The organism is Bacillus cereus group sp. BfR-BA-01330, from assembly GCF_022663885.1.
Taxonomy (GTDB): Bacteria; Bacillota; Bacilli; order Bacillales; family Bacillaceae_G; genus Bacillus_A; species Bacillus_A cereus.
This window is the reverse complement of record NZ_JAKUGK010000003.1, coordinates 173,015-288,357: the sequence shown is the minus strand read 5'-3', so window position 1 is coordinate 288,357 and position 115,343 is coordinate 173,015. Positions and strand designations below refer to the sequence as shown.

Below are 115,343 nucleotides of genomic sequence, written 5' to 3'. Positions count from 1 at the left end.
CCCCATTTGTTATAAGCATTACTGTACGTATCTAAATCTGGTGTTAAAAATGAAGTACCTACTAAAAAACCAATTGCAAAAGTTAATAAAAAATCAAAATTTGTTAATCCATACGAAAAGAGAAAAAACAAAACAACCGGAAGGGATATTAAGTTTATTTTCGTATGCGTTCTTCCTGATGGCATAATGCACTTCCTCGCTTACGTTCGTCCTGTCACCTTATGACAGGTTTCACCTATTGACCTAATTTCTGATCGATAAATGTTGTGTCTATATCCGAACCAAACCATTCTGCCAACTTCACTCGTGCCTTATCTTTCACATCTTCATTGACGTATAACGACACCTGTATTAGTGCGGCCGTTAACGCCCCTAAATCATCCGTATAGCCAATTCCAGCAATGAAATCTGGAATCGCATCAATCGGTGCAATAAAATAAGCAAGTGCTCCAATTACAATAATTTTCACTCGTTTTGGAACATCGGGTCTTTGCAAAACGTAAAACAGTAATAAACTTGCATAAATGACCGACTGCCCAGCTTGCTTTGCAACATGTTTTACTTTCTTCCAAAACGCTTCAACTGAAAATTTTTGTTTCATGTAAAAAGCCTCCCTATTTTTAAAAAGAAATAAGCTACAATATGTTATCAGTAAAAGTTCATGGAAATTACACAAAACCTATCAATGAACTTTTATTGTAACAAACAAACCAAAAAAGAACAAGTGTTCGTTAATTTTCACACGATTTCCTTCATATAATAGATTTCTAGATAACCCTTACCCATCTTCGTTTCTTATTTCTCAACAAAGAAAATTTTCACTTCTACTTAACATTCTGCTCTACCTTTGTTATATTTTCTAGTTGACGGACATATAAACGAATGTTAAAGTTTTCTCTGGTAGTGACAAATCTTATACAAAAAATGTAAAATGTTATAGTGTTTCTCAGAAATGAATTTTGTTGTATAATACAGAAATGACGTTATGCTTATGAGCAACAAAAGAAACCAAAAGGGTATGCATAGTTATAGTCGTATATGGGTGAATATAGAACCTTTAATTATGGCCAAGAAAACTATGTATTTTTTATTTTAGCATTTTTCGCTCCAAAATCGACCAAGCCTGATAGAGAAAGGGTGGAAATGAATGAAAGAAACCTTGAAATCACAATTTCAAAATGTGCGTTTCACTGTATTCGTAGCTTTAGCCTTATGGCTAAAAACTTACCTTATTACACGCACAAGCTTTGACTTAAAACTTGAATCTTTCATGCAAGAATTCATTTTATTCCTTAGCCCATTAGCAGCATCATTACTGCTTGTTGGTCTTGCATTATTTGCAAAAGGGAAAAAACGTAACTATATAGCACTTGGAATTAATTTTGTCTTAACAATCGTTCTTGTTGGTAACGTAATGTTCTACGGATTCTACAATGACTTCGTTACATTACCGGTGCTAGGACAAACATCTAACTTCGGAAGTTTAGGTTCTAGTGTGAAAGAATTATTTAACTACAAAATTATCCTTGCATTTGCAGACATTATCGTTTTCTTCGTTCTATTAAAGAAAATGAAGAACTTTGCACCTACAGAGCGTGTAGCACGCCCGATGCGTTCTCTATACTTCGTATCAACAGTTGCTATTTTCTTCGCAAACTTAGGACTTGCAGAAGCTGAACGCCCAGAACTATTAACACGTTCATTCGACCGCGTTATGCTTGTTAAAAACTTAGGATTATATGTACACCAAGTATACGATCTTGGCTTACAAGCAAAATCAAGTTCACAAAAAGCGTTCGCTGACGGTAGTAAATTACAAGAAACAGAAAACTACGTAAAAACAACACAAAGTAAACCAGATCCAAATATGTTCGGTACTGCAAAAGGGAAAAACGTAATTGTTGTCTCTCTTGAGTCATTACAAACATTCTTAATTGGTGCAACAGTTAACGGACAAGAAGTTACACCATTCTTAAACCAATTTACGAAAGAAAGTTATTACTTTGATAACTTCTTCCATCAAACTGGTCAAGGTAAAACATCTGATGCTGAATTCCTAGTAGATACTTCGTTATATCCACTAGACCGCGGTGCTGTATTCTTCACACACGGTAACAATGAATATACAGCAACTCCAGAAATTTTACGTCAGCAAGGGTATCACACGTCGGTATTCCACGCAAACAACGCAACATTCTGGAACCGTAACATTATGTATCCAGCACTTGGTTATGATCGTTACTACAACGAACTTGACTACAAGATTACACCAGAAACAAAATTAAACTGGGGATTAAAAGATATCGAGTACTTCGATCAATCTATTGATATGTTAAAACAAGTGAAGCAACCATTCTATACTCGCTTCCTTACTTTAACGAATCATTACCCATTCACTTACGATGACAGTACAAAATTAATCGACGAATACAATTCTGGTGATGGAGTATTTGACCGTTACATGGTAACTGCTCGTTACTTAGACGAAGCAATGAAACACTTTATTGAGCGTCTAAAAGCAGAAGGTATTTACGACAACTCAGTAATCGTATTCTACGGTGACCACTACGGTATTTCTGAAAACCATAACCGTGCAATGGCACAGTTCTTAGGAAAAGAAGAAATCACTGCATTTGACCATATGAACTTACAAAAAACACCGATGTTTATTCACGTTCCAGGTCAAAAAGAAGGTAAAACAATTTCGAAACCAACTGGTGAAATTGACATTAAACCAACTATTCTAAACTTACTTGGTGTAGATTCTACAAATGACGTTCGATTCGGTCATGATGTATTCTCACCTGATAATAAAGGATTCGTTGTTCTTCGTGACGGTAGCTTCGTTACAGATAAATACATGTACACAAACAGTACATTCTATGACCGTGCTACTGGCGAAGTTGTACAATTACCGAAAGAAGAATCTCAACCACTAATTGATCGCGCCCAAAATGAATTGAACATGTCTGATAAAATCATTGAAGGTGACTTACTTCGCTTCTCTGAAAGTAATAAGATCAAAACTGGTGAAGTAAAAACAGTTATTAAAGAAGAAAAGAAGAGTGCTGAGTAATCTCAGCCTCTTTTTTTATTTTCTTCCATACAACTACTTATATTCATTAACTTTAAAATTACATAACCTTTACCAAATATTCACATAGTGTTAATGAAGAATCTCTATAATAAAATATGTAAACGAGGTTCTACATATTTCTTATCTCTCATCTTTCGTAAGATCCCTTAAAGAAGTGTGTAAATCTTTTGTTTCTACTTTCTTATAATTGTCTTTCAACATGTTTTGTTTCCATACACAAAACATTCAACGAGACAATGTCCCTATGAAAGATAGCTACCCTCCTTGTGCAGCATTCCATAAGAATGTTGCTTTTTTTTATTTAAAAGCAGGATTCTCATTCTTATTTTCGAATTTGTATATACAAAATGCTGTAAAGTGAAACTTTAATCAGCCCTCACCAATCGGGCAGCTACGGGCAGTTATTCGCCCAATTCACTTCTTTGCTCCACCCGAATTTTTAAGTAGGAGTTTTACTGCCCGTTAATGCGGGGTAAACCATCCTTACTTCTCTATGATTTACAAATACATATACGGTCATATGTAGAGAATTGCTTACATAAAAATTACTATAGTGATTTTTATCTCGCATGAATGAAAGTTTCACATTACTTACGTACTTACGAAAGGATGGGACGGAAATTGGCATACGAAAAATTTGTACTTTGGAATGATGAAGTTATTGATACAACAAAACAACAAACGTACATAGAACTTGAAGAGAGAGGTTCGCAGTTCGGAGATGGTGTCTACGAGGTTATTCGCCTATATAAAGGGAACTTTCACTTATTAGATCCGCACATAACGAGATTATATCGATCCATGGAAGAAGTAGAATTATCGCTCCCTTTCTCAAAAGCTGAGCTCATCACTTTACTTTACAAATTAATTGAACGAAACCATTTCCACGAAGATGGCACAATTTATTTGCAAGTATCTCGTGGTGTACAAGCTCGCACACATGTATTTTCATATGACACCCCTCCGACAATTTATGCCTATATTACAAAAAAAGAAAGACCAGCCTTATGGATTGAATATGGTATACGCGCTATATCAGAACCCGATACTCGATGGCTACGCTGTGACATTAAATCATTAAATTTATTACCAAACGTACTAGCTGCTACGAAAGCTGAACGGAAAGGCTGTAAAGAGGCACTTCTCGTAAGGAATGGTATTGTAACGGAAGGAAGCCATTCCAACTTCTTTTTAATTAAAAATGGAACTCTTTACACACATCCAGCCAATCACCTTATTTTAAATGGCATTATTCGTCAATATGTCCTTTCTTTAGCGAATACTCTTCACATTCCTGTACAGGAAGAACTTTTCAGCGTTCGTGACGTTTATCAAGCAGATGAATGCTTTTTTACAGGCACAACAATTGAAATTTTACCAATGACCCACCTTGATGGAACCGCGATTCAAGATGGGCAAGTTGGACCTATCACCAAAAAACTGCAAAAATCTTTTAATAAAATCTTGTTACAATCCAATATGTCATCTTCTTAAACACGAATAATTTCTGTCCTTTTATATTCAATATATGCATTTAAATGGAAATCAAGGTGTAAATTTATACCTTGATTTTTTCTTGTAATCTTTTTGTCATATTCAGATTCCCACATAAGCCTTGACAGTAATCGACATGCTCTTTAGAATTTTTAACAGTTGGTAAATATTTCTTCACTACATTACAGACAGAAAGGAATCGACAAATTATGAAAAAGTATCTTGCCGGTCTTGCGGCAGTGTCTGTAGCAGGAGGAGCAGCACCTACACTTGATAGTGTTCAAGCTGCACCTGAACAAAATACACAAAAAGCTGCTACAACTGTCCAAGCTTCTGCGTCAAACAACTCATCTTATACGGTAAACGCGAGCGTCTTACATGTTCGTGCGGGATCAAGCACTTCTCACGACATCATCTCACGCGTTTATAACGGTCAATCACTAAACGTGATTGGCGAAGAAAATGGTTGGTTCAAAATTAACATTAACGGAAAAACAGGCTTTGTTAGTGGCGAATTTGTATCAAAAAGTGGAGCAGCAAACAATAATGTAAGCACAGGTGGAAACAATAAAGTTACCGCTGATGTATTACGTGTACGTACAGCTCCTAACACTTCTAGTTCTGTTTCTGGACGTGTATATGCAGGACAAACATTAAACGTAATTGGACAAGAAAATGGTTGGGTGAAAATTAACCATAATGGACAAGTAGGTTATGTAAGTGGCGAATTCGTATCTGGCGTTTCTTCTACTGGGGGTTCTTCAAACAACAATACGAATAATAACAACCAAGAAGTAAAACCAGCAAGCGGAAACTATACAGTAAATGTATCTTCCCTTCGTGTTCGTACAGGTCCTAGCACTTCTCACACAACTGTAGGTTCTGTCAAAAAAGGACAAGTAGTACAAGTTGTTGGCGAAGTTCAAGATTGGTTCAAAATCAATTACGCAGGACAAACTGCTTATATAAGCAAAGACTACGTAACAAAAGGCGGTTCTAACGAAAACGTTACAGAAGGCAACAAACAAGAGCAAAACAATAATGGAACTATTCAAACTGGTGGTTCTTACGTAGTTAACGCTACATCTTTACGTGTTCGTACAGGCCCTGCCGCTTACCATAGTGTAATTGGTGGCGTTTTAAACGGTACAACATTAAACGTAGTTGGATCTGAAAACGGTTGGTTTAAAGTAAATTACCAAGGAAAAACAGGCTTTGTTAGCAGCGAATTTGTAAAATTCGTTAAAGGTGGCACTACTACTCCTGAGCAACCAAAACAACCTGAAAAACCTAACCAAGGTGCAATTGGTGACTACTACATTAATGCTTCTGCACTAAATGTACGTAGCGGCGAAGGTACAAATTATAGAATCATAGGCGCACTTCCACAAGGTCAGAAGGTTCAAGTAATCTCTGAAAACTCTGGATGGAGCAAAATTAACTACAACGGTCAAACTGGTTATATCGGAACACGTTACCTATCTAAAACACCAGTTGGAGGCGCAGTAGATAATAAGCCTAACAATAACCAAAATAACAATCAAAACAATAACAACAATAATAATACAGGTAATAATAGCGGCGACAGTTCTTCCGTACTTGCATACGCAAAATCAATGCAAGGTGTACCATACGTTTGGGGTGGAACTTCTGCTAACGGTGTTGACTGCAGTGGTTACATCTACCACGTATTTAAGAAATTTGGTCATAACATTAGCCGCCAAAGTGTTGCAGGATATTGGAGTAGCCTACCAAAAACTTCAAGTCCACAACCTGGTGACTTAATTTATTTCCAAAACACTTATAAATCTGGCCCTTCTCACATGGGTATTTACCTTGGGGGCGGATCATTTATCCAAGCTGGAGATAAAGGTGTAGCAATCGCTTCATTAAGTAACTCTTATTGGAAGAGCCACTTCTTAGGATACACGAAAGCACCTTAATTAATAGTTTCAAAGCCTTCTAGTTTACTAGAAGGCTTTTTGCTATGAGTTCAACATATTACTCCCTTTCCCCTAGCTTCCCTCTACAAAAATAATGTATCTATTCTTCCATTTCATACACTTTATTCTGCAAAAACAATCCATAACGTTATCATAATGTATATATTCCCATAAAAAACATAACCTATTTCATGTCTATTTATTTCATATGTGTTTTTTTGAAGAATTTTCTTTTTATTTAAACTTTTCATTAGACGTTTGACCTCCGATGTCCATTATGATAAGTTACTTAAGATGTTATATTCGTAAACGTATAGACAACTGGTTTATACACTGTTTTTACTATGAGGAAGGAGCATACACTGCATGAATCTTTTATGGGGAATTGGCGGCGTGATTGGAGTATTAGCAATTGCATTCTTACTATCTTCCAACCGCAAAGCTATTAATTGGCGCACAATTTTAATCGCGCTAGCATTACAAATGTCATTTTCATTTATCGTATTACGATGGGATGCTGGTAAAGCAGGTTTAAAACACGCTGCTGACGGTGTTCAAGGATTAATTAATTTTTCTTACGAGGGAATTAAGTTCGTTGCTGGGGATTTAGTCAACGCAAAAGGACCTTGGGGATTTGTATTCTTTATTCAAGCACTACTTCCAATCGTATTTATTAGTTCATTAGTAGCAATCTTATATCATTTTGGTATTATGCAGAAATTTGTTAGCGTCGTTGGTGGCGCATTAAGTAAACTTCTTGGAACTTCTAAAGCAGAAAGCTTAAACTCAGTAACGACTGTATTTTTAGGACAAACTGAAGCTCCAATTTTAATTAAACCTTACTTAGCACGTTTAACAAATAGTGAATTCTTCGCTATTATGGTAAGCGGTATGACAGCTGTTGCTGGATCTGTTCTCGTCGGTTATGCAGCAATGGGTATTCCGTTAGAGCACTTATTAGCGGCTGCAATAATGGCAGCTCCATCAAGCTTATTAATTGCGAAACTGATTATGCCTGAGACAGAAAAAGTAGATAATAACGTTGAACTTTCTACAGAACGTGAAGACGCAAACGTTATCGACGCAGCTGCACGCGGTGCATCTGAAGGTATGCAACTTGTTATTAACGTAGCAGCAATGTTAATGGCTTTCATCGCATTAATCGCTTTATTAAATGGATTATTAGGATTGATTGGTTCTCTGTTCGATATTAAACTTAGCCTTGATTTAATCTTCGGTTACTTATTATCACCATTTGCAATCTTAATCGGGGTTTCTCCTGGTGAAGCTGTACAAGCAGCAAGCTTTATTGGTCAAAAACTTGCAATCAACGAATTCGTTGCATACGCAAACTTAGGACCACACATGGCAGAGTTCTCTGACAAAACAAATCTAATTTTAACATTCGCAATCTGTGGATTCGCAAACTTCTCTTCTATCGCAATTCAATTAGGTGTAACAGGAACGCTAGCTCCTACTCGCCGTAAACAAATTGCACAATTAGGGATTAAAGCAGTTATCGCTGGTACATTAGCGAACTTCTTAAATGCAGCAGTTGCAGGTATGATGTTCCTATAAACTTATATAGAGTCTTCTCTTTCTACAAGAGGAGACTTTTTTCATGCAATCCAAATGTCTTTTGTGCATCTATTAATCACTTTATGCCAAATATAAGAACATTATGATACAATAATGTTTAAGTCTTTTTATTTTTCTAATGAAAATAGAGATACTACTTGTTGTTGCCCTTCAAAAGAATGTAACGACATGGTCAATTTCTTAATAATTGCGCATACTACAAGTATCTATTGATGAAATAGCTTTAAGGAGGAAAGTTTTGTGAAAGATAAGTTCTATAAAATCCTCTCTATGTGGATTTTACAAATTGTATTTTATTTTACTACTGTACATGTGACGAAATATGAGCATGCTCTTATTTTTACAATAATATACGTAATCGTAAATGTACTATTCTTATTTTTAGCTGACAAAACAGCATTTGTTTTCTTCATACTAGGAACCATTATTTCCGTATTTTATTTGTTCTATCAAGCATGGCTTCATTTATGGAGTACATCAGATCAATGGCAATATATGATTATCCACTTCCTGATGGCAGCTAACTTCTTCATTGTATATATAACAACTCACCTATTGAAAAAAGTGATTCATGAAAATAAAACTTTAACTGAGCATGTGAGAACGTTAGAACAATATATTGGAGAATCAAAATTACTAACAAGACAAGAATTCGAGAGACGCCAAGCATTATTAACAACTGCAATGAATCGTCGTAATGAAACAGGCGTTATCATTTACTTTGATTTCACTCCCTTTAGTAAATATACGAAGGAAAGTGTTATGGACCGTGTAGCTTCCTTATTAGTTGAAACGGTAAGGAATGATTTTGACCTTGCTGCTGAATATGATAATAATACGCTAGTTATTTTATTACAAAACACAAATGAAGCTGGTGCTGACATTGTAATGAACCGCCTAAAGCCAAAAATGGAGCAATGGCTTGCTGCTGAAGCAATCCGAGATATAAAAATTTCACGCGAGCAAATTGGAAACAAAGGACAGACACTGTTATGATGACTCTCGTTATACTTCTTTTATTCCTTCTGTTTTGCGTACTCGTTTTTTGGATTAGTATCACATTTTCAATTAAATATGTACTTATTTTTACGGCCTTTCTATTCTCTGGCTTACTCGTTTACTACTCTTTCTTAACAATCGCGGGCTTAATTCACCGAAATAGTAAACGAAAAGATCGTACATTAGACCATTATCCAAGCGTCGATATTTTCATACCTGCCCATAATGAAGGCGTCGTTATTAAAGATACTTTAGAGGCGATGGCGCAGATTGAATATCCAGGAAAACTAACTATTTATTTATTAAATGATAACTCTCAAGATGAAACACCTGAAATTGGCGATGATTTCGACAAAGCTTATGCTCATATTCGCCATATTCGTGTTCCACCCGGTGAACCGAAGGGTAAATCACGTGTACTAAACTACGGCCTTAGTATTTCAGATGGTGAATACTTCTGTGTGTACGATGCAGATAACCAGCCTGAACCACACGCACTGCGAATGCTTGTAGAACACGCTGAAACAACTGAAGATGCTGTTGGAGCTGTTGGACATGTTCGTACAGTAAATGAAAAGCGCAACTGGCTGACGCGAATGATTTCACTGGAATTTCAAATCTTCCAGCTCCTTATGCAATCTGGACGCTGGTTACTATTCCAAACAGGCTCACTGACAGGAACAAATATGCTTCTTCGTCGCTCCGCACTAGAAGAGCTTGGTGGCTATGACCCTTATGCAATTGCAGAAGATGCTGAATTAACATTAAGAATTACACAAAAAGGTTATCTCTTACCAATCGTCCCAGAATCAGTTACTTGGGAACAAGAACCAGAGCATTTAAAAATTCTTATTAAACAACGTACACGTTGGCTCCAAGGGAATTTATACATTTTAGAAAAAATGTTCTCATCATTAAGTTTCTTTAAAGGAAAACTTCTCGTCCATTCCTTACAACAAGTTCTAGTGTATGTTGTATTTTGGCTATTCCTAATCATTTCGAACGTTTGGTTTGTAATTGGGCTACTCGGGATATTCCAAATTCAATATAGCATCCCGCTACTATTTATGTGGTATGTCGCATATATTACATATGTTTCTCAATTATTTAGTGCCCAGAGTGTCGAACGAACCTTTACACCGACTAATATTTTTATTAGCGTTATTATGTACTTTACGTACGCACAGCTCTTTACGTACTTATTTATTCGTAGCTTAATCCTATACTTACGTGCAAAGAGTAAGAAACAAGTCATTGGCTGGGATAAAACAGTTCGATTCAAAAAAGAGAAATAATAACAATAAGCACAGAGCGCCGTATGCTCTGTGCTTATTTATTGCCGTATAAATTATATATCAGACAATACCCCTTAGCTGAAAGTAATTTCACGTCCATCCCCCAACGAACGATCGACCTTCATTTATATACGAAAAAGTGATTGCTATTTTTGTAGAACCAATTGCTTCTCTTGCTGTTCTTTGCGCGTTTCAGTCTTAGGTTCCGTGCTTTCCTGGACACTACGATGTGCCACACGTTTCAAACAAATATGCTTCCACTTTCTTTCGTAACGTTTCATTATTCTAGATGTCCCCCTTGAATGCGCTTTAAAACTATTTGAAATCGCTTACAGGAAATAATATAGCACATATATATAAACGTGACAACACATTTCCGACATATTTTTGACAAAAATACGAATAGAATTCGTAAGGTATCGAATATTGTCGAAACCTATCGTTTTTTCTTCGTATAAAAGGCATACTACTTATATGGTAAAGTATTTTATTTCCCCTACCCGCATTTCAAATTCCTTCTATATAAAGTGAAACTTTCATTAGCCATCACCAATCGTACTTTTACAGGCAAATAGAGAAATAAAAAAGAGCTGATATGAAATCAGCTCTTTTCCTTCTATTATTAATGACGCTTCATACGTCCTTCTTTTTGTAACTCTTTAAATAATGCCGCCATCATAAAGAAAATAACAAAGACGAACGGGAATGCTGCAATGATAGCTGCCGTTTGTAAGGCTTCTAATCCGCCAATATATAATAGCGTAGAAGCTATCGCGGCTAGAACGATACCCCAAATCATTTTAATACGATTGGGTGGGTTTAAACTACCATGTGTCGTTAACATCCCTAAAACGAATGTTGCAGAGTCTGCAGATGTAATAAAGAATGTTGCAATAAGTAAAATACCTAAAACTGATAAAGCTGATCCAAAGCTGCCCATCTGATCGAACATAGCGAATAATCCTACTTCTGTTCCCATTTCTTTCACTTTGTCGAAGATATGTGCATCACCAAACAGCTCCATATGAATACCAGTACCGCCGAACACAGAGAACCAAAGTGCACCAATTACGGTCGGCACAAGTAACACACCGATAACAAACTCACGAATCGTACGACCTCGTGAAACACGAGCAATAAACGTACCTACGAACGGTGACCACGCAATCCACCATGCCCAATAGAAAATTGTCCATGACTGAATCCATTGATTCCCACCTTCGTCTAATGGACTTAAACGGAAACTCATACTTGGCAATTCCTGAATATAAGAACCGATTGTTGAAGTGAAGTAATTCATAATAAAGTTTGTTGGACCTGCAAATAATACAATGATCATAAGTGCAAATGCAAAAATAATATTCGTATTACTTAAATATTTAATTCCTTTATCAAGACCTGTTTGCGCAGATAACATAAATAATACTGTTACGATTGCAATAATAACTAACTGAGTCGTTAATGAGTTCGGGATAGATGTTAAATAACTAACACCACCTGCAATTTGTTTCGCACCAAGACCTAATGACGTTGCAACACCAAATACAGTTGCGAAAACAGCTAACACATCAAATGAATGAGCAATACGCCCGTGTTCCCCGCCCTTAAATAACGGACCTACTGTCGCACTAATCGTACTTGCTTTTCCTTTTCTAAAAGTAAAGTAAGCAATACATAACGCTACAAACGCATATAGTCCCCAAGGATGTAATCCCCAATGGAAAAACGAAAAACGCAGTGCAAGGCGCGCACTTTCCTCAGTTGCACTATCTCCAAACGGAGGTGCGTATAAATGGTTTAATGGTTCGGCAACGCCCCAGAAAACTAAGCCAATACCCATACCAGCACTAAATAACATAGCAAACCATGTCATATAACTATAATCAGGTTCATCATCATCTTTACCTAAACGAATAGAACCGTATTTCGAAACAATTAAAAAGATAGACACACCTAAAATAATAGACACGGAAATAATATAAAACCACCCGAACTTACTAACTAATGCAGTTTGAATTGCGGTTGTTACATTTCCTAAGCTACCTTTTCCAATAATAGATTCGGGAATAATCCCCCAAATTGTAAATGCAATACATAATGTTAATGAAACGATGAATGTTTTTGTCAGTTTCCTCATCAAATCCCCCTTCGTAGGTTTCGCTTTTGTAAATAACATAAATTCCGATATGTAAAATCGGATAGAAAACTATAATTTTGCGGTGATTTTCTTACTTTCACCTTCACCAATTCGAATTCTTATGGACAGCCTTACCTTTCGTATAACTTTTTCACTCTGCAAGAGCTACAAGTTAGAAATACTGCTGTCAAATTGTGTGAGAAAAACGCGGATAGGAATGTATTTTCCTAAAAAAGGATGTGTTACATATGTAAAAAAGGGCAAAGTTCTTCCTTGCAACCCTTTCGTTTTGTAACAATTATGCGGTTTTTTTGCTAGTATATAGCACGTGTTTATAGCTTCACAAACAAAATGTTTATGTTTATATAACTATATTACCCATAAAACGGTAAAATACTCAAGGAATGTAATCGTTTAGTAAACATCATGTAACATTCCTGTAACATTTTTATTTACGTCGAAAAAAACATGTTGTATTAAATATTTTGAATATAACTAGAAACCTATGAGTCATATAGAATGAAAAACGCTTTCCTATATTTTTTGTTATATTACAGGATGTTAACGACTTATTACGAATGGTTTGTAATTGTGTGTTTTCCCCAAATCCGAAAAAATCTGTTGCTATAATGAGGACACGAAAACAAACGCAATGGAGGCTATCATGAAAAAATTAATTGGTATAGCAACAGCAGCAGTTTTTGGTCTTGGGATTTTCACATCATCTGCTAATGCAGAAACTGTTGTAACAACAGACGTACTAAACGTACGCGAAAACCCTACTACTGAATCAAAAGTTGTCGGTAAATTACTAAACGGTAATAAAATAGATGTTCAAAATATAGAGAACGGATGGTCAAAAATTACTTTAGACGGTAAAGACGCATTCGTAAGTGCAGAGTTCACAAAAAGCATCTACTACGTAACAGCTAACGTATTAAACGTACGTGCTGAAGCGAACACAAACTCAGAGGTTCTTGGAAAGTTGAAGAAAGACGATGTAATCGAAACAACGAACCAAGTACAAAATGAGTGGTTACAATTTGAATATAACGGGAAAACAGCTTATGTTCATGTTCCTTTCTTAACAGGTACAGCACCTGTAATTGAGAAACAAGAAACAACTGCTCCTGCTAAAGCTGCAGCTGCAGCACCAGCTAAGGCTCAAGCACCTGTAGCACAAGCAAAACCAGATGCTAAGCCTGCTGTGAAAGCTGCTGAAACTAGCACACCATCTGGTGGTCGTGAGTTAACAGTTGTAGCTACAGCATATACAGCTCACCCGAGCGAAAACGGTGGCACATATGGCGGCCGTGTATTAACTGCAATGGGTCATGATTTAACTGCGAATCCAAACATGAAAATGATCGCTGTTGACCCGAAAGTAATCCCATTAGGATCTAAAGTATGGGTAGAAGGTTACGGAGAAGCTATCGCTGGAGATACTGGTGGTGCAATTAAAGGTAACCGTATTGATATCTTACTTGGATCAGATAGCGCTGCTCAAAAATGGGGACGCAAAACTGTTAAAGTGAAAATTTTAAAATAACCAATGACTGCTAAATTACAAGCCGGTTCTCTTTATTGAGAGCTGGCTTTTATTTATTTATAATACATATAAGGAGGCTACGCCCATGAATGTGCAAGCAAAAGTAGACTGGATTGGTACGCCAAAACCGTACATATATAAAGATGAAGTGACATATAACGCTACTTCTATTGATTTTTCACTCGCTGGCGATGATAACCGCTATAAGTTAATTGTGCTCAAGTCTGAAAACAATACACATTACAAAATTGTGCAATATGGAATAAAACCAGGCTCTCAAAAGCCATTTCCTATCGACATTCCATTTGAACAAAACATGTTACCAATTATAGAGCAAATATTACATGATCCATATGTACAAGCAATACTAAAGGAAACACACTCATAATTGTAAAAAAATATATCAACGATTTTTCGATTATATCTATCATAACTTACGATATATCAACGGTTCGACACGAAATATCGATTTAGCTACAAAAAAGAAGCTGTTCAAATATTGAACAGCTTCTCTCATATTAACGAGTTGGACCAGATACATCTTCTGATTTCAACGTATTATTTGCACCAAGAGAATGATACAACATCTTTCCATTTCCATTCACAGTTACAATATGTTCGTTATTAAAACTTTTGAACTTCACAGATCCATCACCGTAACGAATATGATACTCTTCATATGTCGTTACTTTATATTTGGTAGCACTTTGACGCTCTACATTACGAACTTCCATCGTTAATAAGTCTTCTGTAATTCCTTTTTTGTGTAAATACTGTATATAATCACGGTCTTCCTTATACGATTTCCCGCCCTTATCATAATTATTTTCAATTAAACTAAAATCATTTAATGAAATTGCACGTACGTTATCATAAATATGATTTCTTACAAATTCGCCCACTGCTGAACTTGATGTTTCTTTCGGGAATTTTAAGTAATATGTGCTTTGGTCTCCAATTTTAACACTTTCAGATTTCATCACACCAAGATCAGTAGTTTTCTCTAAATGTACTTCTACTGTTTCATCTGTGGATACAGGGCCAAGCTTATAACTTCCATAATTTAATTTTCCACGTTTTTTCCCATTCACAAATACAGTTGCATCACTTTCATCAGAAGAAATGCTTACATACTTGCCTTCAAGCGATAAATCCACTTTCACCTTCTCGCTCTGTTCATCCGCTAAATCTACTTCTTTCTCTGTTTCTAATTCAGTAAGTTCTGTCTTCGCCGTTGCCTTTACAACATATGTACCTGGGAAGTATGGCCCCAACTCTTTCGAAGTTTTATCACTAGAAAGCTCTGCTTCTTTTTTGTCATTCACATATATTTCTGCATTTTTTGCAGTTGTACTAACGCTCATATAATAAGATTTCATGCTGAACTTATACTTTGGATATAAGAACCACTCTTTTCCCTCTTCTACTATTTCCCCGTCCTTAAATGAAGATTTATCTTTTGTTAACTTTTGATCTACTGTCTCTTTCTGTAAATAAGACAGTAATTGTTTGTTGTAAGAAGGATTCTCTTTTAAATAACGCATGTACGCTTTAAGATCCTCTGTCTTAATCTTTAAGCTTGAATCATTTGCTTTTACAAACTCATCAATTGCATTAATATCTTTCTTTTGGAATGCTTCAATCATTACATTTACTTGCTTTTCTTTTGAAAACTTATATGCTCCAAATTTATATGCCCCAAATAATAATGCAGCAATAATGGCAAAACCAATGATTACAAATAAATTTTTCTTACTTTTCACTGGTTTTGTCTCGGTTTGTAATTCTGTATATGAAGCAGCAGTGTTATCAACGATTACTTCTACTTTACTCCCACACTCAGGACAAAAGTTCAAATGGTCTGCAACATTCTTTTTACATGTTCCACAAAACTTCAACGTGCTCTCCTCCTATTTTTTAGCTAATTTCATTCCAGCAAATGCTGCTACATATGTCACAATCAAGCTAAACAAAGTTAAATATATAAATGAATTTTGCATAGATAATACCGTTCCACTTGTTCCAAATAAACTTGTTACCGTTCCTGAAACATTAATTTGGAACTTAGAAATCATATTCATTACAATCATCATAATTGTGTAAGAACCACTGCATACCGCTAATGTAATATATATATTGGCAGTCGGTAATTTAGCTAACTTTCTTCCCGCTCTAAACATAAAGAACAATGGAATAATAAGCAGTAATAAACCGTAATGGAATACGTTATTCACTTTATCAAATTCTGCAAGGCTTCCCTCATTTGCTCCTTTTGAAATCAATATCTCTCTAAGCTCTACGCCATTTACAGAGACGCCTGATATAAATGAAAACGATAGTGTGCTCTCATATGCATTTGATTTCTTACCAATTCTAGTAAATTCCTTACTAAGTGCTGGACTTGATACTTCTAACGGCGCAAAATGAGCCATACTCCATAATTGAGGTGTTAACTCTAATGCTAATAATGTACTTTCAGATTTTAAAGTTGTTATTTCTTTTAATGGTTCAATACCGTCTTCCTTACTTACTAACGCCATAATACAAACCGCTACTGCTGTTACTAAAAGTCCTTTTATCATAGCCGAAACACCGTAATAAACAGACGCTCCATATGGCATTAACTCTTGAAATGCTGCTGCCATATTGTTTTTGCTTGTATGAGCAATAAATCCTAATAAGGTAAATAATGTCCCACATACAAAACCACTCAATAAACTCTTCATCGCTGAATAGCCAACCGTAATCTTACCTGCTTCTGAGAATGGGATTGCAAAAGATTGTGATGCTATAAAACTTATAATGAATAAAAAGACTCCATAAATAATACCAACTGTTGCTGCCATAAAGATTTGATCTTTAATCGTTTTCGCAACATGCTGTTTCCCTAACCAAATTCCTGTACCAGCGAAAATAATAAATGGAATGATTAATAATAATGTAAATGGAGTATGCCAAGATAAAGAAAATATCAATCCACTATCATCGTTAGCTGTAAAACCAAGTAAATGGTAACTTAACATCGTAGAAGTTGCACTCGAATAAAAACTTGGCAACATTTCTAATTCTTTCGCAAATTTGCTAAACATCTCACTTAACATAGAGGCAAATAATAAACTACCAATCCAACCAGCAATTAACATGAGAATACTTGCAACAGCCCCACCAATAAAACCTTTTTGTAAAACGGCTTTATCTGCTTTAAATTCAACTTTAGGAGCACCATCCATTGTAGGCAATTTTACAGTTTGTTCTTTTTTCTTCACAACAGATAAAGAATACCCACACTTTTGACAATATAAATTTTTTTGAGCATTTTCACTGCCACAACCTCTGCAGTATTTTGCAGTATCTTTTTCTAATGTTACTGCATCTATAGCTCCTGCAATCTCCATACTACCTTCATTTGGGCAATAATTTACTTCTTCACCATGTTGTTTTCCACATGTGCGACAATACATTTAATTCACTCCCCACTTTGCTTAATTCCACAAACTGGACAGTAAGTAGAGTTTTTATCGATATGCTCATTACATGAAATACAATTTACCGTTTCACCTTCATTTTCTACTGTTAACATCGGGTTAGGCTTTCCACACGAACCACAAAACTTATCATTTATTAATAAAGGTCCACCACATTCACATGTAGCTTTTTCACCTTGTTGTTTTTGCAATTCAACAATGCGCTTTCTTGCTTGATAAATAGCTACATCAAATTCTTGAACTGGAGCAATCATTTCTTTTAAGCTCACTTCATTTACTCCACTTCCTCTTAATTGAACATACACTTGCTGTCCAACCTCTAATAGAACCTCTGCTTTTTTCTGCATTTGCACTTGCATTCCCTTTTTCAATTGAGCAATTTCTTGTGCAACTTGCAACTTCATTTTCCCTTGTTCTATTCCTTCTTGTAACTTATTCATTCCACTACCTAACTTCGTCTGTAAATCTGACAAATCATTTCTCCTCCTATACATATATATTCATATACGAAATTAACATTTTATATATTACCATGATTTTCAAGTTATGTAATCCAAATTTCATTTTTTCTGTTTTGAGCATTTTTTGTTTATAATGGTAAAGGAAAGAAATATGTGTACGGAGGAATATTATGCTGCAACACTCAATTACGAAAGATGAAATTATGATGATTGCGAATGAGTTCGTTCAAGGACTAGATCCACAGCAAACGGCTGATCAGGAACATGTCGCTACAGCTCGGCACCTATATCGTAGTGGTGTTGTCTACAACGTTGACTTTGATGGTTATACACTATCAGGAACTGTAGATGCGGAAGGCAACGTATATAGCGTTCATATTCCGATTCGTAATGTAGCTGAAAGTTATTGTGATTGCTTCGCACCAACACAATGTGAGCATATGCTCGCCGTATTACTATCTGCAGCGTCTAGTTTCGGGCAAGTAGGAGATGTATTAACTTTATTTAAAAATAATACGAAACCTTCCCTTCCTCCTATTCGAACTGCAAGACAAGTATTGCAATCATCAGCTTTTGAAGAAACGGATTATAAAAGTTGGGAATCGTATTTTGAAAAAGAATATGAATCATTTAAAAAAGAACAAGCTCGCCTTACTTATAAACAAATGTATTTTCTTATGAGTATCTTTACAGATTTCTATACGAAACTTGAGCGGAAAGCTCCGCGCGTCATCGCCATACATGAATTATTCAGGTTACATGCAGCACTTTACTGCTTTCAAAAATTATTAGAAGAAATCCAGGCATTCGAAGCAAACAAAACGTATTCTTATCACCAACCTGTTAATGTCGTTCGCCTATTTGTAGATAAAGTGGAATCCATCGTTCGGGACTTACAATCAGAAGCGATTCCTTCAGAATCTGAAATAATTTTGCAAGAAACAGCTCGTCTCGTTCATGAAGTATTCTTCTCTACCGACGCTTATACGCAAGAGCGATTTTTCATTTATCGCCACATATGGAGTGAACTTTTAAACAATAAAGAGAAAATACAAGAGGAAGAAAAACGAATCGATACGAAAATTAATCCACTATCTAAAGCGTTAGCGTCTTCTCACCTTCTCTTTTTAAATGAAGAAGATCTACTAGCGATGGACTTACTAAAGAAACAACCTGCTTCTGTTGTGAGTCTATACTTCTATTGGTTAGAAGAACTATTAAGTGCCATGCAGTGGGATCGTGCGAAAAACTGGCTTTCCTTTACGTATAAACAAGTAAAGAAAACGATCCAAGATCATGAAAATACGATTTTCATAAAAGATATCGTTCGGCTATTTGTAATCATGTATGAAACATATGCAACACATACAAATGAACAAGCTGGTTTTGAAATGATTTTACAAGAACTATTACCGTATAGTTTCACAAACTATGAACAGTACGTACTCGCGAAAAAACAGTATCGTACATGGGCAGAGCTCCATCTCTTATATGGATTTGAAGCAATTGAACTGTTAAAAGAACCACTGAAAGATATTGAAAAAGAAGCGCCAGAAGCAGCACTTCCTCTTTATCATCTTGCTGCTGTAGAAGCAATTGAAGAACGAAATCGTAAATCATATAGACGCGCAGTTCGTTACTTAAAGAAATTACGTACATTATATAAACGATTAAAACGCACCGATGAATGGGATGCTTTCATTATTCACATCGCCAATCTCCATTCACGTCTGCGTGCACTACAAGAGGAATTACGGAAAGGAAAATTAATCGATGATCAATCAAACTGAAGTAACAATTAGGCTCCAGCATGTTAGTCAAGGTTGGTTCCTTTGGGGAGAAGATGACAGCGGTACTCCATTATCCGTAACAAGTTGGAAACGAAATGCATTCACATGGCACTCCACTTCTTTCTACGGTACGTTTCTAAAAGAAGCAACCTTCGAAGGAAAACAAGGTGTGCTGCTAACAAATGCACAAGCCTTTGAATACATTGCAAACAAACCGATGAATTCCTTTGCACATATTCAACTGAACGGCCCTATTACAGCACTTACAAAAGATGCAAATGAATTATGGGATGCCTTTACGAGTGGTAGCTTCGTACCAGATATAGAGCACTGGCCCAAACAACCATCTTGGAAAGTTCAAAATACGCCAATTGAAGATGACACATTAGCATCTCTTTTCTCAGCAGCAGTTAATGAAAGCATATTACAAGATAATCGTTCAAATGACGGCTGGGAAGATGCTAAAAGACTATATGAACATTACGACTTTACGAAAAGACAATTGGAAACAGCACTACATGAAGATGATTGGCTTCGAAAAATTGGTTATATTGAAGATGATCTTCCGTTTACAATCGGGCTAAGACTGCAAGAACCACAAGAAGAATTTGAAATGTGGAAGCTTGAAACAATCGTGACACCAAAGCGCGGGGCGCATCGCATATATGTATACGAAAACATCGATTCCTTACCGAAAAGATGGCACGATTACGAAGAACGTATTACAGAAACACAAGAAGGTTTTAGTAAGCTCATACCGTGGTTAAAAGAAGGAGATACGTTCCGAAATGAGCTCTTTGAAACAGAAGCGTGGAACTTCTTAACAGAAGCAAGCAATGAATTACTTGCAGCCGGCATTACAATTTTACTACCATCATGGTGGCAAAATTTAAAAGCAACAAAACCGAAATTACGTGTCCAGCTGAAGCAAAATACAGTACAAACACAATCGTTCTTCGGTATGAATACGCTCGTTAATTTTGACTGGCGCATTTCTACGAATGGCATTGACTTATCAGAAAGCGAATTTTTCGAACTCGTTGAACAAAACAAACGTCTATTTAATATAAACGGTCAATGGATGCGACTAGATCCAGCCTTTATCGAAGAAGTAAGGAAACTCATGAACCGTGCCGATAAATACGGACTAGAGATGAAAGATGTCCTGCAGCAACATTTATCAAATACGGCTGAAACAGAAATTGTAGAAGATGATAGTCCGTTTACTGATATTGAAATCGAACTAGATGGATATTATGAGGAACTATTCCAAAAGCTACTTCATATTGGAGATATTCCAAAAGTAGATGTCCCTGCTTCACTAAACGCAACACTTCGTCCGTATCAACAACACGGCATTGAATGGTTGTTATATTTACGAAAGCTTGGATTTGGAGCATTGCTAGCTGACGATATGGGACTCGGGAAAAGTATTCAAACAATCTCTTACTTACTATATATAAAAGAAAATAATCTCAAAACAGGCCCTGCATTAATCGTAGCGCCGACATCTGTTCTTGGAAATTGGCAAAAAGAATTTGAGCGTTTCGCACCGAATTTACGTGTTCAATTACATTACGGAAGTAATAGAGATAAGGGCAATTCTTTTGAAGATTTCCTTCAATCAGCAGATGTTGTATTAACATCTTATGCATTGGCTCAACTCGATGAGGAAGAACTAACTTCATTATGCTGGGATGCTGTTATTTTGGATGAAGCACAAAATATTAAGAACCCACATACGAAACAGTCGAAAGCAGTACGAAACTTACAAGCAAATCACAAAATCGCTTTAACTGGTACGCCGATGGAAAATCGCCTCGCTGAACTTTGGTCCATTTTCGACTTTATTAATCATGGATATCTCGGAAGCTTAGGGCAATTCCAACGCCGCTTCGTCACACCAATTGAAAAGGATCGTGATGAAGGAAAAATCCAGCAAGTTCAACGGTTTATCTCACCATTTTTACTGCGCCGAACGAAGAAAGATCAAACGGTCGCATTAAATTTACCAGATAAACAAGAACAAAAAGCTTACTGTCCCCTTACTGGTGAACAAGCTTCCTTATATGAACAACTTGTTCAAGATACACTGCAAAATGTTGAGGGATTAAGTGGAATTGAAAGACGCGGCTTTATATTACTTATGCTGAACAAGCTAAAACAAATTTGTAATCATCCAGCTCTTTATTTAAAAGAAGAAGAGCCACAAAATGTCGTTGAACGTTCTATGAAAACAAAAACGTTAATGGAGCTCATCGAAAATATAAAAGATCAAAATGAAAGTTGCCTCATCTTCACTCAATACATCGGCATGGGGAACATGCTAAAACGTGTGCTAGAAGAAAAATTCGGCCAGCGTGTCCTCTTCTTAAACGGTAGTGTGCCGAAAAAAGATCGCGACAAGATGATTGAGGAGTTCCAAAACGGAACGTATGACATTTTCATCTTATCCTTAAAAGCTGGCGGAACAGGATTAAACTTAACCGCTGCCAACCATGTCATTCACTACGATCGTTGGTGGAATCCAGCTGTGGAAAATCAAGCAACAGACCGCGCATATCGCATTGGTCAAAAACGATTTGTTCATGTTCACAAACTTATTACAACAGGAACATTAGAAGAAAAAATTGATGAAATGCTAGAAAGAAAACAATCTCTAAACAATGCGGTCATCACAAGCGATAGCTGGATGACTGAACTATCAACAGACGAACTAAAAGAATTACTTGGTGTATAAAGTGAAACTTTAATCAGTGGAGGTTTTACTCCCCGCAAAAAAAGCGCTAATCTCATTTGAGATTAGCGCTTTTTTCTATTCCGAAACCAATTACTTATTATAATTCCCGTTAATCCGCCGCACGTATCAAGCAATGAATCTTGCCACATTGGTGTACGGTCTCCCGTATACCATTGGTGAATTTCATCAAATGTTGCATAACCCGCAACGAAAAGAAGGGCATATATAAAACATCTTTTCCTCGAATAACCTGATCGATGAAAAGCGTAATAAATCAATGAACCTAGCATAAAGAACACCATAAAATGAGCACCTTTACGAAGGAAAAACTCAATAAATCCGCCTACACCTTTATTCGCAATACTAACAGGGGTTCCTCCACCATAATCGATAGATACCCATGAAAAATGCTCTTTCACAAATTCAACATTTACATATTGTTCAATATCTGAACGCATATCCTGCTTTTTATATGGTTGTGCCGAAGAATAGAAAATCAGCCCCATCCATAGTAATACAGGAATCCAAAATAACCATTTACGATTCATTATCCAGAATTCTCCTCTCTTAATCTTTTAAGGGTACCAAAAAAAAGAAAAAATTTCACGCCAAAACATGACATTTGTACCCTATTTATAAAGTGAAAGGAGGTGATACACATGGCAATTGAAACAATCGTAATGGATTTAACTTTACGTCTTGTCTTAAACAACGGATTAGATAAGAACGGAAAAACAGTTTTCAAGAGCAAACAATTTAAACGTGTTAAAACAAATGCGAGCTTAGATCAAGTACACAATGTAGCTCATGCTCTAGCTTCCTTACAAGCATCACCACTTCACGCTGTACAACTTGTAAGCACATCAGATCTTTCTAAACTATAAAGTAAAACTCGGATCAGTGGGGATTTTATTCATCCCCGCTGATTATTAGACCGCAATTTAACCGGCAGACCCGAATCCCATAAATAGCTTGATAAATACAAAGGAGGGAATAACACATGCAAGTACTAGAGTTGATTTTCGCAAAAGAAGATGGAAAAACAGTCGTTTTTTCTATCGATACGCCCATCACACCAATCGATGCACAAGTCGTAAATCAAGTAATGGATACAATCCTCGCCTCATCTGTATTTTCATCCATTGATGAAAATACACGAAAAAAGGGAGCTCGCCTTGTAGAAAAAAATGTATCTGAAGTTCCAATTACTCTATAAAATGAAAAAGACGAATCTGCATCATTTTGCAGATTCGTCTTTTTTCTTCGGCATTTCAATCGGAATAAAAATCTTTGAGAAACCGACGCATACGTACTTATAATGTTCTTCACCTATATCAAACTCAGTCGTATATGTTGAGAAGAATATATAATCATTTCGCTTCGTATAATGATCAATTAATAACCCAACTTGTGGCTCAACATACTTTTTCGCTAACTTTTTACCGGCCGATGCCAAGTCGCCAAGGAGACCCTCTTCATTCTCTTTTTGAACTTCATCTAGCTTCTTACTCACATCATTACGCTTCATAAACTGCTTCGCTGCCCATTCTGTATATTCGCCCTTACTCGGATTACTGTTTGCTAAATATACTAGGAGAACGACAACTAAAGCCATAATAATATACTTTTTCTTCATACTATATCACCGCCTACTCTTTTCTATTTTCATATATATGTACAAGCGATGCAAATTAGAAAGACTATCACCTATTGATTGTAAACGAATAGCCAAAATTTACAATATAAAATAGAATATTAACAGTAAATTTACTTAATTTATATATAATTATATTCGGAATGAAAATTATAAGGGAGGATATAGAATTATGGATAATGAAAACAACATTTTTATTTCTAGTTCTACAATGATGCTTGAACCATGTAAACACCCTTATTACCGCACAAAAATTATCGACAGTAGCGGGAACCATCTTTACTCCTGTCAAACTGCTCTCCAACTTATACAGAAATCTTGTCTAACAAATATTCATTCTACTTATCAAGGGAGACGTAATGCCGTAAAAACAAAATTTAAATTCAAACAAAACGTTCCAATTCCGATCAATCATAGAGAATATATTTGTGCTTTCCCAACAGAATCTCCTGCTTCTCCAAATTGCATTTGGCTTTTCTTCAAACATGTTCATACAATAGAGTTTTTCAAAAAAGCTAAACAAGCTAAAATTCATTTTTCAAATGGAGCTACCGTAACGATACAAATTAGTCCCCATAAGTTAAGCCAGCAATTATGGAAAGCTGGATATGTATTATCCCAAATGAACATGCAAGATTCATCACCTTAATAATAAATAGAATGGAAGGTAGTATTTCCTTACCTTCCATTCTATTTTCTATTTTTATCCTTTTACACTATCTCGCATTTTCTCGAGTGCTTGCCGATACATCCATCTTACTTGATAATATGTCATTTCCGTCTCTAAAGCGATTTCTCCCATCGTCTTCCCTACAAAAAAACGTTCAAAAATAATATACTTCTCCTTCTCATCTAACACGCTCATAAAATCCTTCACTCTTATTTCAACGTCCTCAAAATGAAAGATATCCTCATACTCTCCTACACATACACATCTCTCCTGCACTGCGAACTCTTTCTTCAATCTCTCTAATATATAACCTCGCACCGTTACAACTGCATATGCAGGGAAATACCCCTTCTTTTCATTAAATCTGTCATACGCATGCCAAAGACCAATTAAACCACATTGATAATACTCTTCATAATCTTTACGAATACCTAATTTCTTTATTTGATTTACAATCATCCCTTCATACAAAACAACTGCCTCTTTAAAAGTCGCTGGCTTCACACAGTACCCGTTTCTAAAAGGTATACCTTTCTAGTATTCCGCGGTACCTTCACAATATAAAAATAAAGAAAAGATTTCACTGTGAGTAATTTCAAATACTACCGACGGAATCTGAAATTACACTATGTAGAATTTGAAATTCTGTTGGTGGTATTTGAAGTAAGGGTAAAAATAAAAAAGGTGACTCTTGGAAGAGCCACCTTTTTCTAAAAGAATAAATTATGCACCAAATTTTGGAGCTAGACCACTTAAACTAGTAAATCCAACTGAAAGAATAAAGAAAATAACAATTAAAATCGTTGCTTGTTTTTTACTTAATCCAGCCGTAATATGTAATCCTAATCCCATTACAACTAATGTCCAAATATTGAAAACTTCGAATGATGAAGCAGCACCATGAGCAACTGTACCTGGCTCAAATAAAGTTGCTAAACTTGTATAAGAAGTTTCAATATCTCCACCAAGAATCATTCTAATAATAAAGTTCACAATTGCACCTAAAATTGAAATCGTATATGTGTAGACATAAATAGATAATAATTTCATGTATGAAGTATCATTACTCATAAACATCATAATCACTTTATAAATAGCTGCCGCAATGAAGAACCAAATCGCAGTACCAAATAGCCCTCCAACAATACCTGCTCCTATTCCGAAGTAACCAACAACTTTAGCCGTTTCAGCATCAGGCACCTCACTCATTACATCAGGATGATTCATTACTTGATACATGCTAATCCCTGCAATTACAGCTGTTAATATAATGAAAAGGAAAAATGCCCCCCATACTGGACTTTTCGTCTTCATTCTCTCAAATTGCTCACCTGGAGAAGTAATCATTCCTAATAATGATGGCTTCTTCGCACCTACATCTTGCGTATTAATATTTGCTTCCATTATAACGCCTCCTTCTATTTATATAACCCGTTCTAACGGGCGGTTCACTTCCTCATGCAAGAGGCTACGAACCGCCCACTAGAACGGTAATGTGTAGTTCTACTACACTATTAATTACTCATAACGCAATGCTTCAATTGGATCTAATTTCGCAGCTTTATTTGCTGGAATTAATCCGAAAATAATACCGAGTGTCATCGAGAACAGTACGCCTCCAACGACAACTTCCCATGAAACGAGTGGTGGCCATTTTGCGAATGTAGAAACGATATATGCTCCGCCATACCCAAGGCAAATTCCGATTAAACCACCTAGAAGCGTCAACATAACTGCTTCAATTAAAAACTGTAATAAAATTTTACTACGCGTTGCTCCAAGCGCTTTACGTATCCCAATTTCGCGCGTACGCTCCGTTACAGATACAAGCATGATATTCATAACACCAATACCACCAACGACTAATGAAATACCAGCGATACCACCGATAATCATCGTCATGATGCTAGTTACTTTAGAAACATTTTCTTGGAGTTCTTTTAAATTCACCAGTTCATATTTACCTGGGATTTCACTTGGCTTACGACTATTTAATACATCAACAGCTCGTTTCCCTGCTGCTTCTAAATTGTCTACATTTTTAGCTTGAATGGCGATATTTTGAATATCATCAGTTCCGTATAAAACAGGCCATAATGTAAGAGGGATTAACGCTTCTTCCATTTCAAATCCCATAAACTCATTATCAGATGTATACACACCAATAATTTGCATTGGCTGTCCCTTCATCTCAATAATTTGTCCAACTGGGTTTACGTCCTTAAATAACGTCTCCTCTGTTTTTGTGCTAATCATCACAACGTTATTCGCGTGAGAAATATCTGATTCATTTAAGGAGCGGCCCTTTACAACCTTTACTTTATTAACCGCAAAATATTCATTATCAAGTCCAATAACATTCAGCCTTGCTTTTTTATCATTTACATCAAGTGTCTCTGTCGTCGAATTTGTTGTAATAACGTGTGAAACATCTTTCACTTGTTTTACTTCCAAAATATCCTCTTCCGTTAACTTCGGTATTTCAAATCCACCTATAGCAAATTCATCATTAATATCTGTTTTAAATTGAATTGGCATAAGGTTATTACCACCAGAACCTGCGAATTTCGACTTCAACATCGCTTCCCCGCCTTGCCCAATTGCAACGACAGTAATAATCGAACCTACCCCGATAATAATACCGAGCATCGTAAGAGCAGAACGTAGTTTATGAGCTAAAATAGAAGATAAGGCAATTTTTATACTATCTAGTAAACTCATACCGCACACCTTCTATCTTCTGTAACTTTCCCGTCTCGCAGTACAATGCGGCGAGAAGAATACGCTGCTACTTCCTCTTCATGCGTAACCATAACAATCGTCGTACCTTCTGCATTAAGCTTCGTGAAAATATCCATAACTTGCTCACCAGACTTCGTATCAAGTGCACCAGTCGGTTCATCGGCCATAATGAACGTTGGATTATTCGCAATCGCTCTTGCAATCGCTACACGCTGCTTCTGTCCACCTGATAACTCATTTGGTAAATGATGCACGCGATCTGCCAATCCAACTTTACCTAACGCCTCCAAAGCACGCTTGCGACGCTCCGCTTTCTTCACGCCACCATATACGAGCGGAAGCTCAACATTTTCCACTGCAGAAAGACGAGGTAGTAAATTAAAATGCTGGAATACAAAGCCAATATATTCATTACGAATTAAAGCAAGCTTTGACTCGTCTGCTGTTAAGATATTCACGTCATTCAGCATATATTCGCCTTCTGTTGGACGATCTAAACAACCGATAATATTCATAAGCGTTGATTTACCAGAACCAGACGGTCCCATAATCGAAACGAACTCACCGCTCTGAATCGTTAAACTAATACCGTGTAAAATCGGCACTGCCAACTTTCCTTGATAATACGTTTTAGCAATATGATTTAACGTAATCATTTCTCTTTCACTTCCATTCCGTCATACACATCGTCGGAAGGATTTTTAACCACCTTTTGCCCCACTGTTACGCCTTCTACAACCTCTGTCCAGTCCCCATCAGTAGAACCTTTTCTCACATTTTGTTTACGAAGCTTCCCTTTATCCTCGACATAAACAAATGCATCATCGCCTTTTGCTACAATGCTCTTACTTGGGACAGCAACCATCGTCTTATTCTCTAAGTTTACTTGCAGAGAAACGTGATAACCTGGAGATAAACCATCTTGACTATCAAGGCTAGCTTTATATGTATACTGAGACATATTTTGAGTTGCTTCACCCATGCCGCCAGCTTGCGCCATCTCTGCACTTGTTGGGAACTCACTTACCTCTGTAATCTTACCTGTCCACTTCTTCTTATTATTTGCTTTTGCAGTTACAGTGAATGTTTGATCTTTTTGAATTTGTGACTTTTGAAGCTCAGTTAACGTACCTTGAACTTGGAATGGATCTTTAGAAGCTACTTGTAAAAACGCTTTTCCTTGACCACCTAACGCTTGAGATGAACTTTGTGCCGCATCTTTATCTAACTTTTGAACAACACCAGCGAAATTGCTATAAATCGTAAGTTCTTTCTGCTTCTTACTTAACTCTTCTTTCTGCAACTTTCCTTTTTCTTTCTCAAGGTCAATTGTTTTTTGTCCTATCTCTAACTCGTTTACTTGCTCGTCCATCGGATCTGTTACTTCTTTCCCAGCTCCGCTATCTTTCGCCTTCTTAATTTCTTTCTTCAACGAATCAATCTTCTTTTTTCCTTGATCATAACGCATATCCGCCATCTTCTGATCAAGCTCAGCTTGCTTCATTTGAAGGTTAATCTCTTCATTATCATAAGAGAATAACTTCGTGCCTTTCTCTACCTCTTGCCCTTCTTTTACCTCAATATCTTTCACTTTCCCTTTGGCCGGATCTGCATAGAAGCTTTCAATATTACCAGGCTTCACCTGACCAGAAATTAACTTCGTATTATTCAGCTTACGCTCTGTCACTTTCTCAAAACTTACAGCATCAGCATTTGTTGATGCACCCTTCTTCTTACCTTGCATAACAAAAATATTAATTGCTGCTACAATAACAATTAGTGCAATAACCCCAATAATAATCCATTTCTTCTTCTTGTTTGGAGTACGAACCGTATTTGGTAACATATTACCGCTCCTTTTTTATAACTTAATAGTTTAATATAAAAATTGTATAAAACTTTCTGAAAACAAAATACATATTATTACAATCTTTTTACAAAGTTTTACACATCCATTTATATTGTAACAAAAATTCCAATGATTAGAAATATGACATTATATCTTTTAAGATAGATTTAAGAAAAGATTATATTATATAGAAAAAGCCATCCAAAATGATAATTGGATAGCTTTTTCAAACAAAATATTATGCTACTTTAGGATCTTTTCTCTCATGTCCACGCTGAACAATAAATAAGAAGACTGTTGATAAAATTGCTCCTGTTAATAGTAAGATGAAACAACCATCCCAGCCAGAACTATCAACAATAACACCAATTGCTGCGTTAGCTACAAGACTTCCGCCTACATAACCGAATAGACCACACATACCAACTGTCGTACCTACTGCAAATTTCGGTACTAATTCCATCGCACTTAAACCGATTAAGAACTGTGGTACATAAATTAAACAACCGATAATAGAAACTGCAATACTTACAACAAGTACGCTAGTTGCTTGCCAATATATAAACGTACCAATAACAACTCCAACCATACTAATAATACATAATGGCATACGTTTTCCTTTAAATAATTTATCACTTAAAAAACCAACGATTAATGAACTTGGAATTGCCATACCTTCAAAGATTGCATATGCCGCATGCGCTTCTGCTTTTGAAAATCCTTTAACTGTCGTTAAATAAAGTGGAACCCAGTTAATAACACCGAAACGAATTAAATAAACAAAAGCATTCGCAATACATAAGAACCATACAAATTTATTTTTCACTACATACTTCATTAAAATTTCTTTTGGTGACATCTTGTTAGCATTATCTGCTTTTTCAAGATTTTCATAGTCATTACGATACTCATCAATTGGAGGAAGACCTTCAGATTCTGGTGTATCCTTCGCATTGATCCAAACAAGTACTGCAATTACCATTGCGATAATCGCTGGGAAAATAAATACGCCGCCTTGCCAATGATTTTCACCGAAAATACCTACACCAATTCCGACAAGTGGTGGCACAAGCATTCCACCAACGTTATGTGAAATATTCCAAAGACCTGTTTTCGTACCACGTTCTTTCTTCGAGAACCATTTCGTCATAACAATACTACAAGGTGGTGCTCCCATACCTTGTACAATACCGTTAACAACAAGTAATGTAACAATCATCCCAAATGATGATGCAAAGCCGAAACAAATATTTACAAGCCCTGATAAGAATAAACCGACTGCGATAAAGCGCTGGGCGAAAGCTTTATCTGATAAATTCCCCATAAAGAACTTACTAAATCCATAAACAATTGCCATTACTGAACCTAGTAGACCAATTTCAGCTGTACTAAAACCATATTCTTGTACTAAATACGTACTTGATAACGTAAAGTTACTACGAACTAAATAATAAGCAGCATATCCAACTGAAATCCCGATTAACACACGAATACGTAGTAATCGATATACACGGTCGATCATATCCGCTGGCAATCTTTCAATTGCAGGTGCTGGCTTGAGCCATTTAAACATATATTTCCGTCTCCTTTTCTCACTTCAGAGAGAGACGCTGTCTATTCCATATCTCGATTATTCCGCTATTTGATATATTTTGGTTTGTTCTTCTAACCGGCTGTCCTTCTATTTCTTTCTCATTCTTCGCAAACATCGTTGGTACGCCAAACGACACTTTTTCTAAAATATGCCCCGCTTCTTCTGATAAACAATAATCAATAAATAAATCCGCAATAATACCACTCGGTGCACGTTTTAGTTTCGAAATCGCATTAACAGATAACCCTGTTTGCTCAGGTTCGTTACTTAAAATCGGAAAACCTTGTTTTTGAAGCATTCTCTGATCTCCCATAAAGTTGATGCCTATCATATATTCACCGCTCGCAACAAGTTCTGCTGGAATGTAACCATTCACTGTTACTTCTCCAACTTGTTCTGCCAGATTCTTCACATATTCCTTCGCTTCCTCTTCACCTAACGTATCAATAAGTGATTGGAAAAACGTATATGCTGTACCTGAAACATTTGGATCGGGCATGACAATCTTTCCCTTATATACTGGATTCAATAAATCTTTCCATCTTAACGGATACGAGAGACCGAGCGGCGCTATTTCCTCGTTCCACCGCTCTTTATTAATCGCAATTGCCAGCTTCTCCACTTCATAACCGTACCAATAACCATCTTTATCTTTAACAGTTTTTGAAATACGATTTGCATGTTGGCTTATCACAGGAATAGAAAGATTTTTTTGCTTCATCATTTGATGCGCATCTACTGTACCGCCAATAATAATATCCGCCTTCGGATTTCCAGCTTCTTCTTCCACTCTACGAAGAAGTTCTTCTGTTGAAAGACGAATAAATTCATACGTACATCCGCGCGGCTTACAAAATGATGAAAGTAACGCTTCACCAACTTCCTCACGAGCCGCCACATACGCAACAATATGACGATCATCCAAAATAGGGAGACCATTTTTACTATATTTAATAGAGGTTGTATCTCGAGAGCAACTAGACATCGCTCCTCCAATTACTAGCAAAAAGAAGAAAAAGGCTATCTTTCTCATGACGCATTCTCCTTTACGAATAACTCTGCTAGAGAGCCTTTCATATACATGACATTTCCGTTATTATCACCGAGATATTGCACAACAAAGTACGATGGATAAACAGAAATCGTAAGAATATCTTCACGATCATTCTTTACACGCTTACCTGTTTTATAAGCTGTAATATAAGCAATCGGTTCATTCTGCGATTGTAATAACTTCTGAATTTCTCCATAATCTGTAATTTGCTTTGCGTATCGAATCGAATCAAGTATGTGCGTAAGATTGATAGTACGTACCACATCACCTTGACGTACTACGACATCCTTGGCTGAAGCAAAGAAATCACTAATACGCTCTGGTGTGTAATACAGGCTTAATAAATACGTTTGAAGTGCTGAAATCATCGGATCCATGCCATTCTTTCCGTATACATTTTCCCCATACTGGAACAAGTCACCTACTGCAAAAGTACGCTTATGTCCATTCAAGTACGTTACTTCTCCAGTAAATACTTGTTCTTGACTCTTAACGTCCCCAGGCTCTATTCGAATTCGGTCAAAGAATGAAACAATCGTATGCAAACGAACTTCATCCGTTACAACAATTTCTCCCCACTTTTCATGTCTTACTTTCACTTCAATTGGAAGAGATTCATTCACCCTTTGTAAAACGGCTTGTTTATCATTTACAATGTTAATTCGATTATAGATTTGCTTCTCCATAACATAAAACAAAACAAGAGAAACAATCATACAAATGACAAACATAAGAATTTGAAATGATAGCCTTTTCATTTCTGCCTACCTCCAAGATAAAAAAACGTTGTTTCGAAAATACCGCATAATTGTTTCATAAATGTATCATTTAACCGCTTTCAAGTTTTTTATGTCTTCCATCCTTCTCGGAAGCAAAAATGTAATGAATATTGTAGTACCTATTTCTTCACTACTCTCAATCCGCATGCTTCCGCCCTGCTTATTCATAATCTCCTGACAAATATACAAACCATAACCATTCCCGTAACTAGAAGGAAGTGCTTTTCCTTTCGGAGACTCATTCCACTCCGCAAGCACCACTTCATCTATACCGATCCCATCATCATGAACAAAAACCTTCGCCTCATGCTCATTTACAATTACATTCATACGAATGTGCGAAGCATCACTATACTTAATTGCATTATCAAGCACATTTAAGAAAATTTGCTTCGTCTTATCAAAATCCGCAACAACATGTACATCCGTTAACTCATTTATCACTTCAATTTCAAACTGATTTAGACGAGGTTTCACAATTGAAACGGCTTCTTCTGCCAATTCCTTTATATTCACAACTGTAGGAGACACCTCAAACGTACTCGTCCCATATTTCGAAGACTTAAGCAGTTCCTCTACAAGTGATAATAAACGCTCACTTTCCACAGCCACATAACGAAGACTTTCCTGTACATCTTCTTTCGAATGTAACTTCGGAATTAAATCAACATAACCGATAATTGCCGTTAGCGGTGTTTTTAGCTCATGCGTAATGCGATCTAGGAAATCTTTCTGCTTCTCTTTCTCCTCCTGCAATTGCTTAATATGCAGCTCAATTCCATCGGCCATCGCGTTAAAAGATGCTGAAAGCTGAGCGATTTCCACGTACTCATTTAACTCTATCTTACTCTTATAATCACCATTCGCGAGCCTCTGTGCCATTTGTCTCAACTGATCAATTGGTTTATGAAGAGACTTCGCTAAACGAATCGCAAAGAAAATACCGGTAGCTACTAAACAAAGAGACGTCATTAAGAAAGTCCAGCTCACATTTGTTAAAACTTCCTTCTCACCCGTTAACTCATTTATAAAACGAATACTTCCAATGACATCGTTTCCATAATATACTGGGCTTGAAAACAAAAGAATGGGAGCGGGATCCGCCTCCTCAAAAACATAAGACTTCTTTCCCTTCAAGGAACTCTCAATGTCAATGTTACGGTGAAGCAATGCTCCTTTTTGTGTATCTGCAACAACATCGCCATTCTTCCCGATCATCTGCACACGGACATCCATACGCTTCGCTAAATACGACGCAATTAAAAGTGAATTCGGACCAAGCGTATCCACTTCTGCTTCCTTCTCTAAATAATTCATCGTATAAATTTGTGCTTCTACACTTAACTTTTCTAAAGAATCTGCTGCGTTATGATACATATTCTTTTCTAACGTAATATAAACAACTGCATATAAAAGAACAAAAATCGGAATTAACAGCCCAACTATTCCAAACACCATATTTCGCTTTAAAGACATACCATCACCACTTAACAATCCAGTTTATAGCCAACGCCATAAATTGTCTTAATATATTCTCCGCTCGTCCCAAGCTTCTTGCGAAGTCTCTGCACCATAATATCAACTGCTCTCGTATTTCCGATATACTCAAATCCCCATACTTTCTCAAGTAACTCATCCCTCATAAACACACGCTGTGGATTTGAAACAAATAACTGACATAAATTAAACTCTCGGTACGTTAACTGAATCTCTTGTCCACTCACATGTACCTTTCTTTCCTTCGGACAAATCACAATCTCTCCAGCCTCAATTACTTCATGACTTACAGCCGCCTCCGTCTTCTTTACACGCCGCGCCATATTCTTAACCCGAAGAATAAGCTCCGCATAATTAAACGGCTTCGTCACATAATCATCAGCACCAAGCTGCAAGCCCAGCAACTTATCATTCATCTGACTCTTTGCCGTTAACATAAGCACCGGAATATCCCTATCCCTCTCACGGAACAAACGAAGCAACTCATACCCATCCGTATCCGGAAGCATAACATCCAAAATCAATACATCCGGCCCTTCATTCCATTTCTCTAAAGCTTCTCTCCCATCAGCCGCTGCCAACACTTCATAACCTTCCATCTCCAACTGCATCCGAATCAAATTACGAATACTCGATTCATCATCAACCACAAGTATTTTCATCATTCTCCTCCTTCCACCACGTATTATAGTACAGTTTAGTATAGCAAAAATCGTACAAAAAAAGAGAGGGTATTGTCGAACATATTTTGTCGACGATACCCTCTCCCCTTTTATTATTTAGCTACAAAATAATCCGTTACATATTGTGCCCAAACTTCATGACCTTTAGCAGTTGGGAAACCAAACTCTTCTTGTAAGTATGGTAAAATTTCCTTTGTCGATGCATCAGGCCATGCTCCCCAATGATCAATATATGTATAATTATTTTGCGTTGCAAATTGTTTTAATCCTTCAATCGATTTCGGATAATTTTTCGCACCATAAACTGGATTTGATGGTTGAATCATAATCGTAGCACCCTTTGCACTAGTAGAAAGTGCTTGAACTAATATTAACAAACACTTTTCTCATTAACCTTAAATTTCGCATAAATTCCAAATATATATAATAATATTTTTATAAAAATATTATTGCTTCAAAATAATTAATTAGATAAAATACAATTTGGCTAAACTCAGATAGCAAGGAGAATCATTATTGAAAAACACCACAGTCAATACTGCAAGAATACAAGCCATTGATATCGTAAGAGGTATCACTATTTCATTAGTAGTTATGGGACATACCGAAGTTCCTTCACAGATTAATAATTTTTTCTCAGCTTTTCGTATGCCTCTATTTTTTATGGTATCTGGCTACTTATTAAATGTCACAAAGCATACCAATAATTTTAACAATTTTATAAACAGCCGAATTTGGAGGCTTCTCATTCCTTATTTCTCAGCTTGTATAGTCTTCTATGTCATTTGGTTATTACGTCAAAACTTATGGACTAATAATGCTATTTATTGGTACGAACCTATATTAGGGATTTTTTACGGGAATGGTGAGCAACTATATGTGAATACTCCCCTCTGGTTTTTAGTCTGTCTATTTTGTTCAGAATTAATCTTTTTATCTATTATGAAATACATTCAAAACTATTCTAGTGTGCTCCAAATAATTTGTTTCTTCTCCATAGGAATCATTGGATTTATTATTAGCCAACATATCCATTTACCATGGGGATTAGACATAGCACTAATTGTACAACTTTTCTTATTCATCGGAAACAAACTTAAATCCCACGATATATTCAAACAATTAAAGTTTCGCTCCCAATTTTTAATCCCGATTCTTATTTTATTTGTTATTATCAATCCCATAAATGGTTTTGTAGATACAAATAATAGGATATACGGAAATCTTATACTATTTTACATGAACGGAATCTGTGGCAGCATACTCACATTGTACTTTTCTCAATTAATAGAAAAAAGCAAGATTTTTTGCCAAGTATTTATTTTTCTCGGTAAAAATTCAATTAATATATTAATATTCCATACTGCTGTTTTTTGGTTATTAATTTTCATTAACAAACTACTACCATATCCATTTCTCTCTCATTGGATTCTATACACCGTAATAGGTATATCTATAAGCCTATTAATATCTAATTTCATAAGAAAACATCCTATGATTCGGATGTTTTTCAATGGTGTTAAGCTTCAAAAAAATTATAAACAAATATGTTAAAGAGCTATACACTCTAAGTGAATGAACTTCTTTATATTAAAAGTATCCAAACCAGCACAGCAAAATAAGAAACACCTTTATCAAATTAAAATAATTTGATAAAGGTGTTTCTTATTTTTGTTTTATCCACTCAAAAATATAAATCTAATATACGGTCTCACACAAAAGAAGATGTATATGAGATAATAACAGGCTCTTATTCACATAAACAAAAATGTCGGGAATAACAAATAATATAGAATATACGCAGAATCCTTAAAACTATATCTATTTTAAGTTGTTATGCCTCAAAATAAAGATACTAATTTCCCACTAGCACCTCATATCTATTATTTCACTAATAACGCATCCTGTAGTTGATTTATAAAGTTTATATAATGTACACTTATAAAAGTGTTCCATAAGTCCTCCTAATTTAAAATTTATATGACTTATAAATTATTATATTATTGTTAGGGAGACTATACTATATTCAATAATACAGAAAACAAATAATTGTTATATAAACTTCCTATAGCTTTACAATATAATTTTTCACGACTAAAGAGAGGTATTTCCATGTTAAATAAAAATCAACTCGTATCAGTTATTGTTCCTCTATATAATGCAGAAAGATACATTGAACAAACGATTCAGTCTATCTTAAACCAAACCTATACAAATGTTGAAATTATAATTATTGACGATGACAGTACAGATAATTCCGCTTCCATTGTGAAAGAAATCACAAATATTCATCCTAATAAAATTCATTATATTCACCAACAAAATCAAGGCGTTTCTGTTGCACGTAATACCGGCATTGAAAATGCAGCTGGTGAATATATCGCTTTTTTAGATAGCGATGATTTATGGCATCCGACTAAACTAGAAAAACAGATTCAAAGCATGCACGCCAACAAAATGAATGCATGTTACTGCGGTCATTCCTATTTTTATGAATTAACACAAAGCAAAACTGCCATTGCTACTAAGTTTATAAAGGGTGATATAGCATCTGCATATTTAGGGCATCAAGTTATCGCTCAAACAAGCACCTGGATTTTTAAAAAGTCTCTTCTTATAGACAATAATATACGATTCACACCTGGTTGCAGTTGGGGAGAGGATCTAGAATTTTTATTTAAACTTACTAGCATTACCAATGTATGCTATGTTGAGGAATATTTGACAGATTATCGTATTTTAAACGAAGGGAATCTCTCATCTAAGTATAGTGATTACAAGTTAAAAACTACTATAGAATTAGAAGTATATCAAAGGATAAAAATATGGATTCAAGAAAACACTTCTAATTTAATTACATCTAATCATAATCAGCTTAATCATATTTTAGACACTTATCTTATTCCATTTACAATAATACATAGTGCCTATACTTATATGCTAGCTCCAAATCCTGCACAGGAGACAATAAATCAAATAAATACCGATTTAAAAAAATATTGTCATAGAATCTCTTTACTAAATAAAATGAATAGTATTAAGCTTCTTGTGAAATTATGTATCTTACGCTTTAAATTATTTTCGTCTAAATAATTTGTTTTATTTAAAGATAGAAAGGTGTTCCCATGACAAATAATAAAATTCTTAAAAATGCTTCTTATTTATTTATAGGCAATATCACAGTTCGGTTCACTTTAGCAATTGCAACTATTCTTTTTGCTAGGTATGTTTCTCCATCTGATTACGGTATATTCACTATTGCTCTTGCTATTTCAGCTGTGGTTTGCTATTTCACTGATGCAGGCTTAACCCATACTTTTATGCGCGAAGGAACTAAACCAAATGCAAACATTAGTATACTCATAAGTAGTTACTTACGAATCCGCTTAACTTTAGCTATTGTTTTATCATTACTATTTATCATTCTTGCACACTTTTTCTATGACGATACTTACCTACGAACTATTATCTATTTAGTCGTTCTTCCAACAATGTTTGGAGCAACCTTCCAAGGTATTGGAACAGTCTATTTTCAAGTAACAGAACGCATGCAGTTTACTGCTATTATTTCTGTCGTCCAAGGAACTACAGCCGCTATTTCTCTTTTATTAGGGATGACACTTAAATGGTCACTTACAATGACTGCCGCCATGTATGGAATATCGAGTCTAATTGCGGGTCTTATATCCTTTATTATGGTTACTCGTTACACGACCATTCATAAAGGATGGGATAAGCAAATTACTAACCAATTACTTGTATTTACAATAAACGGGATTATCATCATGTTACTCCCTTCCTTAGGACCTATCATACTAGAAAAAGTAACTACTTACGATAATATTGCCTTTTTTGGTGCAGCAGCAAAAATACCATCCGTTTTGTACCAAATACCGGGTGTAATTGCAACAGCTTTCTATCCTCGATTATTCGCATTTGGAAATGAAAATAATACTGTGGAACATAGAAAATTATCGTATTTCGAATTAAAATTGATGTCCTTTCTAGGTATTGGAATATCAATTCCTTTTATTGCTGACCCTAGCTTTTGGATTATCAATTTACTAGGAGAAAAATATGAACCTGCAGGAGAAGCACTTGCAATTTTAGCATTTATGGTTATAATTCAGTCTATAAATTACCCATTGGCTGACAACCTAACTACGATAGGAAAGCAATGGAAAAGAACTATAACAATGTCATTAGGATTATGTGTTGCGATAGTTAGTTATATTCTATTAGGAAGCTATTTAGGTATGATGGGGGCAGCAATGGCCGCAATTATAACAGAGATTTCATTACTATTAGGTTTTTCTTTCTTTATTCATAAGGGATTTAATCTATTGTTTAATGGCGTTATATTTAATTTTATATCCTTTATAATTAGCTATATTTTGTACCGCCTCCTATTTATTAATATGCCTGCATTAATAGCTTTAACAATCACTTGTCTTGTATATGCAGTGATTGTTGTAATCATCGATTTAGAAATTCGAAATTTCTTTACAGGTTTCTTAAAAAAATACATATCTAAAAAAAAATCTACTATTAAAATACAATAATAAAGAAAACTTCAATCTAAAAGATGTTATGAATTCTTCAATATGAGCTATACTCCGAATCATGGACAAAAACATGATTCGTTTTTTTATAACTATAAGAAGGGACGATCGCCTCGTACTATTTTTGAAGGATGTGGATTTGGTATCGATGTAATAGGTCTACAACATGTGATAACATCAGGAAATGAGTGGGTACTTCCTATCAAGAAGGTGACTCTTGTTGAATAAAGAAATCGCCCTCTTGATACCGTTTACTTTTTTAAAATACTCTTTACAACAGGTACAGATTATTTATTCCTCTTTTGTTCCACAAATATTATTTAACGTCCATTTCCTAGAACCTGACCATCCCAATCAATCACTATTTTCCTTAATTTTCCTGATCCATCTACCGTTTGCACCCCTCCAACTTTATATAGTTTCACACTTCCATCACCAATTCCTAAATATGTTCTATCTCCTCTCAGTTGCCATAATTGATTTCCTGCCGAATATAGTTGGATAAACCCATAAAAAGTTTCATCTATCATCAAAAGATAACCAACATTTTCATTAACAGTTCCGTCTACTCCGAAATTGAAAGAAGGTTCTCTGCTAGTATTTAATTTAATCCATGTTACATTAACATTAGCATCATAATCTACTTCAATTACAGTTCCCGCTCTTAATGACGCGACTTCTTCAATTGCATCTGAGTTAAAACTTAGAAAGGTTTTGTCTCCAATATTCCTACTTTCGATGGTCGGTCTAACATCATTTAAAAGCAACCCGTTGTACGGAATGTCAATTTTCACGTTTTTAATGTTATTTAATTGTTCAAAAAGAACATAATCAAACATTGTATGAAAATTATTGTTATCAATTGTTACACCTGAAATCCAACCATCCAAAGATATACCACATGAATAGTGTAAATTATCGTATGGTTTCCACATATTTGATACAATTTTTATTCCATACACTGGTTCAAATGCGTTTATTTTCAAAAGTCCATATGTTTCTTCTGAATAATTATTACTAAAGTCTAATGCCCCATTTGTAAAACCACCAGCATTATACAGATTAAGTACACAACCAAAAACAACTTCATTAATATTACTAGGGGATTGCCTTTTAGGATCTGAAGGTTCTCCATTATATTCGAAACTTGTTCTTTGAATAATTATCCCTCTACCTGCTATATCCCCGTAAATCCCATGGCTTTCATTTCTAATAATAAATGAATCTTGAATATTAAGCAGATTAGTTTCCCCAGTATAATTTATAGGATTTCTACCTATGAATATACCATTTTTACCATTTTGAGCAATTATTGTTTTTTGAATTGAAGCTGATATCACCCCATGAGGGCATTTAATACCACAATCTTTAAAACCTACAATTATACAGTTATATAAATCAATTTCTTGTTCCGCTTTATTTGCTGATGTAGATTCTATACCACTTCCGACACTGGATCGTAAATTACCGAAGATTCCTATATTTTTAGCCGTTAGGCCACTACTAAATATAGAGATATTTGCATCTGTAGTAATAATACTACCTTTACAACGATTTCTATATTCCATGTACTTGTCTTCATTACTCCAAGGTCTCGTATACTCCCAATCCAAGAGCGGTATAAACGGTTTTCCTACTCCAACTAATTTTATTCCTTTGGTATTAATCGATTGGAGTACATAATATGTTCTATTAGGTAGTCTGATTTCAGTTAATTCATTTTGAATACAATATTCAATAGCCCTTTTAAATCTAGGACTATCATCTTGCTCTCCTTCCAGCATAGGAAATTCCTCAATATTAATCCCGGTTGAATGGCTAATTACTTGCATTCTTTTTTTTCCTTCAAATAATTGAGCTTCTAATGCATCTGCCCTTTTTCCTGCAGTGACATACGATTGACCAGTGTTTCCACTCGTTCTAAAATCCACCATTTCACTAATAGATGGATTTCCATTCGTCATATTAGAAATTTGATTATCGTATTTCTTCTCTAAAGTAGACTGCTTTTCTTCTATCTCACTCGATAAAAGCGTTGCCTTCTCAGTCTCTTTATTAATTGCTTCTAAACCATCAGCTAATGAGGATCCAACATCTTGCCCATAGATGGCAGTTTTAATAGTCTTTATCATTTCATATGTTTTCGCCATATTATTCGCCTCCTGTTCCTCTCTCCAACTAGACTACACGATTATTTAGTAATAGTAAATCTGATTACTGCCCCCTTAATAGTTTTACTATTAAGTCTTTTTTACAATCGTATCTATCTTTTCATCTATATTAGTAATACTGGCATTAATAAGTTTAATATCCTGATTAATTTTCACTACATTTTTCAGTCCACCTTCAATGATTTTTAAAGTTTTTTCTAAACCGGATATTAACTTAAATATAATTGGCTTTAAAGGACACATGTAAGGAAAACTCAGGAAGAAAGTCAAAAAGGAATTTACATTAGAAAAGAATTACGCATGTTTAGAAGCCGGATGAAACTTATACGAGGTTGCAAATAAATTGTTAAAACAGATCAAACTTTCGGAAAGACGGATGTGGACAGAAATAACTTTACAATCTAATCAAAAGTACCTATTAATTTTTTCTATTATTAAAAAATATATTGAAATATTTGTGTAAAACCGTAAGTGTTACACGTTCTGGATACTATAATTATTTTTCTGTTACTTCTCAAATTCAGCTAGAGAAAAGAATATATCAAGATTAAATGTTGAAAGAATTTATATTAAAGATATTTCGATTTAGAGATTAAAAAAGAGTCGTCCAATCAAGATGACATTCTTTTCGAGCACTTTAAAGATAAAGGCCCATAAAAACTTATCCATCTTTCACTTAATTAAAATAAGAAATTAAAAACTATATGAAATTCTATAATCAGTATAGATATCAGTGAAATTTAAAGAAAATGGCTTCTGTTAAATACAGAAATCACCTTCTTGATACCACCTAACTTCTTTTAATGTCTTTTACAAGGGTTACAAATTATCTCCCTAATATATTTTTTGAAAATTATCAAGTCTATAAAAAGAATTACGAAATGATTAAATCACTTGCATTCAATATAAAGTTTTATATGATACAGCATAACTCTATCTGCTATCAGTAGATAGAAAAAGGATGGCTTCAAATAGATATCGAAACCACCCTTTAAGTATCTAACCTTTTGGAACCTTTTATTATACAGATAATTAGAATAAGAAATTTTAAATGATTACTTTAAATTCCTTATACTATTACACTCAACTCTCGTAGCCATTTGGCTTCTTTTGATGCCAATTCCAAGCATGCTCAATAATTGTCTTCACGTTTATATACTTAGGATCCCATCCTAATTTCTCTTTCGCTTTCTCAGAAGAAGCAACTAAACGTGCTGGATCCCCCGCACGGCGCGGTGCTACCTCAGCAGGAATTTCATGGTTTGTAACTTCCCGAACTGCATCAACGATTTCTTTTACACTGAAACCATTACCATTTCCTAAGTTATAGAAATCACTTTCTCCACCATTTTGTAGATCCTTAAGCCCTAAGAAATGAGCTACCACTAAATCTTCAACATGAATATAATCACGGATACAAGTACCATCTGGTGTATTATAATCATCACCAAATATCATAATCTTTTCACGTTGACCTAACGCCACTTGTAACACAAGAGGAATTAAATGAGTCTCTGGACGGTGGTCTTCCCCAATAATACCGTTTGGAGTTGCACCAGCCACGTTAAAGTATCTAAAGATCTTATAACGTAAATTTGAAGCTTGGCTATACCAATGAAGCATCTTCTCAATTGCTAACTTCGTCTCTCCGTACGTATTTGTTGGATTCGTCATCGTTTCCTCGGTAATAAGGTCTACATCTACCTCACCATACGTTGCAGCAGTAGAAGAAAAAATGAACTTATCTACTTTAAACTCATCCATTACCTCTAATAGGCAAAGTGCACCGTACAAATTGTTATTATAATATTGCAAAGGCTTCTCCATACTAACCCCAACTAAAGAATCAGCTGCAAAATGCATAACCGCTCCAATATTTTCTTGTTTAAAAACACCTCTTAAAAATGCTTTATCACGAAGATCACCATTATAAAACTTGGCACCCTCTGTAATTGCATCTTCATGACCAGTTTGTAGGTTATCTACTACTACTACAGATAAACCTTCGTCTATTAATTTTTTCACAGCGTGAGAACCAATATAACCAGCTCCGCCACAGATTAAAATTGAATTCATTATATACCTACTTCCCTCATAATTATATTTTCAAGCTTATGACTAGTTAATTTATACTACATTATAAGTATAGACACATACTTCAAACACCTACGGTAGGTACACTGAAATAATAAAGCTGTTATTTAATATAGCCATCTTTATTATTTGATTGCCATTTCCAAGAATCTGTACACATTTCTTCTAATCCGCGTGTTGCCTCCCAGCCTAATTCACGCTTTGCTTTCGATGCATCAGCAAAACATACTGCCACATCACCTGGGCGACGCTCTGTAATTTTATAAGGAACTTTCTTGCCCGAAACTTTTTCAAACGCTTCAACCATCTCTAGTACAGTATAGCCCATACCTGTGCCCAAGTTATAAGCATCTACTCCCGTTGTACTCAGTACTTTCTCAAGCGCCTTTACGTGACCATTTGCTAAGTCCACAACATGGATGTAATCACGGACTCCTGTTCCATCTTTCGTTGGATAGTCATTTCCGAATACGCTTAATTCTTTTAACTTACCTACCGCTACTTGCGTTACATATGGCATTAAGTTATTTGGGATTCCATTTGGATCTTCTCCGATACGCCCACTTTCGTGTGCACCAAATGGATTGAAATAGCGAAGTAATGCGATACTCCATTCTGCATCTGCAAATGCTACATCACGCATAATTTGCTCAATCATTAATTTCGTTTGACCATATGGATTTGTTGCACTTAATGGAAACTCCTCGGTAATCGGTGACGTTTCCGGGATACCATATACAGTTGCAGATGAACTAAAGATTATCTTCTTTACATTATGTTTCTGCATTACTTCACATAGCACTAACGTGCTTGTAATGTTGTTATGATAATATGTTAATGGAATCGCTACTGACTCCCCTACAGCTTTAAATCCTGCAAAGTGAATAACTGCTTCAATTGCATTTTCTTCAAAAATTGCGTCAAGCGCTTCGCGATTTAAAACATCTTCTTTATAAAACTTAAATTGTTTTCCTGTTATTTCTTTCACTCGATTTATAGATTCTACCGAGCTATTCGAAAGATTATCCACTACTATAACTTCGTAACCGATATTTAGTAATTCTATACATGTATGACTACCAATATATCCTGCTCCACCTGTTACAAGTATTGCCATGAGTATACCTCCACTGTTATAACTTATTAACAAAAAGAGGCAATCACAACAGAAATGATTACCCCTTTAAACTTCCTTTTTACTTAGCAATGAAATAATCAGTTACATATTTCGCCCAAACATCATGCCCTTTCACACTAGGGAAACCAAACTCTTCTTGTAAGTATGGTAAAATTGCTTTTGTCGATGCATCAGGCCACGCTCCCCAATGATCAACATATGTATAACCATTTTGCGAAGCAAATTGTTTTAATGCCTCAATTGCTTTCGGATAATTCTTCGCACCATACACTGGGTTTGATGGTTGAATCATAATCGTAGCACCTTTTGCACTAGTAGAAAGTGATTGAATGAACTTCTGTGTATTCATAACAGAGTTTCCATTGCCAGTTTTACTATTATCAGTAATGAATGGCGGCTCAAATAAAATCACGTCAGGATTAACTTTCGCAATCTCTTTATCACGCTTATTCGCAATTAACTCTTCTGTGCTTTCACCCTTATATTCCTTTACAGTCACATTCCATAAACCTTTACCGTAAGCAGTTTCTAAATTAGTTGTTAACTTATTTGCCCAAGCATCTTTTTCAGATGAAGAAGCTTCATCACCAACAATAACAAGATTTACTTCCTTTTTCTCCGCAGCAGATTTCTTTAACTTCTCTTTCACTGCATCTGGTAAGTTTTTCGCATACGCTTCATTAAAAGATGACTTCGCATCTTGTTGTTTCTCTTCTTTCTTTGCTCCGATCTCTTTCACTTCAGCCTTTATTTTCGTTACTTCACTCGTCTGCCCTGTCGCCTTTGCAACTTTCTTATTCCAGTACAGTTTACCACTTACAACCGAAGCAACAAACAATACAAAAACAACAAGAACAAGTACTGCATTCTTATTCATTAATTCACCTCATCTATTAATCTCACAACATATAATATTAATATAAATTCATGCAAAAATAAACCCAACTCCTTCCAAAGGAGTTGGGTTATTACATATTAATTAGTCAGTTCAAGGTGTGCTCTTAGCTTATTCGTCAAATCTTGTTTCGCTGCCTCTGGAACATAGTAGTACCAAATACCATCAGCGGCTTTGTGGCCATCTCCAGGAATTTGGATTTCTTCACTATTCTCCATGCAATCTTTATAGTTCTTTTGAATCTCAAACATTTGCTCTTGAGTTAAACTTGTTTTAACATTTTTCTCAATTGCTTTTAATACATCACCATAGCTTGCTAGAGAAGATACATTGGCACCTTTTTTAATTACTGCTTGGATCACTTGACGTTGGCGCATTTGACGACCAAAGTCACCACGTGGATCGTCATATCTCATTCGTGAATAATGTAATGCTTTAGTACCATCCAAATGAATATTACCTTTTTCAAAGTGAATATTTTCATATTGGAAATCTAAATCATTATTCACATCCACACCACCAACAGCATCAACAATATCTTTAAAACCAGCCATATTTACCTCTATATAATGATCTACCGGTATATTTAAAAAGTTCTCTACTGTTTTAACTGCCATGTTTATACCACCAAAGGCATAAGCATGATTTATCTTATCTTTTTTTCCCTTACCGACAATTTCTGTGTAAGAATCCCTTGGTATACTAGTCATCTTCATTGATTTTTGCTTAGGGTTTAAAGTAAATAGAATAAGTGAATCCGATCTACCAGTTTCATTTTCTCTTTGATCCACTCCCATCATTAAAATTGAAATGGGTTTCTGATCTGCTATATTTACTTTTTCTTCACGTTTATCCGACTTCTCGCGATTTAATGGCTTATGCACAGCATCTAATGTTTTAGTTACATCGGAGTATATATAATATGCAAAGCCCCCACCAACAAGTAAAACAATACCGACTATAACCAAGGTCCACAATAAAAACTTTTTCTTCATTTTCATACCTTCTTTTTAAATATTGTACAAAACTTCAAATTACAGCGTTAATAACGTATCAATTCGCAATCAATTATACACTATAACATAACGTAACAAAAATCTCTTAAAATATTTACGCTTTATGGACTGTATTTTCGCCTATTGCATTTTTCTTTATAACTATTGAACTACAGTGCACTAAATAAAAAATCACTAGAAAAATTATTAAATCATTATCATAACCTACATATTGTAAAGATGTTACAGCAAACCATGAAAATAATAGAATAATCCTATTATATACTTTTTTAGAACGCAATCTATATGATTTATAATAAAAAAGAAGGATCCATACATAAAGAAATGTTCCCACGATCCCGAAATCAAGCAACATATTTAAGAAAACATTATGCATATTATTTTCTCCAATATAGTAATACGCATATTTACTTAAAAAGCCCGCTGTACTTAACAATCCATTTCCTATTAAGTAGCTTGTTTCAAAAAAACGATCCATGAACGTATTCCAATATATTAAACGGATATAGCCACCGTCTGTAATATCAAAATTAATACGAAGTAAGTCATCCAACTTTACAAATACAATACATACTCCCATTAATATAGGCACTACAGAAAATGCTTTTACATATGTTTTATCTGACTTCATAATTTTAAAAATCACATATATCCCCAAAGCTCCAAAATACGTTAATTGCGCTGTTCTGCTTAAACAAAGTATCGCATTACAAACGGATAATGCCAAAATCATCGTATTTCCCTTTGTAAATTTGAATTTATTAATAATAATATAAAAATAACAAATTTGAGCCAATACTATTTTAGTAGCTAAAATATTTTTTGAATAGTTCCCCCAAAAAAGAAGTTGTGGGTTTTCCGTAATTCTATATGCCGTCATTGAATCTGATGTATTTAGTACTAAAGAAAATAAATTTAACTTATAGTATAAAAATATATATTGTACAAAACTAATTATGATAATTATCTCAAATACTATTTTTAATCTTTTCCAAAATAATTCATCAACAATTTTCTCACTACTGTTTAATACGGTAAAGAAAAATAGTAAATTTATTATCATCTTAAATAGCATTTTAAAATTATCGGATGTATATTCATTTTGTATTATAAAAATTATAACACTCCACAATAAGAAACCTAAAATTACCAAAGTCCATTTTTTAATTTTATATTCATGATTATATAGAAATATAATACTTGTACCTACAACGAACAATCCAAATATAATGGGATATACATTAGAATTAATTATAAAAATAGACAAAACACTCATATAAAAAAGCAATTGAATTGTATTTTTCGCTTGAATTTTCATTATTATTCTCTCTCATTTTTAGTATAATCTGAAAAACCCTTTACCCTACAATATACAGAATTCCATCCTCTCAAAATTTTATTCTTATTTAAAGTCATCAATGCACCTACTAATTTTAACATATGATACACTAACACCTTAAAAAATAAAACAAGTGTGTGGAAGTCTAAATTAGATTTTACAAAACCTCCAAATCCTAACGAGTAACTTTTAACTTTCTCCACACTTATATCTTGATTAGGATGTGGATGATAAACTTCAATTTTAGGACTGTATATAACTTGTGAAGATCTCGTATATTTGTATACAATATCTGTGTCCTCACAGGAACCAAAATAGGTACCTACTCCTAGCTTTTCATTAAATCTATATATATCTTTTGAATTCCTTAGAAACATAGTAATAGAAGAAACTTTAGTAAAGAAGTTGTTTTTTGTAATATTTACGGTTTGTTTTGACCATTTACGTATTACATCATTTCCCGATTTATCAATTATCCTTCCTAAAATCAAATTAGATTCAGGATTCTTTTGAAATGCTTCTTCTACTTCCTTTAAAGTATTAGGGTAATATTCGCAATCATCATCTGGATAAGCAATATATTCACCTTCTGCATATTCCAAACCAATATTTCGATTATACGACAAACCTTTTGTATTGCTCTTAACATGAATAATATTCAAGTGCGTATATTCCGAAATAATTTCTTCCAAATTAATTTTTTCTACATCATTTTGATCTACAATTATAATTTGCACTTTTTGCAAATCATAATCTACTTGTTTAATACTCTCTAAGAACAATTCAATTTCTTTATCCCGACCTTGTGTAGCCATTATTAAAGAAAATTTATATTTCATGATAGCCCCCTAATTATTTCATATAAGCTGATAATTTTCTCTTTAACGGCACAGGGATAATCTTGTGAATCTTACCTAATTTATAAGCTACTAATTTCACTGCATTTTCAACCGTTGCATATACAAGCATTTTCTTATTCTCTTTCCAGAGGAAGTTTGCTTGTTTTTTTATCATCCTTGCCCCTTCTTTTTCATTAGATACATGCTCTAATAAATAATTTGTTGATTCAAATGCCATTCCTATATCAAAATACCTCTTAAATTGTTGTTTTAGGTTATAATTATGCGAATGAAAGACCTTTGCCGTCGGGGTGTATATTACATTTTTTCCATCTAGAATAACCTTAGATGCTAATATTAAATCTTCATTTAATATTACTTTTTGTGGGAAACCATTATATGGATCTTCAAATAATATTCTTTTATACATACAGCATACATTTGAACAGAAAAACGTTTTAATTCCTAGCTTCCCTACTTGCTCTAAGTTCTTTACAATTTTCTCATCTGGATAATTAAAACCTCTTGCAAATTGCTCTAAAATATTGGCATTTTCTTTAGGGATTTGTCTTGCAAAACAAATTAAATTATCGTCATTCTCTAATTCTTTCATAAAACTTATTATAAGATTATTATCAACTGGTATAGCATCTTGAGTCATGTATAATAAATAATCCCCTGATGCTATTTTGGCCAAGTCATTTCTGGTACCACCATGATCAAAATGCTTATTCGGTATCTCCGTAAATTTTACCTTTGGGAATTCATTCATTATTATCTCTTTTGTATTATCTGTAGAACTAGAATCTACAATAATTATTTCTAGCCCTATGCCTTCTGGAAGTTTTTGATTATACAATTTATTCAATAATGTCCTTATTTCAAATCCCGCATTGTAAGTAGGAATTAATATTGAAACTTGTTTCATTTTTTTCTCCTTTACTATATCCGTCAATTATTTTGACATTCCCAAAATACAACTATATCAGTCAATATCAATAAATAATCACATACAAATTAAACCCTTTAGCTATATACTTATATAGTTAAAGGGTCTTTCTAAAAATCAAATTAAAAAAGTTTCTACTCAAATCGTTTATCTGTTTTCTGAAAGATAACATGCTACAGCTTTTTTCCAATCTTGTAATGGAAGAAAACCTTCTTCTTCGATTTTCTTTTTATCTAAAACAGAATATTTAGGTCGATCTGCTGGTCTAGGAAACTCTTCAGTAGTCACCGGTTTTACATTAACATCCATTTCGGCTTGTTTAAATATTTCTACCGCAAATTCGTACCATGAACATATTCCTGCGTTGGTTACATGATAAATACCATATTTTTCAGAACTAATCAATTCAATCATAAAACGAGCTAAGTCCACCGTATACGTTGGGGAACCCACCTGATCATTTACTACACTAATTTCATCATGCTCTCTTCCTAAACGTAACATCGTTTTCACAAAATTATTTCCAAATATGCCGAATACCCAAGCTGTACGAACAATAAAGAATTTATCCACGTACTGTTGTACAAATGTTTCACCTGCTAATTTTGTTTTACCGTATACCCCCAATGGTTTTGTCGGTTCACTAGTTTTATAAGGCTTTTTGGCTGTACCGTCAAAAACATAATCGGTACTAATGTACAACATTTTCGCTCCGATTTTTCCTGCAGCTTGTGCTAAATACTTTGTACCTAGTCCATTTACTTTATAAGCAGTGTCTGCATCTTCTTCTGCAGTATCAACATTTGTATAAGCTGCACAATGCATAATTGCATCTGGCTTAATTTTATTTATGTAAGCTTGTACAGCCTCATTATTTGTTATATCTAGCTCTTCACGATCAACACCATATACCTGTAAATCTGTATGTTCTAACTGTCTTAACACATCTTGTGCAAGTTGACCTTTTGCTCCTGTGACAATAACCTTCATTTACTTAACCTCTAATCTATTACCGTATTGATTATCAAAGTATTCTTGGTATTCTCCAGATATAATGTTATTCCACCAATCTTGATTTTCTAAGTACCAGTTAATCGTTTGTTTAATTCCAGTATCAAAGTTGTACTTTGGTGACCAACCTAACTCCTCACGAAGTTTTGTTGCATCAATTGCATAGCGACGGTCGTGTCCTGGACGATCCGTAACATATTGAATTAAAGACTCTGGCTTATCTAGTGCTTTTAAAATCGTTTTTACAATTTCAATATTAGTACGCTCATTATTTCCACCAACATTATATACCTCACCATTTTTCCCCTTATGAAGTACCAAATCAATAGCTTGACAATGATCTTCCACATGTAACCAATCACGTACATTTAATCCATCACCATATACTGGTAATTGCTTATTATTTAATGCATTAATAATCATTAACGGGATTAATTTCTCTGGAAAATGGAACGGCCCATAGTTGTTTGAACAGCGTGTAATGTTGACTGGTAATCCAAATGTTTCATGGTATGCACGAACTAGTAAATCTGCCCCTGCTTTACTTGAACTATACGGACTATTTGAAGCTAAAGGTGTTTCTTCTGTAAAGTATCCTGTATCTCCTAAAGTACCATAGACTTCATCTGTTGAAACTTGTAGATATTTTTTGATTTTTGCATTTTTTGCAGCATCTAACAGTATTTGAGTACCTTGAATATTCGTTTGGATAAAAATATCTGGATTTGTGATACTTCTATCTACATGTGATTCCGCAGCAAAATTCAATACATAATCAAAACTTTCTTCTTCAAATAACTGATTTATAAATTGACGATCTGCAATATCGCCCTTAACAAATTTATAATTAGGGGCATCCTCAATAGCTTTTAAATTCTCTAAATTTCCTGCATACGTTAATGCATCTAAATTTACAACATTATATGCTGGGTACTTTTTCACCATGTAATTTACAAAATTACTTCCAATGAATCCCGCCCCACCTGTTACCAATATTTTCATGCTGTTCCTCCTCATTTCTCGTATACAAAATTAATATCAGCTTCCGCTAATGGCATATGCTTAGTATCTTTTTCTGAAAGAATTGGATTACCTACTGGCCAATCTATGCTTAGTGCTGGGTCATTCCATAAAATCCCCGAATCATGTTCTGGAGAATAATACTCGTCCACTTTATAAGCAACTGTTGAATTAGGTACTAGTGTACAAAAACCATGTGCAAATCCTTTTGGGACAACTAATTGTCGTTTATTATGCTCACTTAAAATGACACCGACCCATTGGCCGTATGTAGGTGAACCTTTTCGAATATCAACGGCCACATCATAGATAGCACCTGTAATACAGCGTACTATTTTTGTTTGTGCCTTAGGATTTAATTGAAAATGTAAACCTCGTAATGTCCCTGCAGGAACTGATAAAGATTGATTATCTTGAATGAACTCATGTTTCAAGCCTAATTCTTCAACTACACCTTTACTATAACTTTCCATAAAGTATCCTCGGTGGTCGCCAAATACATTAGGTTCTAAAATCATCACATTTGGAATTTTAGTTTCAATAATCTTCATTCTATCCACTCCCTTATTGGTAGATTGGTTGCTTCGTCTTGATTTGTTCAGCTAGTTGAATTAAATATTGACCGTATTGATTTTTTTTCATTGGTTCTGCTAATACCAATAATTGTTCACGTGTAATGTACCCTTTTCGAAAAGCAATTTCTTCTAAACAAGCTACTTTTAGACTTTGGCGTTTTTCAATCGTTTCAATAAATTGTGATGCCTCTAATAATGATTCGTGCGTTCCAGAATCTAACCACGAAAAACCTCTACCAAGAATCTCCACATTCAAGTGATGTTCTTCTAAATAAACTTTATTTATATCGGTAATTTCTAACTCTCCACGAGCTGATGGCTTAATATTCTTAGCAATTTCTACAACTCTGTTATCATAGAAATATAAGCCAGTTACTGCATAATTAGACTTAGGTTCCGTTGGTTTCTCTTCAATAGACATAGCCTTTCCAGACTCACTAAACTCAACGACCCCAAAACGCTCTGGATCATTTACATAATAACCGAATACTGTTGCACCATTTTGGCGATTTACCGCATTTAATAAAAGTTTAGTTAAGCCATGACCATAAAACAAATTATCTCCTAATATTAAAGCTACAGAATCATCACCAATAAATTCCTCACCAATAATAAAGGCCTGTGCTAACCCATCTGGAGAATCTTGTACTGCATACTCAAGACTAATTCCAAACTGTGACCCATTCCCTAATAGTTGTTCAAAACGCGGGGTATCCTGCGGTGTAGATATAATTAAAATTTCACGAATTCCAGCAAGCATCAATACTGATAAGGGATAATAAATCATAGGTTTATCGTATATCGGTAACAGCTGCTTGGAAACAGTCGTAGTAAGTGGATATAATCGTGTACCACTTCCACCTGCCAAAATAATTCCTTTCACTAAAAAACTCTCCTTTTCAACTATATAATTAATAAGCTCCCTTACGAAGTACTACATTTACAATAGTAAGGACTAGAATTTTAATATCAAAATATAAAGACGCATTTTCTACATAATGAAGCTCTAAATCTACTCTTTCTGGATAACCTACATCACTTCGTCCACTTACTTGCCAATAACCTGTAATCCCAGGTTTCACAGATAAAAAAGCGTCTAGTTTATGACCGTACTCAGCTAATTCCTCATTTACCACTGGTCTTGGGCCTACAAGACTCATATCACCTTTTAAAACATTAATAAATTGCGGAAGTTCATCTAAACTTGTTTTTCTTAGAAACTGACCTAACTTCGTAATACGAGGGTCTTCATTAGGTTCTAATTTATAATTATTAGCTACATATTTTTTATATAATACTTCATTTTCTTTTAGTTTTTCTTCTGCATTTACAATCATTGAACGGAATTTATAAATATAAAACTTTTCACCATTTTTCCCCATTCGCACTTGTTTGAAAAACACAGGACCTTTATTATCTCCCCACATATAAAAGATTGAAATCAGGGCGAAAATCGGAGAAAAAACTACTAATCCCACTATAGCCCCTATTAGATCCATCACTCTTTTTGAACATAAATAAATCACACTAGGCTGCTTAACCTTCTCTACTTTCGGCTCAATCGAAGTACCTACTATTTCTTGATTATCCAAGTCTACCTACTCTCCTCTATATATGTATATTTTCTTTTTTCACAAGTCCATTCATATACTCCATCAACTCTTCTTTCAATTCTTCATGCTGAAGTGCCATTTCAATTGTTGTCTTAATAAATCCAAACTTCTCCCCAACATCATAACGAATGCCTTCAAAATCATACGCAAACACACGCTGAATTTCATTTAATCTTTGAATCGCATCTGTTAACTGAATTTCTCCACCAGCACCTGTCTGTTGGTTTTCAAGGAACATAAAGATTTCTGGTGTTAATACGTAACGACCCATAATTGCTAAATTAGATGGCGCTGTCCCTTGAGCAGGTTTTTCAACAAATTGACGCACTTGATAGCTACGATTCTTTTGTTCAATTGGGTCAATAATCCCGTAACGATGTGTTTCATTTTCTGGTACCGTTTGTACACCAATAACGGATGATTGTGTACCTTCATATTGATTCATTAATTGACGTAAACATGGTGTTTCTGCTTGAACAATATCATCACCAAGTAATACAGCAAATGGCTCATTTCCAATAAACTTACGTGCACACCATACTGCATGTCCTAACCCTTTTGGTTCTTTTTGTCTTATGTAATGAATATTAATTTTTGAAGACGCTTGTACTTTCTCAAGCATTTCGTACTTTTCTTTTTCTAAAAGGTTTTGTTCTAGTTCGAAAGAATGATCAAAATGATCCTCAATGGCACGTTTTCCTTTACCAGTAACAATAATAATATCTTCAATTCCTGATTCTATTGCTTCTTCTACTATGTATTGAATTGTGGGCTTATCGACGATTGGTAACATTTCTTTTGGCATCGCCTTTGTTGCTGGTAAAAACCTTGTCCCAAGACCAGCAGCTGGAATAATTGCTTTTCTTACTTTTTTCAATTGTAATCCTCCTACATCTTTTCATTTGTATACAACAATAACAAAAACTCTACCTATAGATTTATAGTTATAACTCTATAGGTAGAGTTTCTATTATAAATAAAATTATGGGCATCTAACCCCTCCTCACGTCATACTACCGACGACAAGCGTCTAAGGTAAGCTTGAAATAAAATTTTCTACCCACAGCACGACCGAGTGCCCCCGTTGATAACGGTTAGGAGACATCACCAATTCTTTATTTAAAAGATACCGAACAATTTTTTACGACGAATTTGTTCTGGATCTTCTTTGTAAATCGCCTTCCCGCTAATCAATAAGTACGGATTTTCTTTTAAATCACTCATAACATTCATTCCAAATTCTTTCTCAATTAATTCATAGCTTTCTGCTAAATGAAATCCTCTTGACGTTGTGTTATGTGCATCTGAAGCAACCATATGTGTTAAATTATGTTCAACAAGTTGTAATGAAAATTTTTTAATTTTTTTACCAAAATTTCCTAATAAACTACCTGCTGTTACTTGCGTCAGTGCACCTTTATTTACAAGATTATATAACTTATCTGGTCGCTCGATTAACTCGGCATTACGTTCCGGGTGGACAATAATTGGAATCATTCCCTTTATACGTAGTTCGTATAATAATTGTTCTGCATAACGTGGTACGTGATTAGATGGAAATTCAATGAATATATATTTATTTGTTTCATTTAAAGTAACGATTTTACCAGCTTCATAGTCTTCTAATAAATCGCCATATAACCTGACCTCTTGCCCAGGTAAAATGGTAAGTGGGATATTATATTGTTGTAGTTCATCATTTAATTGTTTTACGTGATGAATAATTGAGGTACGTTCATTTACATATTTGCCATTTTGATGGTGCGGCGTTGCGACAATTGTATGTATTCCTTCTGCTACAGCTTGTTGTGCCATTGCTAAACTATCAGCTACTGTTTGTGCACCGTCATCGATACCATGTAAAATGTGACAATGTAAATCAATCATTTATTTCATCCTCTCTCTCATATTAATCTTTTTTCCCTTGAATATAAGAAATATCTCATATTCAAGGGAAAAAAGGAGATATGTTTTTCCCATATCTCACTCTTTTAATTAGTTAGCACCGTAATAATAATATAAGCCGTTTTCACGTTCACAATCATTCAGAACAACACCTAACAGTTTACCTTTAGCCGATTCTAACAATCCTTTTGCTTTTACTGCTGTTTCTTTCTCTGTTGATTCACTACGAACAACAAGAATAGAAGCATCACATACGTTTGCCATAATTTGTGCGTCTGTTACAGCTAAAATTGGTGGCAAATCAAAAATCACTAAATCGTACATACTATATGCTTGTCCAAGAAGCTCTTGCATTGATTTTGAACCTAACAATTCTGCTGGATTTGGCGGAATTGGGCCACACGCTAAAAAGTGTAGATTATCTACAGCGGTCTTTTGTACACATTTCTCTAAACGTTCACTATGCGTTAAGACATTCGTTAATCCAAAAATATTATCTAATTGGAACATTTGATGCATCGCTGGTTTACGCATATCTGCATCAATTAATAATACTTTTTTCCCCTGTTGGGCAAAAACAACTGCCATATTCGCTGTCGTTGTTGTTTTTCCTTCACTCGGATTAGCAGACGTTATCATTAATGAATGTAAATTCGTATCAACAACTGCAAACTCAATATTCGTTCGAATATTACGATATTGTTCTGAAATAGGTGATTTCGGTTGTTGCTGAGCAATTAATTGACGACGTTGACGATGATTTTTTTTCTTTTTAAATAAATTAAGAGCCAATTGTTTGTCCCCTCACTTTCCTTGATGATGGAGCATGTGATTTCATATTTGTTGTTTCTTCATCCATACGAGCGACAATACCTAACACTGGTAAGCCAAGTAATTTCTCTACATCTTCTTCTTTTTTTACAGTGTTATCTAGATACTCTAGTACAAATGCTAATGCGGTTGAAGCCATTAAAGCGACTACAAATATAATTGCAATATTTAATATTGGGCGTGGTTTAATTGGTGACTGTTCTTTAAAAACTTCTGCTTTCGATAATACGGTAACATTATCAACACTCATGATTTTTGCAACTTCATCTTTAAATACCTCAGCTGTGACATTTGCGATTTCACTAGCCACTTTTGGATCTTTATCCTGAGCTGTAACGGAAATAACTTGTGAGTCTCTTTCATTTGTAACATCAAGTTTTTGAGTCAAATCTTGTACTGTTTCTTTTAAATTCAACTTTTTTTGTACTTGCTCTACAATTACCGGGCTCTTGATAATGACCTTATATGTATTTGTCAGTTGTATATTGGTTTGTACATCACCAATCTGAAGGGCAGTTCCCTCTTGTTTCTTCTGATTAACCAGAATTTGTGTTGAAGATTGATAGATCGGTGTCATAAAGAAGAAGCTAATAATAGCACCTACTATAGCTGCACCAAAGGCGATTATGAGGATCATTCCTAAACGTTTTCTTAAAATATGAAATAACTCTTTCAAACTAATTGTTTCTTCCATAAGTTCCTCCAACTTTCTAAAATTTGCACATAAGAAAAATTATAGCATATTCATCTTATATTTTTTTATTTAAATAAATTATTTAGTACAAGCTTCTAACAAACAAGTTTAATCTTACAAAATAATCTTAAATATGACAACACATTCCAATGATTTCCCAAAAATTTTATCATATCATGCTTTTTACAATGTATAACTTGATAAATAATTTTCAGAAATCAAAAAAAGCCAACAAAAATTTTGTTGGCTTTTTCATATTTTAATAATAACCATACTGCTCTTTTTCTTCTCTTTTATCGTTTAAAACGACACCAAGTAGTTTGCCTGATGCTTTATCTAATATTTGTTTCGCTTTTACGATTTTATCTTTTTCCGTCTTTTCACTTCGTACAACGAGTACGATTCCATCACATTTATTCGCTAGTATTTGTGCATCTGTAACCGCAAGGACAGGTGGTGTGTCGATTAATATAATATCAAACATGTTATATGCTTCTAGTAATGCCTCATCCATTATCCGGCTCCCTAATAATTCAGCTGGGTTTGGCGGAATTGGGCCTGCTGCCATTAAGTATACGTTCTCTATATCTGTTTTTTGAATACATTGCACGAGTTTTGCTTGTCCCGATAATAAGTTTGTTAATCCATTTGAACTATGAACAGCAAATAAGTTTTGTATCGTCGGCTTACGCAAGTCAGCTCCAATTAATAAAACTTTCTTTCCTTGTTGTCCGAAAACAACTGCTAAGTTTGCGATTGTCGTTGTCTTTCCATCACCTGGATCTGCCGAAGTAACAATAATAGAACGAACACGACTATCTACAGATGTAAATTCAATATTTGTACGAATGTTACGATATTGCTCTGCAATACGTGATTTAGGCTCTTTATGCGTAATTAATTTTCGCAATGGTTTTCTTTTCTTTCTCCCGAACATATTCATAATCTCCTTTTGTGAAATGCGACATTTCTCTTTTCTCTCTATGCTCGATTTCATACGTCTAATTACCATTTTGTATCGCTGATTTCCCCACATCTCATCATAATCAATAACATTCTACTTTGTCTTATTTAAGTACCTTAACAATATGACAATGCCCTTATTTCTTTATTACCTTTATCACTTATCCTATTTTCTAGATAAATAATAAAGTAAGTATATGGTAATTCCCATCTATTCACAAGATATTTTCTGATTAGTTTGTATATTATTGTTTCATCGTTATATAGCATAAATTAAAAAAATCCCCTTGTCTTTTTCACAAGGAGATTTTTTAGTACTATCTATTCTTTTTTATCACCAATTGCAAATGTAATTTCTGCCTCACATGCAACTTCACCATCTACTGTTGCAATTGCTTTTCCTTTTCCAATTGGACCGCGTACGCGTGTCATTTCTACTTCTAGACGAAGCTGATCACCTGGGCGTACTTGTTTTTTGAAACGGCAATTGTCGATACCTGCAAAGAAAGCAAGTCTTCCGCGGTTTTCTTCTTTCTTTAATACTGCAACTGCTCCTACTTGCGCTAATGCTTCTACAATAAGTACACCAGGCATAACTGCATAGTCAGGGAAGTGTCCGTTAAAGAATTCTTCGTTTGCGGATACATTTTTAATCCCAACCGCTCTTTTACCTTCATCTACTTCTAATATTTTATCAACAAGTAAAAATGGATAGCGGTGAGGAATGATTTCTTTAATTTGTTCTATATTTAGCATGTAACAATCGCCCCTTTTGTAATATTGGTCTTACCACTTGGACATATTGCTATTATCCCATTTTGTTTATTGTTTGTCATTACAAAGTAACATTTTATATTTAGCACAACTTCCTAAAAAAAAATGCACACACTCTATTCCATTAAAATAGTTGCACATTTTTGCAACTGACACGGAGGTGGAAAGGAGTGTATGCCCAAATTAGGGAAAGGCAATATGTATTGAAACATTATTTGCCTTAATGTCGTATTCGACTCATTATATTATAAACGTTTTCAATTAAGGAAATATTAAATTTAACCATATATATGAATATTTTACCTGTTTCCTTCACATTTCTCTATTTTCCTTCCATTTTCGCAAAAAATCAAAATAAAAAAATATAAAAACGAAAAAAAAGAACTAAGGCGTCAGCCTTAGTTCTTTCAAATTATCTCAAAGCACGCTTTGGTAATCTGTCGATATTCTCTAACATAATACCTGTACCAACCGCAACGCAGTGCATTGGGTTTTCAGCAATTAATACTGGTACTTTTAGTTCTTCTGCTAGAAGCATGTCGATACCGTGTAGTAAAGCTCCACCGCCTGTTAGAATAACACCGCGGTCGATGATATCTGCAGATAATTCTGGTGGTGTGCGCTCTAATACACCTTTTGCAGCTTGTACAATAACAGCTGCATTTTCTTTTAATGCTTCTGTAATTTCTTCAGAGCATACTGTAATTGTACGTGGTAAGCCTGTTACCATGTCACGTCCGCGAATTTCAAGCTCTTCGCTACGTGCACCTGGGAATACTGTACCAACTTTAATTTTAATATCTTCTGAAGTACGTTCTCCGATTAATAGCTTATACTTACGTTTAATATAGTTTAAGATCTCCATATCAAACTTATCGCCAGCCATTTTGATAGAGGAAGAGGTAACAATATCACCCATAGATAGTACAGCGATATCTGTTGTACCTCCACCAATATCAACAACCATGTTACCGCTTGGTTGGAAGATTTCCATACCAGCACCAACTGCGGCTACTTTTGGTTCTTCTTCTAAAAATACTGTTTTACCACCTGAACGTTCAGCAGCTTCACGAATTGCTTTTTGTTCTACTGATGTAATATTTGTTGGACAACAAATTAAAATACGAGGTTTTGAAAAGAAGCTCTTTACGTCCAATTTGTTAATGAAATACTTTAACATTGCTTCTGTAATTTCGAAGTCTGCGATTACACCATCTTTAAGTGGACGAATTGCTACAATATTACCCGGTGTACGTCCCACCATACTTCTCGCTTCTTCACCTACTGCTAATACTTTACCACTATTACGATCAATTGCCACAACAGATGGCTCATTTAATACAATACCCTTACCTTTAACATGAATTAATACGTTAGCCGTACCTAGGTCAATTCCGATATCTCGCGCAAACATTCCCGTTTTTTCCTCCTCGATATTCAAAATCAGGTTACACCCGAATTCTTTTCACCTAATTTCTGATTTTATCATAAATTTAACAGAAACGTAATATTCGCAAAAAGAATTCTTCTGAAAAATATTACCGAATGTGAACGGAATGTTTGCTACTGTAACATTATTGACGTACAGGCTTCTCTACATCTTCTTTTCTATACTTTTGCTTTGTTGCTTCTCCACCTCTTAAATGACGAATAGACTTATGATAATCAAGAATTTCTTTCACTTCATTTGCGAGCTCTGGATTAATTTCTGGTAGACGTTCTGTTAAATCTTTATGGACTGTACTTTTTGATACCCCAAATTCCTTTGCAATGACACGCACTGTCTTTCTTGTCTCCACGATATACTTACCAATCTTGATAGTTCTCTCTTTGATGTAATCGTGCACACCACTCGCCTCCCTAATTTGGATGTGAGAAGGGTGAAATGAGCCTCGCTGCATACGACTAAGAAGTAAGTGTGAGTGCTGTTTGTAAGCGTTAAACATTCTTGGATTTATAATGAAATGATTCACGATTTCTCACCTCAAACACTCTCTTTGCTTTGGTTTATACCATTGTATTGCCCGCACTACTGATATATGCTACATGTTCACTATTTTTGCGGACTAAGTTAAGAAAAATTACGTTTTTTTGTGAGAAATACGTTAACAGTGACTATTTTGACGAAAAAAAATGACACCTTATATATAAGGCGTCATTCTTCTCTTTCAAACTCTTCTTCTAATAATTGATGGTGGGGAACCTCTTTCTTACCGGCAATATAATAATATAAGGTGAATAAAACAAACAATAAAATAATAGCAGTCGACAGAACAAATAAAAATGACACAGTATCCCCTCCCTTTTGTAATATATATTCGAGAATCTCGTCATTTTTCCTTGTTTTTGCAACTTTTTTCTCGAAATTGAGTATTTTTATATAAAAATAAAAAAATCAGCTCCCCTAGTGGGAACTGATTTTTTCACTTTCTTATTCTTGTGAAGAAGAATCGTTAGATGATTCTGTAGAACCATTTGTTGATTTTTCTTCTTTCTTCGGTTCTTCTTTTTTGTCACTAGTTGAACCGCTTGTTGATTTCTCTTCTTTTTGAGACTTGTCTTCTGTTTTACTTTCTGGTTTCGTGCTCGTTGACTTCTCTTCTTTTTGAGATTTGTCATCAGCTTTTTTACCAGAAGCATTCGTAGCCTTTGCAGCACCTGCATCAGCTTTAATTTCTGTTACTGATTTATTTAAGTAACGTTCAGGGTTCACAGCCACATTGTCTTTACGTACTTCAAAGTGAACGTGAGAGCCTGCCTCTTTATTCATTGCACTTAGACCGGATGTTCCTAATACTTCACCTTGTGCAACTCTTGCACCTTTTTCTACTTTCACACTGCCTAAGCTTTGATAAGATACCGCTACACCATTTCCACTATCAACTGTTACAACATAACCAAGAAGTGAATCTTTTTCAGCTTTCGTTACTGTACCACTTAAAGCAGCAGCAACATTGAATTCTTTTCCATTCTTCGCAGCAATGTCAATTCCTTTGTTCGGGGAATATGTGTTGTTATAAAAGACAAGTGCTTTTTCTTGTTCCGCCTCAGTTGCTGCATCTTCATAGAATTTCTTCTGTACGACTACTTCCGCATTCGCGGCAGCTGGCATTTTCACTACTTCTGAAGATTTCGTTACTGGTACTGCTGGATCTTCCGATTGTGTATACGGTGTTGCTTGATCGTGGTTTGGAGTCTTCTTCGGATTAGCTCCTTGGAACCATAGCGCAACCATTAAGATTACCGCTGCACAAGCAATGTATAGTGCCGGAAACACCCATCTTTTTTGAAATAAATGTACTACCTTTTGCGACTTTTTATTATTTCTTCCTCGCATTCCATCATCACCTCAGCAATCATTTTGAACAATATTCACGTATCCTATACAACGTATAACTAATTACTTTTCGACAAAATCTGTAAAAATATGTATAAGAACTGTAAAATTTCCGAGGAAATGATAGAAAAAAGAAAAAACTGAGCACTTTTAGCTCAGTTTTTAGTCTAATTGTTTCTTTTTATATACGATTAAACATACAACGAGCGATATAATAAGCCAAACTGCAACATTTAATACATGCCCACTAATACTACTAAATCCCGCCCCACCTACTAAGCTTTTAAGTGCTTTCACAATATGAGATGTTGGAAGATATCCAATCATCGTCTTAATTACTTTATTTTCAACCATTGGCTCAAACTGTACAGCCAAATACATCGTCATTAATATCGGCATTCCAATTATTGATGTTTGTGGTACAGAAGATGCAAGTAATCCGATCATTGTTCCAAGTACGATAAACAAAATAGTTCCGCATAAGAATATCAATCCTACCAATGGAAGATTAATATTTAACTGATCTAAAATGAATAAATTTACAATACAAATGACCATCGTCAGACCCGATGTTAATAAACTCTTTCCAAGTAGAACTTCAACCGAAGATGCCGGTGATAGCATTAATACACGCAATGTATGTTTTTCTTTTTCTTCTGCAATTACCATAGATTGAACAAAGCCTGCGACAAATAGGAAGGCCGTTATAGTAGTAATACCTAACATTTCCTTTCCCACTCCAAATCTGCTAAACAAAAATGAAAGTATAATTGGTAAAAATGCCATTAACAACACTTGTGAATTTGTCTTAAAATCTTGTACTTCTTTTCTAAAAATAGCTGATACACGTCTCATTGAAAATGTCATTATAATCCCCTCCCAGTAACTTCAATAAAAATATCTCCTAGCGTTGGTTCGTGTGAATGAATGGATAGTAATTCTCCTTTGTTCATCCATTCTGAAATACGTTTTGCGCCTAATTCATCTTTTTGCACTACTTCTTTTTGTTTATCTTTTAATACGACCTCTATTTGATCCTTAGCGTATTGCAAGCGCAGGTTCTCTGGCGTATCAAGCGCTACAATTTCTCCGCCACAAAGGAAGGCAATACGGTTACAAAGCGTTTCTGCTTCGTCCATGTTGTGTGTCGTTAAGAAAATCGTTGTTCCTTCTTTATTTAAGTCTTTTAAGATTTTATGAATATTTTGTACGTTTACTGGATCAAGTGCAGATGTTGGTTCGTCTAAGAAGAGGATATCTGGTTTATGAAGGATTGCTCTAGCTAATGTGACGCGTTGTTTCATTCCCTTTGATAATTTTTTTACTGGTGTTTTTTTATCATCTAATAAATTCACTTGTGCTAGTACTTCATCGATTCGTTCTTTTTTGCAATCATATAAGTCACAAAATAATAGTAAGTTATCATAAATGCTAAGTCTTTCATATAAGCCGCTGTTATCTGTTAAAATACCAATTCGTTTATAATCGATGCTACTTGGTCCTGTAATATCTTTCCCTAATACTCTTACCGTTCCAACACTATGAAGCAATTGAGAAGTTAAAATTTTTACTGTTGTCGTCTTACCAGATCCACTCGGTCCGAGGAATCCGAATATCTCTCCTCGCTTCACCTCAATATTTACATTTCGAAGTGCCGTTTTTCCGTCGAAACTTTTCATTACATCTTTCATTTCAATTGCCAATGTCATTTCTTCATCCCCTTTGTTTTTCTTCTTTATAGATGAAAGTCGCTTTAGCGCTTTTCGTTCGTTTGTTTCACTTTTCTTGACTCAATCATATGAAAAACAAAGGGTTTACGCAGTAAAATACCGGTAAAAGGAGTATTTTTACCGGTGAATGGATCGCATGTTAAGCTTATTGGAGCACTTTTTATAGCCCAATCACGCCTTTTAATTCATCCATGCGTCCTTTTGAAAGCGGAATTGAACTTTTTCTTTCGTCATCCAAAATTAAACTAAAACTGTTACGAGTCCAAGTAATCACTTCTCGTACTCTTTGTAAATTCACAAGATACGAGCGATGACATCTAAAGAAACCAAAACCTGTTAATCTTGCTTCTAGTTCACTTAATGTTAATGCACATACGAAATCACCTTCACGAACGTGAATATGCGTTACTCCGTTTTGCGTTTCAATGAAATGGATTTCCATCGGATCAAGTAAAATGATTTTATCGTTCACTTTCGCAGGTATTCTTTCTAACTTCATTTGCGGAATCATTTGAATGACTTTTTCTTCACCGACTTCTTCCACTTCCTCTTGCTCAATTTCTATCTTTTTCACACCATCATTGTTTAATATGTATACATCCTCTGTTAACGAAAGGGCATCCGATAAAAATGATGACGTAATAAAGATTGCCTTTCCTTGCTCTTTCATTTTCATAATTGCTTTTCGAATAATAACCGTACTCTCTATATCTACATTTTGCTCCGGTTCTTCCAAAATAATTAAATCCGGATTATGAATCATTATTCGTCCAATATGAAGACGACGCTTCTCTGAAAATGATAGTTTTTCTATTTTAACGTTTAGCTTATCTAGGAGACCAACAGACTGCACAACTTCTTCTATACTTATCTTTGATTCATAAAGCCCTATTAAAAACTTAAAGTATTCCTTCACCTTCAAACGATCATATGCCTCATCTTTCAAAAAACAAAAACCGATGCGGGAATAATTTTTCTTTCCAATCACTTCTCCTTCAAACAGTACATTGCCAGTCGAAGCTTCTTCTTCACCAATAATAATGCGGTGTAACACTTTAGCTGTATGATTATTGCATTGCAAAACAATACATTGTCCTTTTTCAACCTTTAGCTCAATTTCCGGTAACTGGTTCGTCTTCCCTAACTGTTTCAACTCTAGTAACGCCATTTCATTTCCCCCAAATGCCTTTTTATCCTATTATATCAAACAATTAATGGAAAATTATGATATTTTAAACAAAAAAATAGGTGCCAGAGTTCTGACACCTATTTCTTCACCATCAATTTCCCTTCATAATCATTCATCGTCTTTATTTCAACGCCTTTATAGTAATGAGCGACGATATCTGTATATTTCTTTCCTTCCGCTGCCATGCCGTTCGCCCCGTATTGACTCATACCAACGCCGTGACCGAAACCTTTCGTCGTAACGATGATTTTATCTCCTTGTTGTTTCCACGTAAAATCAGAAGAACGTAAATCTAACTTTTCACGAACTTCTTTTCCAGTTAATGTTTTTCCTTGAAAAGCTACATCCTTTACGCGCTTTCCTTCCGTAAGGTCTTTAATATTGCCAACCTTTCCGTCTGCTAGCACTTTCACACCGAGACGTTTTTGAAAATCAGCTACTGTAAATGTTTGCTCGCTCGTAAACTTTGGAGAGGCTTGATCCCACGGACTATCTACACTTTTCAAGTACGGATAATCATTTCCCCAATAGTCAGCTGCATTTTCTGTTCGACCATTACTCGTTGAAAAGAAGGATGCTGAAATTGGTTTTCCATCATACGTTAAAACTTGTCCTGCTGTTTTCGAAACGGCTTCTTCGATTTTCTTCAAATTATTTTCGTAGTTATTACCCCATTGCTTCTTCAATTCATCTTTGCTTTTGTACACTTGATCTTTCACCGTATCTGTCACGTCCGCATTATTTTTCTTTCCTCCGCTTAGCATACGTTGTACTACAAATGTTCTCGCTGCTAATGCCTGCGCCTTTAGTGCCTCTATTTCAAAACTGGCATTCATCTCAGAAGCTACTACACCTGTCACATACTCCTCCACTGGTAATGTTTCTACCTTCTTCTGTTTTTCGCGATATACAGCAACTTGAACAGCTGTATCTACTTTTCCTGGAGCTGGTATGCTTTCTATCGCTGGAGGAGTTTTAGAGGCCGTTTCTTCCCCTACTTTTGCTTTCGCAAATGGAATAACAAGGGCTGCAGGTACAATGATAACGAGCGCTATTAAGAGCGCTACTGTAATAAAAAGTGGCTTTGAAAATTTCATCCTATTTTCCTCCAATATAAAAGCTTTACTCCATTCATTCTTATGGAACAACTCTTTCTTTTAGAACATACTTAAGGGGAAGAGTATAAAACAGAAATTTTCTAAATATTTTTACTGGTACGTGCATAAGTATAGAATTTATTGACTATAACAGTAATAACCCAAAAAAATAGCCCCTATGTCAAAAGACATAGAGACTATTTTAATTAAGCGTGAAGATCAGAAACTTCTTGTTCTTTCACTTCTTCTACTTTTTCGTTTACACGTTCAATAGTTGCACCTAATGCAGCTAATTTCTTATGGAAGTTTACATAGCCACGGTCAAGATGTTTTAACTCAGTTACACGAGTATAACCTTCTGATACTAAACCAGCTAAGATTAATGCAGCTGCAGCACGTAAGTCAGTTGCTGCTACTTCAGCACCTTGTAAGCTGTTTGGACCGTTCATAATAACAGAACGACCTTCAATTTTAATATCAGCATTCATACGACGGAATTCTTCAACGTGCATAAAGCGGTTTTCGAATACCGTTTCTGTAATCATGCTTGTTCCATCAGCTTGTAGTAATAATGCCATCATTTGTGATTGCATGTCTGTTGGGAAACCTGGGTGAGGCATAGTTTTAATATCAACCGCTTTTAACTTATCTGGGCCGATAACACGTACACCTTCGTTTTCCTCAATAATTTTAACACCCATTTCTTCCATTTTCGCTGTAATTGAGCGTAAATGTTCAGGTACAGCATTTTCAATTAAGATGTCTCCACCAGTAATTGCTGCTGCAACCATGAATGTTCCCGCTTCAATACGGTCAGGAATAATAGAGTGGTTTGCACCATATAATTTATCAACGCCTTCGATACGAATCGTTCCAGTTCCAGCTCCGCGTACTTTCGCTCCCATCGCATTTAAGAAGTTAGCTAAGTCAACGATTTCTGGTTCTTTCGCTGCGTTTTCAAGAATTGTTGTCCCTTTTGCTAATGTAGCTGCAGACATAATGTTTTCTGTCGCGCCTACGCTTGGGAAGTCTAAGTAGATTTTAGCTCCTTTTAGTTCTCCCTCAACATATGCCTCAACAAAACCGTTACCAACCTGTACTTTTGCTCCCATTGCTTCGAAGCCTTTTAAATGTTGGTCAATTGGACGTGAACCAATTGCACATCCACCAGGAAGTGCAATACGAGCACGACCGTTACGTGCTAATAATGGTCCCATTACTTGAACAGATGCACGCATTTTACGTACATATTCAAATGGTGCTTCAATGTTTAGTTCTTTAGAAGAATCGATTGTTACTTGATTATTTTCAAATACGACTTCAGCATTTAAATGACGTAATACCTCATTAATTGTGTATACATCAGACAAAACTGGTACTTCAGATAGTACATTCTTTCCATCACTCGCTAATAGGGCTGCAGCGATTATAGGTAATACAGCATTTTTTGCGCCCTCAACACGCACTGTGCCGTTTAACCGCTTTCCGCCACGGACGATGATCTTTTCCAAATTATTCCCCTCCGTGTCCTTTTTTCAGTATCTATTCACTCAATACTCAGAAGTTATGATCGGTGTGCCAACCACAATTGTATCTTTGTTGTCTGTAGAACGTATTGCTATTTGCACATTTATTTTCTCTCTATTTGTTGAAAGAGCGTCATCCCACTTTTTATTGTATGCGGAGACTGACACAAATGCTCTTTCTTCTACTTGTTCGATCGCTCTTGCTGAAAGATCTTTCAAAACCTGATTGGTTTTATTTTGCAAAACACCTTCAATCTTATCATTCAGTACACCTTGAACACAAGTGTAAATTATAGGTTTTTCACTAAAAATTTTATTCATGTTTCGAACATACTTCGGGTCCCATTTCGCCCCACTTACTTCAAAGATAATGAAAGTGTTTTCTTTAGTATTTTCTTTACTCCAAGTTACTACTACTCGTTCTTCATAAGAAGAAAGCTTTTTATAGGATGTAGCTTTATATCCATCTGGAGATTGCTCTACTTCCCACTTTTGAATATTTGCCTTTTCCTTCACATCGTTTAACAACTTTTGAAACGTATGTATGTTAGAAATTGTTTTTGTTTCTCTCGCTAACCATGACCATTTTTCTACTTTAGCATCATTTTTCTCTAAAGCCTTGATCATGCTCTCCATTTTCTGTTCATCGCTTATCGGTTTCATCTCTCTATATCCAACCAAAAATAAAACAACACTAAGTGCAACAATAAGAATGGCTTTAAGCTTCAATTTCATCCCCTCCTATCCCCATTGTTAACGGAGATTTGAGGTTCTATACACTTACTTTACTAAATACGTTAAACTCTTCGAATAGCCTAAATAATCAAGGAAAAAGTTACTTACAGATGTCCCAATTGCAATTGTAATTAAGATGAGTAATACTCGCGTCTGCAGCACTTTTCCGGACTTCATTAAACGCTCAATGTGAATGCCTTGTAAGGCCCACCACGTAATGGTAATAAACAATAAATGCGAAACAATGGCAATCAGTGCTTGTTGCCCTAAAAGTTGTGACAAAAAATCGACCCCTTTTTACTCAGCTACTACTTATGAAAGAATATAAAAACGATACCATAATAAGTAGGAGCTACACTTTTTCAAATGCACATAGACATCTTACATTTTACATCGTGATTTTCTTTCCAAAAACGTATATCTACATTACAAGTTAACACAAAATAAAAAGCGCAGAGTACTGACTCCACACCTTTTATTTTCACTATTGTACCACGTTCCCTAAGAAGAAGAAATCTTTCATTAATGGAAAATATTCATAAAAGAAATTGTACCCAATCATCGGCATAATCCCTAGTATTACAATCGAAATTGCACAAAGACTCATAACAACCTTTATATTTAACGGTAACCGTATTCTCTCTTCTGTCTCTCCGGTGCGGAAAAACATTTGTTGTAAAATACGGAAATAATATACGAATGAAACAACTGTCGTACCCATCATAATCGAAGCTAGTACGTAATGTGCTGGCTCTACATGAAGTGCGCCTAAAAAGATGTTAATCTTTCCAATGAATCCAGCCGTTCCTGGTATCCCAGCCAGCGATAAAATAAAAATTGTCATCATTATCGCTGTAAATGGCGACCTTTTATATAAACCTGTGAAAATTGTTATATTTTCCTCATCATTTTGTAAGATTAAGCCGTGGATAATGGCAAATGCGCCTATATTCATAAGCATGTATGCCAGCATATAAAACCACATGCTATCCATCGTAAATGGTGATAATGCCACAAGTGGAACGAGTAAATACCCCGCATGTGCAATGCCTGAATAAGCAAATAAACGCTTTATATTGTATTGTTTTAACGCGACTACATTCCCAACAATCATCGTAATACTTGCTAGCACTGCAATATATATACTCATATGCCCATATAAAGATTGCATATCTCCTTGTATTAATACACTTGCAAAGATCATAAGGAACAAACGAATAATGAGTAGGAACCCAGCAATTTTAGAAATCGTTCCAAGAAAAGCAGTAACAGGTGTAGTCGCTCCTTCATACACATCAGGTGCCCACATATGAAACGGCACTGTGGCAATTTTAAATGAGAGACCAACTAGCAATAAAAGAAATGCGAGAGCTAACAATAACTGAATACCACTAGCGAGCTCCCCAGTGAGTACCTTTTGCATATCTACAATGTTAGTTGAACCTGTAATACCGTATAAATAACTCATTCCGAAGAGCGTAATCGCCGTTCCAATTCCTCCGCTAATGACATATTTCATTGCCGCTTCATTTGATGCACGGCTCTTTTTTCGTATTCCTACTAAAATATAAGAAGAAAGTGAAAGTAACTCCAAACCAACGAAAAGGGTAATAAAATCAACACTAGAAGCCATGAACATCGCACCAAGAAGCGCCATTAAAAATAAGTAATAATATTCGCCCTTATCTTCGATTGGATTCTTCTTATCATCGCTCATCGCGGTGCATAAAATGAGAGCTGAGGCGCCTAATAGCAACGTTTTAAACCCTTTTGAAAATCCATCTAACACAAACGATCCATTTAAAATATCTCCTGCCGGTTCGCTATATAGAGTAATTAATGACACGATTGCTAATACGATGGCAGCAATCGCACCAAGAGCTACATATCTATGGTTCAGCTTAAAAAACAAATCACATATGGAAAGAAGGATGGCGGCGCCGAGAATAATAAATTCTGGCACCATTAGATGCCACGATAAGCTAAGTAACGTATTCATATCCATCCTACTTCACCCCCAATGTTTTCAATGTATTTTGAAGCGGATCTCCTAGTATCTCTGGCATAACTCCAATTGCAATAATACAAAAGATAAGTAGTAAAACAGGGACATACTCCCATCCGTGTATATCAGATTTTGCTTCCCACTCTTTCTTTCCAAATGTCACTTGAAGTGTCGCCCTTAATACATACACAGCGGTTAAAATGATGCCAATCACACCGACTGCAGCAATGACGGGCTCTCCTTGAAATAAACCGAGAAAGGCAAGAAATTCACTAACAAACCCAGACATCCCTGGTAATCCGAGCGATGCCATTCCTCCTGCTAAGAAGAAGCCGCTAAGTACTGGGACACTTTTTGCGAGTCCACCAAGCGCTGTAATGTCTGATGTTCCGAAACGTTGTTCTATAACACCGAGTAAGAAAAACAGCAAGGCTGCAATTAAACCGTGCGATACAACCTGGAATAACGCTCCTTGTGTACCAGGTGCATTAAGTGACGCAAGTCCAATTAACACAATTCCCATATGCGAAATACTAGAGTAAGCCAGTACTTTCCTAAAGTCTGTTTGGATGAGCGCTAAAAAGGCACCGTATAATAAATTAATTACGCCTAATATCGCAATTAGTGTTGCAACATCGTGAAAATATTCCGGGAATAGCCCTTTCCCGAAGCGAATAATACCGTACGCTCCAATCTTCAGCAAAACACCCGCATGAAGCATAACTACAGCTGGATGCGCTTCTATGTGTACATTGACCATCCAGCGGTGCAACGGAAAAACAGGTAGTTTAATTGCAAAAGCAATCATTATGGCAATAAATACACTAAGCTGCAAACTACTTGGGATGACGAGTGCTCCCTCTGCGTTTACGCTTCTTAATATCTCTTTCAGCTCCACAATATTTGTTGTACCTGTTTTCGCGAACAAAATTGAGAAAACAATGAGCAAAATAGCTGAGCCAATACCGTTATATATTAAATAACTATACGCAGCCTTTTCACTCGACAATTTTCCCCACTTTCCAATTAATAAGCACATTGGTGGCAACGTAATTTCAAAGAAGATAAAAAACAACATTAAGTTTTGAGCAGCAAAGACGCCGAGCATTCCTATTTCTAGCATGAGTAACAGCATATAAAATGCTTTTAAATTTCTTTTAATAGAAAAGGCTGCAATTGCTGCAAGCGTTGCTAGAAGAGCCGTCAGTACCATCATGACAAGCGACAAACCATCAATACCGAGCTCGTAATAAATAGAAAACCACCTTTTATCTACCGCTGTAAAATCGCCGAACTTAATCCATTTCATCTTTTCATCGAATAGTGACAAATTCTTTCCAGAAGCATATGTACAAGCGAGGACGATAGCGATTCCAAATGGAAGTGCCGTCCCAAATAGGCCAAGCGCTCGCACTGTACGCAATTCCTTTTTCGGTGTTAATACAAGCAATAAAATTCCTAAAAGCGGGGAAAAAATGAAGAACGTTAACAACAAATCATTCATCGTAAATCCCCTCCCGTATAGAGCAAAATAATGACGAGTACAGCGAGCGAAACCGCCGTTACAGTACCGTACACTTGTACATTCCCGTTTTGAAGTTTCGATCCAAGGTTACTTGTGCCTTTCACTACACTTGCAATTAAAACTGCAATTCCTTCGACTACATACAATTCAAATAAGCGAAGCACATGAGCGATTCCTTTCGTAATAGGGATCACCGTCATGTTGTATAGTTCATCCACATAATATTTTTCTTTCAAAAGATTATAAAGCGATGTTTCCGTACCCCCAGCCCAATTCCTAGAAATTGATTTCTTGCTATATATGAAATATGCAAGAGCGATTCCCGCAAATGAAACGAGTGTCGCAACAATCATAATCCAAACTGGTCCATGCGCTTCTTCAACCTTAAACCCTACATCTTTCGTCAACCAATCTCCGAGAAACGTCCCAAACCATGGTGTATTTATATATCCTGCCACTACTGCGAGAACGCCGAGAACAATCATTGGATACGTCATAACGCGAGGCGATTCATGCACTTCCTCCTTCGTCTTCGTTTCTCCAGTAAAGACAAGAAAGTAAAGGCGGAACATATAAAACGCTGTTAAAAACGCCGCAATTACCGCTAAAGTAAATAAAACGTAATTGCCATTCATCCACGTCGCCGCTAAAATTTCATCTTTGCTGAAAAAACCGGAAAGCAGCGGAACACCGCTAATGGCAAGGGTACCTATTAAAAATAGCGTACCAGTTACTTTCATCTTCTTCTGTAAACCGCCCATTTTATTAATGTTTTGCGTATGCACAGCATGAATTACACTTCCTGCCGCCAAAAATAGTAGTGCTTTAAAAAAAGCATGTGTCGTTAAATGGAATATACCAGCTACATAACCGGCAGAACCTAACGCGAGCATCATATACCCGAGCTGGCTAACTGTAGAATAAGCAAGCACCCTCTTTATATCTGTTTGCACAAGACCGATAGAGGCCGCAAAGATTGCAGTGAAAGCTCCAACGATTGCCACTGTCTGCATCGCCACTGTACTTGCTGAAAATAGAGGGAACATCGTCGCTACTAAATATACGCCAGCTGCGACCATCGTCGCCGCGTGAATAAGTGCCGAAACGGGTGTTGGCCCCTCCATTGCATCTGGCAACCACGTATGAAGCGGGAACTGACCTGATTTCCCCATCGCCCCGATAAAAATTAATATCGCTGTTATTGTAATCATGTAAGGAGGTAGATCCCCTGTATAAATCGCCCTAAATATTGCGTCATATTCAAAACTACCTGCATACCAAAAAATTAAAATCATCCCGATAAATAAACCAACATCCCCAATACGGGTCATAATAAAAGCCTTTTTTGCAGCAGCCTTCGCTTCTTCTTTAAAGAAATAAAAACCGATAAGTAAAAATGAGCCAAGGCCAACTAATTCCCAAAATATATAAAGTTGTAATAAATTCGTTGATATAACAAGCCCTAACATCGCAAATGTAAAGAGTCCTAAATATGCGTAAAAGGTTGGTAATCGTTCATCACCTTTCATATAACCTTTCGAATACACATGTACAAGTAGACTCACAAGCGTCACGATAAATAACATTAAAGCTCCTAATGCAGTCACTTCAAAGCCGAATGATATATCCACATCTCCAGCTCTAAGCCACACCCACTTATGCTTCACGCTTGCTTCTGAAAACCTTTCTATTAACACAAGTACCGCAAGTATAAAGGAGAGAAAGACGAAAAAAATACTAAGTACGCTGCTTCCTTCTCTAATTTTCTTCCCGAATATAATAAGTAACAAAAACGAAACGAGTGGGAAAAGCGGTATGAGCCATGCATAATCGATCATTGTTTCCTTCCCCCTTTTTCGGTCACAATGCTATCCTTTGAGCGTATCCATTTCATCCACCTGAACTGTCGTACGATTACGATATAAAGCAATTAAAATAGCGAGTCCTACCGCCGCTTCCGCTGCCGCTACAGCCATCGTAAACAGTGAGAAAATTTGACCTGTTAAATTCGGAAATAAGCCTAATTTACTAAACGCCACTAAGTTTAAATTGGCAGCATTCAGCATTAATTCGATACAAACTAATACGATTACTGTATTCCGCTTTGTTAAAGCTCCAAATAGACCGATGCAAAACAAAATAATCGCAAGTGTTAAATATGCAGAAGCTGGAACGCTACTCATTGGAATCCTCCTCTTTCTCGTCCTTTTTCGCAAGTATAATTGCGCCAACGAGTGCTACAAGTAAAATAACTGAAGTTAGTTCAAATGGAATAATATATTTTGAATAGAGAAGCGTACCGATTTGAAGTGTGTTGTTTTCATGGAGAGGTAAACTTCCTTGTGTGCTTTCATTTGCAAAATCAACATTATTAACAGCGAAATACATAACCGCTCCAAATGCTACAACTGCAAAGAAGATAATCCATTTTCGAAGAGTAAGACGCGATTCATTTTCCGCGTTATGTTTCGTTAACATAATGCCGAAAATCATAATAATTGTGATTGCACCAGAGTAAAGTAAAATTTGTGCAACGCCTATAAATTCGGCTGACAAAAGAAAATACAAACCTGCAATGCTGAGAAATGTCAGAACGAGAGCTAGCATCATGTGCATAACTTTCGTTAAGTTCAACATAAGAACACCGCCGATAATTGCAGACAAGGATAGTATAAAGAATGCTACAAACTCGCCATTCATGCCTTATTCTCCTTCCTGACGTTTTCGTCGTTTTCGTCAAGCCACTGCAAATTTTTAAATAAGTCATCACGTGAATATTCCGCGAGTTCAAAGTTATTTGTCATGACAATTGCCTCTGTCGGACAAACTTCTGTACATAAATCACAAAGAATACAAATTTCAAAATTAATATCATACGTGTCGATAATTTTTCCTTTTTTCGTAGGATCCGGATGTTTCTTTCCTGTTAACTGAATACAGTCTGTCGGACAAATGTTAGAGCACTGATTACAAACAATACATTTCTCCGGATAAAATTTTTGAATCCCCCGAAAACGGTCTGGCAACGGCAACGGTTGATTTGGATAATCATACGTTACCTTCTTCTTGCTCAAATTACTTAATGTATATTTTAACCCTTTAAATAGTCCTTTCATCTCTTACTGGCACCCCCCTCATAGATTAGAAGAATAACTCCTTAATCAATGCCGTTAAGAAAATATTTGCAAGTGCAATCGGCAATAATACTTTCCAACCAAACTCCATTAACTGGTCACCTCTTATACGCGGGAACGTAACGCGGAACCAAATTAATAGAAAGACTACACTGCTAAATTTCAAAGCAAACCATACGGCACCTGGGATAAATCCAAGAAACATGACTGGATTCCATCCGCCTAAAAAGAGCACTGTAATTAACGATGCCATCCCGAAGAAATATACGTACTCTGAAAGCATGAAAAACGCCCAGCGAAAACCTGAGTATTCCGTATGATATCCAGAAACAAGTTCTGACTCCGCTTCTGGCAAATCGAATGGCGTTCTATTTAACTCTGCAACTGCTGCGATTAAGAAAACGACGAAGCCAATTGGCTGTACGAAAATGTACCAAACCTTCTCCTGCGCCGCTACAATCTCATTTAAATTCAGGCTACCAGCTAGCAAAACGATACCAATTACACTCATTACAAGCGGAATCTCATAAGAAATCATTTGCGCCGCCGCACGCATCCCTCCTAAAAGGGAATATTTATTATTCGATGCCCATCCCCCAGTTACAACACCTATCGTCGTAATACCGGAAACAGCGATATAATAAAGTAACCCGACTCCAATATCTGCAAATTGAAATTTATCAGTGAACGGGATAACTGCAAGCACCATAAATGCTGGTGCAAATGCAATGACAGGTGCTAATATAAACAGCGGTTTATCTGCTGCTTTCGGAATACTATCTTCTTTCAATAATAGTTTTAAAACATCAGCTACCGTTTGCAGTAAACCAAATCGGCCTCCAACCTGGTTTGGGCCAATCCGCCCTTGCATAAACCCCATCACTTTCCGTTCTGCCAAGATTCCATATGTAACGAAGCCAAGGACTGCAAATAGTAGAAGTACCGCTAATCCGAAAAAAATGAAGAAATTCGTCCAGCTTGAAGGTGATTGTAAGAGCGTCTCAATCATTAGCCATCAACCTCCCCAAGTACAATATCAACTCCACCTAAAATCGTAATTAAATTAGCGATGTTTTCACCTTTCAATAACTTCGGTAAAATTTGCAAGTTATAAAAAGATGGCCTACGAAACTTCAAACGGTACGGCTCTTTCTTTCCGTCACTAGCGATATAACACCCAATCTCTCCGCGCGGCGATTCGATACGTACAAATGCTTCTCCCTTAGGTGCCTTAATAATTTTTGGTACTTTTGCCAGCACAGCTCCATCTTTCGGGAACTGCTGAACCGCTTGCTCAACAATCTTTAAAGACTCCTCGATTTCTTGCATTCGGCAAACGTAGCGATCCCAAGCATCTCCCACGCTTCCAACAGGAATATCAAAATCAAAACGATCATAAATCGAATACGGCTCATCTTTGCGAAGATCCCAGTTTACTCCAGTGCACCGCAAATTTGCTCCGCTTAAAGAATACGAAATCGCTTCTTCCGCGCTATATATACCAACGCCTTTCACACGATTTAAGAAAATCTCATTACCGCTAACAAGATCATGATAACCTGCCAGTTGCTCTCTCATATACGGAACAAACTCTTCCACCTTTTCAATCCAACCATCTGGCGCATCCCACTTCACACCACCAACTCTCATATAGTTAAAAGTAAGCCGTGCCCCGCATAATTCATTTAATAAATTTATAATCATCTCTCGTTCACGAAACGCGTACAAAAACGGGCTGACCGCTCCTATATCAAGAAGATTCGTCCCCCACCAAACGAGATGACTCGCAATTCTTCCTAACTCCATCGCAAGTACTCGCAAGTATTCGGCACGCTCCGGAATTTCAAGCCCCATCATCGTCTCCACAGCATGGCAAATGACGTAATTATTCGTCATGGCTGATAAATAGTCCATTCGATCTGTATAAGGGATAATTTGCGTATACTGTAAGCTCTCAGCGATCTTTTCGGTCCCGCGATGCAAATATCCAATAACAGGTGTAGCTTCTTTAATAATTTCCCCGTCAATCTTAATTACGAGCCTGAACACACCATGTGTACTCGGATGCTGAGGTCCTACATTCAAAAGCATCTCTTCCGTGCGGATCATAGCTACACCTCCACATCATACGGTTCATAGTCTTTTCTAAGCGGATATCCTACCCAATCATCTGGCATTAAAATACGCGTTAAATTCGGATGCCCTTTAAATACAATGCCGAGCAAATCGTATGCTTCTCGCTCCGGCCAGTCAGCTCCTTTCCAAAGTGCTGTCACAGATTCGACTTGCGGCGCTTCCCGGTCTAGCTTTACCTTCACCGCTACCAATTGTTTCTTGCCATATGAAAACAAATGAACATACACTTCCATATGTGTCACAAAATCCGTCGCATGTAGCTCTGACATATAATCAAAAGCAAGTCCCTCATGGAATCGCAGTGACTCCATCACTTCATAATACTTTTCGGGATTCACCACAAGAGTTGGCACATCCTTTGACAGTTTATTAATGTAGGAATCTACTAATGCACCCTCTCCTAACTCCTCCCTAATAGCCTCAACATACTGATTTAAATACGGCTGATTTACGGACGGTTCTTCCTGCTTCGGCTCATCCTCTTTCTTACCTTCAGCTCCCTTTGTCTTCGCTCTTGCAGCCGCTGCTGCTTTCGCTTTTGCCGCTGCAATTGCCTTTGCCTTTTCATCTCCCGAATCCCTATCACCTTGCGAGGCTTTCTGCTTCGCCAATGCTGCCGCTTTTGCCTTTGCCGCCGCCACCGCTTTTGCCTTAGCTTTCGCTTTTTCTTCTTCCGTTACTTCTTCTGTCCCTTCTCTTTTCTGTTTCGCTAACGCCGCCGCTTTTGCTTTTGCGGCTGCTGCTGCCTTCGCCTTGGCTTTCACTTTTTCTTCTTCCGTTACTTCTTCGGTTCCTTCTCTTTTCTGTTTCGCTAACGCCGCCGCTTTTGCCTTTGCAGCTGGTGCTGCCTTCGCCTTGGCTTTCGCTTTTTCTTCTTCCGTTACTTCTTCGGTTCCTTCTCTTTTCTGTTTCGCTAACGCCGCCGCTTTTGCCTTTGCAGCTGCTGCTGCCTTCGCCTTGGCTTTCGCTTTTTCTTCTTCCGTTACTTTTTCTGTCCCTTCTCTTTTCTGCTTCGCTAACGCTGCCGCTTTTGCCTTTGCAGCTGCTGCTGCCTTCGCCTTGGCTTTCGCTTTTTCTTCTTCCGTTACTTCTTCTGTCCCTTCTCTTTTCTGTTTTGCTAATGCTGCCGCTTTTGCTTTTGCGGCTGCTGCTGCACGTCGTTTTGCTTCTTCTATAGTAATATCATCATTTTTTGGTAGCGCTTTCTCTTTTTCTTGATCTTCCTCCTCAAGTTCACTTATTTCCGCCTCGTGTTTCGCTACAAGGCGTTTTCTCGCTTCTTCTTTCGCACGCCTAGCTGCTTCTTTTTTCAGATCCTCTAAATCTTTATTTGGATTACTCATTTATTCGTCACCTGCTTTCCGGTCTTTGCCTCGTAACGAATTTTCTCTTTTAATTTATTAATTCCATAGATTAAAGCAGCTGGATTTGGGGGACAACCAGGAATATACACGTCAACTGGTACGATTTGGTCTACACCTTTCACAACAGCATATGAATTTACATACGGACCACCTGCTGTCGCACAAGATCCCATCGCAATAACCCATTTCGGTTCGGGCATTTGATCATATAAACGCCGAACAATAGGAGCCATCTTCTTCGTTACTGTTCCCGATACAATCATGACGTCCGATTGCCTTGGTGAAGTTCGAAAAAATGACCCAAATCGATCTAAATCGTAATGTGATGAGCCTACCCCCATCATTTCAATTGCACAGCATGCCAGTCCGAATGTCATCGGCCATAAAGAGTTGCTCCTCGCCCATCCTTTCAACTGTTCCAATGTAGAAAAAAAGATATTTCGTTCTAATTCTGCTCGCTCATTTGGATGTAATTCCTCAAAATTTATAACCATTGTAACACCTTCTTTTTCCAAGCATACGCTAATCCAACTAGCAACATTACAACAAAGATGAGCATTTCAATTAATGCAAATAAACCTAGCTTGTCATACGCAACAGCCCAAGGATATAAAAATAAAGTTTCTACATCAAAGATCACAAACAATAAAGCGAAAATATAATAACGAGCATGAAACCGAATATTTGCATCATGAAAAGGCTCAATTCCACTCTCATACGTCGTCGCCTTTGCTGCACTTGGTTTATTTGGGCGCAGCATCCTTCCTAATGTAAGAGCCACTACCGGCAGCAATATACCTAATAGCAAGAAAATCAAAACGATCATATAACTATTTTCATATACACTTGCCATTGTGAAACCCTCCCCCCTAAATTAAGAACAAGTTCACATAGTAAACAATATGTCCTAGTTGCAGTAATTATTATTTTTAAATTTTTCTAAATAATGCAACTATTCTAATCATTATAGCAAACTTCAAATTCCTATGTCGATATGTTGGGAGACAGAAACAAGAATTATTAAAATCTATCTTTACAACTTGCTATAATTGTGCAAAATAAATATAAAACTTATATATGCTTTTCAAGAAACCGTAGGTGATATAAATGAAAAAACAAACACATGTAAGTATTCTTATAAGCATTGTATTGCTGTCTATAACGCTTCACTATGTAGCGATGCCTTTTGTATATGAATACTCATTTCCTTTTCAGCTATTAATCGGAACGAGCACCCTATTAATTGATATTATCGCTTGTAGTTATATACTTTATTTTTCAAACATGAAAGAAGGGCTATCTCGTTTATTTTGGATCATATTATCTGTTGGAGCTCTCTCTTATTTTATCGGTGATATAGTCGTTGCCTATCAGCGTTTAATTGTAAAGGACTTCTATACGTTCGTTGATCCATCTGACTTTTTTTACTTACTTTTTTTAGTTAGCTTTACGTTTGCCTTTCTATACGAAATCATTTATAACCGAGATTTATTAGAAAAACTTTTTATGCTATGTGATATTTGTATTATCGTTACAGCCCAATTTACTTTAAGTTACTACTTACTTATTGAACGAACTATTCATATCTTTACAACATCCTATATCGACATATTTGTTCAACTTACCTATCCAATGGCTGATTTACTCTTTCTCTTAATAGGAATCAACCTTTTATTCAAACCACTATCCTTATTACCTAAAAAGGTCGGTGCACTTCTTGGCAGTGCTTTAATTTTATATGCTACTACAGATGCGATTTATGCTTATATAAAATACTTCATACCAGAGTATTCTATGTTTACAGTTACGCCTTTCTATCAAGTAACCTTAGTACTAGTAGCAATCGCCTGTATTCTCCATACAAAAAAGCCTGAAAAACAAGAACAAGTACTACTAACACCTAAAATTGGCGAATCAATCCGATTATCATTACCGTATATTTCGGTAGTAATGCTTATTGTTTTTATATTAGTTGAATACGTTTTTGCGCCTATTATAGTAATCGGACTTATAATAACTTTTTCTTTCGTTCTCATACGTCATAGTTTAGTTCGAAAACAAAATAAAATATTATTGATCGCTCAAATGCAATTCAACTCAGAACTCGAGAAACAAATTAAACTACGTACAGAAGATTTAGTAGAACAGAAAAATGAACTCTATCATAATCAACAAATGTTTAAATCTTTATACGAGCATCATCCCGATCCAATTTTCACATTAGATTTGTACGGTAATTTTCTCAAAGTAAATAACGCTGGTACTACTTTACTCGGTTATCAAACGAATGAATTATTAAACCAGCCTTACTACTCACTCATATACGAAGAAGATTTAGAAGAAATGATTAACGCCTTTCATCGCGTGAAAAAGGGATATTCTATTTCTTTAGAAATACGGGCTTACCATAAAAACAGAGATATTTACTACTTGCACGTTACCGCCGTACCGATCTTTTTAAAGGAGAAAATTTCTGGGGTTTATTTAATGATTAAAGATATTACGGAAAGCAAACAACAACAAGAACAAATCAACTTCCTAGCATACCATGATACTTTAACAGAGCTTGCAAATCGTCGTGCATTTCATCAACATTTAGAACAGGCAATTGCGCGAGCAAAAATATCGAAAAAGCCTTTTGCTGTTATGTTTCTCGACCTAGACCGTTTTAAAGTTATTAATGATACCCTCGGTCATCGAGTAGGAGACCTATTACTTATCGCAGTAGCAAAAAGGCTCGAAAGAATAGCAACATCAAATATGAAACTCGCGCGGCTAGCTGGGGATGAGTTCACAATCCTTATCGAGAATTACAAAAAAAAGCCAGATGTCCAAAAAATAGCTGATAGGATTGTAGCGGCCATGAATGAGCCATTTGAAATCGAAAATCAACATTTACAAATCTCACCGAGTATCGGAATTGCAATATATCCTGAAGCAGGTGAAGATGCGCTATCCATTTTGCAGCATGCTGATATGGCCATGTACGAAGCAAAGAATAAAGGAAAAAACGGTAGCTCTCTTTACACGAAAGAACTATATAAAAAAATGGAACGAAAAGCTCGAATTGAAAAAGATTTGCCAATCGCTTTAGTAAACAAAGAATTTTATCTCGTTTATCAACCACAAATTGATACGACAACAAATAAAATTATCGGTGCTGAAGCTTTAATACGTTGGAAACACCCACTATTAGGTGACATTTCACCATGTGAGTTTATTCCAATTGTAGAAGAGACGCCACAAGTAGTCCCACTTGGACATTGGGTATTACAAGAAGCTTGTCTCCAATTAAAAATATGGCATACCTTTGGCTACCAAAATTTAAAAATAAGTGTTAATTTATCCGCAAAAGAATTCCGGCAAGATCAATTAATCGAAAACATTTCACAAATATTAAACGACGTGCAAGTCGATCCAAAATATGTAACACTTGAGTTAACAGAAAGAATTGCAATGATTGACGAGAAAGAAACATTATTGAGACTGAAGCAATTAAAAGAGTACGGTATCCAAACTTCCATTGATGACTTCGGTACTGGGTATTCTTCTCTTGCTTATTTATCAATTTTTCCAATCGACACATTAAAAGTACCGAGAGAATTTACACAATTAGCTGATCATCGTCCTGAAGAACGAGCCATCGTTTCTACAATACTTTCCCTCGCAAATACTTTAAATCTTTCAGTCGTTGCCGAAGGAATTGAAACCGAAAAACAACTTAAGTTTCTGCAAAAACATAACTGTAAATATATGCAAGGTTACTATTTCAGTAAACCACTTACTAGTAATCAATTTATAAAATTTCTACAAAAAACCCCCAGTATGAACAAATAATTCATACTGGGGGTTTTATAGTGCTAAATTTTTTTCTCATAATATTCTTCTGCAATCTCTTCGTAAAAAGCTGCAGATGTCGTATAGAAATATGGAATTAACCATAAGAATCCAATCCCTAACGTAATACAACTTAATATAAACCAGCCAATAAAACTTAAACATAAAATGAAATACTCCATCTTATGTCCATCCATCATACGACGACTTTCTGTAATAGCTTGGTTCAGTGAATACTCAGGATGATCGTTTATAATAAAGTATGTCATCGCATAAGAAAATGATTTAATAATACCTGGAATAATGAACAATAACGTCCATAAGAAAAGATAAAGATTTACTAATAAATATAATAAAAATGATTTTAGAAATCTCTTTCCCTCTGAAAACCAAATAAATACATTACCAATACTAGCTTGCTTTTCACGAAGGATATTTAAACCAAGGTAATATCCACCTAAAGTTAACGGTCCAGTAACAAAAAATGAAAGAATATTCGTTGAAAGTGAACCATTTGTTTTTTGCCAACCGAAAATTAAAGAAAATCCCCAATCAACACTAAAACTAAAAGCCGTGATAAGAATTGAAATGAGTAGTGTAGCTCCAACAGCTAATCCCCATTTCCCTTCTAATGAATCTAGTGCTTCTCCTTTTAAATCACTAATCATGCGTAGCCTCGCCTCCTATACACAATAATTCTATTAGTATAGCATGTTCCTATTGAAATTCACCTTTTGAAATGTAGCGATAAAAGTGTGCTGTCGTCGTACTCATATACGGACTAAGCCAAAGAAATCCTATTCCAAAAGTAAGCAGCGCTAAAATAGCCCATCCTATGAAGCTCAGCCATAAAAGAAACAAATCTAACTTATGACCCTTCATAAGATTCTTACTTTCCTTCATCGCCTGCGAAACACTATATTCTGGATTTTCAATCATCACATAGTACGTCAGTGCATAAGAAAAATACATCACAATCATACCAACAATTGAAATTGCTAATAGTACGAAGAAAGCTATTGCAAATGACGTATTCCCTTCTTCACCTAACAATGCAAATAAGCCTATTAACAGCATCGGAATCCATGTACCTGTATATAACAAAATCGCAAGCATTGCCCACATTGTTTTCATCATTCTTTTAAAGCCACGAAATCCTTCGAATAAGTAATCTACTTTAGCATCTTCTCGTTTACTAATCTGTAAAAATACATTTGTATAACCATATGACGTAATCCCATACGATGCGTTACTCAAAATTATCATAATGCAATAAAAAATTCCAAAGGTAATACCTGCTCCAATTGACATCGTTTCCTCTTCAAATGATCCAGTTAAGCCTGCAACTGAGAGAAATATAATAATTCCTGGAATTAACAGTATAAGCATTGCAGCCATCGAAACGACATAACTTAAAATAAAATATAAAATTGTTGATCCAACACCTAGTCCCCATTTTCCCTTTAAAGAGTACAATGCTTCTCGCTTCATTTCACCAATCATTGATCCATCCCCTTTATGAAATATAAATTGTTGTACACTTCTACTTATACAAGCATCAATATAATTATACCATTTTTGTAAAATTATCCATAAAATACACACAAAAAAATCCGTAAAGGCAAAGCCTTTACGGATTTTTTTACTTCATATCGGAAACGTTTAAACGGTTCACGGCACGTTGTAATGCCATTTCTGCACGTTTAAAGTCAACATGTGCTTGTTTATCTTGCAGACGTTGCTCAGCGCGACGCTTCGCTTCATTTGCGCGATGGATATCGATATGGTTTGCTTCTTCAGCAGATGATGATAATACAGTCACTTTATCTGGACGAACTTCGATAAAGCCACCGCTTACTGCTACATAATCAGTGTGTCCACCATTTTTCAGACGAACTGCACTAATTTTTAATGGTGCAACAGTTGGAATGTGACCTGGTAAGATCCCCATTTCCCCACTCTCTGCTTTTACACTTACCATTTCTACTTCTTTTTCGTAAACCGGTCCATCAGGAGTTACAATACTGACTGGAAATGTCTTCATACTTCGTCCCTCCTAAGGCCTTACGCCATCATTTTCTTCGCGTTTTCAATAACTTCTTCAATGCCACCTACTAAGCGGAATGCATCTTCTGGAAGGTCATCATATTTTCCTTCTAGAATTTCTTTGAAACCACTAACTGTATTCTTTACAGGTACGTAAGAACCTTTTTGACCTGTAAACTGCTCAGCTACGTGGAAGTTTTGAGATAAGAAGAATTGAATACGACGAGCACGATGTACAACTAACTTATCTTCTTCAGATAACTCATCCATACCTAAGATAGCGATGATATCTTGAAGTTCTTTATAACGTTGTAAAGTTTGCTGTACTTGACGAGCTACTTCATAATGCTCTTCTCCTACGATTTCTGGAGAAAGTGCACGAGATGTAGATGCTAATGGATCTACGGCTGGGTAAATACCCATTTGCGTTAAACGACGCTCTAAGTTTGTTGTTGCATCTAAGTGAGCGAACGTTGTAGCTGGTGCTGGGTCAGTATAGTCATCGGCTGGTACATATACCGCTTGGATAGACGTGATAGACCCTTTATTTGTAGATGTAATACGCTCTTGTAATTGACCCATTTCTGTTGCAAGTGTTGGTTGGTAACCTACCGCAGATGGCATACGACCAAGAAGGGCAGATACTTCAGAACCTGCTTGCGTGAAACGGAAGATGTTATCGATGAACAGAAGTACGTCTTGTCCTTGCTCATCACGGAAATGCTCAGCCATTGTTAAACCTGTTAATGCAACACGTTGACGTGCTCCAGGTGGCTCGTTCATTTGTCCGAATACCATCGCAGTTTTCTTGATTACGCCAGAATCGCTCATTTCGTGGTATAAGTCATTACCCTCACGAGTACGCTCACCTACACCAGCGAATACAGAGATACCACCGTGCTCTTGTGCGATGTTATTGATTAATTCCTGAATTAATACTGTTTTACCTACGCCGGCACCACCGAATAGGCCGATCTTACCACCCTTAATGTAAGGAGCAAGTAAGTCTACTACTTTAATACCAGTTTCAAGAATTTCTACTTTAGTAGATAATTCTTCGAATGCAGGTGCTTGACGGTGAATTGGATCACGGTGTACATCCGCAGGAAGTTCACCATCTAAGTCAATTGCATCACCTAATACGTTGAATACACGTCCAAGTGTTGCATCACCAACTGGTACAGAGATTGCTTTACCAGTATCTTCTACTTCTGTGCCACGAACAAGTCCATCTGTGGAAGACATCGCAACTGTACGAACTGTATCATCACCTAAATGAAGTGCAACTTCAAATGTTAAGTTCATGCTTCCGTTTTCGTTGCTTTGTTTTACCGTAAGGGCATTGTAGATTTCTGGTAGCTTTCCGCCATCAAACTTAACGTCTACAACCGGACCCATGATTTGCGTAACGCGCCCTTTATTCATCGGGTTCCCTCCTAGCTTTCTTTTAATTAGCTACCTCTATCAGAGAAGTTAGCTTTTAATTTTTTATTAGTTTAGCTTACGCGACTCTCCTGAAAGAGCCGCTTCCGCTTTTTATTGAATCTATCTCCAGCGGTTAGAATGTTCGGTGGCTTCGCTTTTTCCTACGAGGCACAAATCGCCTCTACGTCAAAAGCTCCATCCCCCTCTCATTCTGAACGAACCGCTTCCGCTTTTTAATACTATTCTAACGCTGCTGCTCCACCAACGATTTCCGTAATTTCTTGCGTAATCGCTGCCTGACGCGCACGGTTGAATGAAAGTGTAAGTGAATCGATAACTTCCATTGCGTTGTCTGTAGCACTCTTCATTGCTGTCATACGCGCTGCGTGCTCACTTGCTTTACCGTCTAGTAATGCACCGTACACTAAGCTTTCTGCGTATTGTGGCAATAGTACTTTTAAAATTTCTTCTTCAGAAGGTTCGAATTCATAAGCTGTCGTCGGTTTGTCAGACGCCACATCAGTAAGCGGTAAAATTTTATTTTCCGTTACCTCTTGTGAAATTTTACTTACGTAATGGTTGTAGTAAATGTACAGCTCATCATAAGCACCATCTGCGAACATCGCAATTGCTCGAGAAGCAAGGTCTTTAATATCAGTAAATGATGGGTGGTCAGATAATCCAACTACTTCATCAATAATGTTAAAGCCGCGACGTTTTAAATAATCACGTCCTAGTCGTCCAAGCACAATAATAGAATATTGGTTTGAATCCATATTATGACGTTCACGAATTACGTTACTTACTGTACGTAATACGTTACTGTTATAACCACCTGCTAGTCCGCGATCAGACGTAATAACGATGTATCCTGTACGCTTTACAGGACGCGCATTTAGCATTGGATGATTAACCCCTTTGCTTCCTTGCGCAATGCTCGCTACTACTTCTTGAATCTTTTCCATATACGGAACGAAAGATTTAGCATTTTGCTCTGCACGGTTTAACTTAGATGCAGATACCATCTCCATCGCTTTCGTAATTTGACTCGTTTTCTTTGTCGAGTTAATCTTCGCTTTTATATCGCGTAAAGATGCCACAGGTTTTCACCACCTTTTTTCCGGAAGTTGGCACGATTAGTAAGAATCCTCTTCCTAATCTACGTTGCAAGATATTCTTGCTCATGATTGAAGGAAAAGAATAGGTGCACCTACTCTTTTCCTTTACATGACCTTTAGCAATCTCAGAGCCCGAGATGCCTTTTATATATACTATCTAGCTCCAGCGGCTTGAATGTTCGGTGGCTTCACTTCTTCCTACGAGGCAAACACCGCCTCTTCGTCAGAAGCTCCATCCCCCTCACATTCAGAACGAGCCGCTTCCGCTTTTATTATTCAGAAGCTACGAATACTTTTTTAAATCCATTGATTGCTGCTGCAAATTTGTCGTCATCCGCAAGTTTCTTAGTTGTGCGGATTTCTTCTAATAAGTCAGTCGCATTAGAATCTAACCAAGCATGGAATTCTTCTTCAAAACGAGTGATATCTACTACTGGGATATCATCTAGGAATCCACGTGTTAAAGCGTAAAGAATGATAACTTGTTTCTCTACACGTAACGGTTTGTGTAATCCTTGTTTTAATACCTCAACAGTACGAGCACCACGGTTTAATTTCGCTTGAGTTGCTTTATCAAGGTCAGAACCGAACTGAGCGAACGCTTCTAACTCACGGTAAGATGCAAGGTCAAGACGAAGTGTACCTGATACTTTACTCATTGCTTTAATCTGAGCAGATCCACCTACACGAGATACAGAAGTACCCGCATCGATCGCTGGACGTACGCCAGAGAAGAATAGGTCAGATTGTAAGAAGATTTGTCCATCCGTAATAGAAATTACGTTTGTTGGGATGTATGCTGATACGTCCCCTGCTTGTGTTTCGATGAAAGGTAGTGCAGTTAAAGAACCGCCGCCTTTTGCATCACTTAATTTTGCTGCACGCTCTAATAAGCGAGAATGTAAGTAGAATACATCCCCTGGGTAAGCTTCACGGCCTGGAGGACGACGTAATAGTAATGACAGCTCACGGTAAGCCGCTGCTTGTTTTGATAAGTCATCATATACTACTAATACGTGTTTACCATTGTACATGAACTCTTCACCCATTGTTACACCAGCATAAGGAGCTAGGTATAGTAATGGAGCTGGTTGAGAAGCAGATGCAGTTACAACGATTGTGTATTCTAATGCACCGTGCTTACGTAGTGTTTCTACTACGTTACGTACAGTTGATTCTTTTTGTCCAATTGCTACGTAGATACAAATCATGTCTTCATCTTTTTGGTTAATGATTGTATCAAGTGCAACTGCTGTTTTACCAGTTTGACGGTCACCAATGATTAACTCACGTTGACCACGGCCAATTGGTACAAGAGCATCGATCGCTTTAATACCTGTTTGAAGTGGCTCATGAACAGATTTACGATCCATTACACCTGGTGCTGGACTTTCGATTGGACGAGTGTTTGTTGTATTGATTGGGCCTAAACCATCAACTGGTTGACCTAATGGGTTTACAACACGACCAATTAGTTCTTTTCCTACTGGTACTTGCATGATGCGACCAGTACGACGAACTTCGTCACCTTCACGGATTTCTGTGTAAGGTCCTAAAATGATAATACCTACGTTGTTTTCCTCTAAGTTTTGTGCTAGTCCCATAACGCCGTTAGAGAACTCTACAAGTTCACCAGCCATAACGTTATCAAGACCATGAGCACGCGCGATACCGTCACCAACTTGGATAACTGTACCAACATCACTAACTTCGATTTCAGACTGATAGTTCTCGATTTGTTGCTTTATCAGTGCGCTAATTTCTTCAGCTCTGATGCTCATGTGCTTCACCCCTATCTATTCTTCATTAATTCACGCTGAATACGTGCTAATTTTCCTTGTAAACTTCCGTCATAAATGCGATTTCCAATACGTACTTTAATTCCGCCTAGTAAATCTTCATCTACAACATTTTTCACGCGAATTGCATCTTTTCCCGTTCTCTTTGCAAATGCTTCAGCAATGTTAAGCTTCTCTTCTTCTGATAGAAGACGAGTAGAATATACAGTTGCATCCGCTACGTTACGTTCTTCATTAGCAAGAACAACATATTCATCTGCAATTTCAGGTAAGATATCAATGCGTTTGTTATCAATTAAAATATATAACGTATTTAAAATAGATTCAGAAACAGATCCGAATACGTTTGCAAGAAACGTTTTCTTTTGTTCCTTTGAAATGTTCGGTTGCGTTAAAAAGCTATGTAGTTCTCCGTTCTTTACATAAACGTTTTGTACAAGGCGTAATTCCTCTTCAAACATTTCTAATACGTGTTTTTCTTTTGCAATTTTAAAAAGAGCGACAGCATAACGTTTTGCTACAATCCCATTGCTCATCGCGCTTCTCCTACTTCTTTAATATAATCGCGAATTAACTTCACTTGATCTTCTTCTTTTAATTCTTTTTCAATTACTTTAGAAGCAATTTGAACAGATAAAGAAGCGACTTGTTCTTGTAAAGCAGCAATTGCTTGCTCTTTTTCGCGTTGAATTTCTTGTACAGCAGATGCTTTAATTGATTCTGCTTCTTCTTTCGCAGCAGCAACAATAACATCCTTTTGATCTACAGCTTGCTTTTTCGCTCTTTCGATTAACTCTTGTGCTTCAACACGCGATTGTTTTAACATCTCACGTTGTTCTTCTACTAATTTCTTCGCTTCAGCATTATTTCTTTCTGCAGCGTCGATTTCATTAGCAACGTGCTCTTCACGTTCTTTCATAATTCCCATTAAAGGACCCCACGCAAATTTGCGTAGCATTACTAATAGAAGTAAGAAAATGAACAATGTATAAGCAATCGTTCCAAATGGAATGGAAGCTCCTAATAATAAAGTTGGCACAAGGATTCACTCCCTTCAAAATATCTAAATTGATCATATGAAAAAAAAGACATACGTTTCGTTCATAAAGCAATGGCGAAGAAAGTTCGGAAAAACACTCTTCGCCATCTATGTAAGGGGAGTCTCCCTTATTTGTTCATTACGATGAATGCAATAACTACACCGATGATTGGAAGTGCCTCAACTAAAGCAACCCCGATGAACATAATTGTTTGAAGTGCGCCTTTTAATTCTGGTTGACGAGCAACACCTTCGATTGTACGTGATACGATAAGACCGTTACCAATACCTGCACCTAATGCTGATAAACCAATTGCAATTGCAGCTGCGATTACACCTAAACTCATTTAATTTGTCCTCCTTTGTATTATAAAAAAATAAATTTTTTCTTACTTAAATTATATTAATGGTCATGGCTTACTTTATGAGCCATATAAACCATCGTTAACATAACGAAAATAAATGCTTGGATTGATCCAACGAATACACTGAATCCCATCCATGCTAACATTGGTACAAGCGCACCTAATGCCCCAAGGACTGATGCTCCGCCCAACTTAGCAAGTAATCCTAATAAGATCTCACCTGCATAAATGTTACCAAATAAACGAAGACCTAACGTTAATGTGTTAGCAAACTCCTCAATAACCTTTAATGGGAATAAGAATTTCATAGGTTGGAAATAACCTTTTACGTACTCTTTCGTACCCTTCATCTTAATTCCATAATAATGGGTGAGGGTAACTACCATCACGGCTAATGTTAATGTAACTGCTGGATCAGACGTTGGTGATCTCCACCATGCAATATGTTCGCCAGCTTCAGTTGCTGAATACATGAATGGTAAACCAAGGAAGTTCGATACGATGATAAACATGATAAGCGTAACGCCAAGCGTTAAGAAACGTCCACCTGTTTTCCAGTCCATCGTACTATTGATAATCCCTTTCACGAAGTCAAACACCCATTCCATGAAGTTTTGCATCCCGGTTGGGCGAAGAGCTAAGCTGCGAGTTCCGATAACAGCGATTAAGAAAACAATAACTGCTGCTACAGTAACCATCATAACTGATGACAAATCGAACGTTAAACCTAGAAATTCAACTAATTTACCGTGTTCCACTAGTAATTCACCTCTCTTCCCTGCTCTTATACTCTAAATAAAGAAAATCTATGATCATGACAAGGTATCCTGTCAGCAATCCTACACCTAGGCCCCACATCGCGATTAACTCTTGATATTTGGCTGCAAATAAAATTAATAACCCAATCGTGGCGAATCTTGAATATGTACTTACCGCTGTTGCCTTGAACTTCACGTTTTCTCCATTTGTTACGCGATCTAGCAGCTTGTCTGTTCTACGTGCAATGATGCGCAAACTAAGAAAACTGAAAATCGTACCGATAATCAGTCCAAGAAATACATCCTTGTAAGAGGTAAATCCCCATCCTAGCACTAGAAGCGCAAGCAAGTAGTACATATATTTCTTTTGTCTTTGGACAAGTCCATGTACGTCTATCATCATTGCTCTCCCGAATAGTAATGTCGAATGAGTCGAATCATTGCGTATATCCCTGTTCCTAGTCCGAGTAATAACCCTATAATAAGAAACAACGGAAACGTTCCAACCTTATTATCAATCCACTGCCCACCAAAGATTCCAACAAGAATAGAACCGACTAATTGAGCAAGAATACCTGACATTAAAGCATAAGCTTTTATATGGCTGCGATCGTTTTTTTGCAAGGATTCATCCCTCCAATATGTAACCCTCATTCACGATGTGTTAATAATAACTCATTTTTTTGCATAAATCCTATACAAAACAAAAAGTTTACATTTTCGTCACGGAATAGATGTAATTTTGTCACTGAAAGCCCTACCATCTATCCCCGTTGTTAGCATACAATAGGGTATTAACAGTGTCAACGAGAAATCGTAAAAAATCTAAAAATTTGAGTATTAGGCATTTCCTCCCAAAAATGAAAACGTTCCCCTTCTAAATACTGGTTACATATATGCAATTTCTAACAGTTTTCTCTTTATAATAGAAGGAAATGTTCACAAGTTTGTCACTATTATATTTTCGAGATATAACGCTTTTCTTCCATAATATAGTGTTCCTCAGACGTAAGACTTCTATATTATATGTGAGGTGTATGCAACTTATGTTGTATATACGATGTATATTTATCCTCTCCCCCTCCCCTACTTGCTTACAGCAAAAAAGACGAGCTGGGGAATCTCCCCTGCTCGTCAGTTGTCTTACTTCGTTCCGAATAAACGGTCACCAGCATCACCAAGACCTGGTACTACATATCCGTGGTCATTTAATTTCTCATCTAATGCTGCTACATAAATATCAACATCAGGATGTTCTTCTTGTACTACTTTTACCCCTTCTGGAGCTGCAACGATACACATTAATTTAATTTGTTTCGCACCGCGCTTTTTCAGAGAGTTAATTGCTTCAGCCGCAGAACCACCTGTTGCTAGCATCGGATCTAGTACGATAAAGTCACGCTCTTCTACATCCGTTGGAAGTTTCACATAGTATTCTACCGGTTGCAATGTTTTAGGGTCACGGTATAAACCAACGTGTCCTACTTTTGCTGCTGGAATTAATTTCAGAATTCCATCAACCATTCCTAAACCTGCACGTAAAATCGGAATTAAACCAAGTTTTTTACCAGCGATCACTTTTGTTGTCGCTTTGCTTACAGGTGTTTCAATTTCAATGTCCTTAAGTGGAAGGTCGCGAGTAATTTCGAAAGCCATTAAGCTTGCTACTTCGTCCACTAATTCACGAAAATCTTTCGTACCTGTATTCTTATCGCGAATATATGTAATCTTATGTTGAATTAACGGGTGATCAAATACATACAGTTTTCCCATGTGAATCTCTCCTTTAGATGATATTCATGCGTTTGCACGCTTTTTTACACTATTTACGATTGTAAAGAAAACGCTACTAATATTCAAGGGCAAATTTGGCAAAATCATGATTTTACAATGAATCTATCTAGTATCTTTACCAATTATGGGAGCTGTATCCTTCATTATATCGCCAAAATTTATTCATCATTTGTATACATACTTTAAAAATAATATATGTCCAAAAAAAAGACCGCCAAAACAATTAAGTCTCGGCAGTCTTCTTCAATCTATTATAGATTTGGATACATTGGGAATTTGCTAGTTAACGCTTCTACACGCTTACGTACTTCTTCTAAAGCAGCTTCATTTTCATGATTTTTTAATGTATAAGCAATAAGTGACGCAATTTCATCCATTTCTTCTAAACCGAAACCACGAGATGTTACAGCTGCTGTACCGATACGTACACCACTTGTTACAAATGGGCTTGCTGTTTCAAATGGAATTGTATTTTTGTTCACTGTAATACCAACTTCATCTAATACGTGCTCTGCTACTTTACCTGTGATTTCTAAGTTACGAACATCAATCAAGATTAAGTGATTGTCTGTTCCGCCAGAAACAAGTGTAAGTCCTTCTTTTTGAAGACCTTCAGCTAAGCGGTTCGCATTGTTAATGATATTTTGTGCATATGTTTTGAAATCATCTTGAAGTGCTTCACCAAATGCAACAGCTTTTGCAGCGATTACGTGCATAAGTGGACCACCTTGAATACCAGGGAAGATTGATTTATCAATTTGTTTTGCAAATTGCTCTTCACATAAAATCATACCACCACGCGGACCACGTAACGTTTTATGTGTTGTCGTTGTAACGAAATGTGCATGTGGTACTGGATTTGGATGTAAACCAGCAGCTACTAAACCTGCGATATGTGCCATATCAACCATTAAATAAGCGCCCACTTCATCTGCAATCTCACGGAATCGCTTGAAATCGATAACACGAGGGTATGCACTTGCACCTGCAACGATTAATTTTGGTTTATGTTCTTTCGCTTTTGCTAATACATCATCGTAATTAATACGGTGAGAGTCAGCATCCACGCCATATTCTACGAAATTATATTGTACTCCACTGAAGTTAACAGGGCTTCCGTGTGTTAAGTGACCACCATGAGATAAGTTCATACCAAGTACTGTATCGCCTTGCTCTAAAATCGTGAAGTATACTGCCATGTTCGCTTGTGCACCAGAGTGTGGTTGAACATTTACGTGCTCTGCGCCGAAAATTTCTTTCACGCGATCACGTGCGATATCTTCTACTACGTCTACGTGTTCACAGCCACCATAGTAACGTTTTCCAGGATATCCTTCAGCATACTTATTCGTTAAAACAGAACCTTGTGCCTCCATTACTGCTTCACTTACGAAGTTTTCCGAAGCAATTAACTCAATCTTTGAACGCTGTCTTCCTAGTTCTGCCTCAATTGCAGCAAATACCTTTTCATCTTGACGTTTTAAATGATCCACCAAAATCCCCCTTTTCTGAACGAATTACATCGATTCCCAACAGTTTTTTCTTATTTATTCAGAAAAAACGAAAATTCAGGTTGTAATTCTTTCGAACCTTCATGTTTTCAACTACATTCTAACATGACTTTCTATATCATAAAAGAAAAAAAAGACCGAAAATCGGTCTTTTCTTTCTTCTATTATAAAGTCAGACAACATACCTTTTACCTTATGATAAACAGGTACTATATGACTTTCTAATTTCTCATATTTAACGGCAAGTGGTAGTCTCTTCCACTGCCGCATAGACAGCACGTGCTCCACCAATTAGTTTTCCACGTGTTTTGGCCATCGTTACATGCGCACTTCCAATTTCCTTCACACTTGTACGAACCGGAACAGCTACATGCTTTAAATGCATACCGATAAATGTATCACCAATATCCATTCCTGCATCAGCTTTAATAAACTCAACTACTACCGGATCTTTCAAATTGTGATACGCATATGTCCCCAATGCACCACCTGCTGATCTAACAGGCGTAACTGTTACAATTTCAAATTGATATTTTATCGCTACTTCTCTCTCAACTACTAAAGCACGGTTTAAATGCTCACAACATTGAAACGCTAATTCAATACCTGTTTGCTCTTGAAATTGTTTTAACTCAGAGAAAATCGCCTCTGCTACTTCCATCGTTCCTGATGTTCCAATTCTTTCGCCTAGCACTTCGCTCGTGCTACAACCCACTACAAAAACTTGACCGCTTTGTAATGAAGCTTGTTCTTGGAAATCAGAAAGCGACATTTGTAGCTGTTCTCTTACCTTTACGATTTCTGTCATTACGCCTCTTCCTTTCACAGGTTGGTTCACCAAATTATATTTCACACTACTGATAGTTAGAATCTATTACTTTGTTTCGTATGTTTTAATTTTTCCTACGCGGTTTTCGTGACGACCACCTTCATAATCAGTTGTTAACCAGATTTTCGCGATATCACGCGCTAGACCAGCACCAATTACACGCTCGCCCATTGCTAGCATGTTAGTGTCATTATGCTCTCTCGTCGCTTTCGCGCTGAAAGTATCATGAACTAACGCACAACGGATACCATTTACTTTGTTTGCTGCGATTGACATACCAATGCCTGTCCCACAAACTAAAATACCACGATCTACTTCACCATTCGCTACCATTTCAGCTGCTGGAAACGCAAAGTCAGGGTAATCAACAGAACCAGCTTCACATTCACAACCTAAATCAATATATTCAATATTTAACTCTTCTAATAAACTTACAAGTTCTTTGCGGATATTCATACCGCCGTGATCAGATGCTATTACTACTTTCATTTTTACCCCTCCAAAGTTTCAATCAATTATCTTCATTTCACACTCGCTACCTCATATAGGAAGAAGTGATCTCCAATATCGTATTATACACGAAACATCAACCTACTGAATGTTTTTTCAGTAAAGTTTGTACAAGTTTTTCCATCTCATCTAACGTTTCTTTATAAATAGAAAGCGAGCCTCCAAATGGATCTGAAATGTCCTTGCCTATACCTTCAGTTAATCCATATAACGTATTTAATTTCTTTTCAACGCTCGGATAATGCCCAAGTACAATTTGCTTATGGTTTTCTGTCATCGTTACGACAATATCAGCCCAATCAAGCAAAGTTTCATTTACTTGCTGCGCCGCATGATCAATTGAAATTCCTTTTTCAGCTAAAGCTTCCTTCGCATGTACCGATGCATCGCTCCCAGGATAGGCGAAAACACCAGCAGATTGCACTTCAAACTTATCTCCTCCGTGATGACGAAGCAACGCCTCAGCCATTGGACTACGACATGTATTGCCAGTACAAACAAATAACACTCGTTTCATTCAAACCCACCCCTATATTCAATTTCTTATCATTCATCATAACTTACATTAGAATAGAACAAAAGAAATGTGAATATACAAAAGGCGCATTTCTCTTATATTTTTTCTAAGAAAAATGCGCCTTATCCACATATATGTGAAACCCTATTTCCAAGTGCCTAGAGTATTTTAACATACATACTGAACACGCAACAAAAATAAGGAATCCATTTCATACGAAACGGATTCCTCTTATATTGCAATTATTTCATTGTAACTTTCATTACTTCTGTTGAACCTTTTGTAGCTGCTACGCCTACAGTTGTCTTAATAGACTCAGCTGCATCTGTGTTTGTAATAACAATTGGAGTAATTGTGCTTTTCGCTTTTTCACGGATTAATTCTAAGTCGAATGAGATTAATTTATCTCCAGCTTTTACAGCTTGGCCTTCAGAAACGTGAGCTTCGAAACCTTCACCTTCCATTTTTACAGTTTCTAATCCAACGTGGATTAAAATTTCTGTACCGTTTTTCGCTTTAATTCCGATAGCATGTTTTGTGTGGAATAATTGTACGATTTCACCATCAACTGGAGATACAACTACACCTTCAGTAGGATCAATTGCAACACCGTCACCCATCATACGACCAGCAAATACTGGATCTGGTACTTCTTCAATATTTTTCACTGCTCCAGTTAATGGAGCTACGATTGTTTCTTCATTTGTTTTTGAACCAAGACCGAATAATTTTTTAAACATAGGATAGTCCTCCTTATAATTTACCTAAAAGTTTATAGGGCAATCCCTAGTAAAACTCGGGATACATGTAAGACTTCATACTTCGAATATTATACTGTAAAAACGCTTTCGAAATAAATTATGTCATTACTAATAGACTCTTATTGTAGCGCTTCACAAAATTCCAGTCAATTCTGATTGTCTGAATAACAATTAGAAGTTAACTTCTATTTATATTTTCTCTTTTTTTGCCCAACTTGTCTAGAGGTCTTTACTACATTTTATTTTTTGTTGTTAATTTGTAAAATTTAATTCAAACTTTTTTCAAAATCCACTTGACTATAGTAAGTAACTATTTTATTATTACTTACGTAAGGTAAGTTAATAACTTTTAGGAGGTTTTTAAAATGATGGATTTCGGTCTACTTATTATTCGTCTTATTATAGGAATTACATTCATGGGTCATGGCGCTCAAAAATTATTTGGTTGGTTCGGCGGTTACGGTTTAAAAGGAACAGGTGGCTGGATGGAGTCAATCGGTTTACGTCCTGGTGTATTTATGGCATTTATGGCTGGCGCAACTGAATTACTAGGTGGTTTCTTATTCGCATCAGGTATTTTCATTGTAGTTGGTTCATTATTTATCGTTGGAACAATGTTAATGGCTATCTTCACTGTTCACGGAAAAAATGGTTACTGGGTAACACAAAACGGATATGAATATAACTTAATGTTAATCGCTGTCGCTGTTGGTGTAGCTTTAATCGGACCTGGCGCATACGTTTTACTTTAATTTTTATCTCAAATTTGAGATTCTTGAAAAAGAACTTACTTCATTACAATTGAAGTAAGTTCTTTTTATGAAACAAAATATTATTTCCAGCAGGATTTTCTCATCGTTATCTTGTAAACAAACAATAAGTATTCATATTTAGAAAGGGGATTACAAGCATGTTATCCATTAATCCAAATGAACAAACTGAAAAAGATAATTACAAATTACTTACCGGAAGTATCATCCCTCGTCCTGTCGCATTCGTTACTTCTGTAACAAAAGAAGGTGTACTAAACGGAGCACCATATAGTTATTTCAATATTGTCGCTGCTAATCCACCACTTATCTCAGTATCTGTACAACGAAAAGCAGGAGAAAGAAAGGACACTTCCCGAAACGCAATTGAAAAAGGAGAATTTGTCGTACATATTTCTGACGAATCATATGTAGCAGCAATTAACGAAACAGCAGCTAACCTCCCGCCAAATGAAAGTGAAATTGAACTAGCAAAACTAACACCAATCGAAAGTGAAGTCATCTCTGTTCCAGGTGTAAAAGAAGCAAATATTCGAATGGAATGCGTATTAGAACGTGCAATTCCACTTGGCGGAACGGAAGACTCACCAGCTTGTGATCTACTAATTGGACGCGTCGTTCGTTTCCACGTTGCCGAACATCTATATGAAAAAGGGCGCATTCACGCCGAAGGACTCAAACCAATAAGCCGCCTAGCAGGACACAACTATGCAAAATTAGGAGAACAATTTGAATTAGTTAGGCCAGTTTAAAAGTGGAAGTGGCCCGTTTAGCTCTGACCAGCTAAGGTTCTCTCGCACAAAAGGTGCTTTTTACCTTTCGTGCGGGAGGTTCTTAGATGCGAAGAGCTGGCCACTGGAACTGGATAATATCTAAAAGCGGAAGCGGCTCGCTCAGAATGGGAGGGGGATGGAGCTTCTGACGTAGAGGTGCTTTTTACCTCGCAGGAAGACGCGAAGCCACCGACCATTCTAGCCGCTGAAGCTGGATAATATCTAAAAGCGGAGGCAGCTAGATTCCTCCCATCACTCAAATATAAAATCCCCTGCTTTTTAGCAGGAGATTTTATCATTGTAATTCTTCCTTCTTTCCCTCTAAAGTAGGCATTTTCTCTTTTTTCGGCTTCCCTAGCTTAATTACGAAGAAGTATAGGGAAAGCAATGTAATAAGAAAAACAATTAAAAACGGGTACGGAGAGTAAAAGGCACGCGCCGCCTCAGTCTTTCCCGCAACAAATTTCAATGACTCAATATCTAAAAACTCAGCAAACATTTGTACACCGAGCATACTAAACCAAAAAACAAAAAAACTAATAATAATACCAAAAACTTGCTTCAATCTCGTCATTCATCTCATCCTTTCTATATCTGTAATTTTTAGCGTAATAAATATAGTACAAACAAAATATTCACAGAAAGGAACTATCTCACCATTCACGAATTAACTTAATCCAACCTAACATCGAAATTTGCAAAATAATACCCCAAATTATAAGTCTTCTTAGCCATCGAGGAAAGAAGGTTAAAAATTCAACATACCATTCCAATAGCTTGTTCATAATTCCCTCCTACATAAAATTATATAGGAAAAAGGATATATAATCCAAACCCAACCAAAATGATACCACCTACTATCTCACCGTATGTACCGAGCATATCTTTCGCATGTCTCCCAATTAATAAACCAATCCACGCTAATAACATGCTAACAAATCCAAAAAGTAAAATCGTAATAATTGTCTGTGCCCCATAAATACCAAGACTAAGCCCTACTGAGAAACTATCTATACTGACGCCAAATGCAAATACGAATAAACCAATTCCAATAGGGGCAGTTCTAGTCTCTTCATTTTGTAAAATGGTCGAATATACGATATAAAACCCTAGTCCGATTAATAAAATAGCACCCGCAAAATGTGCGATATCTCCATATTTCTCTGATAAAAAACGACCTAGTACCATTCCTATAAACGGCATAATAATATGAAATATCCCTATCGTCATACCAATATACAGGATTTGTCTTAACTTTAGGGGCATCATCCCCATACCAAGACTCACCGAGAACGCATCCATCCCTAAGGCGAATGCCATAATTATTAAAGGTATTAGCTGTTCAAACGTCATTCATGCCCCTCCTTGGACGTGCTACTTCACAATATGCTTATCCAAGGAGAAATATTCTGTTTGCTAATCTTACCTTATCATTCAATAATAATATGATGTCCTGCCGCTTTCGTTAAACGATTCATAATTGCATTCCCTATTCCTTCATTAGGGAATGACTCACTAAAAATAACATCCACTTCACTTGCATCAAATGTTCTAAGTACATCATATAATTTAGTCGCAACGCTAGCTAAGTCACTTCTAACACCACAAGATAATATAACATCTGCACTATATACGTACTGATACTCTTCTGTCGTTAATACGCCTACTTTAAATCCTTCTTTCTTTTTCTCATCCACAAGATGCTGAATAAACTCACGTGAGCCCTCGACAATACTAAGTGGTGCTTTCGGCGCATAATGTGTGTATTTCATTCCAGGCGATTTCGGTTTTTCCTTCTCATCCTTTAAAGCTGGATCTAAAGAAACAGTACCTATCACCGCTTCTAATTGTTCTTTCGTAATCCCACCTGGACGTAATATTGTTGGAACCGTGCTTGTACAATCAATTACAGTTGATTCAACGCCTACTCCAGTTGCACCACCATCAACAATACCTGCAATCTTCCCATTCAAATCTTCATATACGTGAGAAGCTAATGTTGGACTTGGACGCCCTGAACGATTCGCACTTGGTGCCGCAACAGGTACATTCGCCTCTTCAATAAGAGCAAGTGCAATTGGATGATCAGGCATTCTTACTCCAACCGTATTAAGTCCTGCCGTCACCTTCTCTGAAATTCCTTCTTTTCTCGGCAAAATAATTGTTAATGGTCCTGGCCAAAAATGCGCCATTAACTTCTCTGCAACTGGTGGAATTTCTTTCACAATCCCATCTAACTGAGATTTTGTACCTATGTGGACAATGAGTGGATTATCACTCGGTCTTCCTTTCGCTTCGAAAATTTTCGCGATTGCTTCATCATCCATCGCGTTTGCCCCTAACCCATATACTGTTTCCGTAGGGAAAGCAACCGCCTCATTTTCTCTTAATAATTTTGCTGCTTCTTGTAACTGTGGATAATATTTTTTTCTTTCCACAACATTATCCACAACCCACATATTTGTATGCATTTTTTTCCACGTCCTTTTCTAGCCTTAAATACTTGTCTATTTTTAGTTTACTATGAGATTTATCCAAAAGACAAACAAGGTTTATCCACAAAATGTGGATAAACCTAATTAATCCGTGGATAACTTTGTGAATAGCTGACAATTTAGTATTATTGCATTCTGCTCTTTTATATTTTTACAAAAATGTTCTAGCTGTTGAATTCCCTCTGGAACCTCATCCTTTTCTATAGTAAAAAAGTCAAAGAACTGAAAGATCGGTACAGATTGTGGATGATTTGTTAGTAAGTACAATTGTTGAACACTTTTTTCTTTCATATACTGCAAAAACATTTCAAAAAAATATAAGAAAGTCTGTTTATCCACATGAGGTGTGAATAAACAAGAACGAATAAGTACATCTTCCCCACTTTGTTCATAACCAATTACAGCTCGTATTTCTTCCGCCTCTTCCAAAATCATAAATTGTGCGTACAACTCATTTATTTTATCATCTTTTTTATTAGCTTGTCCGAAAAAAGAATGTAATCTTTCCACATCTGCTTTCGTAGCAAAATACACTTTCTTCATAATAAATCCCTCCTCATTTTTATATATGAGGAGGGATTTATTAATAGTACTATTTAGAGAATAAAGCTGTAAAAGCTTCTACAATAAACAATTTAACTTCTGGCTTTTCTTCTTCCTCTTCTACTTTTACATACTCATTTTGCTTTTCTTGTTTTTTCTCCACAGGTTTCTCCACTTTTTCCACATTTTTTGTTTCTTCTTTACTTACAGGCTGCTCTTCGACTTTTGTTTCATTTTTTACTACTTTCTTTTCAGAAGATGTTACTTTTTTTACTACTTCCCGCTTTACAACTTTCGTTTCTTTTACCTCATCCTCTTTTTTCTCTTCTACATTTACTACTTCTTCATTATCTATTTGTTTTACTTGCTCCTCTTCAGGAGATTCAGCCTTCACAACATGTTCTTCTTTCCTTACAGCTGTACCACTTGAAAAATCTAAGAAACACATCGGTGGAAATAATACACACCACCAGTTTGCCCCTTCACCTTCCCCAATTGTAATTAAGACTGCTTCATATTCCCCTGCCGGATAAATAAAATTCCCATATACCTTTGTAGGAAACTTTACATTCTTACTAAATTTCACTTGAAATGATTCTTTACTTCCTTCTCTTTTTAACGTATTTTCCACCGTTTTCTCGATTTCTGGAATATGACTTTGAATTACTTTGCGCGCCTCTTCAAATGAAGTTAAATCCGCTACCCATCCATCAATTTGTGCTTTTACTTCATCACGCACTTTACGCTTTAATGCCTGGTCTTTATCTGAATCACTATTTGCTAAAATTCGTAATCGAACGGCCTCTTTCGGAATAACTGAAGGCCCTTTCGCATCAGCTTTCATATATCCAAACTGCACAAGTAACTGTGCACCAATTAATAGTATAAGAAGATAAGCAATAACTTGTTTTTTCATTTCCTCCACCGTCCCTTCTACAAACAGTGTGGACAGACTTTCATCTTTCTAAACTATTAAATTCAAAATCTATATGAATTTTTCCACAAAAAAATAGAGTAAGGTGTGAACCTTACTCCATCTCTGCAAATACCATACGATCTTTTCCGTTAATATCGAAAACAACCTCAACATGAGCATGTGGAAAAGCTTGTTGTAACAATCTTTTTACATCCTCACCTTGTCCTACTCCAATTTCAAACGCCACAATCGCTTTCTTCTGCAACACATTCGGCAATTCTTCCATAAAACGGCGATAGAAATCTAATCCGTCTTCACCACCAACAAGTGCTCTCTTCGGCTCATGCTCTTTCACAACAGGAGAAAGACCACGCCAATCCTCTTCCGGTATATATGGAGGATTTGAAACAACAACATCTAGCTTTTGACCCGTTTTATGAAATGGTGACAATAAATCACCGTGATAGAACGTTACTTCTGCACCTAAAGCTTTTGCATTTTCTTTTGCAACTTCAATCGACTCTTGTGCAATATCTACTGTATACACATGAAGATTTTTATTTTCTAAAGCAAGCGTAATAGAAATCGCTCCACTACCTGTACCTATATCTGCTACATGTAGTTTCTCATCACCAAAATGGCGCTCGATTCTTTCTAATACTCCCACTATAAGCTCTTCTGTTTCCGGCCTTGGTATTAATACTTCTTCATTCACAAAGAAAGACCGTCCATAAAACATTTCATAACCAATCATATATTGAATAGGAATACCTTCTACATGCTTATGGATAAACTCCGTAAAGCTTTTCTCTTGTTCCTCAGTTATTTCTTCACGCATATTCATAAGTAATCCTGTTCTGTTCACCTTTAATACATGACAAAGGACAATTTCTCCCGCATTTTCATCTCGTCCATTTTCCTGTAAAAAAGAAGAAGCCCATTTCAGGGCTTCATAGACACGCATTACTCAGCTGCCTCCATCTTTTGAGCCTGATCTTCCATCACTAAGGCATTGATGAAATCATCTAACTTACCTTGTAAGATTTGATCTAGCTTTTGAATCGTTAAACCGATTCGATGGTCTGTAACACGGTTTTGCGGGAAGTTATACGTACGAATACGCTCTGAACGATCTCCCGTACCAACAGCTTGTTTACGGTTTTGATCATACTCAGCTTGCGCTTCTTGTCTAAACTTATCATAAACACGTGCGCGTAATACTTTCATCGCTTTTTCTTTATTCTTGATCTGTGATTTCTCATCCTGACAAGATACAACTACACCAGTCGGTAAATGCGTTAAACGCACCGCTGACATCGTTGTATTAACGCTCTGTCCACCAGGTCCACTAGAAGCGAATGTATCAACACGAACATCTTTCTCATGAATATCAATTTCTACTTCTTCTGCCTCTGGTAATACAGCTACAGTTGCTGTAGATGTATGAATACGTCCACCAGATTCCGTTTCAGGAACACGTTGTACACGGTGAGCACCATTCTCGAATTTCAGCTTCGCGAAAGCACCTTTACCATTAATCATAAAGATAATCTCTTTATATCCACCTAACTCTGTATAGCTAGCCTCAATAATCTCCGTTTTCCAGCCCTGTACCTCAGCGTAACGGCTATACATACGGTATAAGTCACCAGCAAATAAAGCTGCCTCGTCTCCACCAGCAGCTCCACGAACCTCAACGATAACGTTCTTATCATCATTAGGGTCTTTTGGAACAAGTAAAATTTTCAGACGCTCTGATAATGTTTTATCTTGTGATTCTAACTCAGAAACTTCTTCTTTTACCATTTCACGCATTTCTGCGTCTAACTTATCTTCTAACATTGCTTTCGCATCTTTTAATTGCTCACGAACATCCTTATACTCACGATACACCTCTACCGTTTCCTGTATATCAGACTGTTCCTTTGAATATTCACGAAGCTTATTTGAATCACTAATAATCGCTGGATCACTTAACAATTCATTTAACTTCTCATAACGATTTTCTACAGCTTGCAAACGATCTAACACATCATTCACCTCTACATCCTAGTATCTAATACAAATAGTATATGGTACTTACTCAAAAAAACGCAAATTATATTTAAAAGCGCAAGCGGCTCGCTCAGAATCGCAGGCCATTGGAGCTCTCGACCTTGAAGCGCTTTTTGCTTCGAGCGAGAGAGCGAAATGGCCTGCGATTCTAGCCGCTGGAGCTAGATAATATATTTAAAAGTGGCGGTGGCTCTTTCAGCTCTGACCAACTAAGGTTCTTTCGACCTAAAGGCGCTTTTTACCTTTCGGGCGGAAGGTTCTTAGATGCGAAGAGCTAGCCACCGGAACTAGATATATTTAAAAGCGTAAGCGGCTCACACCGCTCATTCTCTCTATTTTGAAAAAAACCCGCCTTGCGCAGCGAGTTTTACTTATCTTTGTTTGCAGGTACTGCATGACAATGACGACAACGTGGTTCATACGATTCTGAAGCTCCAACTAAAATAATTGGATCATCAAATGCCGCTGGTTCTCCATCAATTAATCGTTGTGTACGACTTGCTGGAGATCCACATACAGAACATACTGCTTGTAGTTTTGTCACATGTTCAGCAATCGCCATCAGCTGAGGAACTTGTCCAAATGGTAGACCACGGAAATCTTGGTCTAAACCAGCTACAATGACACGATAGCCACGATTTGCCAATACTTGCACCACTTCCACAATGTCCCCATCAAAAAATTGCACCTCATCGATTGCAATAACATCCAGCTCTTCTGTAATATGTTCAAATATATCCTTTGAAGCTGAAACAGGAACTGCTTTTACCTTTAATCCGTTATGTGATACAACATCTTCTTCACTATATCGATTATCAATACATGGTTTAAATACAATTGCATGTTGTTTTGCAAATTGCGTACGGCGCACACGGCGGATTAGCTCTTCTGACTTGCCAGAAAACATACTACCGCAAATCACTTCAATCCAGCCATTTTGATTTATTAAGTACATGAAGCTCTCCTTTCATCTACTTTTCAGTTAAAAGTAGGGTAAAGGTATAATATTTTCGCAAAAAAAACAGACAAGCGAATACATACACTTGCCTGTTTTATGTTTTTATTACTTAAGACCGTATTTCTTATTGAAGCGGTCAACGCGTCCGTCTGCAGTAGCAAACTTCTGACGTCCAGTGTAGAATGGGTGAGAATCAGAACTGATCTCAACTTTTAGTAATGGATAAGTGTTACCATCTTCCCACTCAACAGTTTCGTTAGATCCTTTAGTAGATCCGCTTAAGAATTTGAAGCCTGTGTTTGTGTCCATGAATACAACTTTCTTGTAATCTGGGTGAATTCCTGCTTTCATTCTTTTCATCTCCTTCCGCCCTGAATCATTTTCGAAACAGAGTTTTTCATCTTCAGCTGCATACACAACTATATTGATGAAACACATATGATGAAATTATAACAAGGCTAACTTCATTTTGCAACTACCTGTTTTTGTCTTTTGAAATTAAAAGTGTAGACGGCTCGTTTAGCTCTGACTGGCTAAGGTTCTCTCGCACAAAAAGTGCTTTTTACCTTTAGTGCGGGAGGTTCTTAGACACGAAGAGCTAGCCGTCGGAACTAGATACAATTTAAAAGCAGAAGCGGCTCGTTCAGAATGGGAGGGGGATGGAGCTTCTGACGTAGAGGTGCTTTTTACCTTGTAGGAAGACGCGAAGCCACCGACCATTCTAGCCGCTGGAGCTGGATATTATCTTAAAAGTGGCGGTGGCTCGCTCAGCTCTGACCAGCTAAGGTTCTTTCGCCCTAAAGGTGCTTTTTACCTTTCGGGCGGAAGGTTCTTAGATGCGAAGAGCTAGCCACCAGAACTGGATATTACTTAAGAATCCAGGACACTTCGAACTCTCGATCTTGAAGCGCTTTTTGCTTCATGCGAGAGAGCGAAATGACCGGAGATTTTAGCCGCTGGAGGGAGCTCATCCAGCTCTGACTAGCTCAGGTTCTTTCACTTATTTCTCTCTTTAATATCACCTAAACAGCATAAAAAACTCGCTTACTATAAAATAAGCGAGTCTTGATTTTTTCCCTTTACTTAGTTGTTACATACCTTTTCGAGTCTGCAACAATGTTTTGTAAAAACTCTTCATTTGTCTTCGTTTGACGAAGCTTACGTAAGAAACTTTCAACAAAGTCTGGTGTATCACGCATTGTCTTACGAATGCCCCATAACTTGTCTAAATGTTCTTTTGGAATTAATAGATCTTCTTTACGTGTACCAGAACGACGAATATCAATCGCTGGGAAGATACGACGTTCAGCTAATGAACGATCTAAGTGAAGTTCCATATTTCCAGTTCCTTTAAATTCCTCGTAAATAACATCGTCCATACGTGATCCTGTATCAACAAGGGCTGTTGCTAAAATTGTTAAGCTACCGCCTTCTTCAATATTACGTGCAGCTCCAAAGAAACGCTTCGGTCTATGGAAGGCAGCTGGATCGATACCACCTGATAATGTTCTACCACTTGGTGGAATAACGAGGTTGTAAGCTCGAGCTAAACGGGTAATACTATCCATTAAAATGATAACATCTTTCTTGTGCTCTACAAGACGCATCGCACGTTCTAACACAAGCTCAGCTACTTTAATATGATTTTCTGGTACTTCATCAAAAGTAGAACTTACAACATCTCCTTTAACAGAACGTTCAATGTCTGTTACTTCCTCTGGACGCTCATCAATTAAAAGTACAATTAGTTCTGCTTCCGGATGATTTGTTGTAACACTGTGCGCGATTTCTTTTAATAGACTTGTTTTACCAGCCTTTGGAGGCGCAACAATTAAACCACGTTGTCCAAATCCAACTGGTGCGATTAAATCCATGATGCGTGTCGGTAACTTTTTCGGTTCCGTTTCCAATTTCATTTGGCGATCTGGGTATAATGGTGTTAATGCAGGGAAATGCACACGCTCTTTTGCTGAATCTGGATCATCTCCGTTTACAGCTTCAACTTGTAATAACCCAAAATAGCGTTCATTTTCTTTCGGAGGTCGTACTTTACCAGAAACCTTATCTCCATTACGTAAATCGAAACGACGAATTTGCGAAGCTGAGATATAAATATCTTCTGAGCTTGGAGAATAGTTGATAGGACGTAGGAATCCAAATCCTTCTGATTGAATAATTTCTAATACGCCTTCCATGAAAAAGAAACCTTCTTTTTCTGCTCGAGCTTTCAAAATAGAAAAAATCAGCTCTTTTTTCGTTAACTTGCTATAATACGAAATCTTAAATTCTTTCGCAAGCTCGTATAACTCTTTTAATTTCATGTTTTCTAATGCTGCAATTGACAAATTCATTCAGACACCACACTTTAACGTTATTCTCTTTTTTCATGGGTAAAGGGAAAAAATACGGAAGGCAAATAATTAATAATGAAAGGCAATAAGTTCAAGTAGGGTAATATTCACTATTGTAACCCTTTTATCTAGTTTTAATCAATACGTTGGAACACAAATACAAGAAGCGAAGACAAGAAAATTTGTCTTCGCTTCTTATTTAATTTAGTTCCAGCTCCAATAGTTAGAAAGATCGACCATTTTAACCTTTCTGAAGGAGCTGCTTACGCTTTTTATTTAATCTAGCTTCAGCAGTTAGAATGGTCAGTGGCTTCACTTCTTCCTGCGAGGCAAAAAGCGCCTCTACGTCAGAAGCTCCATCCCCCTCCCATTCTGAACAAGCTGCTTACGCTTTTTACTTAAATCCAGCTCCGGTGGCTAGAAGGGTCAGTCATTTCCCCCCTTCCTGCGAGGCACAAAACGCCTCTTCGTCAGGAGTTCCAATGCCTTCCCCTTCTGAGCAAGCCACCTCTGCTTTTTACTTAATAACCAAGTTCGGTTTTTTATTTAAGCTATGACGACCATCTACGAAGCGAACTGTGCCTGATTTTGCGCGCATAACAAGGGATTGCGTTGTTCCTACGCTACCTTTAAATTGAACACCACGTAATAGTTCTCCATCTGTTACGCCTGTTGCTGCAAAGATTGCATCGTCACCTTTTACTAAGTCCTCCATGCGAAGGATACGATTAATGTCTTCTATGCCCATTTTTTTACAACGTGCTAATTCAGCTTCGTTTTGTGGCAATAGTTTTCCGTGAATTTCTCCACCTAAACATTTTAAAGCAACTGCTGCTAATACACCTTCAGGTGCTCCACCAGATCCAAATAAAATATCTACACCTGTACGATCAAACGCTGTATTAATCGCTCCAGCTACATCTCCATCATTAATCAATTTAATGCGCGCACCAGCTTTACGAATTTCTTCAATAATTTCTTGATGACGTGGACGATTTAAAACTGTCGCTACAACATCTTCAATATCTTTATTTTTCGCTTTCGCAACTGCACGTAAGTTATCAATAATAGGCGCATCAATGTCGACCGCCCCAACTGCTTCTGGGCCAACCGCGATTTTATCCATGTACATGTCAGGGGCATGTAACAAATTACCGTGGTCTGCAATTGCAATGACAGCAAGAGCATTCCAGCCACCAGCTGCTACGATGTTTGTCCCTTCTAAAGGATCAACCGCAACGTCTACACGTGGTCCATATCCTGTACCTAATTTCTCTCCGATATATAGCATTGGTGCTTCATCCATCTCACCTTCACCAATTACAACTGTACCTTTCATCGGAATTGTATCAAATACATCACGCATAGCTGATGTTGCTGCACCGTCTGCCTCATCCTTTTTCCCGCGCCCCATCCAACGCGCTGATGATAAAGCTGCAGCCTCTGTTACACGTACTAACTCCATAGATAAACTTCTTTCCACGATAATCCCTCTCCTTTAAGCCTTTATATTTCTGCCGTATTTTGTGAATCGTGTTTTTCTATAAAGTGTACTTCCGCAAGTAGTGATGCTTCGCTTCCCCCTTGCGGAAGTATCACTTATGCGTTCTTCATTTCTTCAATTTCTTGCTTTGTCATTTGTTCTCGCCAAATGTTTGCACCAAGCCCTTTAAGCTTGTCCACTATATTCTCATAACCTCGATCAATATGCTCAAGTCCTGTTACTTCTGTAATTCCATCTGCCATTAACCCTGCAATAACAAGTGCCGCTCCTGCTCGTAAATCACTCGCCTTCACTTTTGCACCTTGCAGTAACACAGGACCAGTTACAATTGCCGAACGACCCTCTACTTTAATTTGAGCATTCATACGACGTAATTCATCAATGTGTTTGAAACGGGCACCGTAAATTGTATCTGTTACAACTCCCGTCCCGTGCGCCTTTGTTAAAAGCGTCGTAAACGGCTGTTGTAAATCCGTTGGAAAACCTGGATATACAAGCGTTTTGATATCAACTACTTTTAACTTTCTATTACCGTTCACCGTAATTTGATCATCGTTCGTTTCAACTTGAACACCAGCTTCTCTTAGCTTTGCAGTAACTGATTCTAAATGCTGAGGAATAACGTTATCAACCGTTACTTCTCCTCCTGATGCAGCTCCTAGAATCATATACGTACCAGCTTCAATACGATCTGGAATGATAGTATGGTGACAACCATGTAAAGAGTCAACACCATCTATTCGGATTACATCAGTACCAGCACCTTTAATACGTGCTCCCATGCTTGTTAACAATGTAGCTACATCAATGATCTCAGGCTCTTTCGCTGCATTTTCAATAACAGTTCTACCTTTCGCTCGTACAGCTGCTAGCATAATATTAATCGTAGCTCCTACACTAACAACATCTAAATAAATACGTGCCCCGCGTAGCTCATCTGCTCTTAAATAGATGGCACCTTGTTCATTCGTAACATGTGCACCTAGCGCTTCAAACCCTTTAATATGCTGATCAATCGGCCTCGGACCTAAATGACATCCACCCGGAAGCCCAATAACAGCTTTTTTAAAACGGCCAAGCATTGCACCCATTAAATAATAAGAAGCGCGCAATTTTTTCACTTTTCCATTTGGCAAAGGCATTGCAACCATGTTAGAAGGATCGACTACCATCTCTTCCTCCTGTCCATAAGTTACTTTCCCTCCAATTTCCTCTAGTAAGTCTCCTAACATTTTCACGTCCGAAATATTAGGGACACCACCAATAGTTACTGGAGTATCTGCTAAAATTGTCGCTGGAATTAATGCAACGGCACTGTTCTTTGCACCACTTACTCGAATTGTTCCATTTAAAGCTCTTCCGCCTTCAATTAGCAATTTTTCCATATTGAGCTCCCTTCTTGTGAATGTATTTACTTTCTATCTTTTTATAGAAAGCTCCCCTTAAGAATCTCAATTACTCTTTCCATCCCAAAACTCAATAAATAGGAAACCATTATCTTCATTTCTCCTGTAGCACGAATAGATAAAGATCAACTATTCATCGAATTTACTTTATCAATTTAGATACGTTATCACATTTATTAATAGGACTATGCACATTATTTTCTATTTAAAAACCAAAAATGATAAAATCTTTAGACTTGTTCACGCTTTCATTATACAACGAAAGGAAACCGTCTAAAAGACTAGACGGTTTCCAAAACGGAATTTTATTCTTACGCTTTACCGTTAGAACCGAATTCGCGAATTTTACCAATAACAGTTGCTTTGATAGCGTCGCGGCCAGGTCCGATAAATTTACGAGGATCGTAAACTTCTTGGTCTTTGTTTAATACTTCACGAACAGCTTTTGTAAACTCGATTTGGTTCTCAGTGTTTACGTTGATTTTTGAAGTACCTAAAGAGATAGCTTTTTCGATATCAGCAGTTGGGATACCAGTACCACCATGTAATACTAAAGGTACGCCAGTGAAGTCACGAACTTGTTCCATTTCAGCGAATCCTAAGTTAGGCTCACCTTTGTAAGGACCGTGTACAGAACCTAAAGCTGGAGCTAGGCAATCGATACCTGTTGCTTCAACAAGGTGCTTACACTCTGCTGGGTCAGCGTAAATTACGCCTTCAGCGATTACGTCGTCTTCTTGTCCGCCAACTGTTCCAAGCTCAGCTTCAACAGATACGTTACGAGCGTGTGCGTATTCTACTACTTGTTTAGTAGTTTCAACGTTTTCTTCGAATGGGTGGTGAGAAGCGTCGATCATTACAGATGTGAAACCTGCATCGATTGCTTCTTTACATTTTTCGAAGCTTGAACCATGGTCAAGGTGAATCGCTACAGGAACAGTGATGTTCATTTCTTCGATTAAAGCTTTAACCATGGCTACAACTGTTTTGAAACCAGTCATATGACGAGCTGCACCCTCAGATACACCTAGGATTACAGGAGATTTTTCTTCTTCCGCAGCAGCTAAGATAGCTTGAGTCCACTCTAAGTTGTTCATGTTGAATTGACCAACTGCGTATTTTCCTTCTAGTGCTTTGTTTAGCATTTCTTTCATAGAAACTAAAGGCATGGTGAATCCTCCTAAAAAACGTTTTTTGTATCCGATAAGTTCTTATCGCTGGTAGTATGACCAGAATAAGGTAAAATATGTATATCTACATACCGGACTTTTTTCTACACTCAATAGGATAACAACTTGTACTCAAAAACTCAACCGTATTCACCTGCACAATAGTCCATGTAAACGCTTTTTTCCATATTTTTTATAAAAAATTCATTTTTATGCCTCTACAGCGAGCTCATTTCTCACAGCTTGACGAATTTCATCAATATCAAATGGTTTAGCAAAATGCATTAAAGCTCCTAAATCTTTTGCTTCTTGGATCATATCAAGCTCTCCATAAGCAGTCATTAAAATTACTTTAATACTCTCATCAATTTCTTTTACATGCTTTAAAATCTCTATACCATCCATGCCTGGAATTTTCATATCTAACACTACTAAATCTGGATTATCTTTTTTCACGATATCTAAAGCTTGAAATCCATTCGCTGCTTGGAATGTCTGATAACCTTCTTTTTGGAACACTTCATGTAATAACACACGAATCCCATATTGATCATCAACGATTAAAATTTTACCTTCCATAATTCCCAACCTTTCTGTGTAAGTACAAGATTTAAAGCTTCTTATATCTTAACGATTTAATTTCGCTATTCTTTGGCAAATTCCTTCCTATTCTTTCTTATTTTACCGTTTCCTATTTTGTTATGCTACCCTACGATTTCACCTTTCTAAAAAAATAAATTATAATGAAAGCCGGCAAACACGTACGAAGGGAGTAACATTATGTTAAAAATTTTTTCAACTCAATTAAGTGGTTATTTCTCCAGGGTTTCTCAAAAAGAAGAAATGAATATAGAAGATAGCGCTCGTTTACTTGCTCAAGCACTAGTTGGCGATGGTTTCATTTATTTACATGGTACAAATGAAATGGAGGGCGTTGTTGCCGAGGCACTATTCGGTGCTGAACCAATGAAGCAAGCAAAACGCTTATTTGAAAATGGTAAAGAAGCAGAAGTAACCTCTGCGGATCGTGTACTTCTTATTAGCCGTTTTTCAACAGATGAAGCGGTTGTAGAAATTGCAAAAAAACTACAAGAAGAGGGACACTCTATTGTCGGCATTTCTGCTCTTCAAGAAGGTACGGAATCACTCGAACGATATACAGACGTACATATTGATACAAAACTGTTAAAAGGTCTTATTCCAGACGATGAAGGTAATCGCTACGGATTCCCAAGTTTAATAGTAGCTTTATTTGCTTATCACGGGATTAAATTTACAATTGATGAAATGTTAAATGAATATTAAAAAAGCGCCTTATTTCAGGCGCTTTTTTTATTACTTGCTCTCTTTATTCGTAATAGAAGCTCTTACGAAGTCATGGAACAATGGTTGTGGACGGTTTGGACGAGAAACAAGTTCTGGGTGGAACTGTGCTGCCACGAACCAAGGGTGGTCTTTTATTTCAATGATTTCAACTAGACGGCCGTCTGGGCTTGTACCAGAGAATACAAATCCTTCTTTTTCCATATCCGGACGGAACTGATTGTTGAACTCATAACGATGACGATGACGCTCATATACAACCGGCTCATTATAAGCATTGTAAGCATTTGTTTCTTCAGCAAGCTTACATGGGTATAGACCAAGACGAAGTGTACCACCTAGGTCCTCTACATCTTTTTGTTCTGGTAATAAGTCGATGATTGCATATGGTGTGTCAGGGTTGATTTCAGAAGAGTTAGCACCTTCTAAACCTAATACATTACGTGCGAATTCGATTGATGCAAGTTGCATACCTAAGCAAATTCCTAAGAATGGAACTTTGTTTTCACGAGCATATTGAATCGCAACGATTTTACCTTCTACACCACGATCGCCGAAGCCACCTGGTACAAGGATACCGTCTGTATCGCCAACTAATTCTTTTACGTTTTCTGCTGTTACGTGCTCAGCATTTACCCATTTTACTTCTACATCTGTGTCGAATGAGTAACCAGCATGACGAAGTGCTTCTACAACAGAAATATAAGCATCTTGAAGTTCTACATATTTACCAACAAGAGCGATTTTTGTTTTCTTAGAAAGATTACGCACTTTGTTAACTAGAGCAGTCCACTCTGTCATATCTGCAGCTGGATTGTCTAATTTTAAGTGGTCACAAACGATTTGGTCCATGTTTTGTTCTTGAAGAGATAATGGAACCGCATATAAAGTATCTGCATCGCGAGCTTCGATAACTGCTTTTGTATCAATGTCACAGAATAATGCAAGCTTGTCTTTCATATCTTGAGAAACAGGCATTTCTGTACGAACAACGATAATGTTTGGTTGAATACCTAAGCTACGAAGTTCTTTAACACTATGTTGTGTTGGTTTTGTCTTCATTTCACCCGCTGCTTTTAAGTACGGGATTAACGTACAGTGAATGTACATTACATTGTCACGACCGATGTCGCTCTTAATTTGACGGATTGCTTCTAAGAATGGTAGAGACTCGATGTCACCAACAGTTCCACCGATTTCTGTAATAACAACATCCGCATTTGTTTCACGACCAGAACGATATACGCGTTCTTTAATTTCGTTAGTAATGTGAGGAATAACTTGAACTGTTCCTCCTAAATATTCACCGCGACGCTCTTTTTGAAGAACTGAAGAGTAAATTTTACCTGTTGTTACGTTGCTGTATTTGTTTAAGTTAATGTCGATAAAACGCTCATAGTGACCAAGGTCTAAGTCAGTTTCTGCGCCATCATCTGTTACGAATACCTCACCGTGTTGATATGGGCTCATAGTCCCTGGGTCTACGTTAATGT

General features: G+C 36.5%; 114 protein-coding genes and 1 pseudogene (2 of these 115 running past the window's edge). 20 read left to right on the top strand and 95 right to left on the bottom strand.

Going from position 1 to position 115,343, the window contains the following annotated elements; all coding sequences use genetic code 11:
- A protein-coding gene (locus MR112_RS10540) for a metal-binding protein (RefSeq protein WP_001139056.1) crosses the window boundary here: on the bottom strand, window positions 1-185 show its beginning. It extends 307 nt beyond the left edge of the window; only the first 185 of its 492 coding nucleotides appear in the window; it begins with the start codon at window positions 183-185; its stop codon lies off the left edge, out of view.
- A gap of 50 nt (window positions 186-235) precedes the next feature.
- A complete protein-coding gene (locus MR112_RS10535; protein WP_000810369.1) occupies window positions 236-601 on the bottom strand; it encodes a YkvA family protein in 366 nt (121 codons plus the stop codon).
- A 546-nt stretch (window positions 602-1,147) separates the two neighbouring features.
- On the opposite strand from MR112_RS10535, the gene MR112_RS10530 reads away from it, so the two are divergent.
- The 6 genes from MR112_RS10530 (at window position 1,148) to MR112_RS10505 (ending at window position 10,427) form a co-directional block, all read left to right on the top strand.
- Complete coding sequence (locus MR112_RS10530; protein WP_000665358.1) at window positions 1,148-3,076, top strand: LTA synthase family protein; 1,929 nt, start codon at window positions 1,148-1,150, stop codon at window positions 3,074-3,076.
- 630 nt (window positions 3,077-3,706) lie between these two features.
- A complete protein-coding gene (locus MR112_RS10525; protein ID WP_078186980.1) occupies window positions 3,707-4,591 on the top strand; it encodes a D-amino-acid transaminase in 885 nt (294 codons plus the stop codon).
- Window positions 4,592-4,800: 209 nt separating this feature from the next.
- Window positions 4,801-6,534, top strand: a complete 1,734-nt coding sequence (locus MR112_RS10520; RefSeq protein ID WP_075676757.1) for a C40 family peptidase — start codon at window positions 4,801-4,803, stop codon at window positions 6,532-6,534.
- Window positions 6,535-6,900: 366 nt separating this feature from the next.
- A complete protein-coding gene (locus MR112_RS10515) occupies window positions 6,901-8,112 on the top strand; it encodes a NupC/NupG family nucleoside CNT transporter (RefSeq protein WP_001051015.1) in 1,212 nt (403 codons plus the stop codon).
- Window positions 8,113-8,373: 261 nt separating this feature from the next.
- A complete protein-coding gene (locus MR112_RS10510) occupies window positions 8,374-9,129 on the top strand; it encodes a GGDEF domain-containing protein (RefSeq protein ID WP_242244937.1) in 756 nt (251 codons plus the stop codon).
- Entirely contained in the window at window positions 9,126-10,427 is a 1,302-nt protein-coding gene (locus MR112_RS10505; RefSeq protein ID WP_000988746.1) for a glycosyltransferase family 2 protein, read from the top strand. The genes MR112_RS10510 and MR112_RS10505 overlap by 4 nt, the downstream gene beginning before the upstream one ends.
- A gap of 622 nt (window positions 10,428-11,049) precedes the next feature.
- Here MR112_RS10505 and opuD read toward each other — a convergent pair.
- A complete protein-coding gene (opuD, locus tag MR112_RS10500; protein ID WP_001229103.1) occupies window positions 11,050-12,564 on the bottom strand; it encodes a glycine betaine transporter OpuD in 1,515 nt (504 codons plus the stop codon).
- A 664-nt stretch (window positions 12,565-13,228) separates the two neighbouring features.
- On the opposite strand from opuD, the gene MR112_RS10495 reads away from it, so the two are divergent.
- On the top strand, window positions 13,229-14,113 hold the full coding sequence (locus tag MR112_RS10495; protein ID WP_242244936.1) for a cell wall-binding protein EntA: 885 nt from the start codon (window positions 13,229-13,231) through the stop codon (window positions 14,111-14,113).
- 85 nt (window positions 14,114-14,198) lie between these two features.
- Window positions 14,199-14,501 carry a DUF3910 family protein gene (locus MR112_RS10490; RefSeq protein WP_001102539.1) on the top strand — a complete coding sequence of 101 codons (303 nt, stop codon included), beginning with the start codon at window positions 14,199-14,201 and terminating at the stop codon, window positions 14,499-14,501.
- Window positions 14,502-14,631: 130 nt separating this feature from the next.
- Here MR112_RS10490 and MR112_RS10485 read toward each other — a convergent pair whose 3' ends face one another.
- From MR112_RS10485 to MR112_RS10475, 3 genes are read right to left on the bottom strand one after another with little or no spacing between them, the layout of a single operon-like run.
- On the bottom strand, window positions 14,632-16,011 hold the full coding sequence (locus tag MR112_RS10485; protein WP_048538370.1) for a zinc ribbon domain-containing protein: 1,380 nt from the start codon (window positions 16,009-16,011) through the stop codon (window positions 14,632-14,634).
- Window positions 16,012-16,023: 12 nt separating this feature from the next.
- Complete coding sequence (locus tag MR112_RS10480; protein WP_086402095.1) at window positions 16,024-17,574, bottom strand: zinc ribbon domain-containing protein; 1,551 nt, start codon at window positions 17,572-17,574, stop codon at window positions 16,024-16,026.
- 5 nt (window positions 17,575-17,579) lie between these two features.
- On the bottom strand, window positions 17,580-18,071 hold the full coding sequence (locus MR112_RS10475) for a zinc ribbon domain-containing protein (protein WP_242244935.1): 492 nt from the start codon (window positions 18,069-18,071) through the stop codon (window positions 17,580-17,582).
- 158 nt (window positions 18,072-18,229) lie between these two features.
- On the opposite strand from MR112_RS10475, the gene MR112_RS10470 reads away from it, so the two are divergent.
- The gene (locus tag MR112_RS10470) at window positions 18,230-19,849 is read left to right on the top strand and encodes an SWIM zinc finger family protein (protein ID WP_000939139.1); all 1,620 of its coding nucleotides are present in this window, start codon (window positions 18,230-18,232) and stop codon (window positions 19,847-19,849) included.
- Window positions 19,833-22,589, top strand: a complete 2,757-nt coding sequence (locus MR112_RS10465) for a DEAD/DEAH box helicase (RefSeq protein WP_242244934.1) — start codon at window positions 19,833-19,835, stop codon at window positions 22,587-22,589. The genes MR112_RS10470 and MR112_RS10465 overlap by 17 nt, the downstream gene beginning before the upstream one ends.
- Window positions 22,590-22,651: 62 nt before the next feature.
- Here the strand turns inward: MR112_RS10465 and MR112_RS10460 are convergent, their stop codons facing one another.
- Entirely contained in the window at window positions 22,652-23,137 is a 486-nt protein-coding gene (locus tag MR112_RS10460) for a VanZ family protein (RefSeq protein WP_242244932.1), read from the bottom strand.
- Between the two features lie 111 nt (window positions 23,138-23,248).
- Here MR112_RS10460 and MR112_RS10455 point away from each other — a divergent pair, with 111 nt between their 5' ends.
- Window positions 23,249-23,473 carry a DUF1659 domain-containing protein gene (locus MR112_RS10455; protein ID WP_000963861.1) on the top strand — a complete coding sequence of 75 codons (225 nt, stop codon included), beginning with the start codon at window positions 23,249-23,251 and terminating at the stop codon, window positions 23,471-23,473.
- 116 nt (window positions 23,474-23,589) lie between these two features.
- Entirely contained in the window at window positions 23,590-23,805 is a 216-nt protein-coding gene (locus MR112_RS10450) for a DUF2922 domain-containing protein (protein WP_001197593.1), read from the top strand.
- Between the two features lie 21 nt (window positions 23,806-23,826).
- Here MR112_RS10450 and MR112_RS10445 read toward each other — a convergent pair whose 3' ends face one another.
- Window positions 23,827-24,225 carry a DUF4359 domain-containing protein gene (locus tag MR112_RS10445; protein WP_000731405.1) on the bottom strand — a complete coding sequence of 133 codons (399 nt, stop codon included), beginning with the start codon at window positions 24,223-24,225 and terminating at the stop codon, window positions 23,827-23,829.
- 190 nt (window positions 24,226-24,415) lie between these two features.
- Here MR112_RS10445 and MR112_RS10440 point away from each other — a divergent pair, with 190 nt between their 5' ends.
- Window positions 24,416-24,892, top strand: coding sequence for a competence protein ComK (locus MR112_RS10440; RefSeq protein WP_000368309.1), 477 nt, complete (start codon window positions 24,416-24,418; stop codon window positions 24,890-24,892).
- A 54-nt stretch (window positions 24,893-24,946) separates the two neighbouring features.
- On the opposite strand, the gene MR112_RS10435 is transcribed toward MR112_RS10440, so the two are convergent.
- From MR112_RS10435 to MR112_RS10385, 11 genes and pseudogenes are all read right to left on the bottom strand, one after another.
- Entirely contained in the window at window positions 24,947-25,417 is a 471-nt protein-coding gene (locus tag MR112_RS10435) for a sigma-70 family RNA polymerase sigma factor (RefSeq protein ID WP_163093261.1), read from the bottom strand.
- A 219-nt stretch (window positions 25,418-25,636) separates the two neighbouring features.
- Complete coding sequence (gene yknW, locus MR112_RS10430; RefSeq protein ID WP_000387922.1) at window positions 25,637-26,317, bottom strand: YknW family membrane protein; 681 nt, start codon at window positions 26,315-26,317, stop codon at window positions 25,637-25,639.
- A gap of 114 nt (window positions 26,318-26,431) precedes the next feature.
- The gene (locus MR112_RS10425; protein WP_242244930.1) at window positions 26,432-27,634 is read right to left on the bottom strand and encodes an ABC transporter permease; all 1,203 of its coding nucleotides are present in this window, start codon (window positions 27,632-27,634) and stop codon (window positions 26,432-26,434) included.
- Window positions 27,631-28,311, bottom strand: a complete 681-nt coding sequence (locus MR112_RS10420; protein ID WP_000631603.1) for an ABC transporter ATP-binding protein — start codon at window positions 28,309-28,311, stop codon at window positions 27,631-27,633. The genes MR112_RS10425 and MR112_RS10420 overlap by 4 nt, the downstream gene beginning before the upstream one ends.
- On the bottom strand, window positions 28,308-29,501 hold the full coding sequence (locus MR112_RS10415) for an efflux RND transporter periplasmic adaptor subunit (protein ID WP_242244929.1): 1,194 nt from the start codon (window positions 29,499-29,501) through the stop codon (window positions 28,308-28,310). The genes MR112_RS10420 and MR112_RS10415 overlap by 4 nt, the downstream gene beginning before the upstream one ends.
- Window positions 29,502-29,742: 241 nt before the next feature.
- Window positions 29,743-31,077 (bottom strand): MFS transporter, encoded by a 1,335-nt coding sequence (gene pgtP / locus MR112_RS10410; RefSeq protein WP_000477600.1) that lies wholly within the window; start codon window positions 31,075-31,077, stop codon window positions 29,743-29,745.
- 19 nt (window positions 31,078-31,096) lie between these two features.
- Complete coding sequence (locus MR112_RS10405) at window positions 31,097-32,131, bottom strand: ABC transporter substrate-binding protein (protein WP_001225641.1); 1,035 nt, start codon at window positions 32,129-32,131, stop codon at window positions 31,097-31,099.
- The gene (locus MR112_RS10400) at window positions 32,128-32,910 is read right to left on the bottom strand and encodes a DUF3919 family protein (protein ID WP_000826624.1); all 783 of its coding nucleotides are present in this window, start codon (window positions 32,908-32,910) and stop codon (window positions 32,128-32,130) included. The genes MR112_RS10405 and MR112_RS10400 overlap by 4 nt, the downstream gene beginning before the upstream one ends.
- 66 nt (window positions 32,911-32,976) lie before the next feature.
- Window positions 32,977-34,407, bottom strand: coding sequence for a HAMP domain-containing sensor histidine kinase (locus MR112_RS10395; RefSeq protein ID WP_242244928.1), 1,431 nt, complete (start codon window positions 34,405-34,407; stop codon window positions 32,977-32,979).
- An 11-nt stretch (window positions 34,408-34,418) separates the two neighbouring features.
- Window positions 34,419-35,090, bottom strand: coding sequence for a response regulator transcription factor (locus MR112_RS10390; RefSeq protein ID WP_000699548.1), 672 nt, complete (start codon window positions 35,088-35,090; stop codon window positions 34,419-34,421).
- A gap of 113 nt (window positions 35,091-35,203) precedes the next feature.
- Window positions 35,204-35,476, bottom strand: a pseudogene (locus tag MR112_RS10385) (SGNH/GDSL hydrolase family protein); the annotation flags it as partial.
- A gap of 151 nt (window positions 35,477-35,627) precedes the next feature.
- Here MR112_RS10385 and MR112_RS10380 point away from each other — a divergent pair.
- From MR112_RS10380 to MR112_RS10370, 3 genes are all read left to right on the top strand, one after another.
- Window positions 35,628-36,665: an acyltransferase family protein gene (locus MR112_RS10380; protein ID WP_242244927.1), complete on the top strand. Its 1,038-nt coding sequence runs from the start codon at window positions 35,628-35,630 to the stop codon at window positions 36,663-36,665.
- 558 nt (window positions 36,666-37,223) lie between these two features.
- Window positions 37,224-38,204: a glycosyltransferase family 2 protein gene (locus MR112_RS10375; RefSeq protein WP_016125720.1), complete on the top strand. Its 981-nt coding sequence runs from the start codon at window positions 37,224-37,226 to the stop codon at window positions 38,202-38,204.
- A gap of 32 nt (window positions 38,205-38,236) precedes the next feature.
- Complete coding sequence (locus tag MR112_RS10370; RefSeq protein ID WP_016125721.1) at window positions 38,237-39,673, top strand: oligosaccharide flippase family protein; 1,437 nt, start codon at window positions 38,237-38,239, stop codon at window positions 39,671-39,673.
- Between the two features lie 320 nt (window positions 39,674-39,993).
- Here the strand turns inward: MR112_RS10370 and MR112_RS10365 are convergent, their stop codons facing one another.
- From MR112_RS10365 to nuoA, 41 genes are all read right to left on the bottom strand, one after another.
- Complete coding sequence (locus MR112_RS10365; protein WP_242244926.1) at window positions 39,994-41,823, bottom strand: hypothetical protein; 1,830 nt, start codon at window positions 41,821-41,823, stop codon at window positions 39,994-39,996.
- 1,104 nt (window positions 41,824-42,927) lie between these two features.
- On the bottom strand, window positions 42,928-43,920 hold the full coding sequence (galE, locus tag MR112_RS10360; RefSeq protein ID WP_016125724.1) for a UDP-glucose 4-epimerase GalE: 993 nt from the start codon (window positions 43,918-43,920) through the stop codon (window positions 42,928-42,930).
- Window positions 43,921-44,041: 121 nt separating this feature from the next.
- The gene (galE, locus tag MR112_RS10355) at window positions 44,042-45,055 is read right to left on the bottom strand and encodes a UDP-glucose 4-epimerase GalE (protein ID WP_242244925.1); all 1,014 of its coding nucleotides are present in this window, start codon (window positions 45,053-45,055) and stop codon (window positions 44,042-44,044) included.
- Between the two features lie 79 nt (window positions 45,056-45,134).
- Entirely contained in the window at window positions 45,135-45,953 is an 819-nt protein-coding gene (locus MR112_RS10350) for an SGNH/GDSL hydrolase family protein (RefSeq protein ID WP_016125726.1), read from the bottom strand.
- A 98-nt stretch (window positions 45,954-46,051) separates the two neighbouring features.
- Entirely contained in the window at window positions 46,052-46,966 is a 915-nt protein-coding gene (gene tagU, locus MR112_RS10345) for a polyisoprenyl-teichoic acid--peptidoglycan teichoic acid transferase TagU (RefSeq protein WP_016125727.1), read from the bottom strand.
- Window positions 46,967-47,081: 115 nt separating this feature from the next.
- A complete protein-coding gene (locus MR112_RS10340) occupies window positions 47,082-48,305 on the bottom strand; it encodes an O-antigen ligase family protein (RefSeq protein ID WP_016125728.1) in 1,224 nt (407 codons plus the stop codon).
- Between the two features lie 2 nt (window positions 48,306-48,307).
- Window positions 48,308-49,165, bottom strand: coding sequence for a glycosyltransferase family 2 protein (locus tag MR112_RS10335; protein WP_016125729.1), 858 nt, complete (start codon window positions 49,163-49,165; stop codon window positions 48,308-48,310).
- Window positions 49,166-49,178: 13 nt separating this feature from the next.
- Window positions 49,179-50,093 (bottom strand): glycosyltransferase family 2 protein, encoded by a 915-nt coding sequence (locus tag MR112_RS10330; protein WP_016125730.1) that lies wholly within the window; start codon window positions 50,091-50,093, stop codon window positions 49,179-49,181.
- Window positions 50,094-50,261: 168 nt separating this feature from the next.
- Window positions 50,262-51,104, bottom strand: coding sequence for a dTDP-4-dehydrorhamnose reductase (gene rfbD, locus MR112_RS10325; protein WP_016125731.1), 843 nt, complete (start codon window positions 51,102-51,104; stop codon window positions 50,262-50,264).
- On the bottom strand, window positions 51,105-52,127 hold the full coding sequence (gene rfbB / locus MR112_RS10320) for a dTDP-glucose 4,6-dehydratase (protein ID WP_016125732.1): 1,023 nt from the start codon (window positions 52,125-52,127) through the stop codon (window positions 51,105-51,107).
- Window positions 52,128-52,138: 11 nt separating this feature from the next.
- Complete coding sequence (gene rfbC, locus MR112_RS10315) at window positions 52,139-52,696, bottom strand: dTDP-4-dehydrorhamnose 3,5-epimerase (RefSeq protein WP_016125733.1); 558 nt, start codon at window positions 52,694-52,696, stop codon at window positions 52,139-52,141.
- 13 nt (window positions 52,697-52,709) lie between these two features.
- Window positions 52,710-53,603, bottom strand: a complete 894-nt coding sequence (gene rfbA, locus MR112_RS10310) for a glucose-1-phosphate thymidylyltransferase RfbA (RefSeq protein WP_016125734.1) — start codon at window positions 53,601-53,603, stop codon at window positions 52,710-52,712.
- 28 nt (window positions 53,604-53,631) lie between these two features.
- Window positions 53,632-54,282, bottom strand: a complete 651-nt coding sequence (locus MR112_RS10305) for a sugar transferase (RefSeq protein WP_370658488.1) — start codon at window positions 54,280-54,282, stop codon at window positions 53,632-53,634.
- Between the two features lie 46 nt (window positions 54,283-54,328).
- Window positions 54,329-55,210 (bottom strand): UTP--glucose-1-phosphate uridylyltransferase GalU, encoded by an 882-nt coding sequence (galU, locus tag MR112_RS10300; RefSeq protein ID WP_016125736.1) that lies wholly within the window; start codon window positions 55,208-55,210, stop codon window positions 54,329-54,331.
- Window positions 55,211-55,452: 242 nt separating this feature from the next.
- Entirely contained in the window at window positions 55,453-56,220 is a 768-nt protein-coding gene (locus MR112_RS10295) for a tyrosine-protein phosphatase (RefSeq protein ID WP_016125737.1), read from the bottom strand.
- A gap of 108 nt (window positions 56,221-56,328) precedes the next feature.
- Window positions 56,329-57,030, bottom strand: a complete 702-nt coding sequence (locus tag MR112_RS10290; RefSeq protein ID WP_016125738.1) for a CpsD/CapB family tyrosine-protein kinase — start codon at window positions 57,028-57,030, stop codon at window positions 56,329-56,331.
- Window positions 57,020-57,763, bottom strand: a complete 744-nt coding sequence (locus MR112_RS10285) for a YveK family protein (RefSeq protein ID WP_016125739.1) — start codon at window positions 57,761-57,763, stop codon at window positions 57,020-57,022. Before MR112_RS10285 ends, MR112_RS10290 begins: the two co-directional genes overlap by 11 nt.
- A gap of 259 nt (window positions 57,764-58,022) precedes the next feature.
- Window positions 58,023-58,700: a CpsD/CapB family tyrosine-protein kinase gene (locus tag MR112_RS10280; RefSeq protein WP_211477886.1), complete on the bottom strand. Its 678-nt coding sequence runs from the start codon at window positions 58,698-58,700 to the stop codon at window positions 58,023-58,025.
- 347 nt (window positions 58,701-59,047) lie between these two features.
- Window positions 59,048-59,482 carry a 3-hydroxyacyl-ACP dehydratase FabZ gene (gene fabZ, locus MR112_RS10275; protein WP_000931959.1) on the bottom strand — a complete coding sequence of 145 codons (435 nt, stop codon included), beginning with the start codon at window positions 59,480-59,482 and terminating at the stop codon, window positions 59,048-59,050.
- A 430-nt stretch (window positions 59,483-59,912) separates the two neighbouring features.
- The gene (gene mreB / locus MR112_RS10270; protein WP_000457978.1) at window positions 59,913-60,914 is read right to left on the bottom strand and encodes a rod shape-determining protein; all 1,002 of its coding nucleotides are present in this window, start codon (window positions 60,912-60,914) and stop codon (window positions 59,913-59,915) included.
- Between the two features lie 160 nt (window positions 60,915-61,074).
- Entirely contained in the window at window positions 61,075-61,347 is a 273-nt protein-coding gene (gene spoIIID / locus MR112_RS10265) for a sporulation transcriptional regulator SpoIIID (RefSeq protein ID WP_000544012.1), read from the bottom strand.
- Window positions 61,348-61,655: 308 nt separating this feature from the next.
- Window positions 61,656-61,790: a hypothetical protein gene (locus MR112_RS10260; RefSeq protein ID WP_000008901.1), complete on the bottom strand. Its 135-nt coding sequence runs from the start codon at window positions 61,788-61,790 to the stop codon at window positions 61,656-61,658.
- Between the two features lie 141 nt (window positions 61,791-61,931).
- Window positions 61,932-62,837, bottom strand: a complete 906-nt coding sequence (locus MR112_RS10255; RefSeq protein WP_001214926.1) for a stage II sporulation protein SpoIIQ — start codon at window positions 62,835-62,837, stop codon at window positions 61,932-61,934.
- A gap of 162 nt (window positions 62,838-62,999) precedes the next feature.
- Window positions 63,000-63,704, bottom strand: coding sequence for an ABC transporter permease (locus MR112_RS10250; RefSeq protein WP_048655556.1), 705 nt, complete (start codon window positions 63,702-63,704; stop codon window positions 63,000-63,002).
- On the bottom strand, window positions 63,704-64,546 hold the full coding sequence (locus MR112_RS10245; protein WP_078186263.1) for an ABC transporter ATP-binding protein: 843 nt from the start codon (window positions 64,544-64,546) through the stop codon (window positions 63,704-63,706). The genes MR112_RS10250 and MR112_RS10245 overlap by 1 nt, the downstream gene beginning before the upstream one ends.
- Window positions 64,547-64,727: 181 nt before the next feature.
- Window positions 64,728-65,735 (bottom strand): LytTR family transcriptional regulator DNA-binding domain-containing protein, encoded by a 1,008-nt coding sequence (locus tag MR112_RS10240; RefSeq protein WP_071740228.1) that lies wholly within the window; start codon window positions 65,733-65,735, stop codon window positions 64,728-64,730.
- A 98-nt stretch (window positions 65,736-65,833) separates the two neighbouring features.
- Entirely contained in the window at window positions 65,834-66,853 is a 1,020-nt protein-coding gene (gene spoIID, locus MR112_RS10235) for a stage II sporulation protein D (protein ID WP_000672663.1), read from the bottom strand.
- Window positions 66,854-67,059: 206 nt separating this feature from the next.
- Window positions 67,060-68,364, bottom strand: coding sequence for a UDP-N-acetylglucosamine 1-carboxyvinyltransferase (murA, locus tag MR112_RS10230; protein WP_000411274.1), 1,305 nt, complete (start codon window positions 68,362-68,364; stop codon window positions 67,060-67,062).
- A 39-nt stretch (window positions 68,365-68,403) separates the two neighbouring features.
- Complete coding sequence (locus MR112_RS10225) at window positions 68,404-69,108, bottom strand: YwmB family TATA-box binding protein (protein WP_000767917.1); 705 nt, start codon at window positions 69,106-69,108, stop codon at window positions 68,404-68,406.
- 51 nt (window positions 69,109-69,159) lie between these two features.
- Window positions 69,160-69,396: a DUF1146 family protein gene (locus MR112_RS10220; protein ID WP_242244924.1), complete on the bottom strand. Its 237-nt coding sequence runs from the start codon at window positions 69,394-69,396 to the stop codon at window positions 69,160-69,162.
- 202 nt (window positions 69,397-69,598) lie between these two features.
- Window positions 69,599-71,113 (bottom strand): NADH-quinone oxidoreductase subunit NuoN, encoded by a 1,515-nt coding sequence (gene nuoN / locus MR112_RS10215; protein ID WP_342761920.1) that lies wholly within the window; start codon window positions 71,111-71,113, stop codon window positions 69,599-69,601.
- A gap of 7 nt (window positions 71,114-71,120) precedes the next feature.
- Window positions 71,121-72,623: an NADH-quinone oxidoreductase subunit M gene (locus MR112_RS10210; protein WP_242244923.1), complete on the bottom strand. Its 1,503-nt coding sequence runs from the start codon at window positions 72,621-72,623 to the stop codon at window positions 71,121-71,123.
- The gene (gene nuoL / locus MR112_RS10205; RefSeq protein ID WP_242244922.1) at window positions 72,620-74,482 is read right to left on the bottom strand and encodes an NADH-quinone oxidoreductase subunit L; all 1,863 of its coding nucleotides are present in this window, start codon (window positions 74,480-74,482) and stop codon (window positions 72,620-72,622) included. The genes MR112_RS10210 and nuoL overlap by 4 nt, the downstream gene beginning before the upstream one ends.
- A 30-nt stretch (window positions 74,483-74,512) precedes the next feature.
- Window positions 74,513-74,827, bottom strand: coding sequence for an NADH-quinone oxidoreductase subunit NuoK (nuoK, locus tag MR112_RS10200; RefSeq protein ID WP_000100079.1), 315 nt, complete (start codon window positions 74,825-74,827; stop codon window positions 74,513-74,515).
- Window positions 74,820-75,344, bottom strand: a complete 525-nt coding sequence (locus tag MR112_RS10195) for an NADH-quinone oxidoreductase subunit J (RefSeq protein ID WP_001012812.1) — start codon at window positions 75,342-75,344, stop codon at window positions 74,820-74,822. Before MR112_RS10195 ends, nuoK begins: the two co-directional genes overlap by 8 nt.
- Window positions 75,341-75,760 (bottom strand): NADH-quinone oxidoreductase subunit NuoI, encoded by a 420-nt coding sequence (nuoI, locus tag MR112_RS10190; protein WP_000677191.1) that lies wholly within the window; start codon window positions 75,758-75,760, stop codon window positions 75,341-75,343. The genes MR112_RS10195 and nuoI overlap by 4 nt, the downstream gene beginning before the upstream one ends.
- Window positions 75,761-75,785: 25 nt before the next feature.
- Window positions 75,786-76,787 (bottom strand): NADH-quinone oxidoreductase subunit NuoH, encoded by a 1,002-nt coding sequence (nuoH, locus tag MR112_RS10185; RefSeq protein ID WP_000573426.1) that lies wholly within the window; start codon window positions 76,785-76,787, stop codon window positions 75,786-75,788.
- Window positions 76,787-77,887, bottom strand: coding sequence for an NADH-quinone oxidoreductase subunit NuoD (gene nuoD / locus MR112_RS10180; RefSeq protein WP_000621434.1), 1,101 nt, complete (start codon window positions 77,885-77,887; stop codon window positions 76,787-76,789). Before nuoD ends, nuoH begins: the two co-directional genes overlap by 1 nt.
- 2 nt (window positions 77,888-77,889) lie before the next feature.
- Window positions 77,890-79,257, bottom strand: a complete 1,368-nt coding sequence (locus MR112_RS10175; protein WP_242244921.1) for an NADH-quinone oxidoreductase subunit C — start codon at window positions 79,255-79,257, stop codon at window positions 77,890-77,892.
- A complete protein-coding gene (gene nuoB, locus MR112_RS10170; RefSeq protein ID WP_000236331.1) occupies window positions 79,254-79,772 on the bottom strand; it encodes an NADH-quinone oxidoreductase subunit NuoB in 519 nt (172 codons plus the stop codon). Before nuoB ends, MR112_RS10175 begins: the two co-directional genes overlap by 4 nt.
- Complete coding sequence (gene nuoA / locus MR112_RS10165; protein WP_000179273.1) at window positions 79,763-80,131, bottom strand: NADH-quinone oxidoreductase subunit NuoA; 369 nt, start codon at window positions 80,129-80,131, stop codon at window positions 79,763-79,765. Before nuoA ends, nuoB begins: the two co-directional genes overlap by 10 nt.
- Window positions 80,132-80,385: 254 nt before the next feature.
- On the opposite strand from nuoA, the gene MR112_RS10160 reads away from it, so the two are divergent.
- Window positions 80,386-83,115 (top strand): EAL domain-containing protein, encoded by a 2,730-nt coding sequence (locus tag MR112_RS10160; RefSeq protein ID WP_000745011.1) that lies wholly within the window; start codon window positions 80,386-80,388, stop codon window positions 83,113-83,115.
- Between the two features lie 23 nt (window positions 83,116-83,138).
- Here MR112_RS10160 and MR112_RS10155 read toward each other — a convergent pair whose 3' ends face one another.
- From MR112_RS10155 to MR112_RS10065, 19 genes are all read right to left on the bottom strand, one after another.
- Entirely contained in the window at window positions 83,139-83,783 is a 645-nt protein-coding gene (locus MR112_RS10155; protein ID WP_000622462.1) for a DUF975 family protein, read from the bottom strand.
- Window positions 83,784-83,832: 49 nt separating this feature from the next.
- Window positions 83,833-84,618 (bottom strand): DUF975 family protein, encoded by a 786-nt coding sequence (locus MR112_RS10150; protein ID WP_000578827.1) that lies wholly within the window; start codon window positions 84,616-84,618, stop codon window positions 83,833-83,835.
- A gap of 139 nt (window positions 84,619-84,757) precedes the next feature.
- Window positions 84,758-85,159, bottom strand: coding sequence for a F0F1 ATP synthase subunit epsilon (atpC, locus tag MR112_RS10145; RefSeq protein WP_000847211.1), 402 nt, complete (start codon window positions 85,157-85,159; stop codon window positions 84,758-84,760).
- Window positions 85,160-85,179: 20 nt separating this feature from the next.
- Window positions 85,180-86,586 (bottom strand): F0F1 ATP synthase subunit beta, encoded by a 1,407-nt coding sequence (atpD, locus tag MR112_RS10140; protein WP_001032595.1) that lies wholly within the window; start codon window positions 86,584-86,586, stop codon window positions 85,180-85,182.
- A gap of 239 nt (window positions 86,587-86,825) precedes the next feature.
- The gene (gene atpG / locus MR112_RS10135; protein WP_226368849.1) at window positions 86,826-87,686 is read right to left on the bottom strand and encodes a F0F1 ATP synthase subunit gamma; all 861 of its coding nucleotides are present in this window, start codon (window positions 87,684-87,686) and stop codon (window positions 86,826-86,828) included.
- Window positions 87,687-87,976: 290 nt separating this feature from the next.
- Window positions 87,977-89,485 carry a F0F1 ATP synthase subunit alpha gene (atpA, locus tag MR112_RS10130; RefSeq protein WP_000027518.1) on the bottom strand — a complete coding sequence of 503 codons (1,509 nt, stop codon included), beginning with the start codon at window positions 89,483-89,485 and terminating at the stop codon, window positions 87,977-87,979.
- A gap of 11 nt (window positions 89,486-89,496) precedes the next feature.
- Window positions 89,497-90,039, bottom strand: a complete 543-nt coding sequence (gene atpH / locus MR112_RS10125) for a F0F1 ATP synthase subunit delta (protein WP_000064683.1) — start codon at window positions 90,037-90,039, stop codon at window positions 89,497-89,499.
- Window positions 90,036-90,542 (bottom strand): F0F1 ATP synthase subunit B, encoded by a 507-nt coding sequence (atpF, locus tag MR112_RS10120; protein ID WP_001142624.1) that lies wholly within the window; start codon window positions 90,540-90,542, stop codon window positions 90,036-90,038. Before atpF ends, atpH begins: the two co-directional genes overlap by 4 nt.
- Window positions 90,543-90,670: 128 nt before the next feature.
- Window positions 90,671-90,889 carry a F0F1 ATP synthase subunit C gene (gene atpE / locus MR112_RS10115; protein WP_000052064.1) on the bottom strand — a complete coding sequence of 73 codons (219 nt, stop codon included), beginning with the start codon at window positions 90,887-90,889 and terminating at the stop codon, window positions 90,671-90,673.
- A gap of 56 nt (window positions 90,890-90,945) precedes the next feature.
- Window positions 90,946-91,665: a F0F1 ATP synthase subunit A gene (gene atpB, locus MR112_RS10110; protein WP_000399871.1), complete on the bottom strand. Its 720-nt coding sequence runs from the start codon at window positions 91,663-91,665 to the stop codon at window positions 90,946-90,948.
- 7 nt (window positions 91,666-91,672) lie between these two features.
- A complete protein-coding gene (locus MR112_RS10105) occupies window positions 91,673-92,065 on the bottom strand; it encodes an ATP synthase subunit I (protein WP_000567600.1) in 393 nt (130 codons plus the stop codon).
- Entirely contained in the window at window positions 92,065-92,289 is a 225-nt protein-coding gene (locus MR112_RS10100; RefSeq protein ID WP_001171222.1) for an AtpZ/AtpI family protein, read from the bottom strand. The genes MR112_RS10105 and MR112_RS10100 overlap by 1 nt, the downstream gene beginning before the upstream one ends.
- A 26-nt stretch (window positions 92,290-92,315) precedes the next feature.
- Window positions 92,316-92,429 (bottom strand): DUF4024 domain-containing protein, encoded by a 114-nt coding sequence (locus MR112_RS10095; protein WP_000232962.1) that lies wholly within the window; start codon window positions 92,427-92,429, stop codon window positions 92,316-92,318.
- A 379-nt stretch (window positions 92,430-92,808) separates the two neighbouring features.
- Complete coding sequence (upp, locus tag MR112_RS10090; RefSeq protein ID WP_000517539.1) at window positions 92,809-93,438, bottom strand: uracil phosphoribosyltransferase; 630 nt, start codon at window positions 93,436-93,438, stop codon at window positions 92,809-92,811.
- Window positions 93,439-93,710: 272 nt separating this feature from the next.
- Window positions 93,711-94,952: a serine hydroxymethyltransferase gene (gene glyA, locus MR112_RS10085; RefSeq protein ID WP_000349806.1), complete on the bottom strand. Its 1,242-nt coding sequence runs from the start codon at window positions 94,950-94,952 to the stop codon at window positions 93,711-93,713.
- A 253-nt stretch (window positions 94,953-95,205) separates the two neighbouring features.
- Window positions 95,206-95,778 (bottom strand): TIGR01440 family protein, encoded by a 573-nt coding sequence (locus tag MR112_RS10080; protein ID WP_000136386.1) that lies wholly within the window; start codon window positions 95,776-95,778, stop codon window positions 95,206-95,208.
- 66 nt (window positions 95,779-95,844) lie between these two features.
- Complete coding sequence (rpiB, locus tag MR112_RS10075) at window positions 95,845-96,288, bottom strand: ribose 5-phosphate isomerase B (RefSeq protein WP_000869542.1); 444 nt, start codon at window positions 96,286-96,288, stop codon at window positions 95,845-95,847.
- A gap of 97 nt (window positions 96,289-96,385) precedes the next feature.
- The gene (locus MR112_RS10070; protein WP_000832373.1) at window positions 96,386-96,826 is read right to left on the bottom strand and encodes a low molecular weight protein arginine phosphatase; all 441 of its coding nucleotides are present in this window, start codon (window positions 96,824-96,826) and stop codon (window positions 96,386-96,388) included.
- A gap of 242 nt (window positions 96,827-97,068) precedes the next feature.
- Entirely contained in the window at window positions 97,069-97,566 is a 498-nt protein-coding gene (locus tag MR112_RS10065; RefSeq protein ID WP_000473665.1) for a PTS sugar transporter subunit IIA, read from the bottom strand.
- Window positions 97,567-97,952: 386 nt separating this feature from the next.
- Here MR112_RS10065 and MR112_RS10060 point away from each other — a divergent pair, with 386 nt between their 5' ends.
- Complete coding sequence (locus MR112_RS10060; protein ID WP_000968616.1) at window positions 97,953-98,339, top strand: DoxX family protein; 387 nt, start codon at window positions 97,953-97,955, stop codon at window positions 98,337-98,339.
- Window positions 98,340-98,497: 158 nt separating this feature from the next.
- Window positions 98,498-99,109, top strand: coding sequence for a flavin reductase family protein (locus MR112_RS10055; RefSeq protein WP_000949055.1), 612 nt, complete (start codon window positions 98,498-98,500; stop codon window positions 99,107-99,109).
- 316 nt (window positions 99,110-99,425) lie between these two features.
- Here the strand turns inward: MR112_RS10055 and MR112_RS10050 are convergent, their stop codons facing one another.
- From MR112_RS10050 to spo0F, 15 genes are all read right to left on the bottom strand, one after another.
- Window positions 99,426-99,704 carry a DUF3935 domain-containing protein gene (locus tag MR112_RS10050; protein WP_242244919.1) on the bottom strand — a complete coding sequence of 93 codons (279 nt, stop codon included), beginning with the start codon at window positions 99,702-99,704 and terminating at the stop codon, window positions 99,426-99,428.
- A 79-nt stretch (window positions 99,705-99,783) separates the two neighbouring features.
- Entirely contained in the window at window positions 99,784-99,915 is a 132-nt protein-coding gene (locus tag MR112_RS28770; RefSeq protein ID WP_255772611.1) for a hypothetical protein, read from the bottom strand.
- A 19-nt stretch (window positions 99,916-99,934) separates the two neighbouring features.
- Window positions 99,935-100,483: a manganese efflux pump MntP gene (locus MR112_RS10045; protein WP_059304270.1), complete on the bottom strand. Its 549-nt coding sequence runs from the start codon at window positions 100,481-100,483 to the stop codon at window positions 99,935-99,937.
- A 77-nt stretch (window positions 100,484-100,560) separates the two neighbouring features.
- The gene (locus tag MR112_RS10040; protein WP_000557354.1) at window positions 100,561-101,601 is read right to left on the bottom strand and encodes an L-threonylcarbamoyladenylate synthase; all 1,041 of its coding nucleotides are present in this window, start codon (window positions 101,599-101,601) and stop codon (window positions 100,561-100,563) included.
- Window positions 101,602-101,709: 108 nt separating this feature from the next.
- Window positions 101,710-102,168, bottom strand: a complete 459-nt coding sequence (locus tag MR112_RS10035) for a GNAT family N-acetyltransferase (protein WP_000758437.1) — start codon at window positions 102,166-102,168, stop codon at window positions 101,710-101,712.
- Window positions 102,169-102,217: 49 nt separating this feature from the next.
- A complete protein-coding gene (spoIIR, locus tag MR112_RS10030; protein ID WP_242244918.1) occupies window positions 102,218-103,084 on the bottom strand; it encodes a stage II sporulation protein R in 867 nt (288 codons plus the stop codon).
- 112 nt (window positions 103,085-103,196) lie between these two features.
- Window positions 103,197-104,048: a peptide chain release factor N(5)-glutamine methyltransferase gene (gene prmC, locus MR112_RS10025; protein WP_001267065.1), complete on the bottom strand. Its 852-nt coding sequence runs from the start codon at window positions 104,046-104,048 to the stop codon at window positions 103,197-103,199.
- Window positions 104,048-105,115, bottom strand: a complete 1,068-nt coding sequence (gene prfA, locus MR112_RS10020; RefSeq protein WP_000887064.1) for a peptide chain release factor 1 — start codon at window positions 105,113-105,115, stop codon at window positions 104,048-104,050. Before prfA ends, prmC begins: the two co-directional genes overlap by 1 nt.
- A gap of 391 nt (window positions 105,116-105,506) precedes the next feature.
- Window positions 105,507-106,094: a thymidine kinase gene (locus MR112_RS10015; RefSeq protein WP_000280859.1), complete on the bottom strand. Its 588-nt coding sequence runs from the start codon at window positions 106,092-106,094 to the stop codon at window positions 105,507-105,509.
- 108 nt (window positions 106,095-106,202) lie between these two features.
- Complete coding sequence (locus tag MR112_RS10010; RefSeq protein ID WP_000643433.1) at window positions 106,203-106,448, bottom strand: type B 50S ribosomal protein L31; 246 nt, start codon at window positions 106,446-106,448, stop codon at window positions 106,203-106,205.
- A 728-nt stretch (window positions 106,449-107,176) separates the two neighbouring features.
- On the bottom strand, window positions 107,177-108,448 hold the full coding sequence (gene rho, locus MR112_RS10005) for a transcription termination factor Rho (protein WP_001053903.1): 1,272 nt from the start codon (window positions 108,446-108,448) through the stop codon (window positions 107,177-107,179).
- Between the two features lie 517 nt (window positions 108,449-108,965).
- A complete protein-coding gene (glpX, locus tag MR112_RS10000) occupies window positions 108,966-109,931 on the bottom strand; it encodes a class II fructose-bisphosphatase (protein WP_000442340.1) in 966 nt (321 codons plus the stop codon).
- A 116-nt stretch (window positions 109,932-110,047) separates the two neighbouring features.
- The gene (gene murA, locus MR112_RS09995; RefSeq protein WP_000413254.1) at window positions 110,048-111,337 is read right to left on the bottom strand and encodes a UDP-N-acetylglucosamine 1-carboxyvinyltransferase; all 1,290 of its coding nucleotides are present in this window, start codon (window positions 111,335-111,337) and stop codon (window positions 110,048-110,050) included.
- Window positions 111,338-111,669: 332 nt separating this feature from the next.
- Window positions 111,670-112,527 (bottom strand): class II fructose-bisphosphate aldolase, encoded by an 858-nt coding sequence (locus MR112_RS09990; protein ID WP_001131855.1) that lies wholly within the window; start codon window positions 112,525-112,527, stop codon window positions 111,670-111,672.
- A gap of 210 nt (window positions 112,528-112,737) precedes the next feature.
- Entirely contained in the window at window positions 112,738-113,106 is a 369-nt protein-coding gene (gene spo0F / locus MR112_RS09985) for a sporulation initiation phosphotransferase Spo0F (protein WP_000398594.1), read from the bottom strand.
- Window positions 113,107-113,307: 201 nt separating this feature from the next.
- Between spo0F and MR112_RS09980 the strand changes: the two genes are divergently transcribed.
- Window positions 113,308-113,832: a DUF2529 domain-containing protein gene (locus MR112_RS09980; RefSeq protein ID WP_000912402.1), complete on the top strand. Its 525-nt coding sequence runs from the start codon at window positions 113,308-113,310 to the stop codon at window positions 113,830-113,832.
- Between the two features lie 30 nt (window positions 113,833-113,862).
- On the opposite strand, the gene pyrG is transcribed toward MR112_RS09980, so the two are convergent.
- Window positions 113,863-115,343 carry the 3' portion of a CTP synthase gene (pyrG, locus tag MR112_RS09975; RefSeq protein ID WP_000170459.1) on the bottom strand. 127 nt of this gene lie beyond the right edge of the window, so only the last 1,481 of its 1,608 coding nucleotides appear in the window; the start codon falls outside the window, past its right edge; its stop codon occupies window positions 113,863-113,865.

Bases quoted from the DNA above. Each gene is read 5' to 3' on its own strand.
- MR112_RS10535 (WP_000810369.1), bottom strand. From the start codon at position 601: ATGAAACAAAAATTTTCAGTTGAAGCGTTTTGGAAGAAAGTAAAACAT.
- MR112_RS10530 (WP_000665358.1), top strand. From the start codon at position 1,148: ATGAAAGAAACCTTGAAATCACAATTTCAAAATGTGCGTTTCACTGTA.
- MR112_RS10525 (WP_078186980.1), top strand. From the start codon at position 3,707: ATGGGACGGAAATTGGCATACGAAAAATTTGTACTTTGGAATGATGAA.
- MR112_RS10520 (WP_075676757.1), top strand. From the start codon at position 4,801: ATGAAAAAGTATCTTGCCGGTCTTGCGGCAGTGTCTGTAGCAGGAGGA.
- MR112_RS10515 (WP_001051015.1), top strand. From the start codon at position 6,901: ATGAATCTTTTATGGGGAATTGGCGGCGTGATTGGAGTATTAGCAATT.
- MR112_RS10505 (WP_000988746.1), top strand. From the start codon at position 9,126: ATGATGACTCTCGTTATACTTCTTTTATTCCTTCTGTTTTGCGTACTC.
- opuD (WP_001229103.1), bottom strand. From the start codon at position 12,564: ATGAGGAAACTGACAAAAACATTCATCGTTTCATTAACATTATGTATT.
- MR112_RS10495 (WP_242244936.1), top strand. From the start codon at position 13,229: ATGAAAAAATTAATTGGTATAGCAACAGCAGCAGTTTTTGGTCTTGGG.
- MR112_RS10490 (WP_001102539.1), top strand. From the start codon at position 14,199: ATGAATGTGCAAGCAAAAGTAGACTGGATTGGTACGCCAAAACCGTAC.
- MR112_RS10480 (WP_086402095.1), bottom strand. From the start codon at position 17,574: ATGTATTGTCGCACATGTGGAAAACAACATGGTGAAGAAGTAAATTAT.
- MR112_RS10470 (WP_000939139.1), top strand. From the start codon at position 18,230: ATGCTGCAACACTCAATTACGAAAGATGAAATTATGATGATTGCGAAT.
- MR112_RS10465 (WP_242244934.1), top strand. From the start codon at position 19,833: ATGATCAATCAAACTGAAGTAACAATTAGGCTCCAGCATGTTAGTCAA.
- MR112_RS10460 (WP_242244932.1), bottom strand. From the start codon at position 23,137: ATGAATCGTAAATGGTTATTTTGGATTCCTGTATTACTATGGATGGGG.
- MR112_RS10455 (WP_000963861.1), top strand. From the start codon at position 23,249: ATGGCAATTGAAACAATCGTAATGGATTTAACTTTACGTCTTGTCTTA.
- MR112_RS10450 (WP_001197593.1), top strand. From the start codon at position 23,590: ATGCAAGTACTAGAGTTGATTTTCGCAAAAGAAGATGGAAAAACAGTC.
- MR112_RS10445 (WP_000731405.1), bottom strand. From the start codon at position 24,225: ATGAAGAAAAAGTATATTATTATGGCTTTAGTTGTCGTTCTCCTAGTA.
- MR112_RS10440 (WP_000368309.1), top strand. From the start codon at position 24,416: ATGGATAATGAAAACAACATTTTTATTTCTAGTTCTACAATGATGCTT.
- yknW (WP_000387922.1), bottom strand. From the start codon at position 26,317: ATGGAAGCAAATATTAATACGCAAGATGTAGGTGCGAAGAAGCCATCA.
- MR112_RS10425 (WP_242244930.1), bottom strand. From the start codon at position 27,634: ATGAGTTTACTAGATAGTATAAAAATTGCCTTATCTTCTATTTTAGCT.
- MR112_RS10420 (WP_000631603.1), bottom strand. From the start codon at position 28,311: ATGATTACGTTAAATCATATTGCTAAAACGTATTATCAAGGAAAGTTG.
- MR112_RS10415 (WP_242244929.1), bottom strand. From the start codon at position 29,501: ATGTTACCAAATACGGTTCGTACTCCAAACAAGAAGAAGAAATGGATT.
- pgtP (WP_000477600.1), bottom strand. From the start codon at position 31,077: ATGTTTAAATGGCTCAAGCCAGCACCTGCAATTGAAAGATTGCCAGCG.
- MR112_RS10405 (WP_001225641.1), bottom strand. From the start codon at position 32,131: ATGAGAAAGATAGCCTTTTTCTTCTTTTTGCTAGTAATTGGAGGAGCG.
- MR112_RS10400 (WP_000826624.1), bottom strand. From the start codon at position 32,910: ATGAAAAGGCTATCATTTCAAATTCTTATGTTTGTCATTTGTATGATT.
- MR112_RS10395 (WP_242244928.1), bottom strand. From the start codon at position 34,407: ATGTCTTTAAAGCGAAATATGGTGTTTGGAATAGTTGGGCTGTTAATT.
- MR112_RS10390 (WP_000699548.1), bottom strand. From the start codon at position 35,090: ATGAAAATACTTGTGGTTGATGATGAATCGAGTATTCGTAATTTGATT.
- MR112_RS10375 (WP_016125720.1), top strand. From the start codon at position 37,224: ATGTTAAATAAAAATCAACTCGTATCAGTTATTGTTCCTCTATATAAT.
- MR112_RS10370 (WP_016125721.1), top strand. From the start codon at position 38,237: ATGACAAATAATAAAATTCTTAAAAATGCTTCTTATTTATTTATAGGC.
- MR112_RS10365 (WP_242244926.1), bottom strand. From the start codon at position 41,823: ATGGCGAAAACATATGAAATGATAAAGACTATTAAAACTGCCATCTAT.
- galE (WP_016125724.1), bottom strand. From the start codon at position 43,920: ATGAATTCAATTTTAATCTGTGGCGGAGCTGGTTATATTGGTTCTCAC.
- galE (WP_242244925.1), bottom strand. From the start codon at position 45,055: ATGGCAATACTTGTAACAGGTGGAGCAGGATATATTGGTAGTCATACA.
- MR112_RS10350 (WP_016125726.1), bottom strand. From the start codon at position 45,953: ATGAATAAGAATGCAGTACTTGTTCTTGTTGTTTTTGTATTGTTTGTT.
- tagU (WP_016125727.1), bottom strand. From the start codon at position 46,966: ATGAAGAAAAAGTTTTTATTGTGGACCTTGGTTATAGTCGGTATTGTT.
- MR112_RS10340 (WP_016125728.1), bottom strand. From the start codon at position 48,305: ATGAAAATTCAAGCGAAAAATACAATTCAATTGCTTTTTTATATGAGT.
- MR112_RS10335 (WP_016125729.1), bottom strand. From the start codon at position 49,165: ATGAAATATAAATTTTCTTTAATAATGGCTACACAAGGTCGGGATAAA.
- MR112_RS10330 (WP_016125730.1), bottom strand. From the start codon at position 50,093: ATGAAACAAGTTTCAATATTAATTCCTACTTACAATGCGGGATTTGAA.
- rfbD (WP_016125731.1), bottom strand. From the start codon at position 51,104: ATGAAGGTTATTGTCACAGGAGCAAAAGGTCAACTTGCACAAGATGTG.
- rfbB (WP_016125732.1), bottom strand. From the start codon at position 52,127: ATGAAAATATTGGTAACAGGTGGGGCGGGATTCATTGGAAGTAATTTT.
- rfbC (WP_016125733.1), bottom strand. From the start codon at position 52,696: ATGAAGATTATTGAAACTAAAATTCCAAATGTGATGATTTTAGAACCT.
- MR112_RS10295 (WP_016125737.1), bottom strand. From the start codon at position 56,220: ATGATTGATTTACATTGTCACATTTTACATGGTATCGATGACGGTGCA.
- MR112_RS10285 (WP_016125739.1), bottom strand. From the start codon at position 57,763: ATGGAAGAAACAATTAGTTTGAAAGAGTTATTTCATATTTTAAGAAAA.
- MR112_RS10280 (WP_211477886.1), bottom strand. From the start codon at position 58,700: ATGTTCGGGAGAAAGAAAAGAAAACCATTGCGAAAATTAATTACGCAT.
- fabZ (WP_000931959.1), bottom strand. From the start codon at position 59,482: ATGCTAAATATAGAACAAATTAAAGAAATCATTCCTCACCGCTATCCA.
- mreB (WP_000457978.1), bottom strand. From the start codon at position 60,914: ATGTTTGCGCGAGATATCGGAATTGACCTAGGTACGGCTAACGTATTA.
- MR112_RS10255 (WP_001214926.1), bottom strand. From the start codon at position 62,837: ATGCGAGGAAGAAATAATAAAAAGTCGCAAAAGGTAGTACATTTATTT.
- MR112_RS10250 (WP_048655556.1), bottom strand. From the start codon at position 63,704: ATGACATTTTCAATGAGACGTGTATCAGCTATTTTTAGAAAAGAAGTA.
- MR112_RS10245 (WP_078186263.1), bottom strand. From the start codon at position 64,546: ATGACATTGGCAATTGAAATGAAAGATGTAATGAAAAGTTTCGACGGA.
- MR112_RS10240 (WP_071740228.1), bottom strand. From the start codon at position 65,735: ATGGCGTTACTAGAGTTGAAACAGTTAGGGAAGACGAACCAGTTACCG.
- spoIID (WP_000672663.1), bottom strand. From the start codon at position 66,853: ATGAAATTTTCAAAGCCACTTTTTATTACAGTAGCGCTCTTAATAGCG.
- nuoN (WP_342761920.1), bottom strand. From the start codon at position 71,113: ATGAATACGTTACTTAGCTTATCGTGGCATCTAATGGTGCCAGAATTT.
- MR112_RS10210 (WP_242244923.1), bottom strand. From the start codon at position 72,623: ATGAATGATTTGTTGTTAACGTTCTTCATTTTTTCCCCGCTTTTAGGA.
- nuoL (WP_242244922.1), bottom strand. From the start codon at position 74,482: ATGATCGATTATGCATGGCTCATACCGCTTTTCCCACTCGTTTCGTTT.
- nuoK (WP_000100079.1), bottom strand. From the start codon at position 74,827: ATGAGTAGCGTTCCAGCTTCTGCATATTTAACACTTGCGATTATTTTG.
- MR112_RS10195 (WP_001012812.1), bottom strand. From the start codon at position 75,344: ATGAATGGCGAGTTTGTAGCATTCTTTATACTATCCTTGTCTGCAATT.
- nuoI (WP_000677191.1), bottom strand. From the start codon at position 75,760: ATGAAAGGACTATTTAAAGGGTTAAAATATACATTAAGTAATTTGAGC.
- nuoH (WP_000573426.1), bottom strand. From the start codon at position 76,787: ATGATTGAGACGCTCTTACAATCACCTTCAAGCTGGACGAATTTCTTC.
- nuoD (WP_000621434.1), bottom strand. From the start codon at position 77,887: ATGATCCGCACGGAAGAGATGCTTTTGAATGTAGGACCTCAGCATCCG.
- MR112_RS10175 (WP_242244921.1), bottom strand. From the start codon at position 79,257: ATGAGTAATCCAAATAAAGATTTAGAGGATCTGAAAAAAGAAGCAGCT.
- nuoB (WP_000236331.1), bottom strand. From the start codon at position 79,772: ATGGTTATAAATTTTGAGGAATTACATCCAAATGAGCGAGCAGAATTA.
- nuoA (WP_000179273.1), bottom strand. From the start codon at position 80,131: ATGGCAAGTGTATATGAAAATAGTTATATGATCGTTTTGATTTTCTTG.
- MR112_RS10160 (WP_000745011.1), top strand. From the start codon at position 80,386: ATGAAAAAACAAACACATGTAAGTATTCTTATAAGCATTGTATTGCTG.
- MR112_RS10155 (WP_000622462.1), bottom strand. From the start codon at position 83,783: ATGATTAGTGATTTAAAAGGAGAAGCACTAGATTCATTAGAAGGGAAA.
- MR112_RS10150 (WP_000578827.1), bottom strand. From the start codon at position 84,618: ATGATTGGTGAAATGAAGCGAGAAGCATTGTACTCTTTAAAGGGAAAA.
- atpC (WP_000847211.1), bottom strand. From the start codon at position 85,159: ATGAAGACATTTCCAGTCAGTATTGTAACTCCTGATGGACCGGTTTAC.
- atpD (WP_001032595.1), bottom strand. From the start codon at position 86,586: ATGAATAAAGGGCGCGTTACGCAAATCATGGGTCCGGTTGTAGACGTT.
- atpA (WP_000027518.1), bottom strand. From the start codon at position 89,485: ATGAGCATCAGAGCTGAAGAAATTAGCGCACTGATAAAGCAACAAATC.
- atpH (WP_000064683.1), bottom strand. From the start codon at position 90,039: ATGAGCAATGGGATTGTAGCAAAACGTTATGCTGTCGCTCTTTTTAAA.
- atpE (WP_000052064.1), bottom strand. From the start codon at position 90,889: ATGAGTTTAGGTGTAATCGCAGCTGCAATTGCAATTGGTTTATCAGCA.
- MR112_RS10105 (WP_000567600.1), bottom strand. From the start codon at position 92,065: ATGATAGACGTACATGGACTTGTCCAAAGACAAAAGAAATATATGTAC.
- MR112_RS10095 (WP_000232962.1), bottom strand. From the start codon at position 92,429: ATGGTAGGGCTTTCAGTGACAAAATTACATCTATTCCGTGACGAAAAT.
- upp (WP_000517539.1), bottom strand. From the start codon at position 93,438: ATGGGAAAACTGTATGTATTTGATCACCCGTTAATTCAACATAAGATT.
- MR112_RS10080 (WP_000136386.1), bottom strand. From the start codon at position 95,778: ATGACAGAAATCGTAAAGGTAAGAGAACAGCTACAAATGTCGCTTTCT.
- rpiB (WP_000869542.1), bottom strand. From the start codon at position 96,288: ATGAAAGTAGTAATAGCATCTGATCACGGCGGTATGAATATCCGCAAA.
- MR112_RS10070 (WP_000832373.1), bottom strand. From the start codon at position 96,826: ATGAAACGAGTGTTATTTGTTTGTACTGGCAATACATGTCGTAGTCCA.
- MR112_RS10065 (WP_000473665.1), bottom strand. From the start codon at position 97,566: ATGTTTAAAAAATTATTCGGTCTTGGTTCAAAAACAAATGAAGAAACA.
- MR112_RS10060 (WP_000968616.1), top strand. From the start codon at position 97,953: ATGATGGATTTCGGTCTACTTATTATTCGTCTTATTATAGGAATTACA.
- MR112_RS10055 (WP_000949055.1), top strand. From the start codon at position 98,498: ATGTTATCCATTAATCCAAATGAACAAACTGAAAAAGATAATTACAAA.
- MR112_RS10050 (WP_242244919.1), bottom strand. From the start codon at position 99,704: ATGACGAGATTGAAGCAAGTTTTTGGTATTATTATTAGTTTTTTTGTT.
- MR112_RS28770 (WP_255772611.1), bottom strand. From the start codon at position 99,915: ATGAACAAGCTATTGGAATGGTATGTTGAATTTTTAACCTTCTTTCCT.
- MR112_RS10045 (WP_059304270.1), bottom strand. From the start codon at position 100,483: ATGACGTTTGAACAGCTAATACCTTTAATAATTATGGCATTCGCCTTA.
- MR112_RS10040 (WP_000557354.1), bottom strand. From the start codon at position 101,601: ATGCATACAAATATGTGGGTTGTGGATAATGTTGTGGAAAGAAAAAAA.
- MR112_RS10035 (WP_000758437.1), bottom strand. From the start codon at position 102,168: ATGAAGAAAGTGTATTTTGCTACGAAAGCAGATGTGGAAAGATTACAT.
- spoIIR (WP_242244918.1), bottom strand. From the start codon at position 103,084: ATGAAAAAACAAGTTATTGCTTATCTTCTTATACTATTAATTGGTGCA.
- prmC (WP_001267065.1), bottom strand. From the start codon at position 104,048: ATGCGTGTCTATGAAGCCCTGAAATGGGCTTCTTCTTTTTTACAGGAA.
- MR112_RS10015 (WP_000280859.1), bottom strand. From the start codon at position 106,094: ATGTACTTAATAAATCAAAATGGCTGGATTGAAGTGATTTGCGGTAGT.
- MR112_RS10010 (WP_000643433.1), bottom strand. From the start codon at position 106,448: ATGAAAGCAGGAATTCACCCAGATTACAAGAAAGTTGTATTCATGGAC.
- rho (WP_001053903.1), bottom strand. From the start codon at position 108,448: ATGAATTTGTCAATTGCAGCATTAGAAAACATGAAATTAAAAGAGTTA.
- murA (WP_000413254.1), bottom strand. From the start codon at position 111,337: ATGGAAAAATTGCTAATTGAAGGCGGAAGAGCTTTAAATGGAACAATT.
- MR112_RS09990 (WP_001131855.1), bottom strand. From the start codon at position 112,527: ATGCCTTTAGTTTCTATGAAAGAAATGCTAAACAAAGCACTAGAAGGA.
- spo0F (WP_000398594.1), bottom strand. From the start codon at position 113,106: ATGGAAGGTAAAATTTTAATCGTTGATGATCAATATGGGATTCGTGTG.
- MR112_RS09980 (WP_000912402.1), top strand. From the start codon at position 113,308: ATGTTAAAAATTTTTTCAACTCAATTAAGTGGTTATTTCTCCAGGGTT.